This window comes from Acinetobacter baylyi DSM 14961 = CIP 107474, from assembly GCF_000368685.1.
Lineage (GTDB): Bacteria > Pseudomonadota > Gammaproteobacteria > Pseudomonadales > Moraxellaceae > Acinetobacter > Acinetobacter baylyi.
In genome coordinates this window covers 1-115,343 of the sequence record NZ_KB849626.1, presented here as the reverse complement: position 1 = coordinate 115,343, position 115,343 = coordinate 1, and the positions used below count along the sequence as shown (strand labels likewise).

The 115,343-nt window shown below is 42.6% G+C and carries 108 protein-coding genes, 2 rRNA genes and 3 pseudogenes; 65 read left to right on the top strand and 48 right to left on the bottom strand.

Annotated elements, in window-relative coordinates; translation table 11 throughout:
• Nucleotides 1-627: 627 nt before the first annotated feature.
• Nucleotides 628-2,325, top strand: a complete 1,698-nt coding sequence (locus F952_RS04855; RefSeq protein WP_004923329.1) for a DUF4394 domain-containing protein — start codon at nucleotides 628-630, stop codon at nucleotides 2,323-2,325.
• A gap of 269 nt (nucleotides 2,326-2,594) precedes the next feature.
• A complete protein-coding gene (locus tag F952_RS04850) occupies nucleotides 2,595-2,807 on the top strand; it encodes a DUF1737 domain-containing protein (RefSeq protein WP_026056909.1) in 213 nt (70 codons plus the stop codon).
• A 46-nt stretch (nucleotides 2,808-2,853) separates the two neighbouring features.
• Here F952_RS04850 and F952_RS04845 read toward each other — a convergent pair whose 3' ends face one another.
• The 4 genes from F952_RS04845 to pyrE all read right to left on the bottom strand — a co-directional run bounded on the left by F952_RS04845 (nucleotide 2,854) and on the right by pyrE (nucleotide 6,502).
• On the bottom strand, nucleotides 2,854-3,357 hold the full coding sequence (locus tag F952_RS04845; RefSeq protein WP_004923321.1) for a flavin reductase: 504 nt from the start codon (nucleotides 3,355-3,357) through the stop codon (nucleotides 2,854-2,856).
• Between the two features lie 188 nt (nucleotides 3,358-3,545).
• Complete coding sequence (locus F952_RS04840) at nucleotides 3,546-4,574, bottom strand: methionine synthase (protein WP_004923317.1); 1,029 nt, start codon at nucleotides 4,572-4,574, stop codon at nucleotides 3,546-3,548.
• 23 nt (nucleotides 4,575-4,597) lie between these two features.
• Entirely contained in the window at nucleotides 4,598-5,623 is a 1,026-nt protein-coding gene (locus F952_RS04835) for a DUF1852 domain-containing protein (protein WP_004923313.1), read from the bottom strand.
• A gap of 228 nt (nucleotides 5,624-5,851) precedes the next feature.
• Complete coding sequence (pyrE, locus tag F952_RS04830) at nucleotides 5,852-6,502, bottom strand: orotate phosphoribosyltransferase (RefSeq protein WP_004923310.1); 651 nt, start codon at nucleotides 6,500-6,502, stop codon at nucleotides 5,852-5,854.
• Between the two features lie 38 nt (nucleotides 6,503-6,540).
• On the opposite strand from pyrE, the gene F952_RS04825 reads away from it, so the two are divergent.
• Entirely contained in the window at nucleotides 6,541-7,362 is an 822-nt protein-coding gene (locus F952_RS04825) for an exodeoxyribonuclease III (RefSeq protein ID WP_004923307.1), read from the top strand.
• Nucleotides 7,363-7,833: 471 nt separating this feature from the next.
• Complete coding sequence (locus F952_RS04820; protein WP_011182813.1) at nucleotides 7,834-8,184, top strand: arsenate reductase; 351 nt, start codon at nucleotides 7,834-7,836, stop codon at nucleotides 8,182-8,184.
• A gap of 54 nt (nucleotides 8,185-8,238) precedes the next feature.
• Here the strand turns inward: F952_RS04820 and F952_RS04815 are convergent, their stop codons facing one another.
• On the bottom strand, nucleotides 8,239-8,676 hold the full coding sequence (locus tag F952_RS04815) for a DUF2147 domain-containing protein (RefSeq protein WP_004923302.1): 438 nt from the start codon (nucleotides 8,674-8,676) through the stop codon (nucleotides 8,239-8,241).
• Between the two features lie 171 nt (nucleotides 8,677-8,847).
• On the opposite strand from F952_RS04815, the gene F952_RS04810 reads away from it, so the two are divergent.
• Complete coding sequence (locus F952_RS04810) at nucleotides 8,848-9,744, top strand: alpha/beta hydrolase (RefSeq protein WP_004923299.1); 897 nt, start codon at nucleotides 8,848-8,850, stop codon at nucleotides 9,742-9,744.
• Between the two features lie 120 nt (nucleotides 9,745-9,864).
• The gene (locus F952_RS04805) at nucleotides 9,865-11,046 is read left to right on the top strand and encodes a GGDEF domain-containing protein (protein ID WP_004923296.1); all 1,182 of its coding nucleotides are present in this window, start codon (nucleotides 9,865-9,867) and stop codon (nucleotides 11,044-11,046) included.
• Nucleotides 11,047-11,059: 13 nt separating this feature from the next.
• Here F952_RS04805 and dsbD read toward each other — a convergent pair whose 3' ends face one another.
• The 4 genes from dsbD to F952_RS04785 form a co-directional block, all read right to left on the bottom strand.
• Entirely contained in the window at nucleotides 11,060-12,880 is a 1,821-nt protein-coding gene (dsbD, locus tag F952_RS04800) for a protein-disulfide reductase DsbD (RefSeq protein ID WP_004923292.1), read from the bottom strand.
• A gap of 20 nt (nucleotides 12,881-12,900) precedes the next feature.
• A complete protein-coding gene (locus F952_RS04795; protein ID WP_004923290.1) occupies nucleotides 12,901-13,668 on the bottom strand; it encodes a transporter in 768 nt (255 codons plus the stop codon).
• A 15-nt stretch (nucleotides 13,669-13,683) separates the two neighbouring features.
• Complete coding sequence (locus tag F952_RS04790; protein ID WP_004923288.1) at nucleotides 13,684-14,226, bottom strand: ankyrin repeat domain-containing protein; 543 nt, start codon at nucleotides 14,224-14,226, stop codon at nucleotides 13,684-13,686.
• A gap of 194 nt (nucleotides 14,227-14,420) precedes the next feature.
• Nucleotides 14,421-14,774 carry an HPF/RaiA family ribosome-associated protein gene (locus F952_RS04785; protein WP_004923285.1) on the bottom strand — a complete coding sequence of 118 codons (354 nt, stop codon included), beginning with the start codon at nucleotides 14,772-14,774 and terminating at the stop codon, nucleotides 14,421-14,423.
• Nucleotides 14,775-15,032: 258 nt separating this feature from the next.
• Here F952_RS04785 and puuE point away from each other — a divergent pair, with 258 nt between their 5' ends.
• From puuE to F952_RS04765, 4 genes are all read left to right on the top strand, one after another.
• The gene (gene puuE, locus F952_RS04780; RefSeq protein ID WP_004923283.1) at nucleotides 15,033-16,004 is read left to right on the top strand and encodes an allantoinase PuuE; all 972 of its coding nucleotides are present in this window, start codon (nucleotides 15,033-15,035) and stop codon (nucleotides 16,002-16,004) included.
• A gap of 139 nt (nucleotides 16,005-16,143) precedes the next feature.
• Nucleotides 16,144-16,647 carry a 2-oxo-4-hydroxy-4-carboxy-5-ureidoimidazoline decarboxylase gene (gene uraD, locus F952_RS04775; protein ID WP_004923280.1) on the top strand — a complete coding sequence of 168 codons (504 nt, stop codon included), beginning with the start codon at nucleotides 16,144-16,146 and terminating at the stop codon, nucleotides 16,645-16,647.
• Nucleotides 16,644-16,967 carry a hydroxyisourate hydrolase gene (gene uraH, locus F952_RS04770; RefSeq protein ID WP_004923279.1) on the top strand — a complete coding sequence of 108 codons (324 nt, stop codon included), beginning with the start codon at nucleotides 16,644-16,646 and terminating at the stop codon, nucleotides 16,965-16,967. The genes uraD and uraH overlap by 4 nt, the downstream gene beginning before the upstream one ends.
• A gap of 188 nt (nucleotides 16,968-17,155) precedes the next feature.
• A complete protein-coding gene (locus tag F952_RS04765) occupies nucleotides 17,156-17,881 on the top strand; it encodes an outer membrane protein OmpK (protein WP_004923277.1) in 726 nt (241 codons plus the stop codon).
• 49 nt (nucleotides 17,882-17,930) lie between these two features.
• Here F952_RS04765 and hpxO read toward each other — a convergent pair whose 3' ends face one another.
• Entirely contained in the window at nucleotides 17,931-19,088 is a 1,158-nt protein-coding gene (hpxO, locus tag F952_RS04760) for an FAD-dependent urate hydroxylase HpxO (RefSeq protein ID WP_004923273.1), read from the bottom strand.
• Nucleotides 19,089-19,296: 208 nt separating this feature from the next.
• Between hpxO and alc the strand changes: the two genes are divergently transcribed.
• From alc to F952_RS04745, 3 genes are all read left to right on the top strand, one after another.
• Complete coding sequence (alc, locus tag F952_RS04755; RefSeq protein ID WP_004923271.1) at nucleotides 19,297-20,301, top strand: allantoicase; 1,005 nt, start codon at nucleotides 19,297-19,299, stop codon at nucleotides 20,299-20,301.
• A gap of 15 nt (nucleotides 20,302-20,316) precedes the next feature.
• Nucleotides 20,317-20,826 carry an ureidoglycolate lyase gene (locus F952_RS04750; RefSeq protein ID WP_004923268.1) on the top strand — a complete coding sequence of 170 codons (510 nt, stop codon included), beginning with the start codon at nucleotides 20,317-20,319 and terminating at the stop codon, nucleotides 20,824-20,826.
• Nucleotides 20,827-20,931: 105 nt separating this feature from the next.
• Nucleotides 20,932-21,705 (top strand): hypothetical protein, encoded by a 774-nt coding sequence (locus tag F952_RS04745; protein ID WP_004923265.1) that lies wholly within the window; start codon nucleotides 20,932-20,934, stop codon nucleotides 21,703-21,705.
• A 21-nt stretch (nucleotides 21,706-21,726) separates the two neighbouring features.
• On the opposite strand, the gene parE is transcribed toward F952_RS04745, so the two are convergent.
• Both parE and F952_RS04735 read right to left on the bottom strand, forming a co-directional pair.
• On the bottom strand, nucleotides 21,727-23,607 hold the full coding sequence (parE, locus tag F952_RS04740) for a DNA topoisomerase IV subunit B (RefSeq protein ID WP_004923263.1): 1,881 nt from the start codon (nucleotides 23,605-23,607) through the stop codon (nucleotides 21,727-21,729).
• Between the two features lie 15 nt (nucleotides 23,608-23,622).
• Nucleotides 23,623-24,207 (bottom strand): YqiA/YcfP family alpha/beta fold hydrolase, encoded by a 585-nt coding sequence (locus F952_RS04735; protein WP_026056908.1) that lies wholly within the window; start codon nucleotides 24,205-24,207, stop codon nucleotides 23,623-23,625.
• A gap of 219 nt (nucleotides 24,208-24,426) precedes the next feature.
• On the opposite strand from F952_RS04735, the gene F952_RS04730 reads away from it, so the two are divergent.
• The gene (locus tag F952_RS04730) at nucleotides 24,427-25,770 is read left to right on the top strand and encodes a GPI inositol-deacylase (RefSeq protein ID WP_004923257.1); all 1,344 of its coding nucleotides are present in this window, start codon (nucleotides 24,427-24,429) and stop codon (nucleotides 25,768-25,770) included.
• Nucleotides 25,771-25,873: 103 nt separating this feature from the next.
• Here F952_RS04730 and F952_RS04725 read toward each other — a convergent pair whose 3' ends face one another.
• Both F952_RS04725 and gshA read right to left on the bottom strand, forming a co-directional pair.
• Nucleotides 25,874-26,389, bottom strand: a complete 516-nt coding sequence (locus F952_RS04725) for a disulfide bond formation protein B (RefSeq protein WP_004923253.1) — start codon at nucleotides 26,387-26,389, stop codon at nucleotides 25,874-25,876.
• A 16-nt stretch (nucleotides 26,390-26,405) separates the two neighbouring features.
• Nucleotides 26,406-27,983 (bottom strand): glutamate--cysteine ligase, encoded by a 1,578-nt coding sequence (gene gshA, locus F952_RS04720; protein WP_004923251.1) that lies wholly within the window; start codon nucleotides 27,981-27,983, stop codon nucleotides 26,406-26,408.
• A gap of 207 nt (nucleotides 27,984-28,190) precedes the next feature.
• Here gshA and F952_RS04715 point away from each other — a divergent pair, with 207 nt between their 5' ends.
• The 5 genes from F952_RS04715 to F952_RS04695 all read left to right on the top strand — a co-directional run bounded on the left by F952_RS04715 (nucleotide 28,191) and on the right by F952_RS04695 (nucleotide 33,339).
• Entirely contained in the window at nucleotides 28,191-28,730 is a 540-nt protein-coding gene (locus F952_RS04715) for a DUF924 family protein (protein WP_004923248.1), read from the top strand.
• A gap of 42 nt (nucleotides 28,731-28,772) precedes the next feature.
• Nucleotides 28,773-29,354: a CC0125/CC1285 family lipoprotein gene (locus F952_RS04710; RefSeq protein WP_004923245.1), complete on the top strand. Its 582-nt coding sequence runs from the start codon at nucleotides 28,773-28,775 to the stop codon at nucleotides 29,352-29,354.
• 17 nt (nucleotides 29,355-29,371) lie between these two features.
• Nucleotides 29,372-30,679 carry a DUF445 domain-containing protein gene (locus tag F952_RS04705; RefSeq protein WP_004923242.1) on the top strand — a complete coding sequence of 436 codons (1,308 nt, stop codon included), beginning with the start codon at nucleotides 29,372-29,374 and terminating at the stop codon, nucleotides 30,677-30,679.
• A 31-nt stretch (nucleotides 30,680-30,710) separates the two neighbouring features.
• Nucleotides 30,711-31,865 (top strand): pyridoxal phosphate-dependent aminotransferase, encoded by a 1,155-nt coding sequence (locus F952_RS04700; protein ID WP_004923240.1) that lies wholly within the window; start codon nucleotides 30,711-30,713, stop codon nucleotides 31,863-31,865.
• Nucleotides 31,866-31,971: 106 nt separating this feature from the next.
• Nucleotides 31,972-33,339 carry an MATE family efflux transporter gene (locus F952_RS04695; RefSeq protein ID WP_004923237.1) on the top strand — a complete coding sequence of 456 codons (1,368 nt, stop codon included), beginning with the start codon at nucleotides 31,972-31,974 and terminating at the stop codon, nucleotides 33,337-33,339.
• A gap of 56 nt (nucleotides 33,340-33,395) precedes the next feature.
• Here F952_RS04695 and F952_RS04690 read toward each other — a convergent pair whose 3' ends face one another.
• Nucleotides 33,396-34,232, bottom strand: a complete 837-nt coding sequence (locus F952_RS04690; protein WP_004923235.1) for an SDR family NAD(P)-dependent oxidoreductase — start codon at nucleotides 34,230-34,232, stop codon at nucleotides 33,396-33,398.
• A gap of 193 nt (nucleotides 34,233-34,425) precedes the next feature.
• Here F952_RS04690 and F952_RS04685 point away from each other — a divergent pair, with 193 nt between their 5' ends.
• The 4 genes from F952_RS04685 (at nucleotide 34,426) to F952_RS04670 (ending at nucleotide 38,079) form a co-directional block, all read left to right on the top strand.
• A complete protein-coding gene (locus F952_RS04685) occupies nucleotides 34,426-35,115 on the top strand; it encodes a TetR/AcrR family transcriptional regulator (RefSeq protein WP_011182824.1) in 690 nt (229 codons plus the stop codon).
• Between the two features lie 202 nt (nucleotides 35,116-35,317).
• On the top strand, nucleotides 35,318-36,028 hold the full coding sequence (gene phoB, locus F952_RS04680) for a phosphate regulon transcriptional regulator PhoB (protein WP_004923228.1): 711 nt from the start codon (nucleotides 35,318-35,320) through the stop codon (nucleotides 36,026-36,028).
• A 9-nt stretch (nucleotides 36,029-36,037) separates the two neighbouring features.
• Nucleotides 36,038-37,396 carry a phosphate regulon sensor histidine kinase PhoR gene (phoR, locus tag F952_RS04675; protein WP_004923226.1) on the top strand — a complete coding sequence of 453 codons (1,359 nt, stop codon included), beginning with the start codon at nucleotides 36,038-36,040 and terminating at the stop codon, nucleotides 37,394-37,396.
• A 179-nt stretch (nucleotides 37,397-37,575) separates the two neighbouring features.
• On the top strand, nucleotides 37,576-38,079 hold the full coding sequence (locus F952_RS04670; protein ID WP_004923224.1) for a PEGA domain-containing protein: 504 nt from the start codon (nucleotides 37,576-37,578) through the stop codon (nucleotides 38,077-38,079).
• Nucleotides 38,080-38,148: 69 nt separating this feature from the next.
• Here the strand turns inward: F952_RS04670 and asd are convergent, their stop codons facing one another.
• The 3 genes from asd to pncB form a co-directional block, all read right to left on the bottom strand.
• The gene (gene asd / locus F952_RS04665; protein WP_004923221.1) at nucleotides 38,149-39,006 is read right to left on the bottom strand and encodes an archaetidylserine decarboxylase; all 858 of its coding nucleotides are present in this window, start codon (nucleotides 39,004-39,006) and stop codon (nucleotides 38,149-38,151) included.
• Nucleotides 39,003-39,851, bottom strand: coding sequence for a sulfurtransferase (locus F952_RS04660; protein WP_004923218.1), 849 nt, complete (start codon nucleotides 39,849-39,851; stop codon nucleotides 39,003-39,005). Before F952_RS04660 ends, asd begins: the two co-directional genes overlap by 4 nt.
• 103 nt (nucleotides 39,852-39,954) lie before the next feature.
• On the bottom strand, nucleotides 39,955-41,169 hold the full coding sequence (gene pncB / locus F952_RS04655; protein ID WP_004923216.1) for a nicotinate phosphoribosyltransferase: 1,215 nt from the start codon (nucleotides 41,167-41,169) through the stop codon (nucleotides 39,955-39,957).
• Between the two features lie 162 nt (nucleotides 41,170-41,331).
• On the opposite strand from pncB, the gene dtd reads away from it, so the two are divergent.
• A complete protein-coding gene (gene dtd / locus F952_RS04650; protein WP_004923213.1) occupies nucleotides 41,332-41,772 on the top strand; it encodes a D-aminoacyl-tRNA deacylase in 441 nt (146 codons plus the stop codon).
• Between the two features lie 36 nt (nucleotides 41,773-41,808).
• Here dtd and F952_RS04645 read toward each other — a convergent pair whose 3' ends face one another.
• The 3 genes from F952_RS04645 to serB all read right to left on the bottom strand — a co-directional run bounded on the left by F952_RS04645 (nucleotide 41,809) and on the right by serB (nucleotide 44,423).
• A complete protein-coding gene (locus F952_RS04645; RefSeq protein WP_004923210.1) occupies nucleotides 41,809-42,294 on the bottom strand; it encodes a hypothetical protein in 486 nt (161 codons plus the stop codon).
• 154 nt (nucleotides 42,295-42,448) lie between these two features.
• Nucleotides 42,449-42,784, bottom strand: a complete 336-nt coding sequence (gene aciT, locus F952_RS04640; protein ID WP_004923206.1) for a ciprofloxacin tolerance protein AciT — start codon at nucleotides 42,782-42,784, stop codon at nucleotides 42,449-42,451.
• Nucleotides 42,785-43,202: 418 nt separating this feature from the next.
• Nucleotides 43,203-44,423, bottom strand: a complete 1,221-nt coding sequence (gene serB, locus F952_RS04630) for a phosphoserine phosphatase SerB (protein ID WP_004923203.1) — start codon at nucleotides 44,421-44,423, stop codon at nucleotides 43,203-43,205.
• A 77-nt stretch (nucleotides 44,424-44,500) separates the two neighbouring features.
• On the opposite strand from serB, the gene F952_RS04625 reads away from it, so the two are divergent.
• From F952_RS04625 to F952_RS04565, 12 genes and pseudogenes are all read left to right on the top strand, one after another.
• Nucleotides 44,501-45,796 (top strand): hypothetical protein, encoded by a 1,296-nt coding sequence (locus F952_RS04625; RefSeq protein ID WP_004923197.1) that lies wholly within the window; start codon nucleotides 44,501-44,503, stop codon nucleotides 45,794-45,796.
• Nucleotides 45,797-46,091: 295 nt separating this feature from the next.
• Nucleotides 46,092-47,213, top strand: coding sequence for a bifunctional 3,4-dihydroxy-2-butanone-4-phosphate synthase/GTP cyclohydrolase II (ribBA, locus tag F952_RS04620; RefSeq protein WP_004923193.1), 1,122 nt, complete (start codon nucleotides 46,092-46,094; stop codon nucleotides 47,211-47,213).
• A gap of 11 nt (nucleotides 47,214-47,224) precedes the next feature.
• Nucleotides 47,225-47,695 (top strand): 6,7-dimethyl-8-ribityllumazine synthase, encoded by a 471-nt coding sequence (ribH, locus tag F952_RS04615; protein WP_004923191.1) that lies wholly within the window; start codon nucleotides 47,225-47,227, stop codon nucleotides 47,693-47,695.
• Between the two features lie 3 nt (nucleotides 47,696-47,698).
• Entirely contained in the window at nucleotides 47,699-48,148 is a 450-nt protein-coding gene (gene nusB / locus F952_RS04610) for a transcription antitermination factor NusB (RefSeq protein WP_004923188.1), read from the top strand.
• Nucleotides 48,149-48,162: 14 nt separating this feature from the next.
• Nucleotides 48,163-49,080 (top strand): thiamine-phosphate kinase, encoded by a 918-nt coding sequence (gene thiL / locus F952_RS04605; protein ID WP_004923184.1) that lies wholly within the window; start codon nucleotides 48,163-48,165, stop codon nucleotides 49,078-49,080.
• Between the two features lie 22 nt (nucleotides 49,081-49,102).
• Nucleotides 49,103-49,573, top strand: a complete 471-nt coding sequence (locus F952_RS04600; protein WP_161634729.1) for a phosphatidylglycerophosphatase A family protein — start codon at nucleotides 49,103-49,105, stop codon at nucleotides 49,571-49,573.
• Between the two features lie 19 nt (nucleotides 49,574-49,592).
• Nucleotides 49,593-50,957, top strand: a complete 1,365-nt coding sequence (gene glmU / locus F952_RS04595) for a bifunctional UDP-N-acetylglucosamine diphosphorylase/glucosamine-1-phosphate N-acetyltransferase GlmU (protein ID WP_004923178.1) — start codon at nucleotides 49,593-49,595, stop codon at nucleotides 50,955-50,957.
• 12 nt (nucleotides 50,958-50,969) lie between these two features.
• Nucleotides 50,970-52,808 carry a glutamine--fructose-6-phosphate transaminase (isomerizing) gene (gene glmS / locus F952_RS04590; RefSeq protein WP_004923173.1) on the top strand — a complete coding sequence of 613 codons (1,839 nt, stop codon included), beginning with the start codon at nucleotides 50,970-50,972 and terminating at the stop codon, nucleotides 52,806-52,808.
• Between the two features lie 243 nt (nucleotides 52,809-53,051).
• Nucleotides 53,052-53,882, top strand: a pseudogene (locus F952_RS16675) (fumarylacetoacetate hydrolase family protein); the annotation flags it as partial.
• Nucleotides 53,873-54,127: pseudogene (locus F952_RS04575) on the top strand (VOC family protein); the annotation flags it as partial. The pseudogenes F952_RS16675 and F952_RS04575, both read left to right, overlap by 10 nt.
• Before the next feature lie 109 nt (nucleotides 54,128-54,236).
• Nucleotides 54,237-54,524, top strand: a complete 288-nt coding sequence (locus tag F952_RS04570; RefSeq protein WP_004923162.1) for a GNAT family N-acetyltransferase — start codon at nucleotides 54,237-54,239, stop codon at nucleotides 54,522-54,524.
• A 2-nt stretch (nucleotides 54,525-54,526) separates the two neighbouring features.
• Nucleotides 54,527-55,012 (top strand): 2-thiouracil desulfurase family protein, encoded by a 486-nt coding sequence (locus F952_RS04565; protein WP_004923160.1) that lies wholly within the window; start codon nucleotides 54,527-54,529, stop codon nucleotides 55,010-55,012.
• On the opposite strand, the gene F952_RS04560 is transcribed toward F952_RS04565, so the two are convergent.
• Nucleotides 54,985-55,950, bottom strand: coding sequence for a bile acid:sodium symporter family protein (locus F952_RS04560; RefSeq protein WP_004923158.1), 966 nt, complete (start codon nucleotides 55,948-55,950; stop codon nucleotides 54,985-54,987). The genes F952_RS04565 and F952_RS04560 overlap by 28 nt on opposite strands.
• 57 nt (nucleotides 55,951-56,007) lie before the next feature.
• On the bottom strand, nucleotides 56,008-56,637 hold the full coding sequence (pncA, locus tag F952_RS04555) for a bifunctional nicotinamidase/pyrazinamidase (RefSeq protein ID WP_004923156.1): 630 nt from the start codon (nucleotides 56,635-56,637) through the stop codon (nucleotides 56,008-56,010).
• Nucleotides 56,638-57,052: 415 nt separating this feature from the next.
• On the opposite strand from pncA, the gene dapA reads away from it, so the two are divergent.
• From dapA to F952_RS04515, 8 genes are all read left to right on the top strand, one after another.
• Nucleotides 57,053-57,949, top strand: coding sequence for a 4-hydroxy-tetrahydrodipicolinate synthase (dapA, locus tag F952_RS04550; protein WP_004923154.1), 897 nt, complete (start codon nucleotides 57,053-57,055; stop codon nucleotides 57,947-57,949).
• Nucleotides 57,950-57,958: 9 nt separating this feature from the next.
• A complete protein-coding gene (locus tag F952_RS04545; protein WP_004923153.1) occupies nucleotides 57,959-58,564 on the top strand; it encodes a hypothetical protein in 606 nt (201 codons plus the stop codon).
• A 37-nt stretch (nucleotides 58,565-58,601) separates the two neighbouring features.
• A complete protein-coding gene (gene purC, locus F952_RS04540) occupies nucleotides 58,602-59,321 on the top strand; it encodes a phosphoribosylaminoimidazolesuccinocarboxamide synthase (RefSeq protein WP_004923151.1) in 720 nt (239 codons plus the stop codon).
• Nucleotides 59,322-59,842: 521 nt separating this feature from the next.
• Entirely contained in the window at nucleotides 59,843-60,631 is a 789-nt protein-coding gene (locus F952_RS04535) for a transporter substrate-binding domain-containing protein (RefSeq protein WP_017385124.1), read from the top strand.
• A gap of 34 nt (nucleotides 60,632-60,665) precedes the next feature.
• Complete coding sequence (locus F952_RS04530; protein ID WP_004923146.1) at nucleotides 60,666-61,334, top strand: amino acid ABC transporter permease; 669 nt, start codon at nucleotides 60,666-60,668, stop codon at nucleotides 61,332-61,334.
• Entirely contained in the window at nucleotides 61,334-61,999 is a 666-nt protein-coding gene (locus tag F952_RS04525; protein ID WP_004923145.1) for an amino acid ABC transporter permease, read from the top strand. The genes F952_RS04530 and F952_RS04525 overlap by 1 nt, the downstream gene beginning before the upstream one ends.
• Nucleotides 61,977-62,708 carry an amino acid ABC transporter ATP-binding protein gene (locus F952_RS04520; protein WP_004923143.1) on the top strand — a complete coding sequence of 244 codons (732 nt, stop codon included), beginning with the start codon at nucleotides 61,977-61,979 and terminating at the stop codon, nucleotides 62,706-62,708. The genes F952_RS04525 and F952_RS04520 overlap by 23 nt, the downstream gene beginning before the upstream one ends.
• A 229-nt stretch (nucleotides 62,709-62,937) precedes the next feature.
• Nucleotides 62,938-63,792, top strand: a complete 855-nt coding sequence (locus F952_RS04515) for a formate/nitrite transporter family protein (protein WP_004923141.1) — start codon at nucleotides 62,938-62,940, stop codon at nucleotides 63,790-63,792.
• A 3-nt stretch (nucleotides 63,793-63,795) separates the two neighbouring features.
• Here the strand turns inward: F952_RS04515 and F952_RS04510 are convergent, their stop codons facing one another.
• The 5 genes from F952_RS04510 to F952_RS04490 form a co-directional block, all read right to left on the bottom strand.
• The gene (locus F952_RS04510; RefSeq protein ID WP_004923139.1) at nucleotides 63,796-65,826 is read right to left on the bottom strand and encodes a putative bifunctional diguanylate cyclase/phosphodiesterase; all 2,031 of its coding nucleotides are present in this window, start codon (nucleotides 65,824-65,826) and stop codon (nucleotides 63,796-63,798) included.
• 592 nt (nucleotides 65,827-66,418) lie between these two features.
• Nucleotides 66,419-67,690 (bottom strand): replication-associated recombination protein A, encoded by a 1,272-nt coding sequence (locus tag F952_RS04505; RefSeq protein ID WP_004923137.1) that lies wholly within the window; start codon nucleotides 67,688-67,690, stop codon nucleotides 66,419-66,421.
• Nucleotides 67,691-67,769: 79 nt separating this feature from the next.
• Entirely contained in the window at nucleotides 67,770-68,963 is a 1,194-nt protein-coding gene (locus F952_RS04500) for an ADC-like class C beta-lactamase ADC-8 (protein ID WP_004923134.1), read from the bottom strand.
• Nucleotides 68,964-68,980: 17 nt separating this feature from the next.
• The gene (locus F952_RS04495) at nucleotides 68,981-70,153 is read right to left on the bottom strand and encodes a PQQ-dependent sugar dehydrogenase (RefSeq protein WP_004923131.1); all 1,173 of its coding nucleotides are present in this window, start codon (nucleotides 70,151-70,153) and stop codon (nucleotides 68,981-68,983) included.
• A gap of 130 nt (nucleotides 70,154-70,283) precedes the next feature.
• On the bottom strand, nucleotides 70,284-70,691 hold the full coding sequence (locus F952_RS04490; protein WP_004923128.1) for a Cd(II)/Pb(II)-responsive transcriptional regulator: 408 nt from the start codon (nucleotides 70,689-70,691) through the stop codon (nucleotides 70,284-70,286).
• 65 nt (nucleotides 70,692-70,756) lie between these two features.
• Between F952_RS04490 and F952_RS04485 the strand changes: the two genes are divergently transcribed.
• Nucleotides 70,757-71,395, top strand: a complete 639-nt coding sequence (locus F952_RS04485; protein ID WP_004923126.1) for a cation efflux transmembrane domain-containing protein — start codon at nucleotides 70,757-70,759, stop codon at nucleotides 71,393-71,395.
• On the opposite strand, the gene F952_RS04480 is transcribed toward F952_RS04485, so the two are convergent.
• Entirely contained in the window at nucleotides 71,392-71,844 is a 453-nt protein-coding gene (locus tag F952_RS04480) for a YcgN family cysteine cluster protein (protein WP_004923123.1), read from the bottom strand. The genes F952_RS04485 and F952_RS04480 overlap by 4 nt on opposite strands.
• Before the next feature lie 187 nt (nucleotides 71,845-72,031).
• Between F952_RS04480 and F952_RS16670 the strand changes: the two genes are divergently transcribed.
• The 6 genes from F952_RS16670 (at nucleotide 72,032) to F952_RS04450 (ending at nucleotide 75,540) form a co-directional block, all read left to right on the top strand.
• Entirely contained in the window at nucleotides 72,032-72,190 is a 159-nt protein-coding gene (locus tag F952_RS16670) for a DUF1328 domain-containing protein (protein ID WP_004679179.1), read from the top strand.
• 193 nt (nucleotides 72,191-72,383) lie between these two features.
• On the top strand, nucleotides 72,384-73,124 hold the full coding sequence (locus F952_RS04470) for a dienelactone hydrolase family protein (protein ID WP_004923120.1): 741 nt from the start codon (nucleotides 72,384-72,386) through the stop codon (nucleotides 73,122-73,124).
• A gap of 59 nt (nucleotides 73,125-73,183) precedes the next feature.
• Nucleotides 73,184-73,546 (top strand): HIT family protein, encoded by a 363-nt coding sequence (locus tag F952_RS04465; RefSeq protein ID WP_026056905.1) that lies wholly within the window; start codon nucleotides 73,184-73,186, stop codon nucleotides 73,544-73,546.
• Between the two features lie 130 nt (nucleotides 73,547-73,676).
• Nucleotides 73,677-74,711 (top strand): A/G-specific adenine glycosylase, encoded by a 1,035-nt coding sequence (gene mutY / locus F952_RS04460; RefSeq protein ID WP_004923115.1) that lies wholly within the window; start codon nucleotides 73,677-73,679, stop codon nucleotides 74,709-74,711.
• A 74-nt stretch (nucleotides 74,712-74,785) separates the two neighbouring features.
• Nucleotides 74,786-75,283: a M23 family metallopeptidase gene (locus F952_RS04455; RefSeq protein WP_370458609.1), complete on the top strand. Its 498-nt coding sequence runs from the start codon at nucleotides 74,786-74,788 to the stop codon at nucleotides 75,281-75,283.
• Between the two features lie 11 nt (nucleotides 75,284-75,294).
• Nucleotides 75,295-75,540, top strand: a complete 246-nt coding sequence (locus F952_RS04450) for a hypothetical protein (protein WP_004923110.1) — start codon at nucleotides 75,295-75,297, stop codon at nucleotides 75,538-75,540.
• Here F952_RS04450 and F952_RS04445 read toward each other — a convergent pair.
• Nucleotides 75,537-75,875, bottom strand: a complete 339-nt coding sequence (locus F952_RS04445) for a VOC family protein (protein WP_004923108.1) — start codon at nucleotides 75,873-75,875, stop codon at nucleotides 75,537-75,539. The genes F952_RS04450 and F952_RS04445 overlap by 4 nt on opposite strands.
• A 281-nt stretch (nucleotides 75,876-76,156) precedes the next feature.
• Between F952_RS04445 and F952_RS04440 the strand changes: the two genes are divergently transcribed.
• Together F952_RS04440 and ahr are read left to right on the top strand one after the other, a co-directional pair.
• Nucleotides 76,157-76,714: a DNA-3-methyladenine glycosylase I gene (locus tag F952_RS04440; RefSeq protein WP_004923107.1), complete on the top strand. Its 558-nt coding sequence runs from the start codon at nucleotides 76,157-76,159 to the stop codon at nucleotides 76,712-76,714.
• Nucleotides 76,715-76,738: 24 nt separating this feature from the next.
• Nucleotides 76,739-77,761 (top strand): NADPH-dependent aldehyde reductase Ahr, encoded by a 1,023-nt coding sequence (gene ahr, locus F952_RS04435; RefSeq protein WP_004923105.1) that lies wholly within the window; start codon nucleotides 76,739-76,741, stop codon nucleotides 77,759-77,761.
• 42 nt (nucleotides 77,762-77,803) lie between these two features.
• Here ahr and F952_RS04430 read toward each other — a convergent pair whose 3' ends face one another.
• Nucleotides 77,804-79,216, bottom strand: a complete 1,413-nt coding sequence (locus F952_RS04430; RefSeq protein ID WP_004923103.1) for an aminotransferase-like domain-containing protein — start codon at nucleotides 79,214-79,216, stop codon at nucleotides 77,804-77,806.
• Nucleotides 79,217-79,306: 90 nt separating this feature from the next.
• Between F952_RS04430 and F952_RS04425 the strand changes: the two genes are divergently transcribed.
• The gene (locus tag F952_RS04425) at nucleotides 79,307-79,645 is read left to right on the top strand and encodes a hypothetical protein (RefSeq protein WP_004923102.1); all 339 of its coding nucleotides are present in this window, start codon (nucleotides 79,307-79,309) and stop codon (nucleotides 79,643-79,645) included.
• Here F952_RS04425 and F952_RS04420 read toward each other — a convergent pair.
• Nucleotides 79,640-80,548, bottom strand: a complete 909-nt coding sequence (locus F952_RS04420) for a LysR family transcriptional regulator (protein WP_004923100.1) — start codon at nucleotides 80,546-80,548, stop codon at nucleotides 79,640-79,642. The genes F952_RS04425 and F952_RS04420 overlap by 6 nt on opposite strands.
• Before the next feature lie 146 nt (nucleotides 80,549-80,694).
• On the opposite strand from F952_RS04420, the gene dkgB reads away from it, so the two are divergent.
• Together dkgB and F952_RS04410 are read left to right on the top strand one after the other, a co-directional pair.
• Nucleotides 80,695-81,498: a 2,5-didehydrogluconate reductase DkgB gene (dkgB, locus tag F952_RS04415; protein ID WP_004923098.1), complete on the top strand. Its 804-nt coding sequence runs from the start codon at nucleotides 80,695-80,697 to the stop codon at nucleotides 81,496-81,498.
• An 11-nt stretch (nucleotides 81,499-81,509) separates the two neighbouring features.
• Nucleotides 81,510-82,685 carry an MFS transporter gene (locus F952_RS04410; RefSeq protein ID WP_004923096.1) on the top strand — a complete coding sequence of 392 codons (1,176 nt, stop codon included), beginning with the start codon at nucleotides 81,510-81,512 and terminating at the stop codon, nucleotides 82,683-82,685.
• 42 nt (nucleotides 82,686-82,727) lie between these two features.
• Here the strand turns inward: F952_RS04410 and F952_RS04405 are convergent, their stop codons facing one another.
• The 6 genes from F952_RS04405 to F952_RS04380 all read right to left on the bottom strand — a co-directional run bounded on the left by F952_RS04405 (nucleotide 82,728) and on the right by F952_RS04380 (nucleotide 90,481).
• The gene (locus F952_RS04405; RefSeq protein WP_004923091.1) at nucleotides 82,728-83,378 is read right to left on the bottom strand and encodes an START domain-containing protein; all 651 of its coding nucleotides are present in this window, start codon (nucleotides 83,376-83,378) and stop codon (nucleotides 82,728-82,730) included.
• Nucleotides 83,379-83,584: 206 nt separating this feature from the next.
• A complete protein-coding gene (dapB, locus tag F952_RS04400; protein WP_004923088.1) occupies nucleotides 83,585-84,406 on the bottom strand; it encodes a 4-hydroxy-tetrahydrodipicolinate reductase in 822 nt (273 codons plus the stop codon).
• 119 nt (nucleotides 84,407-84,525) lie between these two features.
• Entirely contained in the window at nucleotides 84,526-85,632 is a 1,107-nt protein-coding gene (dnaJ, locus tag F952_RS04395) for a molecular chaperone DnaJ (protein ID WP_004923086.1), read from the bottom strand.
• Nucleotides 85,633-85,736: 104 nt separating this feature from the next.
• Nucleotides 85,737-86,114 carry a hypothetical protein gene (locus tag F952_RS04390; protein ID WP_004923082.1) on the bottom strand — a complete coding sequence of 126 codons (378 nt, stop codon included), beginning with the start codon at nucleotides 86,112-86,114 and terminating at the stop codon, nucleotides 85,737-85,739.
• Between the two features lie 132 nt (nucleotides 86,115-86,246).
• Nucleotides 86,247-89,375 (bottom strand): efflux RND transporter permease subunit, encoded by a 3,129-nt coding sequence (locus F952_RS04385; protein ID WP_004923080.1) that lies wholly within the window; start codon nucleotides 89,373-89,375, stop codon nucleotides 86,247-86,249.
• The gene (locus F952_RS04380) at nucleotides 89,372-90,481 is read right to left on the bottom strand and encodes an efflux RND transporter periplasmic adaptor subunit (protein WP_004923077.1); all 1,110 of its coding nucleotides are present in this window, start codon (nucleotides 90,479-90,481) and stop codon (nucleotides 89,372-89,374) included. Before F952_RS04380 ends, F952_RS04385 begins: the two co-directional genes overlap by 4 nt.
• Before the next feature lie 153 nt (nucleotides 90,482-90,634).
• On the opposite strand from F952_RS04380, the gene F952_RS04375 reads away from it, so the two are divergent.
• The 4 genes from F952_RS04375 (at nucleotide 90,635) to F952_RS04360 (ending at nucleotide 96,701) form a co-directional block, all read left to right on the top strand.
• A complete protein-coding gene (locus tag F952_RS04375; RefSeq protein WP_004923074.1) occupies nucleotides 90,635-91,249 on the top strand; it encodes a TetR/AcrR family transcriptional regulator in 615 nt (204 codons plus the stop codon).
• Nucleotides 91,250-91,420: 171 nt separating this feature from the next.
• Nucleotides 91,421-94,105, top strand: coding sequence for a phosphoenolpyruvate carboxylase (gene ppc, locus F952_RS04370; RefSeq protein ID WP_004923071.1), 2,685 nt, complete (start codon nucleotides 91,421-91,423; stop codon nucleotides 94,103-94,105).
• Nucleotides 94,106-94,383: 278 nt separating this feature from the next.
• Nucleotides 94,384-95,679 carry a solute carrier family 23 protein gene (locus F952_RS04365; protein ID WP_004923068.1) on the top strand — a complete coding sequence of 432 codons (1,296 nt, stop codon included), beginning with the start codon at nucleotides 94,384-94,386 and terminating at the stop codon, nucleotides 95,677-95,679.
• A 116-nt stretch (nucleotides 95,680-95,795) separates the two neighbouring features.
• Nucleotides 95,796-96,701, top strand: coding sequence for a LysR family transcriptional regulator (locus F952_RS04360; RefSeq protein WP_004923066.1), 906 nt, complete (start codon nucleotides 95,796-95,798; stop codon nucleotides 96,699-96,701).
• Here F952_RS04360 and F952_RS04355 read toward each other — a convergent pair.
• From F952_RS04355 to ilvD, 4 genes are all read right to left on the bottom strand, one after another.
• A complete protein-coding gene (locus F952_RS04355; RefSeq protein ID WP_004923062.1) occupies nucleotides 96,698-97,438 on the bottom strand; it encodes a sulfite exporter TauE/SafE family protein in 741 nt (246 codons plus the stop codon). The genes F952_RS04360 and F952_RS04355 overlap by 4 nt on opposite strands.
• A 197-nt stretch (nucleotides 97,439-97,635) precedes the next feature.
• A complete protein-coding gene (locus F952_RS04350; RefSeq protein WP_004923060.1) occupies nucleotides 97,636-98,955 on the bottom strand; it encodes an NAD(P)/FAD-dependent oxidoreductase in 1,320 nt (439 codons plus the stop codon).
• A 233-nt stretch (nucleotides 98,956-99,188) separates the two neighbouring features.
• A complete protein-coding gene (locus F952_RS04345) occupies nucleotides 99,189-100,490 on the bottom strand; it encodes a hypothetical protein (protein ID WP_004923057.1) in 1,302 nt (433 codons plus the stop codon).
• A gap of 71 nt (nucleotides 100,491-100,561) precedes the next feature.
• Complete coding sequence (ilvD, locus tag F952_RS04340) at nucleotides 100,562-102,247, bottom strand: dihydroxy-acid dehydratase (protein ID WP_004923056.1); 1,686 nt, start codon at nucleotides 102,245-102,247, stop codon at nucleotides 100,562-100,564.
• 307 nt (nucleotides 102,248-102,554) lie between these two features.
• On the opposite strand from ilvD, the gene fmt reads away from it, so the two are divergent.
• Nucleotides 102,555-103,514: a methionyl-tRNA formyltransferase gene (fmt, locus tag F952_RS04335; protein ID WP_004923054.1), complete on the top strand. Its 960-nt coding sequence runs from the start codon at nucleotides 102,555-102,557 to the stop codon at nucleotides 103,512-103,514.
• Nucleotides 103,511-104,815 (top strand): 16S rRNA (cytosine(967)-C(5))-methyltransferase RsmB, encoded by a 1,305-nt coding sequence (gene rsmB, locus F952_RS04330; protein WP_004923052.1) that lies wholly within the window; start codon nucleotides 103,511-103,513, stop codon nucleotides 104,813-104,815. The genes fmt and rsmB overlap by 4 nt, the downstream gene beginning before the upstream one ends.
• A gap of 32 nt (nucleotides 104,816-104,847) precedes the next feature.
• Here the strand turns inward: rsmB and zupT are convergent, their stop codons facing one another.
• From zupT to F952_RS04315, 4 genes are all read right to left on the bottom strand, one after another.
• Nucleotides 104,848-105,654 carry a zinc transporter ZupT gene (gene zupT / locus F952_RS04325; RefSeq protein ID WP_004923050.1) on the bottom strand — a complete coding sequence of 269 codons (807 nt, stop codon included), beginning with the start codon at nucleotides 105,652-105,654 and terminating at the stop codon, nucleotides 104,848-104,850.
• Between the two features lie 88 nt (nucleotides 105,655-105,742).
• Complete coding sequence (locus F952_RS16665; protein ID WP_004923048.1) at nucleotides 105,743-105,886, bottom strand: methionine/alanine import family NSS transporter small subunit; 144 nt, start codon at nucleotides 105,884-105,886, stop codon at nucleotides 105,743-105,745.
• 11 nt (nucleotides 105,887-105,897) lie between these two features.
• Complete coding sequence (locus F952_RS04320; RefSeq protein ID WP_004923044.1) at nucleotides 105,898-107,376, bottom strand: sodium-dependent transporter; 1,479 nt, start codon at nucleotides 107,374-107,376, stop codon at nucleotides 105,898-105,900.
• Between the two features lie 422 nt (nucleotides 107,377-107,798).
• Complete coding sequence (locus F952_RS04315; RefSeq protein ID WP_004923042.1) at nucleotides 107,799-109,250, bottom strand: aldehyde dehydrogenase family protein; 1,452 nt, start codon at nucleotides 109,248-109,250, stop codon at nucleotides 107,799-107,801.
• A gap of 147 nt (nucleotides 109,251-109,397) precedes the next feature.
• On the opposite strand from F952_RS04315, the pseudogene F952_RS04310 reads away from it, so the two are divergent.
• The 3 genes and pseudogenes from F952_RS04310 (at nucleotide 109,398) to F952_RS04300 (ending at nucleotide 112,041) form a co-directional block, all read left to right on the top strand.
• A pseudogene (locus F952_RS04310) lies at nucleotides 109,398-110,095 on the top strand (TIGR04219 family outer membrane beta-barrel protein).
• Nucleotides 110,096-110,153: 58 nt separating this feature from the next.
• Nucleotides 110,154-111,257: a zinc-binding metallopeptidase family protein gene (locus F952_RS04305; protein ID WP_011182849.1), complete on the top strand. Its 1,104-nt coding sequence runs from the start codon at nucleotides 110,154-110,156 to the stop codon at nucleotides 111,255-111,257.
• 238 nt (nucleotides 111,258-111,495) lie between these two features.
• Nucleotides 111,496-112,041 carry a type 1 glutamine amidotransferase domain-containing protein gene (locus tag F952_RS04300; protein WP_004923033.1) on the top strand — a complete coding sequence of 182 codons (546 nt, stop codon included), beginning with the start codon at nucleotides 111,496-111,498 and terminating at the stop codon, nucleotides 112,039-112,041.
• A 203-nt stretch (nucleotides 112,042-112,244) separates the two neighbouring features.
• On the opposite strand, the gene rrf is transcribed toward F952_RS04300, so the two are convergent.
• Both rrf and F952_RS04290 read right to left on the bottom strand, forming a co-directional pair.
• A 5S ribosomal RNA gene (gene rrf, locus F952_RS04295) occupies nucleotides 112,245-112,359 on the bottom strand.
• A gap of 194 nt (nucleotides 112,360-112,553) precedes the next feature.
• Nucleotides 112,554-115,343 (bottom strand): 23S ribosomal RNA (locus F952_RS04290); the annotation flags it as partial.

Here is a 115,343-nt window from a genome sequence, read left to right as displayed (position 1 = left end):
TCATCTGTTTAATTTTGCCAAGAGTATAACGAAGTTTTTAAGGCAACGCTGAACAGCAGCATAAAAACAAAAGATAAACGGGTAATAGAAACTATTTTTCTCATACTTGTTTTTTTGGTTTGCATATATGCCTGATCAATTCGATTTAATCCCTGTTCTAGATTCAGGCCCCCTCATATATCAATATTAAATATCATTTCATGCATTTCATTTTAAGAATCTTCAATTTTTCTTTTGAATAAGCATCAATTCAAAAATTAGTTATTTTTTGAGATTCAATTTTAAGCAGATGATGCATCAGCTTTTCTGCGCCCAAAAAAGAAAGACGATGAGTCTGATATTTTATTTATATGCAGCAGCCACTTATCTGTTTACTTTTTACCCACATTAACTGTGAATTCGATGTGAAGAATTACGTTTATACCGTCAATTACCTTATATCAAAAATAATTATTTTGTTTACATAACCTGATCACAATCATAACTTAATAGTGATAAATCATTCACGATTTATTCAAAACACAATTAAAACAGTTTGGAAATAAAACGATTGGAAAGGTCCATTGCAATGATGAATTACTCACGACCTCCAATTTTACATATGCTACAAAATACTGGAATGAAAACATGAAAAAAAGTATGTTGGCTTTGGCACTTGCATCGGCAAGCTGCCTTTTGATTACAGGATGCAACTCGGACTCTGACAGCAATGATGGCATGTCATCAAGTGCTACAGGAGATACGATCATTTTAACTGCAGATGGCTCCATCGCCTCTGTGAACCGCGACACACCCGATCAAATCGTGTCATCAAAAAAAATCTCAATGCTTCAAGCCAATGATCAGCTTGTGGGTATTGATTATCGCCCAAAAGATGAAAAACTTTATGCAGTTGGTTTACAAGGCAATCTGTATACCATTGATCCTAGCACTGGTGTAGCCACTTTCCTTCGAAAACTCAGTGCAGATCCGACAGATAGCAGCGATGGTAATGCATCTTTTAGTAAAATCAATGGTGACCCCGAACTCATCACGGTCAACTTTAACCCTGTGGCTGACCGCCTACGCGTGATCACCAATACTGGGCAAAATCTACGTATCAATGTGGATACTGGAGCGACCTTCACTGATGGTGACATCAACCCGACCACCAGCAGTCCAGTGATTGTTGCCGCTGCCTATACCAATGCGTTTGCAGGCACCGCGACCACACGCTTATTCAGTATTGACCAGACCACCGACAGTATTTATTTGCAAAACGCCAATGCGGGTACGCTGGGAACTTCTGCACGACTTGCAGAAGGACTGGATTTCCAAGGTGGCAGCGGTTTTGATATCGACCCAGTGAGTAATGTTGGCTATGCGGCCTTAAAAGCGGCAGGAAGCTATAAACTGTATCAAATCAATGTCGGCAACGTCGGCACCAGTAATCCTGCCGTATTTAACAGTGCGGCGCTGGCCAATAACTTCAACACTTCAGGCATTCGCGGATTGGCACTTAAACGTGCCAAAGATAGCACCGCCTCAGGTATCGGTTTAAATGCCAATAACAAACTGGTGGTGTTCTCGTTGAGCACGCCAAACAATGTTACAGAGCGTTCGATTACAGGCGTACAGGTTGATGAGAAGTTTATTGGTATTGATTACCGACTACGCACCACCACCGATAAATCTGGTGTGCTATATGGTCTGACCAACAAAGCCAATTTGTATACCATCAATACAGATACTGGCCTTGCAACACTAGTGAGTGCTTTAAAGCCCGCTAATGGCAGTAGTTACAGCAGTCTACAAGGCACTTCATTTGCAGTCGACTTTAACCCTGCGGCCGATCGCTTGCGCGTGATCAGTAACACTGGGCAAAGCTTACGTATTAATGTCGATACGGGCGAAACCATTAAAGACGGTGACATTAACGGCATTGCGGGTGCAATTGTAACGGCAGCGGCGTATACCAACAGCTTTAAAACCGCAATCAGCGGCGTTGCAACCGAACTATTTGATCTGGATCAGAGCAATCAAACACTGGTCAAACAAGACCCGCCAAACAACGGTACGATTAATCGAATTGGTGGGTTAGGTATTACTCTAGGCACCAATAACGGCTTTGATATTGCAGGGGGTGATAACGGTCTGGCACTTGCAACAGTTGCGGGAAGCATGGGACCTTCTGTGCTATATCGGGTTGATCTCAACACGTCGACTACAAGTGACACCCGTGCACGTGCAGCGGTCAGCGTTGATGGCACGCCGAATGTGGCAGCATCCACGATTGGTACATCGAGTACAGCGCCACTGATCGATCTGGCAATTTTACTAAAATAATCGGTAAAGCCTTCAAGTCGCTTTTAGAATATGTCTAAAAGCGACTCTATGATTATAAATCAGCGCGAAAATCTGGCTACGTTTCAGATTATCAAAATAAATATAATGTCTATTTAAATCAGCTTATTAAATAATTACTGCTATGCTACTAAGTACAAGTAACCGCTACTCATTATGTAAATAAAAATTGACTGATTTGAGCTGAATTAAGTTTAATGTTTTCTTTTAAATATTTTATGATTGTTGTAAATACTACAAGCGATTCCAGAATGAAGCTCTATCGATATTTAACAGGTCCAGATGATGCGCAATTTTGCGCACGCGTCAGTAAAGCACTCAATCAGGGGTGGACACTTTACGGTTCACCAACCATGAGCTTTAATGGGACTCAAATCATAGTAGGTCAAGCCATCATTAAAGAGGTCGATTCCACTTATGATCCCGACGCAGATATGCTCGAAACACTCAAACAAAATGCTTAGAAACTTATCTTAAGACCTATAGTCTGTAGATGTAATCAAAATAAAATTAAGCCACTTCAATCTGTTCTAGACTATGTCCGACATGGTGATAGCCCCGATTAAAATACACCAGACTCTGGTGATGTTGATTCTGTTGAATCGCCACAATCGGACAAATAAAAATGGTATGTGTGCCCACTTGCTGGATTTGCTCAATCTCACAATCAAAACTGACCAGGGCATCATTGAGTACAGGCGCACCCGTTTCAAGTTCTGTCCAGATGCCATGTTTAAAACGTTCTTCTGGACTAAGCTTAGATGAAAAAACATTGGAAAGCTGCTGATGCTGCGCACTAAGCACATTCACGGTTAAAATCTTGTTTTCTACAAAATGCATATGTGAGCTAGATGACTGATTCATACATACCAGCAATGTCGGAGGCGTATCTGTGACACTGCATACCGCAGATGCAGTAAAGCCATAACGACCCGCTAAACCTGCTGTAGTGACAACACTGACTGCACTGCTCAATAAGGACATTGCATTTCTAAAGTCTGTTGTTTCAATCATCACCTCGCTCCTTACTTTAATCCTGATTTTTCATTCGGGGCCAATTACGCAATTCTATCAGGTCATTACATCATCTGAGTCAATTCATAGCTCAATTGACTCACGCTTTAGACTCAAACTTAAAAACTGGTAAGTTGGGAATATTCATCCATTCTTACCAGTCTTATCCAGCATAATCTTGCGATCAATTAAGCAGAAAGTTCGCGACGGATAATTTCCGCACCAGCACTCAATGCCTGTAACTTGCCTCTTGCAACATCACGAGAAAGCGGTGTCATACCACAGTTGGTTGATGGGTAGAGTTTATCTGCATCCACAAATTGAAGAGCCTTACGCAAGGTATCTGCCACTTCTTCAGGTGTCTCAATAGTATTGGTTGCAACATCAATCGCACCCACCATGACTTTTTTACCACGAATCAGTTCAATCAGATCCATCGGCACGCGAGAGTTATGGCATTCGAGTGAAATAATGTCGATTTTGGACTGTTGTAACTTCGGAAAGGCCTCTTCATATTGACGCCATTCTGAACCGAGTGTCTTTTTCCAATCGGTGTTGGCTTTAATACCATAGCCATAACAGATGTGGACAGCCGTTTCACATTTGAGTCCTTCAAGCGCACGCTCAAGCGTAGCGACACCCCAATCATTGACTTCATCAAAAAATACGTTAAATGCAGGCTCATCAAACTGAATAATGTCCACGCCCGCTGCTTCTAATTCTAAAGCTTCCTGATTGAGAATTTTGGCAAATTCCCAAGCCAGTTTTTCACGACTTTTGTAATGCGCATCGTAAAGGGTATCAATCATAGTCATTGGGCCCGGTAACGCCCATTTGATTGGTTGTGTGGTTTGTTGACGCAAGAACTTGGCATCTTCCACAAATACTGGCTTCTGACGAGATACCGCACCGACAACCGTTGGTACACTGGCATCATAACGATTACGAATTCGAACGGTTTCACGCTTTGCAAAATCAACACCATCAAGATGTTCAATAAAGGTGGTCACGAAATGTTGACGGGTTTGCTCACCATCACTCACGATATCAATGCCAGCATGCAACTGTTCTTGTAAAGACACTAACAATGCATCGCGTTTGCCTTGTGCAAGATCAGCGCCTTCTAGTTTCCAAGGTGACCATAGTTTTTCAGGTTCTGCAATCCAAGACGGTTTTGGTAGGCTGCCAGCAGTTGATGTCGGTAATACACGTTTCATAATCAATAATCTTCTATCTTAAGTTAAACAGCAGCACAGTTTTTTTCAGAATACTTTTTATCTGAAAAACTCGTATCAACGTAATTGGCAGCCCAGCGCTCAAGAATGCTTTGGTAAGGCTTCATGAAGTGTTCTTCCGTCCATTTACCTTGTTTAATTGCCAACTGACTACGTTCTTCACGGTCATACACGATACGCGTCAACGAGAAATCCTGATGTTTCAAGCTGGGTTGATAAATCTGTCCAGCCACAGAATTTGCATTGTAAATTTCTGGACGATAAATCTTTTGAAAGGTTTCCATGGTACTGATGGTTCCGATCAACTCGAGATCGGTGTAATCACTGAGCAAATCTCCACGGAAATAAAATGCCAAAGGTGCAACGCTATTTTTCGGCATAAAATAACGAACTTTTAAGCCCATTTTCGCAAAATATTCATCAGTTAAAGAATAGGCATCTTGCTGATATTCCACACCCAATACAGGATGTTGATTTGTAGTTCGATGGTATGTCTTGGTCGTTGAAACACTCAGACAAATCACAGGCTGTTTACTAAAGTTATCGTTAAATGTATTTGAATTAACAAAAGATTTAAAAATCTTGCCATGAAGTTCGCCATAGTTTTCTGGCGTACTAAATTTTGCCTGATTTTTATTATGTTCTAATAGTAAAACGCTAAAATCGTAATCACGAACATACGAAGAAAAGTTATTGCCTACAATCCCTTCAATACGTTGATTGTTTTTATAGTCAATAATATTGGTTTTTAAGATTTCGATGGTTGGGAAAGTCTCACCATTGCCTTCAACATCAATATCTACCGAAATAATATCCAGCTCAACAGCGTAACGATCGCCATTCGGGTTATCCCAATCTGCCAAAGCATTAAATCGATTATTAATCATATTCAACGTATTACGCAGATTCTCTTGGCGACTTTCGCCCCGAGCTAAATTGGCAAAGTTGGTGGTAATACGTGTGTTGTCTGAAGGACGATAGTCTTCATCAAAACGAATACTTTTAATCGAAAATTCAAATGTCTGACTCATTGTGATTTGCCCCTTATCTCTATGGGGATATTTATACCGCAATCAAAAGATGAATAAAAATGATTTAGTTTCACACAAAAGTGAGTAAAATTCACTTTATAAAATTCTGGGATTTTGACGATGGCAAATTTTTGACAAACCAGATCAAATGGGATGATTTATTTTTATAATTTTAGATAATCGCACCTTAGTGAAAAAGGAAGCTTGTGCTTCCTTTTTCACTTGAAATCAGATGCCGTATTTCAGACGATAATCTTCCATTTTAGCCAACGCCTGTGTTTCGCCTTTCGCATCAAGATAATTCATTAAGTCTTTCATGGTAATCAATGCATGTACAGGAATCTCAAGTTCTTGTTGAACTTCCTGAATAGCGGATAATTGGCCCTGACCACGTTCCTGACGATCCAGCGCCACCAGCACACCCGCAATGGTTGCGCCCGCATTTTTCAAGATAGTCACTACTTCACGAATGGCTGTGCCCGCAGTGATGACATCATCGATGATCCAGACTTTTTTGCCCTCAACCGATGCACCGACCAACACACCGCCTTCACCATGATCTTTGGCTTCTTTACGGTTAAAGCCCCAAGGCACACTCTTAGCATGCAGTTGTGATAATGCCACTGCCGTTGCAGCCACAAATGGAATACCTTTGTATGCAGGCCCAAAAATGACGTCGACATGCTGACATTGCATCAATTGATCGGCATAACCTTGCGCCAAAAGTGACAATGCCTCACCATCGTTTAACAAACCTGCGTTAAAAAAATACGGACTAACACGCCCTGATTTTAAGGTAAACTCACCAAATTTAAGCACACCGCGTGATAACGCGAGTTCGATAAAGGCTTGCGGGTTAAAAGACGATGGCGTTGTCATAGGTGCTCCAGATTCATCAATTGAGGTCAAACTTGCGCATGATACCAAAGGATAGCTATCCAAGTGATGTAAAAATTTTACGTGTGGTTTCCATCAACGTAAATGGCTTACGTTCATCTGTGACCAAAGGGCTGCTCGAATGGCTCGAAAAATCCGAAGCAGATGTAATTTGCATGCAGGAAAGTCGTATTACTCATGCACAGTGGACAGACAAGTTTAAACCAGAAGGCTGGTACACGCATCTCTTTCCTGCCGAACGTGCAGGCTATGCAGGTACAGCCATTTATAGTCGGATTCCCTTTAAGTCGGTGCAGGATGGACTGGGTTTTGAGCTAGCCGATTCGCAAGGCCGCTTTATTGCAGCAGAGTTTGATTTAGGTCTGAATCAGCCGGCTTACATCTGTTCGTTATATTTGCCTTCGGGTTCATCTGGCGATGAAGCTCAAGCACGTAAAGATGTTTTTTTAGAAAAATATGCACAAATTTTAAAACAATGGCGTGATGAAAATAAATCGATCATTGTCTGTGGTGACTATAATATCGTCCATAAACGTATTGATATTAAAAACTGGTCGGGCAATCAAAAGTCGTCGGGCTGTTTACCGCACGAACGTGCATGGCTCGATCATATTTATGATGAACTCGGTTATGTCGATACTTTTCGTGAGGTTCGCCCTGAGGCAGAGCTGTACTCATGGTGGTCAAACCGCGGACAAGCGCGGGCCAAAAATGTAGGGTGGCGTATCGACTACCATGCCTGCTCACCCGACTGGAAAACGCGTACTGTAAATGCCTGGGTTTATCGAGATGAATGGTATAGCGACCATGCGCCTGTCATTATTGATTATAAAATCAGTTAAATTGTGTACATTTGTACACTGAATAAACGCCAATTTCTTACACAAGATGTGGAAATTAAGTATTTTTATTACAGGTGTTTAAGCGCATTATACACCCACGGCACAGGGACATGTCAGGATGACAAAAGGATAGGACGCCGTAGGATGGAAATAAATAACCGGATGGTTATTTCAAGGATGTGACATTGGACGTTGAAATGAGACCCGCATGATCAGGATGATTAAATGCGGGTTTTCTCTTTTTAAAAACCTGCCATTTAGTTTTAACTGCTCAATCTCTAGATGCATATTTTGCCAATCAGATATGTCAGATTAATGACAACTCAAAAGCACTATTTTTCATGCGTGATGTTTTTAGCTTATTTTCGTCGTCCCATTGTTGATCCGATATACATCAACCTAATTCTGACTAGAGCTTTCGAACGTTTTTGGTTAGGCTAATCTCTACCTTAACCAATTTTCTGCACAATTATGTTAAAAATTTATGGAATCAAAAACTGCAACTCAATGAAAAAAGCCTTTGACGCACTCAATGCAAAAGGCCTTAGTTATGAATTTCATGACTACAAGAAGCAAGGGATTGATGCAAAAACGCTTCAAGACTGGCTGGAAAAAATTGGCGCAGAAACAATATTAAATAAAAAAGGCACGACCTGGCGTAAGCTTTCACCTGAACAGCAAGCATTTGCCTTAACAAGTGAAGCGAATCTGATTGAAACGATTATTGCACAGCCGAGTCTGATTAAACGTCCCGTTCTAAAGACCTCAGAAGGTTATGTTGTGGGTTTTGATGAAGCGGCTTACCAACAGCTCAGCTCATAACTCTTATATAAAAAAGCCGAATATAACATTCGGCTCTCTTTAAACCATTAAGGATTAATTGGCACGAATCCAAGTCTGGTTACGACCCAACGCCGAAATTCCAATATAGCCACGTAGATTGAGTTTCTTACCGCCATCGGCAAGTTCACCTTTCAATTTATAGGTCTTACCCGTTTTAGGATCCATAATGCTTCCGCCGTCATAACTGGTTCCACCTGTGTTTTTCAGGTTATGTACAATCGTAACCCCTTTAAGTGATTTATTCTTATAAGGCCCTTCACATTTGGTACAGGCATTTTCCTCACCTGGGGTTAATACACTTTGAATACTGGCTGAAAGCGTACCATTTTTCTGCTCTGTAAACTTAACCATCGCTTTAGGCTGATTGGTTTGATCATCAATGGTCTTCCATACAGTCCCATTTAGAGGGTCTGCTGCATTTGCCAAAACCGTTACACTCAGCATTCCTAATGCCAATGCTATTTTTTTCATTTTTCTTCACTATCCTTAAGTCCTAACGACTTCTATAGTATTAAAAACTCACAACAATAAAGCAATTTTTGTGTGTGACTATTTAGTGTAGCCTTGTAAAGTCTGAGGATAAATACACACGCATTGCGAATAAACTGTAAGAATCCGCAACAATAATAAAGGTTGTATATTATGTGGAAACAATATTTAACAGAAGCTGTTTTAAAAACCACCATTCGAGCCCCAAGCCGGTTTAGCCTTCCACCCGCAACCCTTCGTGTGGCCCTGAATCAGATGTGCCGAGTTTTTCCGCTCAATAAAGAAGTGAGTATTCGCCCAATTAGGCTGGCAGGGATACGTGCGGAAGAAATTAAACCTCAGTCGTCATCGACTCAACTGATTTTTCATATCCATGGCGGGGCTTTTTTTCTTGGCAGTTTAAATACGCATCGTGCATTGATGACAGAGCTGGCAGCACGGACACAAATGCAAGTTTTACATGTGGATTATCCATTGGCTCCCGAAGCAGGATTTCCAGATGCTTTAGATGCGCTTTACGATATTTACCAAACTTTGCTTGATCAGGGTGTACTTCCCAAAGACATTATCTTGTCAGGTGATTCCTGTGGCGCAAATCTGGCCCTCGCGTTGGCATTACGTCTGAAAGATGATCCAGAACAGCTACCAAGTGGCCTGATTTTAATGTCACCTTTTTTAGATCTGACATTAAGCAGTGAATCATTACGACTCAACAAAAAACACGATGCCTTGCTTTGTATAGAAGCACTTGAAGCTGGCATAGATTACTATCTTGGTGACAGTATGCCAAAAGATGATCCGCGTGTTTCGCCTATTTTTGACAATTTACGTGGGCTCCCTCCGACAATGATTCAAGTTGGATCCAAAGAAATTTTACTGGACGATGCCAAACGCTTTCGAGATAAAGCCAAAGAAGCAGATGTAAAAGTTGAATTTAAGCTATATACAGGGATGTGGCATAATTTTCAGATGTTTAGTGCATGGTTTGATGAGGCCAAACAGGCCATTTCAGATCTCGCAGTATTTGCTCATCAACTTGATCGTGATTAAATGCAAGCTGGCATTTTGCCAGCGACATTTAAAAAAAAATAAGAAGAAGAAATATCAGATAGATCATAATAAATGCTATCTTAAACGCTGAAATCTAATACAAGTCATGGATAATTTCGCATGACGAAAACAAACTCTAGACTCTGGTCTTTTATTTTTAGCCTGTATATGAAGAATCCTATTATTAATTGGACGGTTCTTGAGAAATGCAAACTCATCATCCTGCTGTCATCTGGCATGATTTTGAGCTGGATTGTCTGGAAGCTTTTTGTACTGTTACATCCAGAGCTATGGAAATACGTAAATATTAGATTAATCGAAATCGACATGTGGGTATGCAGCCTCACATTGACTGTTTTAATTTTCTTGATGTATCTGTGTCATTATCATGCACATAGAATCTGGATCCAGAAAGTTATTCCTATTGTCACTATTTATCTGTTTGCCCTGGTCCTATACCATGGGAGTTATATGACGGGTTCTTTAAGCCCAGCAACGGCAGTAGGTTATATCAGTACAGCGGTCATTGGTTTAATTTTATTTGACCGCTGGCTCATTTATATTACCTTGATTCCAGCGACCTTATTACTCCTTATAGCTGGCTATCTAAGCCTAAAGCAATACATTCCCTATGCACCAGTTTTTAATATCGCTGCCCTAAAACCATCGCCTGCACAACACAATTTTTGGGTGGGTAGTATGGTGTTTTTTTCGGTGCCTATCCTGATTGGATTTTTTGGTTTATTTGAGATTTTACTTTCACAATGGCGCGAGCGTGAAGATGAAATTAAGCGTCTCAGTCAACTAGATTTTCTGACCAATCTTTTAAATCGTCGTAGTATTCATCAGGTTTTAGATCATTTTCATCAAACCAGAGCAGAAAAAAATTACGCGGTGATTTTATTGGATCTTGATCACTTTAAGCAGATTAACGATCAGTATGGTCATCATGTAGGAGATCAGGTTCTCATTGCTATCAGTGAATGTCTGACACAACATGTTCATCCTCTCAACAACATTGGACGTTTTGGCGGAGAAGAATTTATTATTCTGATTCCAGAGACCTCATTGTCGGCTGCACGAGAAATCGCAGAGTGTTGTCGACTGGCTATTCAACAGCTCAACATTGCCACTACGCAAGATAATATTCAGCTCAGCGCAAGCTTTGGGGTGGCTATATCCTCACTTCAGTATGAAGCCAGTCAGATTCTGACCCAAGCCGATCAAGCACTTTATTTTGCCAAAGCCTGTGGTCGAAACCAGGTGAGGACTTTTCCAGAATATATCCAGCAGAATTTCTAAGCCATACAATCAATTAACGCTGTATATTTTTAAATGCAGCTAGCTGTTGAAGTAATTCATTTTTACTAAACGCACCTGTGAGGCGTAAGTTGCGAATTTCCTGATGGTGCTGGTCTAGAAACAGATATGTCGGCGGGCCTAAAATTTCCCATTCATTTAACAGGTGTTGATGAGAAACATCATAATGGCTCAGATCTAATTTAATTAAATAATAGGATTTTAACGCCTGCTGAACATCATGATCTTTTAAAACACGATGTTCAATCGGTTGGCATGCGACACACCAGTCGGCATATACATCAATGATCACAGGTTGCTGTGCAGGAACCCGTTCAAGCAATTGCTTAAATTCTACTGCTGTCCTTGCGGTATGCCACTGAACTGTTTTTTGAGTGTCCTGTACAAACCAGCGTTGACTATGCTGGTACTGATCAAATGCTACCAATGGTGTTACCACTAATAATAGCAATAGATACAACCACTTCAACTGATCAGGATACTTTATCAAGCGATATAGCGCATAAACAATAAAGGCGATACCAAGTATCAAACTTACAATCTGTATCCAGCCATCTGATAAAAGCGGGCGAATAAAGTAAATTGCCAGTGCAAGCATAATAAAGGCGAAGATCACCTTAATCTGATGCATCCATTGTCCTGCTTTAGGTAAAATTTTGGTTCCAAGGAAAGTGGCAATTAATAATGGAATTCCCATCCCGAAACCAAGACAAAATAACAATAAGGCGCCACGCCACTGATCCTGAGTCTGTGCGATGAATAACAATGTTCCTGCTAAAGGTGCTGTCATACATGGGCCGACCAGCAAAGCAGAAATCACGCCCATCACGGCAGCACCAATCAAAGTGCCACCCTGCTGTACAGATTGAATTTGATCCAGTTGATTGATCAGTTTTTGAGGCAGTTTAAGCTCAAAAAGCCCGAACAAATTCAAGGCAAACACAATAAACAATAAACTAAAACCAATCAGGGTTGCTGGCTGTTGTAACCAGCGCTGGAAATTTAATCCTGCTGAAGATGCAATCAAACCAAGTACAGCATAAACCGTCGCCATACTCACCACAAACGTTAATGCAACCGCCCAAGCCTTGAGGCCACGGTGTTCACGAACAATCAGGGAAGTTAGAATCGGCAACATGGGCAGCGAACATGGCGTAAATGCCAATAAAATCCCTAATCCCAGAAAAAGTAAAATTCCATAACCGAGAGAATGTTGTTCGAGCTTTGATGACCATACTTGATCTTGAGCAACTGCTGAGGATGACATTGATACAGACCGATGATCAGGCGTATCGGCTTGTTCAGATGTCGCCTGAGCCGACAGACTAGCAAGATCAGTCAGGCGTTTTTTTCCTGTAAATGATGTGTTCTGTTGACTGACCAAACCCTCCTGATCTGTTTGGAATGAGATAGTCTGCGGGGGATAACAGATTCGATCTTTGGCACAGCCCTGCCAGGTCACCTGATAGTGCTGAGCAGGAGCCGTTTTTATAGAAAGCTGTACATGAGAATAATAAACTTTGCTGTGTCCAAAGTTTTCATCATACTGATCGGTTGCAGGTGGCAGGTTTAAGCGAATAGACTGATCACTCTGCCGAACCTCAAATTTATGCTGATACAAATAATAATTGGGTTGGATCTTCCAGGATAAAACCGCCTGATTTGAATCGGTGGACTCTACCGAAAAAGAAAATGCCTGTTCAGGTGACAATAAACTTTCTGCTGCATATGTAGGCAACACCAACAGACTCAGCATGAGCACTATTGTGCCGAAAAACCACGCAACTATTTTTTGCACCTGAACAGATTTCAACATAAATTAAGTACTAAATTGATTTAAAATAGATACGATATGCCAAAACCGCCTGTATAGTTTCGGTCATTTCCATTGAGCTGAACACCAACGCTGGCATCAAACTGGGTTCGGTCATTCAAGGCATAGATCACACCTGTACCAAGTCCATACTCATAGTCTTGACTTTCGGCTTTACGATAAACAAACTCAGAAAATCCTGACCATTTACCACCAAATTTATAGCCCAGAGTGGGTACTGCCGTCACTGCCCAATTGCTGTTTTGAACCTCATAAATCATGGTAATCGAGGTTTCAAGCAAATCACTGTAGTCATAAGCAACCGTAGAACCTAAACTATAAATATCATCGTGTGCAGTAAACTCATCGTTTCCTGTCGCAATCACTGCCTGTGCCAGCACCGCCATGGATAAGCTGTCATCATTAAGATTAATGGCTTTTTTCAAGCCAATACTGACATCACCTAAACCATTTTTTTCGGTTTTAACTCCTGCACGTTTTTTCTGATACCAAGCAGGTCCTTGCCAACCCAGTTGGAGTTCCAAATCTTTGGCTAACCCCGTTCGCAACAACATATCGCCATTAAGTGTGGTGATACGTTCTTTTTCTCCATCTACCGTTGCCTCACTATAGGAGACAGATGGTAAACCTTGTTCCCAAGCCAGTTTGCCTACAGGCGTAATTCCTGTACCAAAGCCTGTTCCAGGACGATCAAATGAAAAATCGGCGGCAAAAGTGCTGGCCGTTGCTGTTGCCGCCAGCATAAAAGTGAATGTTTGCAATGTCTTCATGGTATGACTCAACATTTAGGTTAGTTCTTTTGACATTTTTGCACCACGGCTGCGTAGTAGTTGTAATGTCTGTTTTTCTTCTTCCAAAGATTCTGACCAATCGATTGCATCAAAGTCACAATCAAAAAATAAATCACTAATTGAAGATAAAATGGTTAAGCCTTCTTCATCACGCGTGTTTGGATCAACATTTTCATCAAGTAAACGCTGGACCACAGGTACACAGGCCGAGCTTGCCGCATCCCAAAGTGGACCATAAAGTTCTTCTGCATCCCAAAGGTGCAAATTGGCCTTAGCCTGAATCAACTCTTCCAGAATATCTAGATGAACCTGCAGTAATTGTGCTTTTTCTTGTTTTGATAAAGGCTGACCTGCTTCGTATGCCTCACAAACGGTTTCCCACCACTGAAACAAGCCATCACACATGATTGAAATGGGTGGGCCTTTTTCCAAATCCATAAAGTTTGGATCGAGACCTGATGCTAACAGGGTTCTTACCTGCTCAAGGTCCAATGCCTCAATCGCCTGAACAAAGGCTTTTTGCTGATCTGTTAACATGAGCATCTCACACATTTGAAGTAATAATATTAAAGAGAATTATGCCGAAAAAATTAAATGTATTTTGGACTAATTAAAGCATACTTTATCAAAATGCTGCTGTTATATCGTGTTTCATTCATGATTCAATGATCATCTATTATTGTTATAAGCCATATAAAAAAAGCCCTTTCGGGCTTTTTTTACTGCTTTCATTATTCTTCATCTGCATCAGCAAACTCAACACGACTACCACGTGTTGGTTCTAGTTTTTCAAACGTATGCTCCAGATTACGTTTCAGTTTATCGATCGCACCATGAATCGATAGATCCACATTTTTCGCTTTATGGCTCACTGCAATTGGTTTTAAGCCTGATGGACGTACTTCAATCATACAACGGATATCGTCGTCGCCACCTTTGTCGCCGTTTTCATCACTCAAATGAACCGAGAAGTGAGTAATACGTTCTGAATGACGTTGAAATTCTCTAGAAAGTTCTGCACGAACATAATCAATTAAACGTTCACTACTTTGGATGTGTTTATCTGTGCGGATTTCAATATTCATAATCCCATCCTCTTTATATCTGTATTTCTATATAACAATCTATGCAAAACTTAGTTGGCACGTTTCGAGCATGCTTTAATTTGGTGCTGTTGTACATCTGCATTGTGTAATGGGTTGTTATCTCCTTTTATCCATTTGTGAGATGTTGTTTTTGGGTTTTTGAAGATCTTCTATATCTTCAATATCAGTCTATACTCAAAAATATGCAAGCTGATTTTTTAGTTTTTTCTTCATTTTGATCAAAAAGGATGCATGATTGTGACCAGTTCGTACTTAAGAGGACAAGACCTCATCGAGCAACTTAAAAATTCCCCATATTCTCGGGACTTAATTGGTTATCATGGTCAACCACCACATGCACAATGGCCCAATAAAGCCAAAATTGCAGTGCAATTCGTCCTGAATTATGAAGAAGGCGGTGAAAACCATATAGAACATGGTGATGCTGGCTCTGAGCAGTTCTTATCTGACATTATTGGTGCAGCAAGTTATCCAGGCAGACATATGTCGATGGATTCGATGTACGAATATGGTGCACGTGCAGGTTTCTGGCGGATTCATCAAGAGTTTCAAAAGCGCGGGCTACCCATGACCATTTTTGGTGTGGGGATGGCCTTGGCACGTCACCCGCACATTGTAGAGGCAATCAAGAATAGCCCATACGATGTGGTCTCTCATGGACAACGCTGGATTCATTATCAAGATATGGATCTGGAGACCGAACGCATGTATATGGATCAAGCACTTTCTGTTCTTGAAGCATTATTTGGTGAAACTCCTATAGGCTGGTATACAGGCCGAGATAGTCCAAACACGCGCCAGCTCTTGGCCGAGTTTCCACAAATCAAATACGACTGCGATTATTACGGCGATGATTTGCCATTCTGGACGACATTGAATCAGGAAGATGGTACCACACGCCCACACCTCATCATTCCCTATACACTCGAATCAAATGATATGAAATTTTGTTCTCCTGGTGGCTTTAACAGCGGCGAGCAATTTTTTCAATATCTGAAAGATGCCTTTGATGTGCTGTATGCCGAAGGTGAGACTGCACCAAAAATGTTGTCGATTGGCATGCATTGCCGCATTCTGGGACGTCCTGGTCGTTTCAAGGCTTTACAGCGTTTTCTGGACTACGTGCAGTCACATGATCGTGTCTGGATTTGTCGTCGTAATGATATTGCAGAGCACTGGTATGCCCATCATCCTTATCAGGCACCTTGATTGATTGAATTTCCAGACTTAAACCTACCTCATAAACAAATAGATATCTTCATTATTTGGCTTTGAAGATATCTATTCCCTCTGGCATTGTTATTGCTCCATAATCACTAAATATTCTTTTTGCATATGGAAGAAAATAGTGCGTTTTTCTGATTTTAATGATGCTCCTTCAGATGATGCAAATGCAGTGCTGAGTGCATGTGTACATATTCCTTCATGGATTAACACGCTATGCCAACAACGGCCTTATCCATCACGCGAGGTCCTATTTGACTCGGCCAAGCAACAGACTCAAAACTGGTCTTGGAACGATATTCATGCTGCTCTAGCAACCCATCCACGAATTGGGGAAAAGAAAGCGAAACAACAACTGACTGAACGTGAAGAAAAATTTTCGGATTCTGAACAATCAGGTGTTAAACAGGATCAATATACACAGCAAGCCTTACTTGAAGGCAATATGGCCTATGAGCAAAAATTTGGTTTTATTTTTTTAATCAAAGCCGCAGGTTTAAGCAGTGATGATATGCTAAACGCGCTTCAGCAACGTTTAAATCACGACCTCGAAACAGAAAAAAATATTGTCCATCAACAACTTGCCGCAATTGCATTATTGAGACTTTCTCAGGGGATTGAGCCATGATCAGCACTCATATTTTAGATACACACTTAGGCAAACCTGCGACTCAGGTCGATGTACGCCTTTACAATGCCAAAACACGTGACTTGATTGGTCAAGGGGTAACAGATCAGGATGGGCGTATTAAAAATTTTGGACGTGAAGACTTAGAAGCAGGTGCTTATTTGCTTGAATATGATGTTGCGCCGTACTTTTCACAAAAGCAGCTCAAAACCTTTTTTCCTCAGGTGCTTATTCAATTTGCCATTGAGAATCCTGCCGAACACTATCATGTACCATTATTAATTAGTCCATTTGCGTATTCCACCTATCGTGGAAGTTAATTCTATACAGGGCTCTTGATCCTGATAATGATGAAGCCGAGATCACAATTTGGTCGTGCATTTCGGCTTTTTTATGCCTGTCTTATCATTTATTTCATAAACGCCAGAGTTTTACCTTTCGATCAAATTCTGCTTTTCTTTTGCTTCTAGCAGGTTATGATAAACCCGCTTTTATTGGGGTAAATTTAATGGAATTAAAACAACTGGCTTGTGCCACTTTGATCATGTCGAGTAGTTCATGTTTGTATGCTCAACCGATCTGGCAAGATTTTAGTATCACTGGGTTATATGGAGAAGATTACGCCGTTGTTGATAACCAACAAACGACAATTACACTAGAATATGCAGCCAAAGTCCCTTATGCAGATGTGTTCTTTTTTATGGATCGTATGCGCGGTGGCGATGATCACAAAAGTACCTATTTTGAGTTATCACCACGCTTCAGCTTAGGTGAAATGACAGGGCATTCTTTTGCTTATGGCCCCATTAAAGATGTGTTGATCTCAACGACTTGGGAAAGCAATAACGACGATTTTAGTAATTTTGACAATTTTCTCTATGGTTTTGCTGTAGATTTAAATATTCCATATTTCAAATATGCGGCATTGAATTTTTATCGTGCCAATAACGAAAGAACCAAAGATGATTATCAAATGACTTTTGTCTATGGACTTCCATTTACTGTCAAATCAGAAGAGTTTCTGGTAGATGGCTTTCTTGATTGGTCTACGGCAGAAGGTGACCATGCCAGTGAAATGAACTGGACAACACAATATAAATGGAATGTTGGCAAACATATCTCTCCTAAGACACGTCTCTATCTCGGTATTGAGCATTCAATCTGGAATAATAAATTCGGGCTAGAAGGGCGAGATGAGCGTAATGTCAGCGCACTCATCAAATACCATTTCTAAACTGATCAGAATCAAGGTCTGGATTGACCTTGATTTTTTTAATCAACTATTAATCGAGCGGGTTGCCTACAATATTACTGATAATGCCGTTCATGATATGCAAGCCTTTCTCCTGACGTAATTCGGCATACCATGCTGTAGTCACGGCTTCATCCTTCATATGGGTCACATCACAACGCTTTCTGGCACGCAAAACCAGTTCATTGGCACGTTGATTGCGCTTTTCCTGATAACGTCTGAGTGCATCCTCCACACTGAGTGTATTGATCTGTAAAGAACGTGCCAGATAGATGGCATCTTCCATGGCCTGACAGCCACCCTGACCAATATCTGGTGTTGTGCTATGTGCTGCATCGCCCACCAACACCACGCGACCTTTATAGAACTGGGCAAAAGGCTCAATATCGCAAATTTCGACTCGATTGGTTTTTTGAGGATCAAGACGCTCAATCAAGGTCTGTACTTGCGGGCACCAACCCTTAAAATAAGATTGCAGTGTTTCTTTATATTTACATTTATCATTTTCCAGACCTGCTTCCAAAGGCACATCCAGAAAGAAATAAAAACGATTATCTGCTACAGGCATAAGCGAAGCACGTTTGCCTTCACCTACATAAGTGGTCCATTGATCGGCAGGCGCCAAATCTGAAGAAATATCAACCAGACCATTCCAGTTGACGTAACCCGCATAGCGACGCTCAACTTTCTCACCCAGCACATAAGTACGGGTAATCGAATGTGTACCATCTGCTCCAACCAGTACATCAGCCAGAATTGAACTGCCATCTGCAAATTCAATTTCAACCTGATCATCCTTTTGTTGCAGTGCCACCATACGTTTACCCAAATGAATATCTTCACGACCAAACTCATCCATTAACATATTTTGCAATTCGGCACGTGACACAGGATAAGGACGCTGCCCGACTTCCTCAATTAAGGGCTGAAGACTAAATTCAGTCATTACATCGCCAGTCAAACCATCAACATAAGCGAGGTTGTCCATCTGACCGCCGAGTTTGGCAATTTGTTCATTCAATCCAAGATAGTTCAAGCATTTAACACCATTGGACCACAATGAAATTGCAGCACCAACAGGAAGAATTTGTTCAGCTTGTTCAAAAATTGTAACTTGATGACCAAATTTTTTTAAGGCAATTCCTGTGGTTAAGCCGCCCATACCTGCACCAATAATGACCACATTCATGTCTTACTCCTTATTTTTACTACAATTTTATAATTAATTAAGCTAAATCCATGCCACGTGTAGGGAAATTGACAGGATTATTGGAATTGGCATATACCCTGCATAACAAAGCACGATGATGATGCATTCTTACTGCATTTTGAGTTAAAAAGACACATCAACTCACATCAAGTTGTAATTTATTAATTATCTTTAACGGAAATATACAATGGCAACGCTTCTCGCACCAGCATTTGAACTCCCAACAAGCTTACATTCGCTAACCAATCTGGCAGATTCCAGAATTGGTGCTCAAATTGTTGAATGTTCAGATGATTTTTTTGCAGAAGCAAAACGGATGCTGCAATTTGAGGCACCTATTTTTGTCGAAGACAAATTTGATGACCATGGGAAATGGATGGATGGATGGGAAACCCGTCGTAAACGCCATGCAGGTTACGATTGGTGCATTGTGAAGTTAGGTGTTGCAGGCAAGATTAAAGCTGTAGATATCGATACCACTTTTTTCACAGGTAACTATCCCGCTTCTGCATCATTAGAGGGCTGCTATGCACCAAATGGGAACACTCAAGAAGCTTTATGGCAACCATTATTGGGCAACTCAATTCTGGGACCAAGTCAACATCATGTTTTTGATGTTCAAAATGATGCCATTTTTACTCATATTCGCCTTAACATTTTTCCTGATGGTGGTGTGGCACGTTTACGTATCTATGGTGATGTACAAATTCAGATCACAGATACAGATCAAACCCTTGATCTATTGGCACTACAAAATGGTGGACGTGTAATCGCTTATAGTGATGCACACTTTGGCCATCCTCGTAACCTGATTAACCCTGGACGTGGTGTGAATATGGGAGACGGCTGGGAAACCAAACGTCGCCGTGCGCCAGGCTTCGACTGGTGTTTATTGGCACTTGGACAAGCAGGCAAGATTGAAAAGATCGAGATTGATACTGCACACTTCAAGGGTAATTACCCAGCGCAAGTGTCGATTCAGGCAATTTATATTGAAGATGCCACGGATCCACAGTTGATTCCACAAAGTATGTTCTGGCCATTTTTGTTAGAGGCGCAAGATATGCAGATGGATCATATTCACAGCTATCTAAATGAAGTTCTGGCTCATGAAAAAGTTTCACATATCCGCGTCAATATGATTCCCGATGGTGGTATTAGCCGTGTTCGTTTATGGGGCAAAGTGGTTTAACACCGAGATTATATTATGCCAGATCGAATCATTCATATTCAGCCACTTACCGTTGAAAACTTTCAGCCTTTTGGGGAAGTGATTAGCTGTACTGGCCATTCTTTCTTTCATATTAATGATGCCCATACCGAACGCTATCATGCTCTTGTTGAGACTGAAATTCACGGTGAAGCCAAAGCTGGCATTAGTATTTTCCGTAATATTAAAGTCACAACGCTACCACTCAAAATCAGTATGTTAGAACGACATCCTGCTGGTTCTCAGGCGTTCATTCCAATGCAAGGTCAGAAATTTCTGATTGTAGTGGCATTAAATTCGAATGAGCACGCCGATCAGCCTGATCTTGAGCAAATTCATGCCTTTATTTCAGATGGATCACAAGGGGTGAATTATCGTGCAGGTACATGGCATCATCCACTACTGACCCTTGAGGCACCGAGTGATTTTGCCGTCATTGATCGCATCGGCACTGGTCATAATTGTGATGTATTTCAGTTTGGTGATGATATGCTAATTCAGCCTTAATTTAAGAAGTAATTAGATTGGCTCCTACAAGGGGCCTTTCTTTTTCTTTTCAAATAGGTCATGTAGAATGATATTTAATCACTATATTTTCAATTCAAAACGATAATGAACTCATCTCTTATTAAATTTGCTTTTTTCAGTTTAGGTCTGTGCTTAAGCACAAGCAGTTTTGCCGATCAAAGCTTTACACAAGAATTAAAACAGGGTTGTGCCAAGATTAAAAAATACTCGCAACTTGGAAAAAAATATTACGACCAACAAGATTACGCCAAAGCGATCGATCAGTTTGAATTACAGGCGTCATGGACACATTTTTGTATATTAAATCAAGATGAAAGCGGTTCTAAATTGACTGCACGCGATATGGATCTCGCCAATAATAACGTCGGACTGAGCTATGCCAAAAATGGGCAGCCGCTTTGGGCACGGGCATGGTTTTTACGTGATGGCACGACAGATACCAGTCGTTTTAATCTTAAACAGTTGCCTCCACCTGCTGTCTCTAGCAACCTTGAAGGCACCTACGTAAGACCGAATGGTTTTGGACAATGGAATTATCTCTTTGTCACTAAAAAAGCCAAAACGTATCAAATCGATTTTGAAGGCTATTATTTTGGTTTGCGTGGTCTGATTTATGGCCCCAATATGGGTAACTTCACGATTCAAATGCCATTAAGCAAAAAACAGGCAATCTATCGTTATCAAGACTGTAAGATTGACCTTCAATTTAATGCAGATACGAAAATTGGTCAGTCAATCACAGTCAAACAAAGTGATAGCGATTCTGGTTGTGGCTTTGGTCATAATGTGTTTGCCGATGGAATTTACCAAAAGGTAGAGACAAATCCAAGCAATACGGATACTCAAAAGGTACACTAACCTCATATCACGATAATGCATTTAAACGCTGATATCGGCCAAATTGCCTTTTTGTTCTAGCCAATGCTTACGGTCGGCAGAGCGTTTCTTGGCCAGTAGCTTGTCAAGTAACCCTGCGGTCATATGTGCATCATCCAGATCGAGCTGAACCAGTCTGCGAGTATCTGGGTCCATAGTGGTTTCACGCAGCTGGCTGGCGTTCATTTCACCCAGACCTTTAAATCGGGTAATTTGCGGATTTTTAGTTTTTAGCTTGCTCAGGATTGCATCGAGTTCTTCATCATCCAAGGCATAAAACACATCCTTGCCAGCATCGATTCGAAACAAAGGCGGCATGGCCACATACAAATGCCCTTCTTCGACCAAAGCAGGAAAATGCTTCACAAACAAAGCGCACAGCAAAGTGGCAATATGCAAACCGTCCGAGTCCGCATCGGCCAAAATACAGATCTTGCCATAGCGTAATTCAGATAAATCATCACTACCTGGGTCGACCCCAATTGCAATCGCAATATCATGGACTTCCTGTGATGCCAGCACTTCATCTGAAGACACTTCCCAAGTATTTAGAATTTTGCCGCGAATCGGCATGATCGCCTGAAAGTTTTTATCGCGTGCCTGTTTGGCGCTACCACCTGCCGAATCTCCTTCGACAATAAACAGCTCCGATTCTTCACGGGTTTGCCCGACACAATCGGCAAGCTTTCCAGGTAAGGCTGGCCCAGACACAATCTTTTTACGTTCAACTTTTTTTGCTGCTTTAAGGCGGCGCCCTGCTTTAGAAATGGCCATTTCAGCCAATTGCATTGCTATTTCTGAGTTTTGGTTGAGCCACAATGCAAAAGCATCTTTGGCAATATTCAACACAACGCCAGAGGCTTCACGACTCGACAAGCGCTCTTTGGTCTGCCCTGAAAACTGGGGTTCCTGAAATTTAAGCGACAAAATAAAATTGACACCATCCCAAACATCTTCTGCAGAAAGTTTAAGATTACGGGGTAATAAATTGCGTAATTCACAAAACTCACGCAACGCCTCTGTGACCCCAGAGCGTAAACCATTGACATGCGTACCGCCTTGCGCAGTGGGGATCAGATTGACGTAACTTTCTTGAATCTGCTCGCCACCTTCGACATTCCAGCAAATAGCAAATTCACAACTGGCACGTTCGACCTGCCCACTGCTTAAAAATGCAGGATTTGGCAGAATGTCACGATCTTCCAACTCATCCATTAAATAATCGACAAGACCATTTTCAAACTGCCATTCAATGGTTTCGTTATTAATTTCATCGACATAGATAATTTGTAAGCCTGCAGCCAATACTGCTTTGGCTTTTAAGTTATGTTTGAGTGCTTTGAGTGCAAATTTAGGACTATCAAAATATTTGGCTTCTGGCCAGAAATGTACTGTCGTGCCACTGGCGCGCTTGGGTGCTTTACCCGCTAAGACTTCAAGTGGTGCAACAGGTTCACCGTGTTCAAACGCCATCTTGTAAAGATTGCCCTGACGTTGTACCTCGACTTCAACACGAGAAGACAATGCGTTTACAACTGAAATTCCGACCCCATGCAGACCACCAGAAAACTGGTAATTGTCGGTACTAAATTTACCGCCTGCATGTAATTTAGTCAGGATAATCTCGATACCACTTTGACCATATTCTGGATGAATATCCACAGGCATCCCACGGCCATTGTCTTCTACCGCAAGCGAACCATCCTGATAAACCGTGACCCGAATTTTATTGGCATGTCCCGCCAGTGCTTCATCGACAGCATTATCAATCACTTCCTGCGCCAAGTGGTTCGGACGAGTGGTATCGGTATACATTCCAGGACGACGGCGAACTGGATCTAAACCTGACAGGACTTCAAGCGATTGAGCCGTATATTGTGACACGTTGTGGGACTTCCTTTATTTTAGCGAATAAGTTAAAAATGCCAGTATGAGCGGCAGCTTGTTTTCGAAATCTTCCATGGCATGGTTACCATGTGCATCTGTAAAAATCAAGGATGGATGCGCTGGCTGACTATAATAGCGTTCTGCTTCCCGATAATCCAAAACTTCGTCACCTTGTTGTAACAACACGAGTATTTTGTCAGCAGCTTGCACCACAGGTACCGCGATTTTTTCCATTTCGGTGAGTTGCTGTTCATCCAGTGTCCATGTTTCACAAACGGTATACGGTAATGTCTGATCTGAAAAAAGCTGACGAAATAGCTGCCATGGTCGCATAGCAGGATTAATTAAAACAGCAGGAATCTGGTATTTTGCGACAAGTTGGGTCGCATAAAAGCCGCCTAAGCTACTTCCGATCAATGCAACCTGATCCATGCTTTGAATCATATTTTCAATTTTTTTTATTACCTCATGAGGAGGTAAATTGAGATCAGGTAAATGAACCTGAATGTAAGGAAAAGCCTGACAATAATGCTTTAATTGCTGCCCCTTAATCGATAAGGAACTGCTTCTAAATCCATGTAAATAAATCAGGTTCATCATTGGCAGCCACGTCTACGAATCCTGAAGAGGATATTCATTTATAGGAATTTTGTTGCGTTCATGAATTGTTAGACAAAAAACCACAATCAACGCGCCATTCGTCAGTATTTTAAAACAATAATTGAATGAAGCGCATAAGATAAATGCATAAACTGTTTTATAGCCTGAAGCATATGAAAAATAAAGTATCAGGCACTGTTGCACGGGAAAACAACCATGACTAGTTTAACCCCACTCCATGAAACCTATTGTAAATGGGACAGAACTCCACCGAGTCAGGCAGATGTACTTGAGGGCCTCGCTCAACTTGTAAGTACGAGCCTTTGGGGCGTGCATGATATCGTTCAAATCATTCAACATGAAATTTTAAAAAACACACTCGGGATGAGCGAACAGCAGTCTAATCGTTTGCTTCGGATTCCTCAGATACAAAGCTTTTATAATTTTTCTTATGGCATGCTACAACGCTATGGCCGCATGTTTATTGCACCAAGCTTGCGTCGTATTATTGAAAAATTTCCCAATTTACACGACAAACCACTGACGCCTACACTGCACTTTTTAGTGGGTGCACTCAATGGCGTATTAGGCGATTATTTACTCAAATATCAAAATCCCTTGGCCCTACCCATGGTGCTGTATGACCATTATGGCGCTTTACAGCAAGGTGACTTAGCAGGTCGCGTTGTGATTTTTGTGCATGGCTTGTGCATGAATCATACCGATTGGTCTCGACAAAATTTTGGCGGAATTGGCGAGCGCCTACTGGCACAGCGTGATAACAATTTTATGTTATACCTCAGCTACAATACAGGACGTCGTATTTCAGCCAATGGCCGTAGCTTGTCCAATATGCTTGAAGATCTAATCAATCGTAATCCTGGCATCACCAGTATCGATCTGATTGGTCACAGTATGGGGGGACTGGTCTCTCGTAGTGCGCTGTTTTACGGCAAACAGAATATGTATCACTGGATACAAATGGTCGATAATCTGGTGTGTATCGGCTCTCCGCACCACGGGGCCGTACTAGAGCGATTCGGTTTTTCGTTACAAGAACGTTTGGGTCGCTTTCCGTTTGTCAAACTGATTGGTCATCTGGTGAATATTCGCAGTAACGGTATTCTGGATTTACGACATGGCAGTGTCCGTGACGATGATTGGGAACACTTAGAAGCTCGGATTGGCTTAATGGATGACAACCGTAAACCCGCCCCCCTCCCGACACATATCAATACCTTTTTGATTGCAGGAACAGTAGAGTTTAAAAATGTAAAGAATAAGGCGCTTTCGATTATTGGGGATTATTTGGTGAGTGTAAAAAGTGCTTTGGGAGAGCATCCAAATCCACGTTTCCAGCTCAAGTTACCCGATTCACATAAAGCCGTATTTCATGGACTCAATCATTTTGAAATTCAATATCATTCCAGTGTTTCTGAACAAATCACACGCTGGTTTTATCCTGAACATGATGATTATGCAAATTCTGGTGTACAGACACATATGATCAATATGCCAGATCAAGCTGAGCCTCAACTACATGGAATTGTAGAGACTTAAAACGAAAAATAATTTTCATTGAATAATGAAAATCGAATTTTCTCAAACTAAAAAAATCCCGAATGATTGAGCATCATTCGGGATTTTTTTATTGATCAATCCATTATTTTTTCTTGGTCACGATCACTGGATAACGTCTTAACAACTGCCACACACATACCAACAGAATCAGACTAAAATAAGCCAACGACCATACAGGTAATGACTGCCCCAAAAATGTCCAATGGATTGCAGCACACTCTCCTGAACCCTGCAAAACTTGCTGTAATACCGTTTTAAGCGGTAGTGCATCCAGCAAATAATTTAAACCAGGCCCACAGCTCGGTACTTGATCTGGTGGTAAGGTTTGCAACCAGACATGACGTATTGCTACGCCAACAGACCATAAAATACCCAGCGTCGCCAAAAACGCATAGACGCGTTTAAACGCATTCGATACAGGGTTATGTAAAAATGCGATCAGTGCCACAATGCCCATTGCCATCAGTCCGACACGCTGGAAGATACATAATGGACAAGGCTCCAGACCTTTAAAATGTTCTAGATATAACGCAAAGGTCATACCCACAATACTGGCCAGAACCAATAAACCACTTACGAAGCGATAACTCCATTGCATGGTGATTCCTCATTCTTTATCGAAATTGAGCAAGATAATCTTCAAAACTCACCGAAGACTCTTGTTCGAGTTGATACTGTTGTTGTAAAGACTGCTGTGCAAGCTGCTTAAAATAAGCCAGTTTTTCAGCACTTAAAGGATACTGCGTATAAGTCTGCGCATGCTGCTCTGCCAGTACACTACCAAAACTCCATGTACCGCCGTGTTTGAGTGTGTCCTGTACTACTTGTGCAGACAACGCGGATTTACTCTGATCAATTCGTTGCTGCATCTCATCCAGTGCATCTTGATAGAGCGTGGTCTGGTAATATTGATCCAGTAAGTTTGCACACTCCTGCATGGCCAACACATGTTGTTTTGCCCATTCCTGAACGGAGATAAAACCCTGAGCTGTTTCAATCTGGGCGTCGACAGCACGTCCGCGATTGACGACTTCAGTCTGATTACGCTCAATCCGATCCTGCTCATCTGTTTCTAAAGCTGGGCTTTCTGTGAGTAAGCAATACAAGGCCAAGGCCTCTAAAAAACCAGCCGTAGTTTCATCAATTCCAATCGGACTATAGGGGTTAACATCGACAGCACGTAACTCAACGTAACCTACACCCCGATTTTTAAGCGCGTCTGAGGGTGTTTCTCCAGGCTGAGGCACTTGTTTTGGACGGACTAGACTATAATATTCATTTTCAATTTGTAAAATATGATCATTGATCTGAATCGGTTGGCCTTGTTCATCGTTTAAACCCAAGTCGCTAAATGGCGCGTAAGACGTTTTAACCGCATTTTGTAAACCTTCAAGGTAACCATGCAAATCATTGTAATGAATGCCAAGTTTTTTCTGGGCAGAGTTCTGATATCCCAAACGCCCCATACGTAAAGCAGTTGCATCAGGCAGGTACATGGTTCCCTTGATCAGAGGCTGCAAATTATGTTCACGTCCTGTTAGGAAGCATCGACATACCGATGGACTCGCCCCGACCAAAAAAATCACCAAAGGCGTTAGACGAATAAAATTACGAATCAGACCAAAATAACGATGACTGCGATAATCTTGCAGGCTTAGTTGTTTAAGCGTGTCATCAGACTCGTGTTGTTGTAATAATTCAAATAAGGCATCAGGAAAAGAAAGATTATAATGTACACCTGAAATCGTCTGCATTCTGCGTCCATAACGGACACCCAAACCACGGCGATAGAGCGTTTTAAAACGTCCGATATTAGATGTGCCATAGTATGCCAAAGGAATTTGCTCTTCCTCATCATCCAGCATACACGGCATTGACAATGGCCAAAGTTTCTCATCTTGATCGAGATGGCGCTGGACCACAGCATGAATCTCTGTGAGTTCCGCCAGAACTTCAGTAATCGTTTCTTTAGGCGGTGTGATGAACTCCATCAAGGCTTCTGAATAGTCTGTGGTAATACGCGAGTGGGTTAACGCTGAACCCAATCCCGCAGGATGAGGCTTCTGTGAAAGAAAACCATTGCCTTGCATACGCAAGCTTTCACGCTCGATGCCACGCAGCATACCTTGTAAATGTGACGAATCCACCCAAGTTTGCACTACAGATTGAGAGGTCGGGTTGGGTTGACTCATGGAAGATGCTCGCAAATGATAGAACTACTACATAAAATCATGATGTTATTAGTATAACTTGAATTGTGATTAACATAGCAGCACCAAAACTGATTTTGATGAAATTGAATATTTTCATTTTGGCACTTTTTTATCACAAAGTTGATGTATAAGACACGCAAGTTTTGTGATTTTATTGAATAATAAATACTAAAGAGTTGTAATTTCATGAATTATCAAGACGTACTTGATTTCTGGTTTGCGCCTGATCATACCAATTTTTGGTTTGCCAAAGACTCGCTTTTTGATGATGAGATTCGTACTCAGTTTTCAACTGTTCATCAGCAGGCAACACAAGCTGAACTATGGTCATGGCGCCAAACGGTTGAAGGACGTTTAGCGGAAATTATTGTTTTGGATCAATTCTCCCGTAATTTGTATCGTGATCAGGCACAGGCCTTTGCTCAAGACAGTATGGCCCTGGCGTTGGCGCAAGAAGCAATCACGCAACAACTCGATGCACAGTTAAGTCCTGAACAGCGCTCTTTTCTTTATATGCCTTTTATGCACAGCGAATCAAAGCTAATTCACGAGTTTGCATTAAAATTGTTTCAAAAACTGGGAAATGAAATTAATTTAAGCTTTGAGAAAAAACATAAAGTTATTATTGATCAGTTTGGACGTTATCCACACCGTAATGCAATTTTAGGTCGTCAATCGACGCCTGAAGAACTTGAATTTTTAACACAGCCGAATAGTCATTTCTAATCGAAATCAACTATTCGACCCCTGCTCCTTCAGGAGTTTGCTATGAAATCTCTTTCAGCTACTATTCTCATTGCTGCAACACTGGCATTTACAGGCTGTGCCAGCCTACCGCAAAAACCCCGAACCTTTGACCAGCTTGGTCAGTTTGCCAGTTATCCCCTAAATGCCCAAAGTTTCAGGATCAGTTTCAAAGCAGCCCCTAATATGAGTTATGGCGTTGCTGAAGAAATAACCTTACTTAAAGCGGCACAAACCACGGTTCAAAATGGTTTTCGTTATTTCAAAGTGCTTAATGACCCAAGTAATTTAAGTCAGAAACCACCACGTCAGGCGGTGGTCTATTCATCACCAAACTTTTATTATCCATATGGTTATCATCGTCGTAATCCAGCCTTTTGGCCCGATCCATTCTATGATACCCCCCAAGTGGTCAATATCGATCCTGTAGAAGTGTCGTATACTATTTCTTGTTTTAAAAACCAGCAAACTGCACCATCTGATGCATTTGATGCCACCTTGATTTTACGCTCACTGGGGCATAAATATGGTCTTGGGCCCAATGGCGAGGTGTTAATACCCCAGCCGCCTGCCCATAAAGCAGCAAATAGCAAAAATACCAGTTAACACGGACAGGATTTTATATGCAGAAAGAACAGGCTGTTCACTCTCCTAATTTACATCGTAGTAAACGTCTGGCCACCATTGCATTGATCAGTGCAGTAGTGGCCTGGATCATTCTGATGGTCACAGCCAAGTTCTTTCCAGATTATGCCTGGCTGATTCATATTCTTATGCTGGCAGCAGAAGCAGGTGTAGTTGGTGGTCTGGCCGACTGGTATGCGATTACTGTCCTATTTCGCAATCCCTTTGGGAAAATTCCGATTCCAAAATTTTTACTGGATCATACCGAAATCATTCCACGTAACAAAGCACGTATTGCCGAGTCTATGGGACGTTTCGTACAGGAAAATTTTTTATCGCCCCAAGTGGTCGAGCGTAGTCTGAATAAAACCGATCTGAGTCTGGCGATAGGACAATGGCTGGAAAACCCTAAAAATAACACGCAAGTCGTCGAACTAATTCAGCAAACTGTTCCAAAAATTTTCGAGTTTGTGGGACAAGAGCAAATTGCACAATTTATTCAAAACAATAGTGTGCAATGGGTAAAAAGTACCAAGATTAATACGCTGGCCAGCGAAATGCTAAGAGCAGTGCTTGAAAATGACTTTCATCAGGATGTATTGCAACGCGGCCTAGATTTGGCACATGAATGGATTGTAACCCATCCCGAACAGGCGCGTGAGCTAACTGCGACGTTGTTTAAAGAACTCGGCGTATGGAAACTGGCTAAAGGTGCAAGCTGGATTGGGATTGATGTACAACAACGGACTATTGACTCCCTCATCGAGAAAGTCGAATCTATGCTGGCAGATCCTGAACATCCATGGCGTCAAGGTATTGAGCAATATACCCAAGAACTGATGCTCAAACTTTCAGACTCAGAAAGTGAAGCCAGTTTACGTCTAAATACAGGCAAAGATGCCCTACTCGATAGTCCACAAGTTTTAAATTTTATCAGCGGTGCAGTGGTCATTTTATGTGATGCTATTAAACGTGATTTGCTCAAATCAAACTCAGGCATTGCAGAAAATTTACGTGTTGCCATACAGCAGGTGGGTCATAATCTGGTACAGAATATGGCTGTGCGCCATGTACTCAATGAGCGCATGACTGGTTTGGCTATCACCTTTAGTCACCAATACAGCGATAAAATTATTCGCTACATCAGTTCACGAATTCATGAGTGGGATTCGAGTGAAATGATTGGAAAAATTGAAAATGAAGTTGGTGGCGACTTACACATGATTCGCGTCAATGGTGTGGTGGTAGGGGCATTTATTGGATTAATCCTAGGGATTATCCGTGCACTTTTCGATTATATGCTATAACCCTAACATGATTTTTATTTGAACTGATTCTATGCAGCCGCTTTCATCTAAACTTCCCAATCAGGGCGTTACCATTTTTAGTACCATGACAGCATTGGCACAGCGTCTAAATGCAATTAATCTATCTCAGGGTTTTCCAGATTTTGCGACACCTGATGCCTTGATCGAAGCCCTTTGTGATGCGACTCGTGCAGGTTTTAATCAGTACGTATCTGGAGATGGCTGGTTACCATTACGTGAGCAGGTTGTGCAACAATTTGAACAACGTGACCAAGTGCGGCTTGATCCAGTTCATGAAATTACCATTACCCCAGGCGCGACCATTGCGATCTTTGCTGCCATTCAGGCTGTTATTCATACGGGTGATGAAGTTGTTATTTTCGATCCAAGTTATGACAGCTATGCGCCGGCTGTACGTGTGGCGGGTGGAATACCTGTGCATCTTGCACTTACGGCTCCTGATTTTCGGGTAGACTGGCAACAGGTTCAAGACAATATCAACGCCCGTACTCGCATGATTATTGTGAATACACCACATAATCCTACTGGTACTTTATGGACACTGGATGATTGGCATCACCTCATTGAACTGGCAGAAAAGCATGACCTGATTGTTTTGTCCGATGAGGTCTATGAACATCTGGTTTTTGATGGACATCATCATTATAGTGCGCTGCATTTTTCTACGTTGCGCGAACGCAGCTTTGTTGTCGGTTCATTTGGTAAGACGTTTCATGTCACTGGATGGAAAACGGGTTACTGTGTTGCAAGCCCGATGCTCATGAAACTCTTCCGACAGATTTATCAATACGCCAATTTCTGTGGTAATACGCCTGCCCAAGTTGCGCTTAGCCAGTATATGCAGCAGCATCCAGAGCATATTCAGGAGCTTGGAAGTTTCTATCAGGCCAAACGCGATCTGTTTAATCAAGGGCTAACTCAATCGAGATTTAAGTTTCAACCGACCCACGGCACTTACTTCCAAACGGTAGACTACACTGCGATACGCCCAGATCTGAACGATCTTGAAATGTGCTATTTTTTAGCCGAACAGTATGGGGTGGTTGCGATTCCGTTGTCGGTGTTTTATCAACAGCCCGATCCTGAGTTACGTTTGATTCGATTCTGTTTTGCTAAAACAGAGCAGACCCTAAAAGATGCCACCCAGCGTCTGAGTCAATGTTAATCCCGACACACCCATCTATAGCAAAAATCACACTTAATCTAGAGTCTGACTATGCTATGTTCTGAAACATCGCCTTTCAGATTACTTCGTGCGCCAAGGAGAGCCAATGACGCCAAAACGCTCGTTGATCACACAACAAAAGTTATGGAAAACCTTTTTAATTTTTTTACTCCCTTTAATCGCGACCAATATTCTGCAAAACCTCTCTGGTACCATTAACACCGTATTTGTAGGACAAATGATGGGGGTGGATGCGATTGCAGCCGTTGCTGTTTTTTTCCCGATTCTCTTTTGTATGATGGCTTTTATTATTGGCTTATCGGCAGGCTCTACTGTGCTGATTGGTCAGGCATGGGGGGCACAAAATATTGAGAAAGTCCGCTGTGTGGTCGGCTCTACGCTTTTCATGACCATCATTGGTGGTTGTATTATTGCCGCATTGGGTGTTTTTTTTAGTCGGGAAATTCTCACGCTATTAGGTACAGATGCAAGTGTGATGCACTTGTCATTGCCTTACGTGCAATGGATGCTGGCGGGTAGTCCCTTATTGTTTGTGTATATTATTTACACCTCCATCCTGCGTGGCGTGGGAGACAGTATTACCCCGCTCATCGCGCTGGGCATGACCAGTTTAATTGGTTTAGTCATTACCCCTGTACTTATTGCAGGCTACTTCGGCTTTCCGAAGCTCGGGATTGTAGCACCCGCCATTGCCACCATTATTGGCTATCTTTCTGTCCTCGCCTTTTTGGCAGTGTATCTGAATAAAAAAAATCACCCACTAAAGCCTGATCTGGCACTACTTCGACATATTCGTCACCACAGTGAAATCAGTCGTTTGATTTTAAGATTGGGAATTCCAACAGGTGTTCAGATGATCACCACCTCTGTTGCAGGTCTGGTCATTGTAGGTCTGGTCAACCGTTTTGGTGCCCATGCGACTGCGGCTTATGGCGCTGTCAATCAAGTCCTGAATTATATTCAGTTTCCAGCTTTATCGATTGCAATTGCAGCCTCAATTTTTGGTGCACAAGCAATTGGTATGGGCAAATCAGATTTATTGGCACGTGTGACTCGTACAGCATTATGGATGAATATTATCATCACAGGCACATTGGTTATTCTGGCCTATTTATTTTCCAAGTATCTGATGGCGCTATTTATTACCGATGAAAGTGTGGTACAGCTTGGTCAGGAATTATTGTTTATTGTGCTTTGGTCAATTTTATTTTTTGGTGCAGCCGCAATTTTTGCCTCAATTATGCGTTCTAGTGGAACGGTTACCGTCCCGATGCTAATTAATATTGCCGCCATTTTATTCATTGAAGTACCTTGTGCCTATTGGTTTAGCACGCTATGGGGGTTAAAAGGTATCTGGATCGGATATGCACTTGCTTTTGTATGTTTGTGCATCATGCAAGCGGCCTATTATCAATTTGTCTGGAAGAAAAAGACCATTAAAGCACTGATCTAAATGATAAAAAAGACCTATCATTGATGGGTCTAGATCGTTTTAGGTAAATAATTAATTTAAAGCTTCTTGCTCAGTGAGGTCGCAAAGGCCGTCACTTTTTGATAGCCCGTTGGGAAAATACGCTGCATCAAATCTAGTGTTTTGGCATCATTACCAATCAGTAAACGGCGCTTGTCTTTACGTACTGCCTCTAAAATCTGACGTGCTGCTTCTTCTGGTGGGCAACGTAATAATTTATTAAATGACTGAATCGATTTGTCTGGATGCATGCCCAACGTCTTGAGACTGTCACTCATTTTTGCAGCATTGGCAATGTTGGTTCGAATTCCACCTGGGTGTACACAAAGCGCGCTCACACCACTTTTTTCCATATCAAGCTCTTGGCGTAATGATTCTGTAAATCCACGTACCGCAAACTTAGATGCATTATAAGCAGATTGTGTCGGTTGCGCAGTCAAACCAAAAAGACTGGAAATATTAATGATATGGCCTTCTTTACTTTGTTTGATTAGTGGTAAAAACTCTTTGGTGCCATACACCACACCCCAAAAATTAATGCCCATCACCCATTCAAGATCTTCGTAGCTTTCACCTTCTACAGTCGAGCCTAACGCAACACCAGCATTATTAAAAATCATATTCACCGAACCATGATTTTGTACTGTTTCGGCTGCCCAAACCTTGATCGCCTGACGATCAGATACATCGACTTTTTTAGTGGTCACACGAATTTGATAGGGTTTGAGTAATTCAACCGTCGCGACTAATCCCTGCTCATTGACATCACTTAATGACAGGTGGCAACCCTCCTTTGCCAGTAATACAGCAAGTTGTTGACCAATACCTGAACCAGCGCCTGTAATCGCTGCAACTTTATTTTTAAAATTCTTCATGTTCGATTCCTTTGAGTTTGAGGTATTGACCAGAAAATTTATCTGTTCTCTCATCAATAATATAAATTTGACAATATTCATTGTCAATATAGTGTATATCCGTGCATATACCAATTGAAACCGATGACTGATTCGGTCATTTACTCAAAAACTTGTTACACTACTCCAAGCACCTCGGAGATCGATGACATCAATGACCGTACCAGAACCTGCTCAATCCACCAGATCTACATCGAAAAAGAAAAGCAATGAACGCCAGTTTAAAGGACTCTCACTGAGCGAACGCAAGTATGCACGTCGTGAAAAACTGATTGAGGCGGGCATTGAAACCTATGGCACACAGGGTTTTTTTTCGGTCACCGTCAAAGATGTGTGTAATGAGGCCAAGCTGACTGAGCGCTATTTTTATGAGTCATTTAAGAAAAGCGAAGATCTGTTTCAGACCATTTTTTTAAAACAGATCGAGATTCTGCAAAATAATGTCATGCAGGCCGTGATGCAGCACACGCCCTCTCCAGAAAAAATGATCAAAGCAGGCTTAACTGCGTTATTGCACACCTTGAAAGATGATCCACGCCTGGCACGTATTATTTATATTGATGCCATGCTGGTTCAGGAGTTGCACAATCAAGCGACTATTCATGAAACCATGATGCGATTTGATCGTATGATTCAAGCCTTTGTTATGCTGGCTTCGCCGCACATTCGTTACAGTGAACAGGAGCTTTCGCTCGTTGCTTCAGGTCTGAATGGTTACGTGACACAGATAGCCATCCGCTGGGTCATGGGTGGTTTTAAAGAATCTATCGAAGATGTGTTATCGGCCTGTGAAATTGTGTTTTTATCTCTAGTCGAAAAATTTTCCAATCGTGAAGCAAATTAAATTTTAGGTGGTGTGCTTAAAAAGCAACCTGAAGGCAAATGTCACAAAATGGTCATTGATTTCGCAATTATTTGTCACAATTGATTGCGAAAATTGTCTTATATCCTTTTTTTGCAATGATACTGTCATAATTTATCTTTGTAATAAGCCTGTCATAAATAAAAGCGGTTCACCGTTTAAAACATCTATAGGATATTGCGTTGTGAAAGATGACTATATTTTAATCGTCGATGATGAATTACCCATCCGCGAAATGATCCATACCTCACTGGATATGGCAGGCTTTCAATGTTTACAGGCTGAAGATGCCAAACAGGCGCATCAAATGATCGTTGATCAACGACCTGCCCTGATTTTACTCGATTGGATGTTGCCTGGTGGCGTCAGTGGTGTCGATTTATGTCGCCGTTTAAAACGTGATGAAAATCTTTCTGAAATTCCAGTGATTATGTTAACCGCTCGTGGAGAAGAAGATCATAAGGTTCAAGGTCTGGATGCAGGCGCCGATGACTATATGACCAAGCCGTTTTCTACACGCGAACTTGTATCGCGTATCAAGGCTGTATTACGTCGTGCTAACGCACTAAACGGCGATAAAGTGATTGATGCCAATGGCTTGATTCTTGACCCTGTGAGTCAGCGTGTGAGTTTTGGCAGCAATATCTTGGATATGGGGCCAACAGAATATCGCTTACTGGCATTTTTTATGACGCATCCTGAACGTGCCTATACCCGTGCACAATTACTGGATCAGGTATGGGGTGGCAATGTCTATATCGAAGATCGTACCATTGATGTACATATCCGTCGTTTACGTAAAGTTTTAGAACCTTTTGGCGCCGACCGTTTTGTACAAACCGTTCGTGGCACAGGTTACCGTTTTTCTACCCGAGCAGATTTAGCAGCAGGCTAACCCTTGACTATGTATGAACCCTATCCTGTACCCGAACTGGCACGTGAGCATAAACGCTTTCGTTATAGCAGTTTGTGGACTTTTGCCAAACAGGACTTACGTTTACTGGCATTTCTTCTGTTGGTTGCGACTTGTATTGGATTAGGCGTGGGTTACTTCTGGGCAAGTATTTTTATTGCCTTTCTTATTTTCTTTGGTTTCCAGCTCAGATCACTCTATATGGTGAATGAATGGATTTCGAATCGCCCTTATGACACACCTCCCAATCTCAACGGAATCTGGGGGGCTTTATTGTTTAATGTCTATCGTGCTCAACGTCAGGAACGTATTGTTCAGGCTGAAATGGTTGGATTAATTGATCGGGCACAATCATCATTGGTGGCACTTAATGAAGCCGTGGTACTGATTGATGATTTGCATCAAATTGAATGGTGCAACCCTGCTGCTGAAAATCTGTTAGGTATCAGGGTCTTTGACCGCGGGCATAACATTTTGAGTATTTTAAGACAGCCCAAATTTATCGAATATTTTAATCATATCGATCAGGCACCAGACGGCATTAAAATTAAATCATCTATTTTTGATGACCATTATGTCCAGATCAAACTGACCCGTTTTGGCGAACAGAGCCGTTTGCTGGTGGCGTATGATGTAACACGAGTGCATAATCTTGAACAAATGCGTAAAGATTTTGTCGACAATATTTCACATGAACTGCGTACCCCACTCACGGTACTGAGTGGTTATATCGAGACTTTTACTGATCAGGAAGATCTCAATCCGCGCTGGAAACGTGCCTTTGACCAAATGCAATCTCAAACCAAACGCATGAATGCTTTGGTAAATGATTTACTGCTTTTGTCCAATCTTGAAAACAACAAAACCATCGCCAAAAATCAGATCATTGAAATGCCAAGTCTGATGAATCAGCTCTTTGACGATGCGCAAGCCTATAATGCAGATTATGGTCATACCTTAAATCTGGATATTGATAGTCACTGTGACCTGATCGGCTCAGACACTGAAATTGCCAGTGCGTTTAGCAACCTCATTACCAATGCCATCAAATATACACCCAAGGGCGGTATCATAACGATTGGCTGGCATGATGATGGTGTGCATGGCTATTTTACCGTACAAGATAATGGTATTGGTATTGACCCTAAACATTTACCTCGTTTGACTGAACGCTTCTACCGCGTGGACAGCGCACGTAGTCGTGCTACAGGTGGAACAGGACTTGGGCTGGCCATTGTTAAACACGTCCTCATGCAGCATGGTGCCTATCTGGATGTTATTTCTAAAGAAAATGAAGGTTCAATTTTTAAGGCAGTTTTTCCAAAAGAACGTTTGTACCAGATGATGTAAATATCTCAGGTTGTACAAATCCACGTGTAAAGGTAGATCGATTGATTTAAATTTCACTTTAGTATTTTGATCTATAAAAAACGATATGTATGTCGTGTGATCAATTGGACCACTTGTTAAATTTACAGAAAAATTACAATTTGATACACTATAAATACAATTTATAATATATTGAAGAAATGAATAAATTATTAGCTACTTCCGTACTTTCTATTAGTATAGTAATGACAGGCTGTGCCAGTATTATTTCAGGATCAACACAGACACTAGCGTTTACTAGCGTACCTGAGAATGCAAATATTTCAATTACCAACCGTGCGGGCGTGAAAGTCCATACAGGACAAACCCCTGCGACTGTCACCTTGAAAAAAGGTGCAGGTTATTTTAAACCTGAAAGCTATCAAGTGACATTCTCAAAAGAAGGTTATCAAACCAAAACTATGACTGTTAAAGGCACAATCAGTGGCTGGTATTTTGGAAACATCCTTTTTGGCGGTGTCATTGGGTTACTTGCAGTCGATCCAGCAACAGGTGCAATGTACTCATTCAGCTCAAAAGATGTAAATGCAATTTTAGATGCACAACAGCTTAAACCTGCAGATGACCAAAAAACACTAGCCGTAATCACGACCAGTGATATCCCAGCGTCAATCATGGATAGAGCAGTTAAAATCGCGCCCTAATCAGAACTCATCTATTTGAAGCCAATATAAAAAATGCCCGAACACTTATCGGGCATTTTTTATTTAGATTTACGGGTTCGTAGATTGACCCAGTTTTTCACCCATCACCACAATCGAATTGGCTTTGAACTGCTGATCCCAAACCATTTTGTCTTTTTCAAACAAGATAATCGCGGTTGAACCTAAGTAGAAACGGCCCAACTCATCGCCCTTTTGCAAGGTCACGTCGTGATGATTGAGTTCGAGACGGCCTGTGGGTTTCACTTTTCCAGTCACTACCGTTTCGATACCTGCCACAATCATAGCACCCACCAAAACAACAGCCATGCGGCCTAGTTCGGTATCAAACAAACACACCATGCGTTCGTTACGGGCAAATAGGCCTGGAATATTTTCAGCCGTGACCTGATTTACCGAAAATAATTCGCCTGGAATATAGAGCGTTTCGGTTAATGTTCCCGTAAATGGCATATGAACCCGATGATAATCACGCGGTGACAAGTAAACCGTCGCAAATTGCCCCTGCTTAAATGGCTGGGCCAATTGCGGATCACCAATCAATTTTTCAACGGAAAAACTCTGCCCTTTTGCCTGAAATACCTCACCATCATGGATAGTACCAAGTTGCGAAATCGCACCATCTGCAGGAGAGACAATACTTCCAGTCGCAGAATCGACTACTCGTACACCTTCTTTCAGTGCACGTGTAAAAAATTCATTAAACGATTTATATTTTAAGGCATCTGCCTGCTCGGCAATAGAAAGGTCAATACCATATTTTGTTTTAAATGCCTGAATAACAGCAGCTTTAATCAGAATATTTTCGCTTTCGGCAACCTTACCGACCACCCGGCTGAGCTGATGCTGTGGAACGAGCGATTGTGCTTTAATAAATAGGTCTTTTTTTAATCGTGATGTAAAGCTCAAAATGGCTGTTCTCCGGTAATCACAGGACTATCGAGGCGATTGCCCCATTCACTCCAAGCGCCATCATATGCACGAACTGACCATCCCAATAGTCTTGCCACAATATATGCCAGTCCAGAGCGATGATGGGATTGGCAATAAATCACGACAGGCTGATTAAATTGGAAGCCAAGTTGTGTCAAACGCTGCTGGATGCGCTCAAAAGAATGTAATTTTAGATGATTTTCACGATTAAGGGCAGTACTCCACTCAAAATGAAGTGCGCCTGGCATGTGACCGCCGCGTCGCGCTGCTAGACGCAGGCCTGTATATTCGTCCAGTGTACGACAATCCCACAATTGAATTGCTTGCTGCTGAACCAGCGATAAAAGCGCTGGATAACCGATCTGATAATCAGCCACATGGCTTAAATCGACCTTGAGCAAATCAGATACAGGCTCATGAACCACTGCTTCTGAAGTCGTCGGTAAGCCTGCGGCCAACCAAGCATGAATCCCGCCATTGATCAAACTCGTGCGAGTAAATCCCAGACAATGTAGATTCCAGATTAAACGTCCCGCCCAGGCTCCGCCCTCATCGTCATAAACCACCACATGATGCTGAGGTGAGATATTCAAATATTCAATCAGTGCTTGTAATTGTTTTTCATCAGGCAGTAACCCCATCGCCAGCTCATCTTGGCGAACTAATTGTGCAGGCCGAACCGCAATCGCCTGTGGCAGATGCAATTGTTCATATACAGAATTTCGGCTTAAATCTACGACCCGTAGTAATTCATGATCCAGATACGGAACCAGCTCTTCTGCTTCGATGAGTAGTCCAAGATTAATTTCAGATCCCGCCATGATGTCCAATCACATTCAATTTTTAGCACCTACGATTTTATCATAAGCCTTTTCACTCTCTTTCTGATTTTTCATGCATCCTTAGCAGAAAAATAGAAATTGATTAGGCGACAGGCTCTTCTTCAGCAATTTGAAATACCTGTCTTAAATAAGCCAGAAAGGTATCGTTATCAGTCATGGTTTTGCCTGGACTATCTGAAATTTTAGCCACAGATTGCCCATTACATTCTACCAGTTTCAACACAATATTGAGCGGCGTTTGCCCCATATCGTTGGTGAGATTAGTCCCAATTCCAAAACTCACCTTAAAACGGCCCTTAAAATATTGATGCAATTCCCATGCCTTTTCCAGATTTAAGCCATCACTAAACGTGAGCATCTTGGTCTTGGTGTCTATCTTTAATTTACGATAATGTGCATAGGCTTTATCTCCCCATTCATAAGGGTCACCACTGTCATGACGCAAACCATCAAACAACTTGGCAAAATACAAATCGAAGTCGCGTAGAAATGCATCCATTCCGACGACATCCGTTAATGCAATCCCTAAATCTCCACGATACTCTTGTACCCACGTTTCAAGTGCAGCTTTCTGAAAATCACGCAAACGTACATCAAGTGCCTGAAAGGCTTGCAAAAACTCATGTGCCATCGTACCAATTGGTGTAATGTTGAGTTCTTTTGCCAACAGCACATTACTGGTTCCCCTAAAGATATTTGGGAAATGATGATGAAATGCTGCAATGACATGTTTTTGCCATTCAAAACTATAACGGCGACGTGTACCAAAATCAGAAACTAAAAATGGTGGCTCATCTGACTGATGCTGGGTCTGATACTGCTCAAGTAAAGCCAGCTTAGCCTGTAAGCGACGCTCACCCTCTTCAAGTACAGCATCACTTCGTATACGACGAAAATAAAGCTCATTCACAATCGCCAGTACAAATATTTCAAACATCATGGCCTGAACCATCGGTCCTTCAACCCAGATATCCAGGCGGCCTTCTTCATCAATACCCGCAGTGATAAAACGACGTTTAAGCTGGAACAGTTCCAAGTAATCGACAAAATCACTTTTAATAAACCGAAAAGAACGCAGATATTGTAGTTCGTCGTCCTTAAATTTCAGCGTACATAAATGATCGAGTTGTTCATTCAAATCATCCAGAATATCGGTTAAAGGATATTGAGTTTCATCCAGATTACGACAGCGAAAATGATAGACACTATGCGTTTGTGGAAACTGGTGTAACACCACTTGCAACATGGTGAATTTATAAAGATCGGTATCAAGTAATGAATGAATGATTGGAGACATAGACAACAAACATGCGAGTAAGCTTTATGCATTAAACCATATTTTTTTAGCAAGAATCACAGTGATTTGTATAAGACCTTTGTCGCTGATCGTAGGTTTACTGCTCTCAACGACCTACCAGATATCTGCTAAAATCTGGATTATTTGATGTGTTGATTTATTATGCGAGCCTTAATCCAACGAGTAAAAGAAGCCAAGGTTATAGTGGATGATGTCATTACCGGTGAAATTCGGCAGGGTCTGCTGGTATTTTTAGGCTTAGGACGTGATGACCAACTCGAAAATGGCAAAAAGCTGATCGATAAAATTCTCAAATATCGTGTTTTCGATGATGAGAACGGTAAAATGGGCTGGAACCTCAGTCAGGCGCAAGGTGGCTTATTGCTGGTATCACAATTTACCCTCATGGCTCAAACCCAAAAAGGATTACGCCCAGATTTTGGCCCAGCCATGCCGCCACAACAAGCCAAAGTACTCTATGATCAACTGGTAGAATATGCACAATCACAATTTGATCATGTTGAAACAGGTATTTTTGCTGCCGACATGCAAGTACATCTAATTAATGACGGGCCTGTAACTTTTCAGCTCGAAATATTATAAAAAACGCCCTTAAAGGGCGTTTTTTAACATCGATTCTTAGAACGATTTACCTGTTTTTTCTTTTAAAAACTGACGTGCCTGCTTGATTTTCTGTTTAACTGGTTTTGGCAATTTTGGCGGAATCAATTTAGCCGCCTGATTAAACCAAACCAGCAGGCTAAAATCACCTTCCATTTTGATACTGCCATTTTGCATACCGGTCATGAAGGCAGTTGGATCACCTTTGATTAAGGTTTTGACACCTTGTTCACTGTCTGCAAACTGCAAAATAAAATCGGCTTTTTCTGCACTCCCTGCGACTGTCTCGATCTGACCATGATTGACAATAATCTGGCGCGCAAATCCCAAATCGGTTCCAATCTGAATGCGGAACGCACGGTCATGGGTGAGCTCAATAAATTTTGGACAAGTCCGTGCCAATTGTTTCATACGCAAGGCCAAGCCCATCACTAATAGATCAAGCGGATCTGTGCTGAGATCAACCAATGGTAACTTTACAACAGGTAGAGAAGAAAGTTTCATGACATTAAAGCCTATTTGTATTCTTATCAAAATGAACTCAGTCATCCTAGCATAAATGTATAGGCTTCCATAAAGTGTTTGTATAACAAAACATAATAAAAAAAATAAAAAGGCATAGCAGCGCTACACCTTTTTCATTGATCTTTTTTACGGTTTAACGACTTGAAAATTGTTGCTGGTCATCTTCATACACTGGCGTATGTTCGATGTACTGGCGATTTTCCAAAGCTTTCTGGGCACGCTTGTCTTCTCTAAGTAAAACCAAAGTCACCATCACCATCGAAAAACTCAGTGCCGCCAGATAACTATATGTCACTGGAATCTCAAAGGCAGTCTGTACACCAAAACGTACAATCTCAATCAATCCCCAAAAAAACATACCTGCAAACATAAAGCCGAGCCAATGACGGTACGGCGAGAAGAAAACAACAGCAAGTGCAAGCACAATCATTGCAACGCCAAGTAATGTGGCGAAGTTCGCTGTTACCATACTAAACCTCCGTCTAAGATTAATTCTCTGCATCCTAAGCAGAACATCACGTTAAGTCCTTTAAACCGTCTCATATCTTGGGTGAAGCAAAAATCTATTTTTGTCAGTAAGAGCATTATGGAGCGTTTTTTTGAGAAAAAAAGAGTGCAAAAAGCTTATAGCGACACATATTGTCGCAACATTATTTTGTCATTACATTTTTTTATAAATCAAAAAAACCGCAGTGATAGAGATGATCATTGTTGGCGTGTCATTACAAAAAACTATGCATCAAAATTGGCTGATTTTAATTTTTTTTTGCCCGATACGTTTCAAAATTTATCATTTTTTTTAGCGAACAAAAGCCATTGATTCTTTTAAAATTAAACATAAAAAAACGCCATAAGATCATGGCGTTTTTACATCATGAGAGATTATATCAAGCACGAGACAAGTCTTTATCATGTACCCCGAGCAGATACAGTACGCCATCTAAACCAACACTGGAAATTGCCTGATTGGCATTCTGACGCACCAGCGGTTTAGCACGAAATGCCACGCCTAAACCAGCAATCGACAGCATTGGTAGATCATTGGCACCGTCACCTACCGCGATGGTCTGTTCGAGTGAAATTCCCATACACTGTGCCAGATCACGTAGTAATTCTGCCTTACGCGCACCATCGACAATCGCACCTTTCACTTCACCAGTGACGAAGCCATTTTCGACATCCAGAATATTGGCATGGACTTCATCAATCCCGAGTTTACCTTGTAAATATTCTGCAAAATATTGAAAACCGCCCGATAAGATTGCTGTACGATAACCCAATGCTTTTAGAGTAGAAATCAAACGCTCTGCACCTTCCGTTACGGTGAGACGCTCGGCAATTTTAGGTAACACAGCGGCATCAAGACCTTTAAGCAATGCCACACGTGCGCGAAAACTTTGCTGAAAATCCAGCTCGCCCTGCATGGCACGTTCGGTGATTTCGGCAACTTGCTCACCAACACCTGCTTCAAGTGCTAGCTCATCAATCACCTCTTGCTCGATCAGGGTCGAGTCCATATCAAAACAGACCAAACGACGATTACGACGGTAAGCGTTGTCTTCTTGCACAGCCACATCAATGTTCAGTTCACCAGAGAGGCTTAAGCATGCGGCACGCATCGCCTGTGCATCGAGCATTTGTCCACTTAAACCAAACTGCACACAGGCACGCTGAGGTGCATCTTGCTCCAACTCAAGTGCTGGTCGACCCGATAAACGGGTTACCGTTTCAATATTGAAGCCTTGATTAGAGACAATTTTGGTAACAGCTTGTAAATGTGAAGCGGTCAATTCTGGCGCTAATGCTGTCACAATATAGCGTGTACGTCCGCCCTCACTGACCCACTGATCGTATTCTGCACTTGAGATCGGTTTAAAGCGCACAGTGAGGCCGATATCATGTGCTAGAATCAAAATTTCCTTCATCGCTAGTGCTGTAGCGGTTTCGTCGTCGGATGCAACCACGATGCCCAAGGTAAGCTGATTGTGAATGACTGCCTGACCGACATCTAGAATTTGTAAGGAATGAACGGACAAAACCTGCATTAATCGGGTGAACTGATTAGGTTGGTCGGGTCCCAAAAAAGAGATAAGAATGATTTCTCGCATGAATTGACTCGGGTTTGAGCTACAACTATTGTAAGAATCATAATCGAATTTGAATCTATTTGCCTTGGAAGTTTACGTTGAATGCACCTCGACAAGGGCTATTTGCTAGCCTATTAATCGTAAGTTTTGCTTTGCATACCTTTTTAATGGTGATTGCAACTACCCATCAACTCAATGAAAACCGTGCCAGTCAGGGTCAGCTCATGACCAGTCAACTGGTCACCGATAGTCTGACCGAGCTTGATCCAGCCAATACGGTTTCACTGGCGTTGATTGCCAACCGCTACGCCACCAATCCAAGTGTTGCTTCTATTCGTATTCTGGATGCCAACAAACAGGTTCTGGCCACCAGTGGCATGGAAAAAACACGTCAGGGTGAGGTATTTGTCCGAGATGCAATGCAAAATGAAAAGAAGGTCGGTACGATTGAAGTGACGCTGATCCAGCCAAGTATTGGTGAAATCTTACGCACACAATGGCTTACCATTTTGGCATCCTTTCTCATACATGCCCTGCTATGGCTGGCTTATCGTGCGATTGCACGTCCGAGTCGCAGCGAATATCTGGCACGTATCAATAACGAAGCTCGACTTAAACATGAAATCCAGCAACTGATTCAGGCACTCGAAACTGAAAAACAAAATACCGTCACGCTGGTCGCACAAGCCAAACAGCAGGCAAAACAAAAAACTGCACACATCCCCGATGTAGTTTTACCTGAATCTGGTCAGAATGACCAGGCTGTGGCACTCAATGTACAGTTTTACGATCCAAAACAATTGCTCAATAGTGTGAACCAATCTGTTTCGATCCCCTATTTCAAACTCTGTCAGATCTTTTTGCAAAAAAGTATCGAACTGAGCTGCAAACACTATCACGTGAATCCAAATGAGATTCAGGTAGCCAACGAGTTCAATCAGCAAGGTGCCAACCTGATCATGAGCAAACCGACCACACAGGGCACCTTGTGTTTACTCATGACGGGTAGCGTATTCCAGTTACTCTCCGATGTGCTTTATAAAAGATATCGTGAAGATAAGCGTTTTGCCTTGCAAACCCGTTTTACGGTATCGACTGCGATTGAAGCGATGCAGCTTAATCCGATTGAAGCTGCGCAGCGTCTGACTGGGTACTTGCATGCCAAGGAATCTGCATTGCATCTCAATAACCATCAACTAAAGGTCGTGGGTGAAGCATTTCAACTGGTCGCTATGCCGAATCCAAGCAATGTGATGACACGCCATGCCTTCATGATGAATGGAATGAATAACGAATGTGCCGAGCTGGCACAGCGTTTACGTACCGAAATTCTCATGGGTAAAAAAGCGCGTGCGTCAATTGATGCCAGTCTGGAAAGCTCATCTAAAATCTGAGTTTACACACTCAAACAAACACCCGATCTGTCGGGTGTTTGTTTTTTTAAATGGACTGCTATATTAAAAATATAGCAAAGTTCATGCATTTTTTGACTATCAGCTTGATTAAAGCATAGGCAGAATGATTTAATTTTCACCCGATCAGACTTTTCAAGTGACTGATGTTCTGTGTATAAAGGTAAGCCAGAAAGTAAATAACAGAAGCATAGGCAAATATCGATAAAACACGGTAGACTATGCGATCAATTGTGAAAGGTAACAGTCTTCGGACACAGTGAGAAGGTAAAGGCTTATGCCGCTTAGTCATGTTGAAGCGCTTGTCGAAGATATCCGCGCAGGCAAAATGGTCATTCTGATGGATGACGAAGATCGTGAAAACGAAGGTGATCTGGTGATGGCTGCAACGCATGTCCGCCCAGAAGACATCAATTTCATGATTACTCATGCACGCGGACTGGTCTGCCTAACGCTGAGCCGCGAGCGTTGCCAGCAACTGAATTTACCACTGATGGTCGATCATAACGGCGCACAGCACGCAACCAACTTTACCCTTTCCATTGAAGCAGCAGAAGGGATTACCACAGGAATTTCGGCGGCAGAACGTGCGCATACCATTCGTACAGCCGTTGCTGCACATGCCAAGCCAAGCGATATTGTTCAACCAGGTCATATTTTTCCATTAATGGCTCAACCAGGCGGTGTATTACATCGTGCCGGTCATACCGAAGCAGGCTGTGATTTAACTCGTCTGGCAGGACTTGAACCTGCTTCTGTGATTTGTGAAATCATCAATGAAGACGGCACCATGGCACGTCGTGAAGATTTAGAGGTGTTTGCTGAAAAACATGGTTTAAAAATTGGAACCATTGCAGACCTGATTCACTATCGAATGACCAATGAACAAACGGTTGAACGTTTAGGGCAACAAACCATTGAAACCGATTACGGTTCGTTTGAACTCTATCGCTACCGTGAAATTGGTAATCCAGATATCCATTTGGCGCTGGTGAAAGGTGAGCCCAAAGACGGTGTAACCACAGTGCGTGTACATGGCTTTAATCCAACACGTGACTTACTCAAGCTGAAAAAACAGGATGGCGAGCCAGCCTGGAATCTGGATCGCGCCCTTCAAAGCATTGCCAGTGCTGAACGTGGGGTACTGGTGTGGATTGGACAAAATCATCTACAGGATCTGGGACCAGCATTAGAAAGTCTGACCCAGCCTAAGCCACTCAAATCAAATGCAGCACTTTCTCACCAGTACCAAACCATTGGAGTGGGTGCACAAATTTTACGTGACTTGGGCGTTGAAAAGATGAAGCTACTCAGTTCGCCTTTACGTTTCAATGCATTATCTGGATTTAACTTGGAAGTGGTGGAATATATCACCGCAGATCAAACTATAGAGAACTAATCGAGGTTGTTATGGCAATTCGCCGAATTGAAGGTTTATTACATCTCGCGAGCGAAGGCCGTTACGCGATTTTGGTCGGTCGTTTTAACAGTTTTGTCGTTGAGCATTTGCTCGAAGGTGCAATTGACACCTTGAAACGTCATGGTGTTAGCGAGGATAATATCACTGTTGCTTACGCACCAGGTGCATGGGAACTCCCAATCGTTGCTAAAAAACTGGCAGCGTCGGATAAGTTTGATGCCATTATCGCTTTGGGCGCAGTTATTCGTGGTAGCACCCCGCATTTCGACTTTGTTGCAGGTGAATGTGCCAAAGGTCTGGGTGTTGTTGCACTTGAAAGTAGTCTTCCAGTGATCAATGGTGTATTGACCACTGACAGTATCGAACAAGCCATTGAGCGTTCAGGTACAAAAGCAGGAAATAAAGGTTCTGAAGCAGCCTTAACTGCAATTGAAATGGTTAATCTGTTAAAGGCAATCTAAAGCATGTCGCAAACACTCCAAGCCGCTTATGCAGCGAAACGCAAAGCACGTCGTTTTGCTGTACAAGGCATTTATGAATGGCAAATGAGCCGTAACCCAGTGCATGAAATTGAAGCGCGTACTCGTGTTGAAAATGCAATGCACAAGGTCGATCTTGGCTATTACCATGAATTGCTCACGCAAGTGGTTGCACAACATGAAACATTGGATACGTTACTGGTTCCGGTACTTGACCGTGAATTGAATGCTCTGGATGGCGTCGAGTTAGCAACCTTACGTTTAGGTGCATATGAGCTTCGAGACCATCTCGAAATTCCTTATCGTGTTGTTCTAGACGAAGCCATCGAACTCGCTAAACACTTTGGTGGGGCTGATAGCCACAAATACATCAATGGTGTACTTGATCGTTTAGCTTCAAGATTACGCGAAGCTGAAAAACAACAAGCCAACTAAGACTTGTTGCACATATGGCTGAGTTTTCTGTTATTGACCAGTATTTTTCCCGTTCTTTATTGCAAGACGAGGAACTTGGTGTCGGCGACGACTCAGCCTTGCTTAATCCGCCAAGCGGACAGCAACTGGTCATTTGTACCGATACGCTGGTTGCAGGTCGGCATTTCCCTCTCGATACTTCTGCACACGCCATTGGCTGGAAAAGTGTAGCAGTCAATCTGTCTGATATTGCCGCTATGGGTGCAAAACCACATAGTATTTTACTGGCGCTCAGTCTGCCTCAAGTCGATCACGACTGGCTCGCAGCGTTTAGTGCGGGCCTCTATGATTGTTGTGATCAGTTTGGTGTTCATCTGATTGGGGGTGATACCACACAGAGTCCGCATCTGACCATCACCGTGACCGCCTTGGGATATATCGAAAAGCATCAAGCCATTTGCCGATCTGGTGCACAGGTGGGTGACTATGTAGTTGTCAGTGGTCAAATCGGTGATGCCGCTTATGGTCTGGCTCATTTAGGCAGCCGCTTACAACAACGACTGGATTATCCAACACCACGTTGTGAACTCGGGCAAACCCTTAAAGGACTCGCCTCCAGTATGATTGATATATCGGATGGTCTGGCACAGGATTTGGGTCACATTCTTAAAGCATCGCATGTAGGTGCTCGTCTCCGTTTAGACCAACTCCCCATCGATCCGCTGCTCGCCTCACTTGAGTCTGAACAAAAATGGCAATATGCGCTAGCAGGTGGTGATGATTATGAGTTATGTTTTACGATTAGCCCACAGCATTATGAAAAACTTTTGAGACAGCCACTCAATATTAGCATCACAAAAATTGGCGAAATCACAGCACAACAAGATTTATCATTTGAATATCAGGGTCAGGATTACCCATTGCAGCTTAAGGGATACCAACACTTTGCCTAAACCACCGATCAATTTTCAACAGATGTCTTGGTCAGATCGCTGCATTGTTTTTTGTGGTGTAGGATTTGGTTCAGGTTTATTACCCAAAGCACCTGGAACCTTTGGTTCTGCTTTTGCGTTGTTATTTATTCCATTCTGGGTCTGGGCTGGATTTTATCCAAGTGTCCTGATGATTTTGATGATGAGTCTTGTAGGCATTTACATCTGTGGTAAAGCAGCCAAGCTTATGGGCGTGCATGATGATGGACGGATCGTGTGGGATGAATTTGCAGGACAATCGATTACCGTTCTGCCTTTAATCTATTTTAATCTTATGGATGTAAAATGGGCCCTCATCAGTTTTGCCTTGTTCAGACTTTTTGATGTCTGGAAGCCTTGGCCTATTCGGGTGATTGATCGTCAGGTGCATGGTGGCTTTGGCATCATGCTCGACGATATTATCGCTGGATTGTGGGCCGCACTGTGTATTTTGATATATTTATCTCTGGTCTAAACCGTTAAGTAGGTTATTCATGACAACGACCGTTATTATTCTTGCTGCTGGTAAAGGAACGCGCATGCGTTCCCATCTTCCTAAAGTTTTGCAACCACTGGCAGGGCGTCCACTGCTTGGGCACGTTATCCAGACGGCAAAACAGCTCAATGCAAATAATATTATTACTATTTTTGGACATGGTGGCGCACAGGTTCAGCAACAATTTCAGCAAGAAAATATTCAGTGGGTCGAACAAACCGAACAACTTGGTACAGGTCATGCAGTACAAATGACCTTACCCGTATTACCACACGATGGTTTGTCTTTAATTCTTTATGGCGATGTTCCTTTAGTACGTCAGCAAACCCTTGAAAAATTACTTGCGGTATCGAGCACCACAGGTATTGGCATGATTACGCTTCGTGTTGAAGATCCGACGGGCTATGGCCGAATTATCCGTGAAAGTGACAAAATTCAAGCGATTGTTGAACACAAAGATGCTTCTGAGCAACAGCGCCAGATTCAGGAAATTAATACGGGCATCTATTGTGTAAGCAACCAAAAACTGCATGAATGGCTTCCAAAGCTTTCCAATAATAATGCACAAGGTGAATATTACCTCACCGACATCGTGGCAATGGCGGTGGCTGATGGACTTGAAATTGCGTCTATTCAACCCGATTTAGCTTTTGAAGTTGAAGGCGTCAATGACCGACTGCAACTGGCAGCGCTTGAACGAGAATTTCAGTTACAGCAAGCCAAAAGCCTGATGCAGCAAGGCGTTACCCTGACTGACCCATCACGTTTTGATTTGCGTGGTACACTTAAAATTGGGCAAGATGTCCGCATAGATATTAACGTCATTATCGAAGGCAACTGTGAGCTCGGTGATTTTGTTGAAATTGGTGCAGGTTGTGTGCTCAAAAATACTAAAATTGCTGCTGGCACCAAAGTACAGCCTTACAGCATTTTTGAAGATGCTGTGGTCGGTGAAAATACCCAGATTGGTCCATTTGCCCGCTTGCGCCCAGGTGCTCATCTGGCGGCCGAGGTACATATTGGCAATTTTGTTGAAGTCAAAAACACAAGTATTGGTGTGGGTTCAAAAGCCAATCACTTTACTTATTTAGGTGATGCCGAAGTCGGTGCAGGTTCAAACATTGGTGCAGGTACCATTACCTGTAATTATGATGGCGCCAACAAGCATAAGACAGTTATTGGTGATGCAGTCTTTATCGGTTCAAATAGCTCACTGGTTGCACCTGTAAGCATTGGTGATGGTGCAACAGTAGGTGCAGGTTCTGTCATTACACGTAATGTGCCAGAAAATACGTTGGCATTTGAGCGTGCGCAACAGATTGAAAAAGCGAATTATCAACGTCCACAAAAGTTGAAAAAATAAGAGGAACTCAGTATGTGTGGTATCGTCGGAGGCGTTGCAGAACGTAATATTGCCGAGATTTTGATCGAGGGATTAAAACGCCTTGAATACCGTGGATACGACTCTGCGGGCGTTGCTTTAATCAATCAGCAGCAGATCTTGCGTGAGCGCCGTGTAGGTAAAGTTGCTAATTTGGCAGAAGCGGTTGCACAAAGTAAAATTTCAGGTTCACTGGGTATTGCACATACTCGCTGGGCGACACACGGTAAACCTACAGAGAATAATGCACATCCGCATACTTCGGGATCGGTTGCTGTAGTACATAACGGCATTATTGAAAACTATCAAGAACTTAAAGATGATCTTGAAGCACTGGGTTATGTGTTTACTTCTCAAACCGATACCGAAGTGGTTGCTCATCTTATTAACCATGCCATGACTGAGCAGCATAACCTGCTGGATGCCGTACGGGAAGTTGTGCCTGAACTCAAAGGGGCTTATGCACTCGGCATTATCCATACCGACTATCCAGACGAACTTATTACTGTACGTGAAGGTTCGCCTTTGGTGATTGGCGTCGGGATTGGCGAAAACTTTATCAGCTCCGACCAACTTGCACTATTGCCTGTCACCAACCGCTTTGTGTACCTCGAAGAAGGTGATATTGCACGTCTAACCCGTGACAGCATTGAAATTTATGCGCATGGTGTCAAAATCGAACGTCCAGTTAAAGAGCTGGATGCATCGGTAAGTAATGCTTCAAAAGGCGAATATAAGCACTACATGCTCAAAGAGATTTATGAGCAGCCAGAAGCCATTCAGCAAACGATTTCTCAGGCTTTAAATGGCAATGCTTTACGCGAAGATTTCCTGCAATTTGCTGAAGCAGACTTTAATCAAATTCAAAATGTACAGATTATTGCCTGTGGTACCAGTTACCATGCGGGGATGATTGCCAAGTACTGGTTTGAACAATTGATTGGTGTTCCCTGCCAAGTCGAAATTGCCAGTGAGTTCCGTTATCGCTCACCTGTTATTGTGGCGAATACTCTGTACATCTGCATTTCACAATCGGGTGAAACGGCTGATACCTTGGCTGCCCTGCGTGATACTCAAAAACGTGCCAAAGCTAAAGATATTCAGATCTCAACATTAACCATCTGTAATGTCGCAACATCTTCAATGGTTCGTGAAACAGACCATCATTTGCTCACCTTGGCTGGTCCAGAAATTGGCGTGGCTTCAACCAAGGCCTTTACCACACAGCTTGCAGCATTAATGTTATTAATTCTGAAGATTGGTCAGGTGAAAGAGCAAATTGCTGCTGAGCAAATTGCTGAGATTGCATCACAACTTTGGCACTGTCCAAAAGTGATGCTAGATACATTACAGCACAATGCAGAAATTTTACGCTTATCTGAGCTGTTTGTGGAAAAGCAACATTGCTTGTTCTTAGGCCGTGGCACGCATTATCCAATCGCACTTGAAGGTGCATTGAAGCTGAAAGAAATTTCGTACATTCATGCAGAAGGTTATGCAGCGGGTGAGCTCAAACATGGTCCATTGGCATTGGTCGATAATGAAATGCCTGTGGTGATTTTGGCACCTCATGACGACATGCTGGACAAGCTAAAATCGAATATGGAAGAAGTGCAAGCACGTGGTGGTGAGCTGTTTGTCTTTGCTGATGAAAACAGTGGCGTTCGTGAGAAAGACCGTCAACATGTGGTCTTGATTCCGGAGGTCAATGCTTGGCTGGCACCGATTGTTTACAGTATTCCAGTTCAATTACTGTCTTACCATGTTGCGGTACTACGTGGTACAGATGTCGATCAACCACGTAACCTTGCCAAGTCGGTCACGGTGGAATAACTTAAGATATTGATATATATCATTTTTTAAAATATTATCTATCAACTATAAAAAACCCTGTTTCAATGAAACAGGGTTTTTTATCTATAAATTAAATTTAGACGCTGGTTCATCCAATTAAATGAATTTATATTTCAATTATAAAAATTACATTATTCGCAATAAATTTTCATAATTCGTAATTATAAAAAATCCGTATGATGAAGATAAAGAAAAAATTCATTTGCTAAGGAATGCAGAAAAATGACTACATCTTTATCTTCGTTTATTGATGTTTCACCTCAGTCAGATTTTCCGATTCAAAACCTGCCGTATGGTATTTTTAGTACAACAGTACACGGTAAACGTCGGGTGGGTGTAGCCCTCGGCGATTGGGTGATGGTCAGCGGAACTGATATTATCCGTCCATCTGGCCAAATCAAATTGCCCGATCAGGAACGTCCAGTCTTTTCTGCCTGTCACAAGCTAGATTTTGAACTGGAAACTGGGTTTATCATTGGAAAAAGTAGCCAGGTTGGTCAGCCAATTCCGATTGAATCTGCGTGGGATCATATTTTTGGTATAGTACTGTTTAATGACTGGTCGGCGCGTGACTTGCCAATGGGAGTATGTCCCGTTAGGACCATTTAATGCCAAAAGCTTTGCTTCATCCATCTTGCCATGGATTGTTACCCTTGAGGCACTTGAATCCTTTAAAACCAGCTCACCAGCGCAAAATCCCCTTCCACTGACGTATTTACAAGAAGATCTATCTGCCAATAGCTATGACATTTATTTATCGGTTGAACTCAAAGCAAAATATCAAGAACAGGCAGACATAATCTGCAAAACTAATTTTAAATATATGTACTGGTCGATAGCACAGCAACTGACTCATCACATGGTGGCAGGTTGTAATGTACAAGTGAGTGACTTGATGGGTTCAGGCACAATTTCTGGTCCAACACCTGATTCTTACGGTTCTCTTTTAGAAATTACCTGGAATAACAGCAAACCGTTGTAACTTTCAAATGGTGAGTAGCGCGGCTTTTGCAAGATGGCGATACGCTGGTAATGAAAGGCCATTGCTTGAAGCCAAAGTGCACTTGGAAAATAACGGTATCGATGTGCTTGGTATAACGAACCACGGTATTTTTCACTCGATTTATTTCTTTGATCCTAACGGTCACCGCATTGAACTGACCTATGATGACCCATGCTCACCAGAGAAAATTGCTCCGATTACCGAGCAAATTAAATATGAGATGCTGGATAAATGGACGCGCACCAAGCGGGCACCGCACCATACCCATTTTCTACATGCAGAAGAACTAAGTTAAACTCAAAACTTAGTCGATATCAATGTTACACAGATTTTGCTGGATTTTCATGTTATGGTCATGACTCGAAGTCTCATAAATCATCATAAATTAAACTTAGGAGATCAGCTTGGATATAAAACAAAAAGACGATGGCAAACACGGCGTATTTGAAGGATACGATGATGAAAAGCTTGCGGGTGAAATGGTGTACACATGGGCAGGCGATCAACTGTTCATCATTGACCATACCGATGTTGCAGATAGCTATCGTGGACAAGGTATTGGACGTCAACTACTTGATGCTGTAATTGATTTCGCGCGTAAAAAACAACTTAAAATTATTCCGCTTTGCCCATATGCCAAATCTGTTTTTGATAAACATCCAGAATTACGTGATGTATTAAGAGATGCCTAACGATGTTATTGGTCAGTGCCTGTCTTGCTGGTGAGCCGGTACGCTATGATGGCAAAAGTTGCACGGTTTCTCTGATCAAGAGTCTAATTGCACAAGGTAAAGCCAAGCCCATTTGCCCAGAATGTCTGGGTGGGTTGCCTACGCCTCGCCCTGCTGCCGAAATTCAGGGCGGCACTGGAGATGATGTATTGGCGGGGCGTGCCAAAGTGATTGATAGCAATGGTCAAGATGTAAGTGCTGCATTTATTGCAGGCGCCTATCAAACACTCAAGATCGTCCAATTCTATCAAGCCATAGCAATTGTCTTAAAAGAAAATAGCCCATCTTGTGGTTCACAGTTCATTTATAACGGGCAGTTTAATGGCCAGAAACGGACAGGTCTTGGCGTTACAGCGGCACTGCTCAAGCAGCATGGTTTTGAAATTTTGTCTGAGCATGAGCTTGAGCAATGGTATGCAAATCAAAAATTATCTCTAGGCTCTTGCTGAGTTTTTTGCTTGCTTTGACGAGCCCAATACGTTGCCAGCATTGCGCCTGAAATGTTGTGCCACAAACTAAAAATAGCACTCGGCACTGCAGTAATAGGTGATGCAGCAAAATGTACGGCGGCCAAAGCTACGCCCAGTCCAGAATTTTGCATCCCCACTTCAATTGCAATGGCTTTGCTATCGTAATCGGACAGCCTTAACCAGCGACTTGCCCAATAGCCAATCAGGAAACCCAAACCATTGTGCAACATAACTACTGCAAGTATTAACGCGCCTGATTGTAATATCGCAGCTTTGCTCGCTCCAATAATTGCTGCAACAATGGCTACAATTGCAAATACCGAAATCAGTGGCATCACCTCGATATATCGATTTACCTGTCGAGCAAAGAAACGTCGTAGCAGTAGCCCAATCAGGATAGGAAACAAAATCACCTGTAAAATCGATACAAACATCGACATTGCATCGATCTGAATCCATTGACTGGCCAGCAGATAAAAAATGGCTGGCGTCAAAAGCGGTGCAAGCAGGGTCGAGACGCTGGTGCATGCCACTGAGAGTGCAATATTCCCTCGCGCCATATAGGTAATGACATTCGATGCCGTTCCGCCTGGACAGCATCCCACCAAAATCACACCAATCGCGATCTCTGAAGGCAACTGAAATAACTGACACAGTAAAAAGGCCAACCCTGGCATCACCACAAACTGCGCCACCACCCCAATCAGCACAGCTTTGGGATAGCGCAATATTCCCTGAAAATCTTGTAAGGACATGGTCATGCCCATCCCAAGCATAATGATCCCCAGCATCCAAGGAATATAGGCTTTCAGCCACACAAATACATCTGGCATCCAGAACGCCAGCGCAGCAAAGACCACCACCCACAGTGCAAAGGTTTTTTGCACAAAAGCGGTAAATCGCAACAATGCCATCATTCGTCCGCGCTCCATCTTAATTTTTACAATTTGCATTAATCCGTAAGGGTGCGTACCTTAAACCAAAATATTGCGTGATGAAATACGTTGAACGCCCGATGCCAGCATTTCCTGCCAAGCATGTTGTAGCGAGCCATTCATATCGATGGCTTTACAGGCATCTATAATGACATAACTGTTTAGTCCTGCCTTAGAGGCATCAATTGCTGTCCATGCCACACAAAAATCAGTTGCAATCCCCACAATATAAACTGTATCAATGCCCCGCTCTTTTAAGTAGCCTGCCAGACCCGTCGAGGTATGCCGATCCGCCTCCATAAAAGCTGAGTAACTGTCGATATTGCGATGAAAACCTTTGCGAATAATCAATTGTGCCGTGGGTAAATCAAGTGCAGGATGTAACTCGGCATCCTGAGTACCCTGAACACAATGGCTTGGCCATAATACTTGCGGGCCATAAGGCAATTGAATGGTATCAAATGGCTGTTTTCCCAGATGATTACTAGCAAAAGAGATATGATTGTGTGGATGCCAGTCCTGTGTAATCACAATAGTATCAAAACAGGTACCCAACTGATTAATGCATGGAATAATCTGATCCGCACCAGCAACCGCCAAATTACCGCCTGGCGTAAATCCATTTTGCACATCCACCACGATCAACGCGCAATTGTTTGCCTGTTTCATTCTAAGCTCCAGCATCATTCTGCCTTAAATATTATCGACCTAGACAGAAGGATCTTATTGTTGTGATTGATTACGTTTTCTCACCACATCGCAGCATAGCAACTCGACATCATGATACAAGCTTTTTGCCTCAGTCAGATTGCAGCAAACAGATTTTATCATCTGGGAGAAACACGTTTACTTGTATAAAACCAACTCAACCATAACATTTTCGTTGAGAAACTCTTTATTCTGTCAAAGTTTTTTCATGCTTTGGCTAAAGCATATTGTTCTTATCTCTCTGATCAGTCATAATTTGCATAATAGTCATCCAGACTACTTGTCTAGAATATGACTTACACTCAGAATACTGCAGACCGTCCACTTTTCGTTTTTACTATTTCATTCGGATGGAAAAATAGGATATTTTTTTAAAATGACTCAGCAAGCACCGACCATTCAAGGCTCAATTGTCGCAATCGTCACCCCTATGCATCAAGATGGCAGTGTAGATTGGAAGGGTCTTGAGAAGCTCGTTGAGTGGCACATACAACAAGGTACAAACAGTATTGTCGCCGTCGGAACCACTGGCGAAGCGTCAACATTGAGCATGGAAGAACACACAAAAGTTATTCAAGAAATCATTCGTGTGGCCAACAAACGTATTCCAATTATTGCTGGTACTGGTGCAAACTCAACTCACGAAGCAATCGAGCTGACTCAGGCTGCTAAAGATCTTGGCGCTGATGCAGCACTTCTCGTGACACCTTATTATAATAAACCCACACAAGAAGGCCTCTACCAACACTATAAAGCGATTGCTGAAGCAGTTGATATTCCGCAGATTCTTTATAACGTACCAGGTCGTACTGGTGTCGATTTATCCAATGAAACTGCAATTCGTCTGGCTGATCTTACCAATATTATTGGTATTAAAGATGCAACTGGCGATATTCCACGTGGTCAGGCACTCATTGAAGGCCTAAATGGTAAAATGGCGGTATATTCTGGTGATGATGAAACTGCATGGGAACTGATTACACTGGGTGCAAAAGGTAATATTTCGGTAACTGCAAATATTATTCCTAAAGCAATGAGTGAGTTATGTGCAACTGCATTGCAAGGTCAAAAAGAGCAGGCAAAGGTGCTCAATGATCAAGTTGCAAATGTACACAATATTCTATTTTGCGAATCGAACCCAATTCCTGTGAAATGGGCGCTACATGAGATGGGATTAGTTGATACAGGTATTCGTCTACCATTAACACCTCTCGCTGAACAATATCGTGAACCTCTCCGTCATCAGCTAAAAGCTGCGGGAATTATTCAATAAGAGCAAATTATGATGCAGTTACGTCTTGGGTTTACCTTCGCAATCGCCAGTATCGCTTTGGCTGGTTGTAGCAGCTTGAGTTTAAATAATCATTCTTTGGACTATAAAAAGGCTTCTACTTTAGCGCCACTTGAATTGCCTGCTGACACAACCATGCGACCATTTACGCCGCTGTATCCTGCGCCAATTGTTGATGAGCTGGCAATCCAGCATGCACCAACGCTCGAAAACAAGCGTGGTAACCGCTATGCCTTGCCACGTCCTGAAGTAACCCCTGTACAAACAGCAAATACCTCAGGTGCGACTACAGAAACAAGTCGTCCGCGCTTGGTGATTGACGGTAACAAGAATCCGCTACTGCAAATTGATGGTTCATCCGATGCAATTTGGCAGTACACCATGGCTACACTCAGCAGCCTGAATTATTCTGTGATTGCTCAAGACAAAAATGCATATCAAGCTACGATCAAAGTCGGTGAGCAGGTTTTTGTTCTTAAGCTCACTGCTGTTGGTACCAGCAACAATCTGGCACTCTTTACACCAAGTAATAGTTTTGCAGATGCCGCCACTGCCAACCAAGTGTTAAACCAGATTTACCAAAATTGGCCAGCCTAGTCTCTCTAGGCAATTTTTTTTTGCAAAAGGTTCCCTCATGTTAAAACAAACCTTGCTCTATACTGGTAAAGCAAAATCTGTCTATGAAACAGACAGCGCAGACCATTTGATTTTAGTCTTTCGTGATGATGCCTCAGCGTTCAATGGCGAAAAAATCGAACAGCTAGATCGTAAGGGCAAGGTCAACAACCGTTTCAATGCCTTTATCATGGAAAAACTGGCCGAAGCTGGTATCGAAACTCACTTTGAAAAGCTTTTGACTCCAAATGAAGTATTGGTGAAAAAGCTCAATATGATTCCTGTTGAATGTGTTATTCGTAACTATGCTGCGGGTTCTTTATGCCGCCGTTTAGGTGTTGAAGAAGGTAAGCAACTGACTCCACCAACATTCGAATTGTTTTTTAAAGATGATGCGCTTGGCGATCCAATGGTGAACGAATCTCAAGCGATTGCTTTAGGTTGGGCAACTGCAGATCAGCTAGAAAAAATGAAAGAATTGACCTATCAAGTGAATGATGTTCTCAAGGCATTATTTGATGCAGGCAACATGATTCTGGTCGATTTCAAACTTGAATTTGGTGTATTCCATGACCGTATCGTACTTGGTGATGAATTCTCTCCAGACGGTTGCCGTTTGTGGGATAAAGACACCAAGAAAAAACTCGACAAAGATCGCTTCCGTCAAGGTTTGGGCGGCGTAGTTGAAGCCTACGAAGAAGTTGCTGCACGTTTAGGCATTAACCTCGATGATATCTAATTAATCACTTGTTAAAGTGAGTAATCAAGGTAGTCTTAATGACTACCTTTTTTTATAGCTCAAGCCAATCCCAAAGCTATTCATTTTCTGTGTATCAGATCAAATCCAGAATCATTCCATTATGGTGCAAAAACTAATCAATCTGTTAAATTCAACTAAAAATGCACGATAAAGTACCTTTCTTTACTTATTTTTAGCTGTAACTCATTTCAATAAATCAACTAAGATACTGAAATTTATATTATTTTTTAAATTTTCAGATCACTTTTAACATTGTATTTGGCTGCTATTTTGGTGATCTGGTAAGACCAGGTCTGACCAGATCACCTTATTTACGTTTTTTTATAACCTTTATTTAACAATTTTGATAATGACAACCTTTAACCACTGATTTGGATTTAAAAATTTCAACAATATATTCAAATACTTACATCAATAAATTAATTTATTTTAATCATGGCATGGTTGTTGCTAAATCTAGTGTAAATCCTGTTCTCTCTCCTCATACTGCTGGAGTTCTCATGTTGAAACGTTCTACTCTTCTTTTAGCTGTTACTACAACACTATCTGCCCTTATGCTTCCAACTTTTGCTAATGCAGATGCGCTAGCTGACATTAAAAAAGCGGGAGTAATTAAAATTGCAATTCCACAAGATTTCCCTCCGTTTGGGACAGTGGGTACAGACTTAAAAGCCCAAGGCTATGATATTGATGTTGCCAAACTTATTGCACAGGATTTAGGTGTTAAACTGCAACTGGTTCCAGTGACTAGTGCCAACCGTATTCCTTATCTAACCACCAAAAAAGTGGATCTGGTAATTTCAAGTTTGGGTAAAAACCCAGAGCGTGAAAAGGTGATTGATTTTGTTGGTCCTTATGCACCTTTTTATAATGGGGTGTTTGGACAAAAAAATGTCAGCGTCAAATCTGCGGCTGATCTTGCGGGTAAAACCATCGCTGTGACCCGTGGTTCCATCGAAGACTTAGAGCTGAGTAAAGTCGCTCCAAGTTCGACCACCATCAAGCGTTTTGAAGACAACAATTCAACGGTTTCTGCATTTTATTCAGGCCAAGTCAACCTGATTGCAACGGGTAACGTAGTTGCAGGCACACTCAGCAAACATTTCAGTAAAAAGCCATTAGAAACTAAATTCATTATCAAGAATTCACCTTGCTACATCGGCTTAAATAAAGGTGAAACTGCGTTGCAAAACAAACTCACCGCAATTATTAAAACCGCTAAGGGCAATGGTCAACTCAATCGGATCTCTGTGCAATGGTTAGGTACACCTTTACCAAAACAACTCTAAATCCCACTTCAGTCTGATTAAATGAGAGATTGATATGGCCTATCAATTTGATTTTTCCAGTGTTCTACCCTATACAGGCATGATTGCAGAGGGGCTTGGTCGCACGATTCTCCTGACGCTGATTGGTACGGTATTTGGTCTGGCACTGGGCATTATTGGGGGAGCCTGCCGTGCGTGGCAGGTCCAACCCTTAAGTACGATTTTTCGTATTTATGTGGAAATGATCCGCAATACACCTTTTCTGGTTCAATTGTTTTTTATCTTTTTTGGTTTACCTGCAATTGGCGTGACCATGAATGCATGGACGGCCTCAATTCTTGCCATGATTATTAATCTGGGAGCCTATAGTACCGAGATTGTACGTGCAGGTATTCAAGCCACGCCTAAAGGACAAATTGAAGCGGCGGCTTCGCTCGCCATGACCCGCTTTCAGATTTTGCGTCACGTGGTACTTCCTCCCTCTCTTGGGCGTATCTGGCCTGCATTATGTAGCCAAATCATTATTGTGATGCTGGGCTCATCGGTATGTTCTCAAATTTCAATGGAAGAACTGACCTTTGTTGCCAATTTTATTCAGTCTCGCAACTTCCGTGGGTTTGAAATTTATATTGTGATCGCAGTGTTGTATCTGATATTGGCGATTGTGATTCGCGCCCTGCTGATGCGTATTGGACGTGCCTGCTTTAAAGGGAGTATTCGCTAATGATGATGCAAGAATTTACACTCTGGGACATCATCCAGAATTTACTGCATGGCTTAGGCTGGTCATTACTTCTGTCACTGATGGTGTTCTTATTAGGTGGGATTTGCGGCCTACTTATTTTAATGCTGCGCATTAATCCTGACCCGATTTTACAAAAAGTTGCGATTGTCTATATCGAATTTTTTCAGGGTACACCGCTATTGATTCAGTTATTTATGACTTTTTTTGGTCTATCTTTACTGGGTATCGATATCTCACCTTGGACTGCTGCGGCATTTTCATTGACCGCTTACGCAGCCGCCTACTTTGCAGAAATCTGGCGTGGCTGTGTGCAATCTATTCCTGTAGGGCAATGGGAGGCAGCCGCTAGTCTTGCTATGACACGCTTACAGCAGTTTCGCTATGTCATTCTGCCTCAAGCCATACGTATCGCGATTGCACCAACAGTAGGTTTCTCGGTGCAAATTGTGAAGGCGACTGCTGTCACCTCCATCATCGGTTTTACCGAGCTGACCAAAACGGGCTCTGTACTCGCCAATGCCACCTTTGAACCATTCTTGGTATTTGGACTGGTTGCAATCGGTTATTTCATCTTGTGTTACCCACTGTCTGCTTTAGCAGCTTATCTTGAGAAAAAACTTCATGGCTCTGCTTCACATTCATAATTTACATAAACGCTTCGGTGAACATCACGTTTTAAAAGGAATTGGACTAGATGTCGAAGCGGGTTCAGTGGTCTCTATTATTGGTCGTAGCGGCTCTGGAAAAAGTACCTTGCTTCGTTCAATCAATGGACTTGAAACCATCGACGAAGGCTATATCGAAGTAGATGGTACTCTGCTAGAAGTCGGGCAGACTGACCTAAGAGCATTACGCTTAAAAGTGGGCATGATTTTTCAGCAATTTAATTTATTTCCGCATCTGACCGTGATTGAAAACGTGATGCTAGCGGTACAAATTGTCAAAAAAATGGATAAAGCCGCCACGCGCGATCTGGCATTGATCATGCTGGATAAAGTCGGACTTAAACACAAAGCCGACGCCATGCCAAGTCAGCTTTCTGGTGGACAGCAACAGCGCGTAGCTATTGCACGTGCACTGGCCATGTCTCCTAAAATTTTGCTCTGTGATGAAATCACCTCAGCACTTGATCCAGAATTGGTCAATGAAGTTTTGGCCGTGGTGCGGGATTTGGCACAGGAAGGCATGACCCTGATCATGGTGACCCACGAAATGCGATTTGCTCGTGATGTTGGTGATTACTTGCTGTTTATGCACGAAGGACGTGTACATGAGTATGGTAGTGCCAAAGAACTGTTTGCTCACCCTCAAACCGAGGAGCTGCGTTCCTTTATTCATCTGACCCATGCCTAGGTCTTTACAGCGGACAAAACCTTTTTATGTAACCATCACGCTATGTGCTGGTTTTGTCCGTTGATTGATTCTTCCCCATGTTATCGTTACACAAACTGCCTAGTAATGTACTGGATTGTTTTTGATAAATTCCATAAAAATCATAAATAAAAGAGATGTAAACAAATGATCTTCAATCGCTGTTCATCTCTGTAATCTTTTTTATTGAGAAGAATTAAGGAATACTCGCATGACTGAAACAGAACAAGAAAAAGCAGACGTCGAAAGAGAAAAAAATAACAATAATCTCAGTTGGCAGGAACGACTTGCGGTGGAAGAACATGAGAAGCTTTCGCCACGTCTGGTTTATGAGATTATTCGTAGAGATGGGATTGAAGAGCTGAGTCGCCCCACCAAAGCCTTAATTTTCTCTGGTATCACTGCTGGCATTATTATTAGTTTTTCATTTATCTTTAAAGCAGCACTGATCGCTTATCTTCCTGCCGAAGCAATATGGATCGATCTGGTCGCCAATATGGGATATACCGTTGGATTTGTGCTAGTGATTTTAGGACACATGCAGTTATTTACGGAAAATACCATTACCACTGTAGTACCACTGTTTAATCCATTTACTTTTGAAAAACTTAAAGGTGTTTTCCGTCTGTGGAGCATTGTTTTTATTTCCAATTTGGTGGGCACTGCCCTCGCAGCATTATTTTTACTCAATACTCAATTGTTCACAGCTGAAATTGATCATGCACTCAATGAACTAGCACATCATGTGGCATCGTTTAGCATGACCGAAAATTTGATCAAGGGCATTCCCGCAGGAATTCTGATTGCTTCACTGGTGTGGATGTTGCCTTCTGCCAGCAATAAATTTTTGCTGATTTTTTTTATTACCTATCTGATGGGATTAGGTGGTTTTACCCATGTGATTGTCGGCTCTGCCGAGATGGCTTATTGGGTTTACCAAGGACATGCATCTTTGGGTACTTATCTGTTTCAGTTTCTTATTCCCACCACACTGGGCAATATTATCGGTGGAACAGGTGTATTTACCCTGTTGATCTATGGGCAAGTCAATGAAGAACTGGATTAAGCACTATATACTGTCAATGGGTAAAGGGCGACCAAACAGGTAGCCCTGAAAGGTAAAACACTGGTTTTGGGTTAGACAAATAAATTGTTCTTCGGTTTCGACCCCTTCGGCAACCACATTTAAATCCAAAATATGTGCCAAATTGATAATAGTATTCACAATCGCAATATCTCTTGAATTATCCACCATATTTTTTACAAAAGAACGATCAATTTTGAGCTGATCTAGAGGCAATAGCTTGAGGTAATTCAAAGACGAATAGCCTGTGCCAAAATCATCCATTGAAAAACGAACACCAATTTCAATCAGTTTTTTCATTTTTTCAATCGAACTTTGCATGTCTGTATAAAACATGCTTTCAGTCAGTTCAAGACGTAAACGATATGGGTTGGCTTTGGAATCCTGAATAATCTGAATGATATTTTCTTCAAAATCTGATTTTCTAAATTGCTGTACACTGATATTGACTGATAGTGTCCAATGCGCCGAGTCAGTATTTTGACTCCATTGATATAACTGCTGACAAGCCATCATCAATACACGATTACCAATCAGATGAATCAGATCAGATTTTTCTGCTTGCTCGATAAACTCGCCTGGCAATATCAGACCACGAACAGGATGAATCCAGCGTAATAATGCTTCATAACCAATGATCTTTTTATGCTGATCGACTATCGGCTGATAGTACAATTCAAACTCATCTCGTATCAATGCCTGACGTAAATCTGAAAGCAAAGAAGCTCTTGAAATGACGTTTTGCTCCATCAGAGGATCAAATGTACAAATACAGTTTTTACCATTGGCTTTTGCCTGATAAAGCGCCATATCTGCGTATTTTAAAAGCTCATTTTGAGGTATTGAGGCATCATTAAAAACAAAAATCCCAATACTGACACTGGTTTGAATAACCTGATTTTCTAGATTAAAAGGTTGATAAATTGAATTTGATATCCGTTCAGCAATTGCTTGTGCCTGAGCTTGCGCGATCTCTTCATTTTCACTTAAATTGGACAAAATAATTAAGAGCTCATCTCCACCCAGACGAGCGATAGTTTCTGTTTCACGGACACATTTTTTGACACGATTCGCCACCATTTTGAGTAGATTATCGCCATAATCATGACCAAGTGTATCGTTCACTGTTTTAAAATTATCCAGATCCATCATTAGAATTGCACTATGATGCTGACTTTCCTTGGATAATTCGATCACCTTTTTTAAACGATCTTTGACATAACGGCGATTCGGCAAACCCGTTAATTCATCATAAAGTGCCATATATTTGGCGTGATCTTCAGATGATTTCAACTGGGTAATATCTGTCCGAATTGAAATATAGTTCTTAAGTAATCCGTCATTATCCTTTAACGGTACAATCGTCGTATCGACCCAATATAATTTACCCTGCTTAGTCCTATTACAAATCTCACCTTTCCAGATATTACCTTGTGCAATCGTTTTCCACATTTGTTTAAAAAAACTACGTGGATGAAATCCAGAATTAATAATTTTATGTGTTGTCCCTACTAATTCATAATATTCATATTGTGAAATATCACAAAATTTTTCATTTACATGGGTAATTACCCCACGATTATCTGTGATTGCAACAATAGAATGTGCATCAATTGCCAACTTATAATTTTCAAAATCCTTAAGTATTTTTTCAAGTTGTTGATGGATACTTAATTGTTCTGTCAGCTCAAATACACTGATTAAAATCCCATCGATTCTCTGATCGATAGAATATTGGGGTGCTACAAATACCGTCTTATATGAAATAAACGTGTCCAAAAAAGGGCTTTGCCAACTTATCTGGGCTGCATGTCCTTCTAAGGCAGGTGCTAATAATGGTTGGATATGTTTGCACCAGTCATGTGGAATTATCTCTAATATTGGAATATTTTGAATTTCTGAGACTTTTTTACCAATTGATTCAAAGAATGATAAATTTCCCCAACGAAATGTCAGGTCTTGATTTAAATATGTGACACTATTAACCGTATTTTCTAAATTAAAAATATTTTTCACTTTATGACAACAGTATTTTTAAAAAATCTATTTAATCATTATATTACCACATATATATTTTTATAACGCACTTATTCAATATGAATTTTTTTATATCTAAATATAATGGTTTTATTATTTAAAATACATTTTCCAGATTTGAAGTTAGATATATAGTTAAAACACCTATATATCTACGTCAGCGATATAAATAGATTATTTTATTATCAAAATCTATTTTTAAAGAATAACTTAGATGAATTATCAAACTGATTTAATCGTAAATGATACACGACGGTTGTCTTCATTATTCATCTTGGAGCTGTGACATATTAGACCAACATGATCAATTCTTGGACTTTGGTCACTTCTGGTTTTGATGTAAGCTTAAGCCTACATCATTAGAGGCATACACCTCTATACGACCTATATTTCATCAATTATGATGGCCTTATCAGGAACAGGATGTTCCAGAACACAAAACAACAATGATTTGTTCATGCATCAGGATGTGAGGTACGACAGGAGTTATACCTAGCAACGGAATACGAAAATAGCCCAACAGGATGTTGGGCTTTTTTTCTATTTTCATATCCGCATTCAGCAGTTTAATTTATTGCTGCTGATCTTGTTGCCAGCGTCTTTGTTGTAATCGCTCCCCTTCAACTTCACGTTTATTACGTGAAAATTCATACAGCTTGGTGCCTTTAAGCTCTGGTGGCAGATACTCTTGAAGTACAAAATGCTCAGGATAATGATGGGGATATAGATAATCTGCGCCATAACCTTGCTGTTTCATCAACTTGGTGGGTGCATTGCGTAAATGCAACGGCACTGGCAAATTGGCTGTTTTCTCAGCCAACGCCAATGCGCGATCAATCGCTAAATAAGTACTGTTACTTTTGGGGCTGGTGGCCAGATAAACCGCACACTGCCCCAGAATAATTCTCGCTTCAGGCATACCCACCGCCTGAACCGAGCGAAAACATTCACCAGCCAACAACAGCGCATTCGGATTCGAATTACCAATATCTTCAGATGCTGCAATCAGCATACGCCTTGCAATAAATACAGGATCTTCTCCACCTTTGATCATACGTGCCATCCAGTACAAGGCGGCATCAGGATCACTACCACGTATCGATTTAATGAATGCCGAAATAATATCGTAATGCTGCTCGCCAGATTTGTCATAGCGGGCAATATTTTGTTGTGCCACCTTGACTGTTACCGCATTGGTGACGATGTTTTCTTGATCTGGCTCAAAGGTACTGGCAATCAGGTCAATCAGATTCAGGGCCTTACGCGCATCCCCCGCTGCAAACTGGATCAGTGCCTCATATTCCTCGATATGAATATGACGCTGTTTTAAAAATGAATCTGAGTCGATAGCTCTATCAATTAAATTTTGAATCGCAGCCGAATCCAATACATTTAAGGTGTAGACCTGACAACGTGACAATAAGGCACTATTCACTTCAAAAGATGGATTTTCAGTCGTCGCACCAATCAGGGTGATTTTTCCCTTCTCAACCGCATTCAAAAGTGCATCTTGCTGAGATTTGTTAAAACGATGAATCTCGTCAATGAATACCACAGGCGTCAGTAAATCACCACTTTCTGCAATGATTTCCCGTAGTTCTTTTACCCCGGTATTTAGTGCAGATAAGCTGACAAAAGGACGATCTACCGCTTGTGCCAATAAAAGCGCAATGGTCGTTTTTCCAACCCCAGGTGGCCCCCAAAAAATAATTGAGGGTAAATGCCCCTGATCGATCATTTGACGTAATGGCGCATGCTCTCCAAGCAAATGATCTTGTCCAATAATTTCCGATAAATCTCGTGGACGTAAACGTTCGGGAAGTGGAATATGAGTATCTGACATTACGAATGACTTAATGGTGTTTTCCTGTAGTCTATTGTGTCTGATGCAAATCTACAATTTGAATCTACAATCAAATAAATCATTTCTGAATATCTGCATTGAGGATTTGCTGTAGTGTGGCATAAGCTGCTTTCACCCGTGCATCATTGGGAAAATTACGATTGGCAAGCATCACCAGTCCAATCTTTTGGCTCGGAATAACCACCACATAAGCCGAAAAACCATTGGTTGCACCAGTTTTATTCAAAAGGGCCTGCTGCGGAGCAGTGATAGGTTTTGAAATGCCTGTAACAGGTTGAGGCTGTAGAGCCATTTTAGCGGAATTTCCCGCCAGCAAGGTTGTTAAGGATACTGGATAAGTATATTGCTCCCAACCCAAGCCCTGTCGCATCTGTCCCACCCGAAAATAACCCATCTGAGTGGTTTGTATGGCCTTTCGGAGCGTGGGTTTTAGATTTTGGGGATTTATTTGAGCATCTAGAAATTTAAGCATATCGGCAGTGTTACTTTTGATGCCATACGCCTCTGCATCAAACATACCTGGTGAGACACGTATCGCCTGATCTGCCTGATATCCCCATGCATAATTTGACATCTGCGCTGCTGGAACGTTGATATAGCTATGATGCATCCCCAACGCAGGGAATAACGTATTTTCAATTAGATTTGAATAGCTATTTTTCATCGCAAGTGCGGTGACATAGCCCATCAAGCCAATGCTTGGATTTGAATATTCTCGAATACGTCTTGGAGCCGCTTTAGGCTGCCAGTGCTGAAAATACTGAGTCATGTCTTGTGTTGTCTTGATCTGCTCAGGAAACTGTAGCGGAAAACCACCTGCGGTATAGGTCCCCAGATTCAGGAGAGTCGCCTGATTCACTGCTGTATTTTTTAATTCTGGAAAATATTGGGCAGGATGATCACTCAACTTAAGTTGACCTTGTGCTTGAGCATATCCCGTCAGCGTTGCATTAAAGAGCTTACTCACCGAACCCAACTCAAATAGAGTATGTTCAGAGACATTTTGCTCGGTCTGTTTAGATGCTACGCCATAATTCTGATAGTAATGTTGCCCATTTATGCTGACCGCAATCGCCATTCCTGAAATTTGATACTGAGCCATAAGGGGCTTAAAATGTCGATCTACACTTTGTTGAATTGATTGTTGGACTGTCGATTGAGCGACCGTACCACAGGACAATAGTCCTGCAATACAGCCTGTCATGATCTTAAATGGCACGTTATCTAAGTTACCTAATATGTCTTTCATCATTTAAAATGATTAATCCGTTACTGTGGGGTTAATTGAATCAGGCTGCCATTGCGACCATCTTGAATGACCCAAATATTGCCATCATTGGCCGTAATTAACCCTCGAATCCGATGCTGCATGTTTACCCGCTGTACTTCTTGCACGGGTTTGGATTTTAGGTCAACCACAATAATTGCCTCAGAGGATAATCCACCAATAATCGCTTTATCTTTCCATGCAGGAAACTGGTTACCCTGATAAATCATCATGCTTGAAGGAGAGATAACAGGCGTCCAGCTCACTTCAGGCGCTTGAAATTCTGGACGGGTATCATGATCTGGAATCGACTTTCCTGAATAATGATCGCCATTCGAGACAATTGGATAACCATAATTGGCACCTTTCACAATCCGATTGAGCTCATCACCGCCTTTGGGGCCCATCTCAACCACCCAGAGTTGTCCTTGCGTATCAAAGGCCATACCAAGCGGGTTACGATGGCCCAATGACCAGATTTGCGCGGCAACACCGCCCTGACTGGCAAAGGGATTACCCGTAGCTGGTGTTCCATCGTCATTGAGACGTACAATTTTGCCCAGGTTGGAGTTCATATCCTGTGCTGGATCAAATTTTTGTCGTTCGCCTGAGCTGATCCAGAGTTTACCCTCTGCATCAAAAGCCAAACGGTGCGCATAATGACCTTGACCCGACATTTTAGGCACTTGCGTCCAGATCTTTTGAATGTCAGTCAAATGCGGTTGTTGTACGTTGGTCAGATCCAGTTTGGCACGAATTACCACCGCACCGTATCCACCAGTACCTGCTTCGGCATAACTCAGATAAATCCATGAGTTGCGGGCATAATCTGGATGCAGAATCACGTCACCCAATCCACCCTGTCCACCATAACTTACTTTCGGTATCCCCGTGACCTCCAGACTTTTTTTGGCGACAGGATCAAATAGTTTGAGTTTTCCTTTGCGCTCAGTGATCAGTAAGCGGCCATCAGGCAAGGCGCTCAGTGCCCATGGTTCATCAAATGTAGCAAGCGTTTTCTGATTAAATTTTTGATCCACTCGGGCTGCCTGTTGCACTTTAGCCGTGCTTTGCGATGTGGATTGAGGTGCATTTGAATGGGTATCGTTTGAACCACAGGCACCCAGCAATATAAAACTACTACATAATATCGACGTGGCAAATTGCTTCGTCATCTCATTATACTCCTAAGTCTTTGATCTTTTAGCATAAGAAAATCAGACTTAAGATATTGCTGTGAAAATGTAGTTTTGTTTTACCGCATATTTCCAAAAAGTTTTGATCCAATGATTTAAATATGAAGCTTCAATGGTCGTGTTCTTTCAGCGTTTGAACAATTTTACAGTGATCAATGGTGCTATTGGACTGGCAACGCTCACGCAACTGTTCGAGCTGAATTTTAAAGGTTTCAAACTGTCTAATTTTTTGATTAATATGTTCGAGATGCTCCTCAATGGCCTGATCAATAACGTTGCATTGTTGTTCAGGATGTTGGAGCAACTGATGTAATGCCTGAATTTCATTCAATGACATGCCGAGCTCGCGGCAGTGCCGTATAAAAATTAACTGATCCAGTGCCTGATCATCATAATAACGATAATTGTTTGGTGCACGTTGTGGTGCTTGTAATAGTCCACGCTTTTCATAAAAACGAATGCTATCGACAGAGATATGCGATTTTTTTGAAAGTTCGCCAATTAAATATTTCATCATCAGACTTGACCTTGGAGTGACTCCAGCCTTTTTAATCAGCTTATCTAAAGTTAAGGAAATTGCAAATGGCTGGCTGCTGTCATCATCACGAACCCCCAAAGCATCAAACATCGAAATTTAAAATTGCTCTATGGATTGCACTGTTGCTTAATCTGGGCATGTTTTTTATTGAAGTATTCGGTGGCGCGCATATCGGTTCAACCTCTTTATGGGCCGATGCTCTGGATTTTCTGGGCGACTCTATCAATTATATCATTTCAATATTTGCGCTTGGAATGAGCTTGTACTGGCGTGCTACCGTGGCCTTATTTAAAGGCTTGACCATGGGATTATTTGCATTGATTGTACTGGGCAAGGTACTTTGGTCGTATTTTTACGGTATACCCCCAGACGCCATTACCATGGGCATTATTGGCCTGATGGGTCTGATTGCTAATGTCATCAGTGCCTTGGTATTGTTTGCCTTTCGTGATGGCGATGCCAATATGAAATCAGTTTGGCTGTGCAGCCGTAATGATGCGATTGGTAATCTGGCAATTATGCTGGCAGCCTTAGGTGTATTTGGTACACACAGTATCTGGCCCGACCTAGTGGTTGCATTTATTATGGCATTTTTGGGCTTAAGTGCTGCATGGACCATTACACAGCAGTCACTTCGTGAGCGCCACAGTGAACATACATTACAGAAAATACAGGGCGATTAACGAATCCAACGTACAATGTAATCTTCGATGTCGTCCTCTTGTACATCAGTTTCCGAAATACAGCGCCCCGCAGCAGACTTACGCGCCTTGATGACACTTTGGCGTGAGCCTGTATTCAGATAATGCCATGAAGGTAAATTCTTGCCTTCATTTAAACGTCTATATGCGCAGCTAGAGGGTAGCCAGCGAATATGTTGTAATTTCTCTGGAGTCAGTTGAATACAGTCTGGAACCGATTGATGTCGATCAGCGTAATCTGAACAACGTGCTGTTTTACAATCTAGAAGTTTACACGCCACTTTGGTATAAGCAATTTCATTCGTCTCTTCATCTTCAAGTTTGATTAAACAGCACAAACCACAGCCGTCACAAAGCGCCTCCCATTCCGCCTGATTGAGTGCATCAAGCGCATAATGTTTCCAGAAAAACGGACGTAACTCAGGGTTCATAGTGCAATCAATTTGGAGGTGATACCTCATTATAACACTGTTTCTGTTTTGCATCGTTTACAAGGGTTTTGTAACAATATACTGAGATGATTCAATAGAATATACACATTCCAAACATAAACAACACATAGCATTCTGATCAACGGCCCTATAGTTAAGGAACGATAAATATAAGGAGAATACAACTATGTTTCGTTGGGCAATAATATTTGCAGTGATTGCATTGATCGCAAGTCTATTAGGGTTCGGTGGTGTTGCTGGCTTATCTAAAGATTTTGCAGTGATCTTATTGGTGGTTGCAGTTATTTTGGCAATTGTCGGTTTTATCTCACGCGGTCGAGTATAGCGACTCATTTATACCACAAGGTATACGGTACATAAAAAAAGAAGGATCAATTGATCCTTCTTTTTTTATGTAAAAGAAATCAGAGCGCACACCACTTTTTTAATGAAATTCATTACACTCAAGTCTCTGCGCATCTCATATTTTATGCTTTAATCGTTTCAAACCGAACTTGATGCATACAAGGATTCCACAAATGACGGCAAATATTACGACACGTGAAATTGAATATACTGCAAATGATGGTACGTCTTTCATTGGTTATTTTGCAGCACCAGCCAATGGACAGCCAGTTGCAGGCATTTTGGTGGCCCCTGAATGGTGGGGAAGAACGGATTACACCTTACAGCGTGCGCGTGAACTGGCCGAACACGGTTATGCAGCGCTTGCGATTGATATGTATGGTGATAAAAAGGTCACGTCAACAGTTGCCGAGGCAAGTCAATGGATGAATCAGACGTTTGAAGATCCCGATACCATTGTAAACCGCGCGAGCGCAGGGCTTAAAACACTCGCCGCACAGCCAGAAGTTGATCCTGAGCGACTTGCCGCGATTGGTTTCTGCTATGGCGGGAAAGTAGTACTTGATCTGGCACGTTCTGGCGCAGACCTTAAAGCAGTTGCATCATTCCATGGTACGCTAGCGCCTAAAGCACCTGCCAAGAAAGGTCAGATTCAGGGAGAAATTCTGGTTTTGCATGGCGAAAAAGATAGCATGGTGACGCTTGAAGATGTTGCTAAATTTAAAGAAGAAATGAACAATGCAGATGTAAACTACAATGTGATAGTGTTTGAAGATGCTAAACATGGTTTTAGTAATCCCCTTGCGGATGAACGTGCCAAAGCCAATGGTGTCGATTTAGGCTATAGTGCAACAGCAGAACAACAAAGTCTGGCTGCCATGTATTCATTGCTTGAGCGAACTTTATCGATATAGCAAATTTGCATTGTAGTGAAACAAGGGTTGAGAGAAAAATATAAACTGAGGATATGATGATGACTGATAAAAAATGCCCTTATTGTGAATTTGATGATTATGATGTCATTGATAAAAATGATTTTGGGGTGATTTTGCCTGAAGCAAAACCGCTTTCCAAAGGACATTCCATCATCATTCCGATTCGTCATGTCGGTTCTTTTTTTGAAGTAACCGATAAAGAACGCAAAAGCTTGATGTCACTGCTTGAATTGGCACGTAATGAGTTAAAAATCCGTCATCAACCTGATGGATTCCATGTCGCGTTTAATGATGGCGATGTGTTTGGAGAAGAATCTGAGCACTTACACATTCACATTATTCCACGTTATAAAGGTCAAGAGCTAAAGCTCGATAAACGCTGGGGAATTTTGCAGGATTAATTTTGCAACCCAGATTTAGCAAAGGGGATGACCATATGGTGATCCCCTTTTGCATCGCTATTTTTCTTTGACATAGTCTGCCAATCGCAATTTGGGTATACTGCCTGCTCTATGACCGCACGTTGTTTCCATGTCTGAATTTTCTTTCTCCGATGCCCTTCTCGACTGGTTTGATCAGCATGGCCGACACGATCTTCCATGGCAAGTTGCGGATGATCCTTATAAAGTCTGGGTATCTGAGATTATGCTCCAGCAAACTCAGGTCAAAACAGTACTACAATACTTTGATCGTTTTATGGCACGCTTTCCCACAGTTGCTGATTTAGGCACAGCAACCTGGGAAGATGTCGCACCCTATTGGGCAGGCCTCGGCTATTATGCGCGTGCACGTAATCTGCATAAAGCGGCTGCAATTGTAAAACAAAATGGTCAATTTCCAGAAACACTCGAACAATGGATCGCATTACCAGGCATTGGCAGATCAACTGCAGGTGCCCTGATGTCACTCGGTTTACGCCAATATGGCGTGATTATGGATGGTAATGTCAAACGCGTTCTCTCACGTTTTTTTGCGATCGAAGATGATCTGTCGAAACCCATACATGAACGCGAGCTATGGGCTCTAGCAGAAAACTTATGCCCCGTTGAGCGTAATCATGATTATACTCAGGCTATTATGGATCTGGGTGCTACTATCTGTACACCTAAAAAACCGCTATGCCTGTATTGCCCAATGCAACAGCACTGTAAAGCACACCAGCAAGGCATCGAAAACGAACTTCCATTTAAAAAAGCCAAGAAACCTGTTCCTGTTCGGACAGCCGATGTCATTCTTATTCGTTCAAATGCTCAATGGCTTTGGCAGCAGCGCGATTCACAAGGGTTATGGGGCGGTTTGTGGTGTTTACCTATTCTGGATAATTCTGCTGCCATTCAGGCAATGATTCAGCAATTTGACTTAAAACAAATAGCCGAGACCTTACAAATCAGCCATAGTTTCACCCATTTTACATGGTTACTCAATGTACAGACGTTCCACGTGGAACAAGACCAGATGGAATATATAATGACTGAGCTTCGAGGTCAGTGGCTCACGCCTCTAGAGGCAACTGAACGTGGTATTCCGACCGCGATGAAAAAATTGATCGCTGCCGTTGATTCATGAGATAGTCAGGCATGGATGATTCTCAAGGAATGTTTGTGCGACACTCTATTTCATATTACCTGATAGCTTTGGTTATGGTGATGTTATCAGCCTGTACCACTACACCTAAAAAGAACCAGCCATTGCCCAGCGCTCAGGTTGAGCGCTTAAGATCAATCCCCCTAGATTCACATCTCCCTATTCCAGTTAAAGGCATTAAACGTAGTGAATTGACCGATACCTGGGGAGCGGCACGCAGCCATGGTCGACGTCACGAAGGAATCGACATCATCGCTCCACGTGGAACAAAAGTATACAGTGCGACACAAGGGATCATTGCAGATTTACGAGACAACCGCCTGGGTGGTAAAGTGATCTGGATTTTGGGGCCAGCAGGTTCATGGCATTATTATGCGCATCTGGATGGACACAAGCGTGGTTTATCTGTGGGTGATTATGTCAAACAAGGTACACTGATTGGCTATGTCGGAAATACAGGCAATGCACGCGATACAGCCACCCATTTACATTATGGTATTTATCTTGAGGGTAAAGGCCGTGGTGCTGTGAATCCTTATCTATATTTACGTTAGGAAAATAAGTTATGTCCGAAGCCTTGATCAATCGTCTGGTAGAGTTTGCCGAATCTGGTAATCAACAAAAAATTTGTATTCATCAAGAGACCCATCAAGGCTGGATTATGGAAATTTCAGAAGATGCCTTACTCATAAGTACCGGTTATGCTGATAAATCAGGTAAGGATGTCTGGATCAAATTTGAGGATCTAGCTCAAGCACAATTGTATTTTTGGGATAACCAACTTGATCAATGGCAGCTGTTTACGCTTTAGCATCTTATAGGTATCCAAACGGTTGCTTCACTTTTTTCATCATAATAATATCCATGGGGAATGGTTTGTAACTCAATCAACATTCCCCATGGTGAAAGTGCATAAATACTTGCACCTTGTGGTAAGCCTAACTGTAACTCTACAATTCTTCCCTGTCTGGGTTGATCATTGAGGGTCAAGCCGTCGTAGCACCATTTTGTGCCCAATGCCTGCTCAAAAAAAAGCGTAGCCTGATCTAAATCTGGAACGGTAATTCCAATATGATTGATTCCGCGAGGAAGCTCTCCTATTTGATCAGATGCATCACTCACAGTTGAATAAGCGCTTGTTTTCATCTGAGTTCCCCAAAATATTATTGATCTTTCAAGATAAATCAGTGCCTCTTTTATTTTGCATCTGGCAACGCTTTTAAAACAAAACTGTTAAAAACTGATGCAGACTGATTCAAAACATATCCATTTATTCAGATAAATAAGTTTAGAATAAATGCTCTTTCAATGATCTAATGGTTTTGTCCAATGACGCAATTCTGGCAACACATCAGGCTTGCTCATTCGCATCACATCCCAATAAGACTTGATTACGCATTTCATTAAAACGAGAAATAAAATAGCTCATGACAACCATAAAACGCTGTGGCTGGTGTTCGGATGATCCGCTGTACATCGCTTATCATGATGAAGAATGGGGTAAACCTGAATACGACGAAGCGAAACTCTTTGAAATGTTGTGTCTTGAGGGGCAACAGGCTGGGCTTTCATGGATTACCGTTTTAAAAAAGCGAGAAGCCTACCAGCAACATTTCTTCCAGTATTGTATCGATGACATTGCCAAGCTTACAGATGATCAACTGGAACTCAAATTAGAGGATAAAGGCTTGATCCGACACATTGGTAAGCTTAAAGCGATTCGCGATAACGCCATTGCCTGGCAATCACTTAAACAGCAGGTAGAGGATGTTTCAACATGGTTATGGGAAAGGGTGCAACATCAACCAGTAATTAATGATGTTCCAGATTATCGGCAAGCCCCTACTCAAACAGAGCCTAGTGTTGAATTGTCGAAACAACTCAAAAAACTTGGATTCAAATTTGTAGGCCCAACCACCTGTTATGCCTTTATGCAAGCGGTTGGCATGGTCAATGATCATGAAAATGATTGTTCATTTAGATGATTTTAATGGTGAGGATGTTCTGTCATGACAACTAATGTGATTCATGCTTATGCTGCAATGCAGGCAGGTGAAGCACTCGTGCCTTATTCGTTTGATGCAGGCGAACTGCAACCACATCAGGTTGAAGTTAAAGTCGAATATTGTGGGCTGTGCCATTCCGATGTCTCGGTACTCAACAACGAATGGCATTCTTCGGTTTATCCAGTCGTGGCAGGTCATGAAGTGATTGGTACGATTACCCAACTGGGAAGTGAAGCCAAAGGACTAAAAATTGGTCAACGTGTTGGTATTGGCTGGACGGCAGAAAGCTGTCAGGCCTGTGACCAATGCATCAGTGGTCAGCAGGTATTGTGCACGGGCGAAAATACCGCAACTATTATTGGTCATGCTGGTGGCTTTGCAGATAAGGTTCGTGCAGGCTGGCAATGGGTCATTCCCCTGCCCGACGAACTCGATCCGACCAGTGCTGGTCCTTTGCTGTGTGGCGGAATCACAGTATTTGATCCAATTTTAAAACATCAGATTCAGGCTATTCATCATGTTGCTGTGATTGGTATCGGTGGTTTGGGACATATGGCCATCAAGCTACTTAAAGCATGGGGCTGTGAAATTACTGCGTTTAGTTCAAATCCAAACAAAACCGATGAGCTCAAAGCCATGGGGGCCGATCACGTGGTCAATAGCCGTGATGATGCCGAAATTAAATCGCAACAGGGTAAATTTGATTTACTGCTGAGTACAGTTAATGTGCCTTTAAACTGGAATGCGTATCTAAACACACTGGCACCCAATGGCACTTTCCATTTTTTGGGCGTGGTGATGGAACCAATCCCTGTACCTGTCGGTGCGCTGCTAGGAGGTGCCAAATCGCTAACAGCATCACCAACTGGCTCGCCTGCTGCCTTACGTAAGCTGCTCGAATTTGCGGCACGTAAGAATATCGCACCTCAAATCGAGATGTATCCTATGTCGGAGCTGAATGAGGCCATCGAACGCTTACATTCGGGTCAAGCACGTTATCGGATTGTACTTAAAGCCGATTTTTAATTTTATGTAGTCAATCTGGCAATCAGTTTTGATTGCCAGATTTTAACAATGCTGTTTGACCCAATCTGCTAGAAAAATAATCGCTGCATGATGCTCGTTTTGCAAAGCATGTCCGACACTCAGCCGGATAAAATGTCCATAACGCTGATCTTCACCAAATACCGTACCTGGCACAATACTAATGCCCTGTTGCTGGGCAACCTCATATAAAGTCACACTATTGATATTGTCTGGTAGTTCAAGCCATAAGGCATAGCCGCCTTGTGGCTGACTTAAACCAATGGTTAAAGGCGCAAACGCATTTAAAATGACATCGCGATATGCTTCGACCTGTTGCATCAAGCGTGGATGTAATTGGTTAAGATGCCTACGATAGCCACGACTAAAAATAAAATCGGCCAGCGCCAATTGTAGTGGGGTATTAACGGTCATATTGTGTGACAGGAATCGTGGACGCATAGGTTCGAGTTGTGACCCGATACAAAACCAGCCGACCCGATAAGCACTGGATAAAGATTTTGATACCGAACTGACCCAAATCACATAGCCGGCCTCATCCCAATACTTAATTGGTCGTGGCCGTTGACCATGATGACTACATTCTGCGTAAATATCATCTTCCAAAATAATACATTGATAGCGTGCCGCTAACTGCGCAATTTTTTGCTTATCTTCATCGGCCAGACAATAACCCAGCGGATTTTGATAATTGGCGGTGAGTAAACATAATTTCGGCTGGTGCATCTGCATGGCCTGTTCAAGGCGGAGTAGATCAATGCCCGTATGGTCTGCTGGAATCTCAATAATGTGCCGATTGAGGCCCGCCAATAATTGAAGCTGTCCGTTAAAAGTTGGCGTTGGAATCAGGATGCTATCCCCTTCCCGACTTAACTGTTGAATCAATAATGACAATGCAGGCATGCAACCATTGGTAATAAAGATATCGTTTGGCGCCACATAAATGCCATCTTCGCGCCAATGTTCACTCAGTGCCTGACGTAAACGCAAATGGCCCTGCTTTTCACAATATAAAAAATCTTCGGGTTTGCAATATTTCAAGGCTCTTTGTATCGAGCGACGTAAGCCATCAATTGGAACCAATTCTGGACTGAGTTGAATCGCACCAAAGGGAATCAGATGATTCTGGATGGAAGCCTCCTGAATCTGATTCTGTAGCATCAGATTTGAAACCTGACGTGGCATCGACTCAAATTCTGGACTCACAGGCAAACGGCTGACATTACTTTTCGGTTTAACGAAATAGCCAGACTTGGGTTTGACGTAGATCAAACCCTGCGCCTCTAACCATTCATAACAACTTTTTGCAGTGCTGATACTCACTTGATGCTGAGTCGCAAAATCACGCAATGAACTTAACTTTTGCTGAGGTAATAATTGTTGCTGATAAATTTTGTGCGCAATCTGTTGAGCCAGTCGCTGATAGTAAAACGTCATATCTGTACTTCTTTTTTATAAAAATCTGTATCTGTAATGGTTTATACAAACCGATTAATCTTTAAAAAGCAACGGATACGAGATAACATCATGAAAAAATTATGTTTTATTTTTATATTTTTCCTAACCGCGTGTCATCCTTTAGATGCCAAACAGCAACAACAGGATTATATTTGCCAAAGCATGATTCAAGGCTATTTAAAAATACAGCAACTGTATAATTATCAATTTTGGCGCAGTGAGGCACTTACGCCCAATCAAATGAACTACTGGTATCGCCCTGTCAGTGAACACGGTTTAATGATTGGCGAATTAAAAACACAACAGTTGGTATTCGAATGCAGTCAGGATCAGAATGTTTTTCGTTTGCAACGGCCTTATGAAAAAGCACCGTTACTCAAGGTTCAGCTTCCGAATACAGCACTATAACGCCTGTGTGGTTGAAAATTGCTGACTAAGTTCATCGGCTAAAAAATCAATAAATAAACGTACACGTTTAGGTAAATGCTTTTGTTGATAATACACCGCATGAATATGTTGCAACTGAATTTCAATCTGGTCTTCAAATAAGGCAATTAAACTGCCAGCCTGTAAATCCTGCCAGATTTCATACTCAGATAAACGTGCAATGCCATGACCACGCAGGGTCAGTTGCCTTACTGTTTCGCCACTCGATGCCTTAATTTGAGGATGAACGGTGATGTATTCATCTTCAATCTTTAAAGGCCATGTATTTAAATACACAGGCTTGCTAAACCCGACCAATTGATGCTGAAACAGTTCTTGTGGATGGCTCGGTGTTCCAGCTTTTTTTAGATAGTCTGGACTTGCCACAATATATAATCGACTTTTGCAGATCAGTCTGGCATGCAGGCTTGAATCGTGCAGCGCACCAAAGCGAATCGCAACATCAGTTTTGTGCTGCAATAAATCAATGACCTGATCATTACTATTGAGTTCAATCTCGATATGTGGATAAAGCTGCATAAACTTTTGCATCAGGGGGGCCAATACATGCAGTACAAACGGTGTGGCAGAATCGATGCGAATCAAACCTGAGGTATCGCTATCCGATTTTAACAGTGCTTCTTCGGCATCTGATAGATCGGCCAAAATCGTCCGTGCCCGCATCAAAAATAAACTGCCCTCTTGGGTGAGTTTAATTTTACGCGTGGTTCGTTCCAGTAAGGTGACATTAAGCTTCTTTTCCAGTCGGTTCAGAGAACGACTCACGCCAGATGGTGTTTGCTGCAACTGCTCTGCCGCGCCGACAATCGAACCTGTATCTACAATGGTAATAAACGCAATTAACTCTTCTACAGTCGATTTCACAAGTCATACCATTCGTGACAATTAAGCAAAGATATTTTGCTCATTCATGTGTTTTTCCGCAACAATAATCGGATCAAAATGTTCAGCATCTGATGAATAAATCGGTTCTTTGTAGAGAGAATCTAATTAAGGTTTGAGGTGACATGATGATCGTTCCAAAATTTGGCTTAGGTACATTTCGTTTAAACGACCAAATTGTGATTGATTCGGTGAAAACAGCACTGGATGTTGGCTATCGCGCGATTGATACGGCGCAGATTTATGACAATGAAGCACAAGTCGGTCAAGCGATTCAGGAAAGTGGGATTGCACGCGATCAGCTTTTTCTCACCACCAAAATCTGGGTCGATCATTTGAACTCTGAACAACTGATTCCAAGCTTGAAGCAAAGTCTGCAAAAATTGCGCACCGATGCCGTCAATTTAACCTTAATCCATTGGCCTGCACCTCAAAAAGGGATCGATATTGCAGCAGTCATGCAGCTATTGTTACAGGCCAAACAGCAAGGCTTAACCGAGCACATCGGAATCTCAAACTTTAATATTGCACAGACCAAAACAGCGATTGAGAGTATCGGACAATCGCATATTGCCACCAATCAAATCGAACTCAGTCCCTATTTGCAAAATAGAACACTGGTGGATTTTTTAAAAGCGCAGCAGATTGATGTGACCTCTTACATGACACTGGCCTACGGTAAGGTTTTACACGATCCTGTACTTCAAGATATTGCTTCAGAGCATCAGGCATCGACGGCACAGATTGCACTGGCATGGGCTTTACAAAGCGGTTATGCCGTCATTCCATCTTCAACCAAACGCGAACATCTCATCAGCAACTTAAAAGCTCAAGAAATTCAACTCAGTCAGCAAGACATGCAACTCATCGCAGCACTCGAACGTAACGGACGTGAGGTTGATCCTGCCGAACTTGCACCTGAATGGGATTAGAAAGGCGACCTATGAAAACTAACTTTCCGCTACTGGCCTTGGCAATTGGTGCTTTTGCCATTGGCACCACAGAGTTTTCACCCATGGGATTGCTGCCCAATATTGCGCATGATCTCAATATCAGTATTCCTACCGCGGGCATGCTAATCACAGGTTATGCCTTAGGCGTGATGCTGGGTGCGCCGATTATGACCTTATGGTTTGGTCATTTTTCACGGCGCAAAGCCCTGATACTGCTCATGACACTGTTTACTGTTGGCAATCTGCTGGCTGCGGTCGCACCCAATTACTGGAGCCTAATGGCAGCACGTCTGATCACCAGCCTAAATCACGGTGCATTTTTTGGGATCGGATCTGTGGTAGCTGCCAGCGTGGTGCCCGTACATAAGCAGGCCAGTGCGGTTGCCAGTATGTTTATGGGTCTCACCATTGCCAATATTGGTGGGGTACCATTGGCAACATGGCTCGGTCAGGTTATTGGCTGGCGTATGACTTTCTTTGCCATTTCGGGCTTAGGCTTACTTACCATGTGGTCACTGTATCAAGCTTTGCCACAAGGTTCGGCAGGACAACGCACAGATGTCAAAGCTGAGCTTAAAGTCTTGTCGCGCATACCTGTGCTCATGGCACTCATGACTACGGTACTGGGTGCCAGTGCCATGTTTACCCTGTATACCTACATTGCACCCAGTTTGACTGCATTTACTCATGCCTCCCCGATGTTTATTACATTTATGCTGGTACTTATTGGCATCGGGTTTTCAATTGGAAATCATTTGGGTGGGAAATTTGCAGATCTCTCACTCAACAAAACCTTGATCGGATTTTTATCGCTTCTCATTCTGATCATGCTCGCCTTCCCTTGGCTGGCTCAAAGCCATCTTGGTGCTGCCATTGCACTGGTAATTTGGGGGATCGCCACCTTTGGACTGGTGCCACCCGTGCAAATGCGGGTCATGAAAATTGCACATGAAGCGCCAGGACTGGCCTCATCTATTAATGTCGGCGCTTTTAATTTGGGTAATGCAGTCGGTGCCGCAGTTGGTGGTTTAGTACTCAGCCTTAATCTGGGCTATGCAGCAGTATCTTTTGCAGGTGCTGGTTTAGCAGGATTCGGCTTATTGCTGGTGTTATTACAGATGCGCTTAAGCCATTTAGTGTCTGGCAAACAGCAATGTTATCATTAAGCAAAAGCGCCTTCGGGCGCTTTTTTGCAGATATCACCAGGTTTATTTGAGCATCTCGGGGAGTTTGATATTCGCATTGGAAGTATCAGCCAGCTCCGATTTCATTTTCATGAGCATCTGGTACGGCTGCTGCTCTACAAACATATTCACGAAACTTAAAGGAATGCTTCCTGCTGGATCGGCATATCCCGAAGTCGTAACCTTGACTTTATCTGTGGCTACTTTTTGAAAAGTCCATTCGCCAACATACTGCTGTATGCGGATACGCCCGACTTGCTCAGGGTAAACACCAGAGAGGGACGTATTTTTAATATGAATAACGCCATTACTGGCTTTACTCAACTTACTTTTGACTACAACATCTCGATCTTTCAACGGAAATGGAAAATCCAGTACCATATAAAGCGTGTATTCGCCTTTTTTATCATCTCTCGATAAAATTCTGGCTTCGCCCATATAGGGCACCCATTTTGGTGCTCGATCTACATCCAGAATTAAAGATACTGCTCTTTCGATTGGTACATCAAAAGTGGTTTCAGCCTTGTACTGAATCGCGGGATTCTGTTCAGTTTTATACGTCCAAACCTTGATGTTATTACGGTATAGACTAAGTTTCTCATCAGGTGAGGTCGCATGTGAAGCAAATGATAGTAAAGCAATCAATATACTTAAAGATCCGAGTGTTTTATTCATGATCATCCTTATTCTATTGGTCTATCAAAAACAGTCATGAGCATGTGAGTCAATTTAATAATTTTTAACGACGGTCAGGTCGTTACTCATCCCAATGCACTGTTTATTTTTAGACGCTTTATTTTTCTATGGACACCAAACAGGCAAGAGAGCCCAACCTGTTTGGCATATCAGCCATGCTGATTTATTTTGATACAGAGATCAGCTTAAACCTGAATATCGTTAAAGCCTAAAACATCTTTCATGTCATATTTACGCGCTTCACGCCCAACCACCCATGCCGCTGCACGTACTGCGCCCGCAGCAAAATTCATACGGTTGGTGGCTTTATGAGTAATTTCGACACGCTCTCCTTCACCAATAAACATCGCCGTGTGTTCACCCACAATATCTCCACCACGAATGGTCTGGAAACCGATACTCTGACGCTCTCGTGGGCCTGTATGACCTTCACGGCAGTAAACGGCATCTTGTTTAAGATCACGCCCAAGTGTTTCAGCAATTGCCTCACCCATCATGAGTGCTGTCCCAGATGGCGCATCCACTTTATGACGATGGTGTGCTTCAATAATTTCAATGTCGACACTATCCCCAAACACTTTTGACGCAAGTTCAAGCAACTTGATCGTGACATTGACACCCACAGAATAGTTTGCGGCATAGACGACTGGGGTTTGGTGTGCCGTCTCGTTTAAAAGCTGCTTTTGTTGTTCTGAGAAACCTGTCGTGCCAATCACCATCGCCACACCCGCATCACCACAAAGCTTAAGGTGCTGTTCAGTTGCAACAGGTGCAGTGAAATCAATCACTACATCACAATCTTTTAAAACCTCTACCAGACTGCCTGAAATCTTGACACCGATGTGACCGATCCCTGCCAGCTCGCCAGCATCGCTTCCTACCAAGCTACTTTCTGGACGCTCTACCGCAGCGGCCAATTGATAGCCTGCCTGTTGGACAGCCTGAATAAGAATGCGACCCATACGGCCACCCGCACCCAAAACACCAATGCGTGGAGATGCTGACATAATCTAAATCCTAAATAAAAATGACCAAACTCGTGTTCTACTATATCAAAACTCAGGCTCGACGCTAAAATAATCACCATAAAAAAACCTGCCGCAGCAGGTTTTTTATCAATTTAGACTTAATCGAACAAACGATCAAAGAATGATTTTTTCTTTGGAGATGAGCTATGTTCGTCCCCATCGAGCGTGGCTTGCAACTCTTTAAACAATTCACGCTGACGACTGGTCAGGTTGACTGGCGTTTCAACCACAACACGGCACAGCAAATCTCCCACCATACTACTGCGTACTGGACGAACCCCTTTACCACGTAAGCGGAAAAGCTTGCCTGTTTGAGTTCCCTCTGGAATCTTCAAACTGACACGGCCTTCAAGTGTCGGAATTTCAATTTCTTTACCCAATGCAGCATCAGCAATGCTCACAGGAACGTCCATATACAAGTCGGCACCATCACGCTGGAAGATTTCGTGCTCACGCACCACCACTTCAACGTACAAGTCACCTGCCTGTCCATCACGAACGGCTTCCCCTTTACCACTTAGGCGAACGCGGTCACCATTATCGACCCCCGCAGGGATGGTCACTTCAAGCGTTTGTTGACGATCTGCCACACCTGAACCATGACAAGACTGACATGGGTTCTTAATGATTTTACCTTGTCCGCGACAGGTACCACAGGTTTGCTGAACAGAGAAGAAACCCTGTTGCATGCGGACTTGACCCGTACCATGACAAGTACGACAGGTTTCGACATCATTCGGATTTTTAGACCCTTTACCGTCACATACCTCACAAGGTGCAGGCGCAGTAAAAGTAATGGTTTTCTTGACGCCACGAACCGCTTCTTCAAGCGAAAGTTCCATGACATAACGTAAATCTGAACCGCGACGTTGACGCTGCTGCTGACGGCCACCGCCACCGAACGCACCACCAAAAATGTCACCAAACTGACTGAAGATATCCTCGGCACTAAATCCGCCAAAGCCTCCACCGCCGCCGCCTTCAAACGCATTATGACCCATGCGGTCATACATACTGCGCTTTTCACTGTCAGACAGTACTTCATAGGCTTCTGAAGCTTCTTTAAACTTATCTTCAGCTTCGGCGTTATCAGGGTTACGGTCTGGATGATATTTCATCGCCAACTTGCGGTAGGCTTTTTTGATCTCATCATCACTTGCGGTTTTCGAAACCCCTAAAACCTCATAATAATCTCGTTTAGCCATGACTGGCGATGCTCCTCACGCGGAATTTATTTAATACCTGATTGCGTGTAGGTTGGGGTTTTAAATTGAGTTTACAAGGGTAATATTTAAAAAAAATATGCGTTTTAAAAAACTGCCTTCTTTTTTAAATACTTAGACATACCTTTAATCCAGGTATTTAGAAGATAAAGCCATGCAATTGCTGCAAATACCACACCTGCAATCGTGAGCGCTGTCACCCACAGTGCACTGTTCCAAACAAAGAAAATAAGAGGAATAAACCAGAGTGCCGCAAAAGCAGACATGAGTAAGAATAGAACAGCACTGTGCATGATCCAGAGCGCATGCGAATTGATCCAGACTTCAGCACTTTCAGCCATAGCAACTTTTCGCGCAAGAAAATAAGCGACTGCAGCAAAAATAATGCTCACCAATGCAAGAAACATACAGACATAAGAAATCGTAATATAACGACGATGCTGTTTTAATTGGTCTTGCCCCATGCCTATCTAACCTCAAATTCATCACATTTGGATATTTTGTTGCAATGAACTTTTGCTGTGTTTTTTTGTGTTAACAATAAGGTGCTACTATATTGGACTTTTCAACATTTCGCACCTTTTATTCACAAAAAATTATGACAAAGTTGGCGTTTTTTTCACCTTAAACCACGCTGCATAAAGTGCTGGCAGAAAAAACAGGGTTAAAAAAGTCGCCACGATCAATCCACCCATAATCGCAACTGCCATTGGTCCAAAGAAAATACTGCGCGATAATGGAATCATCGCCAAAACTGCGGCCAGTGCGGTCAGTAAAATGGGTCTGAATCGACGCACAGTTGCATCAATAATGGCCGTCCATACCTCGTGACCTGCTGCAACATCCTGTTCAATCTGGTCAATCAGAATCAAGGCGTTACGCATAATCATGCCCGAGAGGGCAATGGTACCCAGCATCGCAACAAATCCAAAAGGTTTATCAAACAGCAATAAAAATAAAGTCACGCCAATCAGACCTAACGGTGCAGTCAAAAATACAATAAAGGCACGTGACAGGCTTCTGAGCTTAACCATTAACAGCGTCATCACCACTGCCAGAAATAATGGCATTCCAGCATTGACCGATTCCTGACCTTTGGCAGACTCCTCTACGGTACCGCCAACATCAATCAAATAACCATTAGGTAACTGACGACGCAATTCCTGCATTTGCAGTTTCATCTGATCCACGACAGTAGCAGGCTGTAACTGACTTCGCATATCTGCCCGAACCGTAATGGTTGGCAAACGGTCACGATGCCAGATAATGCCATCTTCAAAGCGATATTCGATACGTGCAATCTGTGCCAGCGGAACCGTACCCCCATGACTCGTCGGAATAGCAAGACTCGCCAGTGAAGCAACATCCACTCGCTCGGCCTGATCTCCACGCAAACGAATTTCAATCAACTCTCTTTTTTCACGATACTGATCAATTACCGTTCCAGTAATCGAACTGTTTAAGAAGTTCGCCAGATCGGTATTACTTACACCCAATTGTCTAGCCCGGTCCTGATCAATATTCAGCATAATCAACTTGCTTGGTTCACCCCAATCCAGATGAACATTGGTGGCATTTGGATTTTCAGCAATGACTTTGGCGACCTTTTGTGCCCATTCCCGCACCAGATTCTGGTCTTCACCCGACACGCGATATTGTAGTGGATAGCCGACTGGTGGCCCATTTTCAAGCAACGATACGCGGGTCCGCGCTTGTGGAAGCAATAACTTAATCTGTTGATCAAGTGAATGACGAATTTCGTTACGATCTTCCAAAGAAGATGCCAATACCACAAACTGGGCAAAACTGGCTTGAGGCAATTGCTGGTCTAAAGGTAAATAAAAGCGTGGCGAGCCCGTGCCGACATAGGCCACATAATTATCAATGCCTTTTTGCTGAGACAGAAAGTGTTCAACTTTTTTGACGGCCTGCTCGGTGGCTGTCAAAGAAGCACCTTCTTCAAGCTTGATATCCACCAGAATCTCTGCACGATTGGAAGGCGGGAAAAACTGTTGTGGTACAAATTTGAACAGTAGCAGCGATCCCGCAAAGAGTAATACCGTAGTCACAATGACGGTTTTACGATAGCGCACACATGCTTCGACCATGTTGCGAAAGGTCTGATAAAAGCGTGTCTGATAAGGGTCATGATGCTCTTGATAAGACGCCAGTTGGGGTACTGGCTGTTTACGTAGCTTGGCCCATATGCGTTGATACCAAGGCACACGTTGTTGCATCTGGTTAAAGTCTGGCAGTAATTTTTCACCTAAATAAGGGACAAATAAAACTGCCGCAACCCATGACACAATGAGAGCAATGGTCACGACCTGAAAGATAGAACGCGTATATTCACCTGTACTTGAGTTGGCAGTCGCAATCGGCAGGAACCCCGCTGCGGTAATCAGCGTTCCAGTGAGCATCGGAAAGGCTGTACTTTTCCAAGCAAATCCAGCAGCCTTGAGACGGCTATAACCTTGCTCCATTTTAATCGCCATCATTTCTACCGCAATAATGGCATCATCCACCAGTAACCCCAGTGCAAAAATCAGCGCACCCAAGGAAATTTTATGTAACCCCACATCAAAGATATGCATGCCTGCAAAGGTCATCGCCAGCACCAGTGGAATTGAAAAAGCCACGACCAGTCCTGTACGAAAACCCAGTGAGAAAAAGCTGACCAGCAAGACAATAATAACCGCCTCGGCCAATACCTTAATAAACTCATGAATACTACGCTGCACGGCAACAGGCTGGTCCGATACCTTTTCTAGCTTCATTCCCAAAGGCAAAGTATGCTGTAAATCGGAAAAAGTGGTTTCGAGATGTTTACCAAGCGCAATGATATCGCCACCTTTACGCATTGAGACTGCAATGCCAATACCGTTTTGTCCCATGAAGCGCATTCTTGGCTGGGCGGGATCACTAAACCCACGGTAAATTTCGGCCACCTCTCCTAACTGGATGGTTTTGTCTCCTACCAGTAAAGGTAGATGTTTCAAGTCTTCTACACGATTTAAATGGCCTGTTAAACGAACTTGTATTCGATCAGAAGGGGTTTCAAAAAAGCCCGCACTGACCATATTATTTTGCTGTTGTAAGGCCTGTTGAATGGCTGTGACAGGTACACCCAGTTGTGCCATTTTGGTGTTGGAGAGTTCAATCCAGATTTTCTGATCCTGCAATCCAACCAGCTCAACCTTGGCAACATCTGGAACGCGTTGTAATTCAAGTTGTAATCGGTCGGCATATTCTTTCAGAACCGCATAGTCAAAGCCTTCTCCTGTTAATACATAAATATTGCCAAAGGTATCGCCAAATTCATCATTAAAAAAAGGCCCCTGCACACCTACAGGCAGTTCCTGTTTAATATCATTGACTTTTTTACGAACGTTATACCAGACATCTGGAATTTGTTCAGATTTTAAAGAATCCTTGGCAAAAAAAGTCACCATTGATTCACCAGGCCGAGAATACGCCATAATATGGTCATATTGGCCCGTCGTCATCAGCTCTTTTTCAATGCGGTCAGTCACCAATGTAGAAACTTCTTTTGCCGTTGCGCCTGGCCAGTAGGTTTTGATGACCATCACCTTAAAAGTAAAAGGTGGATCTTCACTCTGAGACAGTTTGGAATAAGAAAAAATGCCCACAATCGCCAGTAGTAACATCAGATATAAGATTAAGCCTTTATTTTTTAGAGCCCATTCAGACAGATTAAAATTCATTGAACGGCTCCTGTCTGAATATTGACTGCACGGTTTTCACGGTCGATGGGTCTAATTTTTTGCTGATCACGCAATAAATGCACCCCGCCAACGACCACCCAGTCTGAACTTTTTAATCCTGAAAGGATGGTCACTTCATCTCGTCCATATGCACCCAACTGGACATTGACTTTTTGAATGGTGTTATTGGGCTTAACAATCCAGACATACGGCTGTTGCTTGGTCGCAGAGATACTGCTCATGGGAATACTTAACTGGCTTTGCTGTGGTGTAGCATTCAGAAAGACCCGTGCACTTTGTCCCATCTGAATCGATGGCTGTGCCTGCTTGAGTGCAACCTTGACACTAAAGGTACGCGACTGATCGGCTGCAGGCGCAATTTCACGTACGTAGGCTGCAAACTTTTGCTCAGGTTGCGACCATAGACTCATCCAAGCAGGCTGACCGACTTTGACAGACGAAATTGATTGTTCTGGCAGCCCAATGACGACTTCACGATCACCATCAATTGCGAGTTGGTACGCTGTTTGTCCCGCTGCGACGACTTGTCCAACCTCAATCAAACGTTCAGTGATCACTCCATTTTTATTGGCAAGTAAGCGGTTGTAGTTGGTTTGATTACTGGCAACATCATAATTGGAACGTGCCTGTTTTAAACTGGATTGCGCTGCATCATACTGATTTTTGATGGCATCATATTGCGAACGACTGACTGCATTAATCGGCAACAATTGCTGATAACGCTGTAACTCATCCGCTGCAATCTTGGCAGCCGACTGAGCATTATCCAACTGTGCCTTGGCTGCATTCAGTTGTAACTGGGCATCCTGTACATCAAGTTTGGCCAATACTTGGCCCACATGTACACGATCGCCTACCTCAACTAGACGCTCTATAATTTGTCCACCAACCCGAAACGACAATGCCGTCTGCTGACGAGCCTGCACTTTTCCAGCATAACTTTGCGCTTGAGACTGTGAAGACTGCGGCTGTGCCACCATAACTAAAGGTGCTTGTTCTAGATCTGCTGTTTGTTTATGGCACCCCGAAAGTCCCAGCATACATAACATGACCCAACCAGACAGGATCAAGAATATTCGATTCATGATGTCATCACTCTTATTCAAATTTATTTTTTAAGGCACAATATAGGGTTATCTTAGAGTGTTTGTTTTTTAATTAATATACCCATTGGTACATTAATTATTGTTTAGAGCTTATCTAGATGTTTTTTATTAAAATTTTATTGAGGATTTCGTGTGCAAGCATCAGGTAGACCTAAAGATCTGGAAAAACGTAAACGGATTCTGGAAGCAGCTAAAATCGCTTTCTTGAAGCACGGTTATCACAATGCCAGCATGAATCAAATTGCGAAGGATGCTGGGGTCACCAAACTGACGGTCTATAATCACTTTCAAGATAAGGCAAACTTATTTATTTGCGCGATTGAAGAAAGCTGCCAAGAATGCATTGCGACCCGAAATTTTCAGCTCAGCGCCGAAAATGATTTTCTTCAAAGCCTACATCATGTATGTGAATGTGCCATTTATACGATTTATTTGCCAGAAGCCTTAAAACTTGAACATGTTCTGTTTGAATTGGCTGCTGAACAAAGTCCCCTGACCGAAAAATTCTTTAATGCCTCTCATCAGCGATTATGTGGTTCCATGACGGATTTCTTTCAGCAAGCCAGCAATTTAGGCTTTATTCGCGCTGATATTCCGATCAAGCAAACCGAGCTGATTATGTCTTTGTTGCTGGGCTTAAGACATCATCATGTGTTACTCGGGATGGAGGCTGCTCCAAATACAGATGAGTTACAACAATCCATTACCGATGCCATCGAAATCTTTATGCTCAAATACGGTATTTAGACCAAAGCCGTATTGTATTTTTTGATGCTTTTTGCAGCACAGTTAGTTGCAGAACCATTATTTTTTAACTGATATTTTTTTAAGCAAAAAAAGAAAAGTTTTTTACTTGAGAGACTTGGATTGTCTACGAATAGCGGTATAGTCAAACAGAATAAGAATGGGAGAAATATAATGATTCAACAAATTGATGCTCCGCTGCGTGAGGATGTACGCTTACTCGGAAATTTATTAGGGGAAACGCTTAAGCAGCATGCAGGACAAGATTTGTTTAATCAGATTGAACAAATTCGTGCTCTCGCCAAAGGCGCACGAGATGGTCAAGCCGAGACTGAAAAAAAACTTGAACAGCTTTTTTTAGATTTAAAAGATGAAGAAATTCTGCCTCTCACCCGTGCTTTTTCTTATTTTCTTAATTTTGCCAATATTGCAGAACAATACCATGTGGTTCGCAGTAGAAGACGCAGCGAATTTGATGAGCAAGGTCCACCACCCAATCCTTTAATTCATCTCTTTGAAAAATTCAAACAGAATCAGATCAGTTCGAAACAACTTTTTCAACAGGTGTCTAATCTCAGTATTGAATTGGTTCTTACGGCGCATCCAACTGAAGTCAGCCGTCGTACCCTCATTCAAAAATATGATGATATCAATGAAGGACTTTCAAAACTTGATCAGCAGAAGCTCACGCCACGTGAACGTCAGCAAGTATTGGATGACTTAAAACAACTTATTTGCTCTGCATGGCAGACCGATGAGATCCGCCAGAATAAACCGACGCCTCTGGACGAAGCCAAATGGGGCTTTACCACCATTGAGCAAACGCTCTGGAATGCCGTTCCCAAATTTGTTCGTGAATTAGATACACTGGTACATCAGCATTGTGATGCTCATCTTCCACTCGATATTTCTCCAATCCGCTTTGCGTCATGGATGGGTGGTGACCGTGATGGTAACCCGAACGTAACGCATAATGTGACACAAGAAGTTCTCTGGTTATCTCGCTGGCAAGCTGCCGACCTATACCTAAGAGATATCGAGGACTTACGCTGGGAACTTTCCATTCAAGCTTGTTCTGAAGAATTAAGCCAGACACTGGGACGTCGTCATCCCGAACCTTATCGTGAATATCTCAGATCAACCCGCGAACGTTTAAAAGCCACACGCCAATGGTTATCGCTTCGATTACAGGGACTCGATGGTGATGACAGCCAAATTATTAGACATAAACAAGAGCTGTTAGATCCGCTATTGCTATGTCATCGCTCGCTCATGGAATGTAATCTACCAGAGATTGCCAATGGTAAATTGCTTGATTTTATCTATCGTGTGAATTGTTTTGGCATTGAACTCCTTAAGCTGGATATCCGTCAGGAATCAGGACGTCATCGTCAGGCAATCTCTGCCATTACCGAATATTTGGGCTTGGGCAATTTTGAATCGTGGACTGAACAGGCCCGACAAAACTTTTTGATTCAGGAACTACAAAGCAAACGCCCGCTTTTACCTAAATATTTGAATGAACCAGAAGGTAGTCTGATCGAACACCCTGATGTCAAGGAAGTGTTTGCCACCATGCGCACACTGGCTGAACAGCCCCCAGAAAGTTTGGGTGCCTACATCATCTCGATGGCTGAATACGCGAGTGACGTACTGGCTGTACTACTTCTGCAAAAAGAGGCTGGCATTTTACAACCGTTACGTGTTGTGCCTTTGTTCGAGACATTAAAGGATCTGGACGGCGCAGCCAAAACCATGGAAACCTTGTTTAATATGCACTGGTATAAGCAGCATATTCAGGGCAAACACGAAGTCATGATTGGCTATTCAGATTCAGCCAAAGATGCTGGATTTATGTCAGCCAACTGGGCTCAGTATCGCGCCCAGGAAGAACTGACTGCGGTTGCAAAATCACATGGTGTTCAATTGACCCTGTTTCATGGTCGTGGTGGCTCCATCAGCCGAGGTGGTGCCCCAACCCAGCAGGCGTTTTTTTCACAGCCGCCAGGTTCAATTTCTGGCGCAATCCGTGTGACAGAACAAGGCGAAATGATTCGCTTCAAATTTGGTCTGGAAGGGGTCGCATTACAAAACCTTGAAATTTATACTGCTGCGACACTTGAAGCGACATTGTTACCACCGCCTGTACCTAAACAGGAATGGCGTGACCTCATGCATCAGATGACCGATATTTCGGTGCGGGTGTATCGTGAGACAGTCCGTGAAAATCCGCATTTTGTGCAATATCTGAGGACTGTTACTCCAGAACTAGAACTCCAAATGCTCCCTTTAGGCTCTCGTCCAGCCAAACGTAAGGTAAGCGGCGGCATTGAATCGCTGCGAGCAATTCCATGGGTGTTTGCATGGACACAGATCCGTTTGATGTTACCCGCATGGTTAGGCACAGGGGCAGCCATTAATCAGGTGATTGATGAAAACAAAAAAGCGGTCCTAGATGAAATGCTGGCAGAATGGCCGTATTTTCAAACGCTTATTGATATGCTTGAAATGGTCTTGTCGAAATCGGATGCCAATATCGCGCTCTATTATGAATCTCACCTAACGGATAATGAAGATCTCAAGATTCTGGGTGAAATGTTACGCCAACGTCTGAACGATGCAGTACAGACACTTTTATCGATGAAAGGAGAATCCAAGTTACTCAGTAAAAATGATGTGCTGGATCAGGCCATGCAGGTTCGTAAGCCTTACCTGCTTCCATTGCATTTATTGCAGGCAGAATTGATGAAGCGCCGTCGGTTATATACGGCTCAAAGCAATGCCGAGCGTACACCTGTAGATCATGCCTTGATGGTAAGCATCGCAGGCATTGCCGCAGGACTACGCAATACAGGTTAATGTCTTTTATGATAAACCCGATGATCTTCAAGTGCTGAAGATTATCGGGCAACTTCTCATAACCATGAATTTAAAAATATTTTTTATAAAATTAAAATTTTATTTTTATTCATTGGTCAAAATCAATTATCTGATTTCACATTAAATAATATTTACCATTTGGTAAAATATCAGCATAAACTCATGATTTTGAACGGCTAAGATCAAGCTGACCAGATTAAGTATCGTATTTAGACAGAGTATCATATGCGCTAATCGGGTTTATTGAGTTTGTTTTTATGTCCAGCTGGTTTCCCAAATGGCGTCCCTATTCAGGTCAGATTGATCATCGTCCTGTTGCCACCAATGAATATTTACCTGCTGCACAAAGTGCGGTTTTAGGTATCCAGCATGCTTTTGCCATGTTTGGAGCGACTGTCCTGGCCCCCCTGCTGATGGGTTTTAATCCCAATCTGGCAATCTTGATGTCTGGTATATGTACCATCTTATTTTTTCTTTTTACAGGTGGTCGTGTACCTAGTTATCTGGGTTCAAGTTTTGCATTTATTGGTGTCGTCGCCGCCGCAACAGGACATGTAACAGGCTCAGGTGCCAATCCGAATCTTTCAATTGCCTTAGGCGGAATTGTCGCCTGTGGTGTTGTTTATGCAGCCATTGGTTTTTTGGTCATGCTGACAGGTACGCGCTGGATTGAGAAAATCATGCCGCCTGTGGTTACTGGCGCAGTCGTCATGATTATTGGTCTCAATCTGGCACCTGTCACGGTCAAAGGGGTTGCTGGCAATCCTTTTGATATGTGGATGGCTCTCTTGACTGTGCTATGTATGGGAACCATTGCGGTCTTCACCAAAGGCTTGTTGCAACGACTCCTGTTACTGGTTGGATTACTTATTTCTTATCTGATTTATGCAATCGTCAGCAATGGTTTAGGCTTTGGAAAAGCAATTGACTTTGGTCAGATTGCAACTGCACCTTGGTTTGGATTACCTGCATTCAGTGCGCCAACCTTTGAAACCAATGCCATGCTCATTATTGCCCCTGTCGCCTTGATTCTGGTGGCAGAAAATCTGGGACATATCAAGGCAGTGGGTGCCATGACGGGTGAAAACCTTACCCCACAATTGGGCAAGGCTTTTGTGGCTGACGGCATCGCCACCACGCTGTCTGGAAGCGTGGGGGCACCAGGGATGACCACTTATGGTGAAAATATTGGTGTTATGGCGGTCACTCGTGTCTATTCGACCATTGTATTTGTGATTGCAGGTCTATTTGCGATCTTCTTAGGTTTGTCACCAAAATTTGGTGCGGTGATCAGCACCATTCCTAGTGCAGTATTAACAGGTGCATCGATTGTTGTCTTTGGTTTAATTACCATTGCAGGCGCAAAAATCTGGATTGAAAATAAAGTCGATTTTTCAAATAATAAAAATCTGATTGTCGCAGCCGTCACCATCATTTTGGGCGCGGGTAATTTTGAACTCACTTTTGGTGAATTCAATTTAGGTGGAATTGGTACCGCAACCTTTGCCGCAATTTTGCTTCATCTGTTCTTTAGTCTAAAAGATAAAAGCTAAATCTGGATTGATCAAAACAGCAGCTTTTATCGCTGCTGTTTTTACGCTTAAAATCCTGCATATTTTGACATATTTTAGTATGCTCAAGATCTGTCTCAAAGGAATGTAACGGCTTTATGCGATTTGATTTTGTAGATTTGCGTTTGTTCTTACATGTGGTTGAGACAGGTAGTTTTACCCAAGGCGCGCAGCACTCTGCTTTATCCTTACAGGCTGCAAGTGAACGTATCCGCAAGCTGGAAAATGGCTTTGGCACTCAACTATTTACACGACACCGTACAGGTGTAGAACTGACCTGTGCAGGCCAGCGTTTTCTCGAACATGCGCGTCTGCTACTTCAACAAAGTCAGTCGCTTGAACAGGACATGAATCATTTTCGTCAGACCCCTCAGCATACGATTCATCTATGGTGTAACTCATCAGCGCAAAGTGAATACCTACCGACGCTGTTACCCCAATATCTGGCACAATGTCCATCATTCAATATTGAGCTACATGAGGCAGAAAGCTCTGAAATTATTCAGGCGCTTGAACAAGGACGTGCTGAACTGGGTCTGATTTCAAGTTTTTCACAAACCGAATATCTACAGACACAGGAATTTGTGCATGATCCACTGGTTCTGATTTGTCCAGTAAATCATGGTTTCACTTCATCTATCCCACTCAGTTTAAGTGATATTTTTAGCGATAGCATGATTGGCCTGAGTAGCCATCATTCTTTGCAACGCTCCATCGATATTCAGGCACGTGCTTTGGGTGTACAGATTCAATATCGTATTCGGTTACCCAACTTTAATGCCATTGCCGAAGTCGTGGCAGCAGGCTCAGGTGTCGCGATTATGCCAGCACGTGCCGCAGCAAGACTAAAAGCAAGCTATGATCTTGCGATCATTCCGTTAAAAGGTGCCTGGGCCAATCGAAAACTGTTGGTCGTTGCTCGGGACTTCTCTCAATTGAGCACACCCTATCAGTCATTTACTGAGTTTTTAATTCAGCATCGCCCTGTAACAAACGGATCTTAATGAATAGAGGTCACCAGCATATAGGTTCCAAGCAAGATTAATCCGATAAAAAATAAACGACGGAATTTTTGTTCTGGAATCTGATAACGTATCTTTTGTCCCCACCACATACCTAAAAGTGCAGGCAGTACAGCGATCCATGCCAGACGATAATCGATCTCTGTCGCTGCCCCCGTATAGACATACAAATAAATTGCCAGAAAAATCGTTGATAGGGTAAAGACCAAACCCAGTGCCTGAACCAGATCATCGCGTTTTAAACGCAGCGACTGCAAATATGGTACCGCAGGAATAATAATCACACCTGTTGCCACAATCAGTGCGCCGCCCAAATACCCAATCACGGGAGAAAGCCAGCGTTCATAAGGTGAAAGATCTGGAAGTTGTTTCACAAACAAGCCATAGATGCCATAAGCCACCAGCATGGCACCTAATAACCCTTCACTGGTCTGTCCTGAAGATGCACTCAAAGTCGGTAAAAAACTCCAGTATGTACCTACCATAATGCCCAGCAGCAGCGTCCAGAAGCGCCGAACCAAGGGCCAGATTCGTCCTTCCGCAAACAATTGCCAGATATTGGTTATCATGGACGGTACGATCAGCAACGCTGCTGCCTGAAAAGGTGAAATCACCATACTCATCAGTCCCATTGCCACTGTAGGTAACCCTAGACCTAATGTACCTTTAACCAGCCCTGCAAAAATAAAAACCCCCATGACCAGTAGCAGCATGTCCATTTGTTTTCTCTCCAGATTCAGTCTTTATGCTAACCAAATTAAGATCAGGACACGATTCATGCTTTTGGTAGAGTGCCTCAAGCAAATATTGAGGCTCTTGATTGAGGTCGTTTTAAAACGGCAATGAACAAAAAAACCAGTACAGCGTTTGCCATACTGGTTGATCAATCAAATACAAATGCGGTTTTTGGGCTAAATCAATGTAACTTTAACTGCGGAGATGAGCCTTTAGAAAGTAAATCTTTAATGATCATTAGGCTGGTTTTAAATACACCGTGCAACGCGACCTGATGAAACCGATATAAAGAGACATACATCATGCGTGCAAACAGACCTTCAACATTGATATTACCTAGAATATTTCCTACGGTACTCTGATTACTTAAAGACACTAACGAGCCTTTGTCTTTAAATTCAAACGTTCCAAGCGGTTTATTTTGCAAGCGATGCGCCAATGCTTTAGCTAAAAAAATCGCTTCCTGATTGGCCACTTGTGCACGTGGTGGGACAGGACGTTCAGCACCTGTCGGGATATAACATGCACAATCCCCCATCGCAAAAATGTCGTCATCCAACGTGGTTTGTAAACTTGGTTTTACCACCAGTTGATTAATACGATTGGTTTCAAGTCCACCTATATTTTTTAAAAAATCAGGAGCTTTGATCCCTGCCGACCAGACTTTTAGCGTGGCAGGAATCTGAATATCACCTTCGCAATAGACCTTGTGCGCATCAATATGGGTGACACGACAATTTTTAAGTACATTCACCCCTATTTTTTGCAGCTCTTTTTCTGCCCCCTCAGACACACGCTCAGACAGTGCAGGCAATATACGGGGCGCCGCCTCAATCAGGCTAATTTTAACGTCTTTTGGATCAATACTATTTAAACCATACTTGGAAAACTGATTGGCGGCATGATGTAGCTCGGCAGCCAACTCTACACCCGTTGCACCAGCCCCAATAATTGCAATATTTAACGTATTTTCATGCGGTTCAATCAGGTTTCTGGCTTGAGCCTCAAGATATAAACTCAAAAATTCACGTTGGAAGCGGTCGGCCTGCGGACGTGAGTCCAGAAAAATACAATGTTCTTTAGCCCCTGGTGTTCCAAAATCATTGGATGTAGACCCGATTGCCAGCACCAGTGTGTCATAGGCAATACAACGCTCTGGCGCAACTTCTTTACCATCCTCATCTTTCAGCGCGCCTAAAACAATTTTTTTGCTAGCGCGGTCAAGATCAGTCAGTCGTCCTAGAAAGAACTCAAAATGATGCTGACTGGCATGCGCAAAATAATTCAGTTCATCTTCATAAGAGTTGAGTGTGCCAGCGGCAACTTCATGCAGTAACGGCTTCCAGATGTGCGTCAAGGCGGCATCCACCAAAATTATTTCTGCGTGTTGATGCTTGCCTAGTTGATTACCCAGACGGGTCGCGAGTTCCAACCCTCCTGCACCGCCGCCCACGATCACGATACGGTGTAAATTTGAGGTCTGTGTTTTTTCGGTAGACATAAGTTTCTCCAATTTTCTTATGAATACCGACTTTTTTAATCAGTATTCATAAGAAAAATGCAAGTTATTATAAACACGAATGTTATGTGTAAAAAACATACTTTTTACCAACGTTTGTTTTTTTAGGTAAGTCATGGTTTTCTGATTTATTTCGCAACTCAGATAAATACTCACATAAAAAAAGATGGCATTTTTGCCATCTTTTTTGATTGTTTTGCTTTAGAACAGCATCATCATGCTGTATCAGATTCTAAATTGTCGTTTTTATATTTTTCTTCTAGGACATTACTGAAAATACTTTCAATCATCCAGACACGATACAAACTGTTAAAGACATACTGCTGATTATCAATACGCAACACCAGCACAGGAAAATCTGGCTGATGATAGTCCGAGCAGCGTTGATCGTTTTGTTTAGGTAACTGTTGTGCATCGTCCAGCGACACCAGTTGCGCAATTCCAAGCTGCTGTTGCATCGCCTGAAAATGTGACTTAAAGGATAAATCTCTGCCTTTGGTCCAGACTGCTTCTAAAATACTGTGAATCGTCTCGACTTGCTGGTCTTCTGGCACACTATAATAAAGCTGAGCCATATTCAGGGTAGCGCTTTGGGTGGGACGACAAAACGGCGTAAATGCAATCTCGGTACGTTTAGACAATCGTGTTGCCAAACTCCAGTCAAACCAGTCACGTCCATGATAAGGCAATGGATAAACAGTGAGTTTAATATCATAATAATTGGCCAGCTCTTCACGGATATAGGCCAACAACAACCAGCTGATTGGATCTTCAAGTGCAATGAATAAATCCAGTTCAGGTCTTAGCGTCTGAATTTCAGAAAGTTCTTCGGCGTCGTTAATCAGATGTTCACGCCATTCGATATGATTAATTAAAAAGATCGGGGCACCAGTCAAAAGCTTCTGCTGTCTTAAGCGACGTGCCAATCGGAGTAAATCATCCACCGCATGATATTTGCGCCCGCCAAACTCAAAAAAACTGGCTGCAACAGGCACATCTTTAAACATACGCTCAGGAAAGTTTTGCGGTATATGTTGCTGACTGGCCATGGTATACAAAGTACGGAGTTTTCCATATTGCTGTTGCCACAACATATGAAAAACATCTTCAAGCAAGTACAAAAAATCTTTGCCTGTCAGTGGGGTATTGCGCAAAATGACTTCTGCTTGCTGTAAAGCTTCAGCAGTGGGTAGTTCAGGCGTTTCATCAAAGCTAAAGCGGTGCTGCTTGGCCAGAATTTTGGCATCATTTAAACAATAATGTTGCCATTCTAGTGCAGTCATATTATTCGGAGGCGGCGCAGCTTCACGTGAAATAATCACTTGCAGCGGTTTAAGTTCATCACTCAGAATTTCATCAAGATGAGTTAACTGCTGTACAGCCAGATAACTATAAACATCATCCAGACGCAAATAGAGTTTGAGTCCGTGTTCTGTCGGTAAAACCGCCTGACGCGAAGGTTTTTGATAAAACCAACTCGATCGAATTGGATCAAACCAACGTCTTAACAGTGACATGAAGAGCGCCTCGAATAATAAACCCTTGTAATCTTACAAGGGTTTATAACAATTCAGGACAAAATGATCAATTACACATCAAGATTTAAATCAGTAACTGCGCCTTTGTCCGCACCTGCTGCAAGTTTTGCAAATTTTGCCAAAGCACCAGATTTATATTTTGGTTCTGGTTTCTGCCATTTTGCACGACGTAAGCTCATTTCTTCGTTAGAAATATGTAAGGTGATTTCACGCGTTTCAGCATTGATTGAAATTTTATCACCATTTTCAACCAAACCAATAGGCCCACCTTCGTAAGCTTCTGGGGTCACATGGCCAATGACAAAGCCATGACTGCCGCCCGAAAACCGCCCATCGGTAATCAGCGCCACCGATTGTCCCAGTCCTTTACCAATAATTGCAGACGTTGGTTTCAGCATTTCGCGCATGCCTGGTCCACCTTTGGGTCCTTCACCACGAATGACGACAACTTCGCCCTCTTGTACTTCTCCGTCTAGAATGCCACGCATGGCGCCTTCTTCGCCTTCAAAAACGCGGGCTGGCCCTTCAAAATATAAACCTTCTTTGCCCGTAATTTTGGCAACGGCACCTGTCGGGGACAAATTACCCTTAAGAATCACTAGATGGGAGTCTTTCTTAACAGGTTGCTCAAATGGCAAGATAATTTGTTGATCGGCAGGATAATCCTCAACCTCGGCCAAATTCTCTGCAAGGGTCTTACCAGTTACAGTCAGACAACTACCATCCAGCATGCCGCGTTCCAGCATTCGCTTCATCAACGGCTGAATCCCACCAATCTTGATCAGTTCGGACATGAGATACTTACCCGATGGTCGTAAATCTGCCACCACAGGTGTTTCCTGACCAATTCGTACAAAATCATCCAGATCAAGCTTTACCTCAGCCGTATGTGCCATTGCAATCAAATGCAATACGGCATTGGTTGAACCGCCCAAAGCAATGACGACCTTAATGGCATTCTCAAATGCCGCTTTGGTCATAATATCGCGTGGACGAATATCCAGCCGAAGCAGGTTCATCACCGCCTCGCCCGCACGATGACAGTCCTGACGCTTTTCTTCAGAAATGGCATCCTGTGCAGAAGAACCTGGTAAACTCATTCCCAGTGCTTCAATAGCAGAAGCCATGGTATTGGCGGTATACATTCCCCCGCAAGAACCTGGTCCTGGTAAAGCGACTTCTTCAATCTGCTTGACCTGAATGGCATTGATTTCTCCTTTGGCGTACTGTCCCACCGCTTCAAACACCGAAATCATGTCGGTATGTCCTTCACCTGGTTGAATGGTGCCGCCATAAATAAACAAGCCTGGACGGTTCAAACGTGCCAGCCCCATAATACAGCCAGGCATGTTTTTGTCGCAGCCACCAATGGCAATTACACCATCGTAACCCTGACAACCAATGACCGCCTCAATAGAGTCTGCAATAATTTCACGAGAAACCAAAGAATACTTCATGCCTTCGGTACCGTTTGAAATACCGTCAGAAATGGTAATAGTGTTAAAAATAATTCCCTTACCGCTGGCCTGATTCACCCCATGTTCAGCTTCTCGTGCCAGTCCATCAATGTGCATGTTGCACGGCGTGACATTGGCCCATGTTGAAGCAATGCCAATAAATGGACGATTAAAATCTTTATCTTGAAAGCCCACAGCACGCATCATCGAACGTGCAGGGGCATTTTCAATACCGTCATAAACTGGTGCCGAATACTGGCGTATATTGTCTTTACTCATGCGTCATTCTCCGTGGCTGAGGCAAGATCCCATCGCTACGCGGGTGATCATGGGACTCTTTATTATTTCCATCTGTCGTAAATCAATACTAACAGCGAAATCAGCTATTAAAACGTGCGAATTAGCAAAACTGAAATGAATAATTTTTTCGCTATTCATAATCTATTTTTATGTTTTTTATTAGGTTGTATAAAACTTGGTTAAATCATTATCAAAATACACTTTGACGCAGACCAAAACACAAGCTTTTAGGTCTTCGGGCGGTTTTGGCTTATACTTATACACATGTTGACTTTGGAACATCTGTGTGAAGATTATTTTTGCTGGCACGCCTGATTTTGCTGCAACCGCTTTAGATGCATTGATTAAAACACCTCACGACATTGTTGCTGTCTATACCCAGCCTGATCGTAAGGCAGGTCGTGGGCAAAAATTAACGCCCTCTCCAGTTAAACAATTGGCACTTGAACACAATTTACCTGTTTTGCAACCGTTGCATTTTAAATCTTCAACTGAAGAAGGTTTGGCAGCGCAAGCCGAGCTGGCTGCATTCAATGCCGATGTGATGGTGGTGGCTGCTTATGGCTTAATTTTGCCACAGATTGTTCTGGATACACCCAAATATGGCTGTCTTAATATCCATGGTTCACTCCTGCCACGCTGGCGCGGTGCAGCACCCATTCAACGCGCGATTGCCGCAGGCGATGCCGAGACAGGTGTGACCATTATGAAAATGGCGGCAGGCCTTGATACAGGCGATATGATGTTTAAAACATATTGTCCGATTGAGGCATCTGACACCTCTGCAAGCTTGTATGAGAAACTGGCTGCACAAGGTGCAGAGGCCATTTGCACGGTACTTGAATGTGAGCAGCAATTACAAAAATTTCTGGCCGAACGCGAAGTGCAAGACGAAAATCAAACCGTTTATGCGCATAAACTGGTCAAGGCCGAAGCACAGATTGACTGGACACAAGATGCCATTCAGATTGACCGAAATATTCGTGCATTTAACCCATGGCCTGTGGCTTTTATTCCTCTGGATGATAAAAATAATCTACGCGTCTGGGAATCAACAGTTTCAAAGCTCATCGCCCCAGATGCCGAAGCAGGTAAAATTATTGCGATGGATAAACATGGCATTCATGTCGCTTGTGGTACAGGTGTCGTCTGTCTGACGGCATTGCAATGGCCAGGAGGCAAAGCGCTTAATCCCGTACAAATTATACAAACTCAAAAACTGAATATTGGGCAGGTATTGGCATGAAACAGTTTCCGCGTCCAAGTACAGAACTCAACTTACGTGCTCAGGTCGTAGCGACCTTACTTAAAGTTCAACAGGGCCAGTCACTCTCGGGTATTCTTCATCAGCAGTTGAATGATATTCCTGAACGTGACCGTGCCTTGTTTCACGAATTGGTTTTGGGTACTTTACGTCAGTGGTATGCCCTAAAATCCATTACTTTGCCTTTACTCACCAAGCCATTAAACAACGAAACGGTAGAAACCTGCCTATATTTGGGCTTATATCAAGTCCTGTGTACTCGCATTCCTGCGCATGCTGCAATTTCTGAAACAGTGACCGCGACCAAGCAACTGGGTTTTCATGCACTGAGTGGGATTGTCAATGCGATTTTACGCCGAGCTACCCGAGAAACAGAGAGCTTTAAAAATAGTCTACAACAGGCGCATGGTCTGCCAAGCTGGATGTATAAACGTCTGAAAAAGGACTGGCCAGCGCAGCTCAATGAGCTGTGCCAGCAACTTAAATATTCTGCACCCTTAACGCTCCGAATCAATCAGCGTCATATTGGTCGAGATGCTTATTTGATTAAACTTGAAGCTCAGGATATTCAGGCCAGAGCCTGTCACATATCTGAGGCTGGAATCGTGATCGAGCAATCGGTCCAAATTACACAGTTGCCTGGTTTTGAACAGGGCTGGTTTTCGGTACAGGATGAACATGCCCAATTATGTGCCACACTTTTACCAGATCTCACAGATCGGGTAATACTGGATGCCTGTGCTGCACCAGGCGGAAAAACAGCACATTTGCTGGAAAAATTCACACCTGCGCATCTGATTGCACTTGATCAGGATGCATCACGTCTGGTTCGGGTCAGTGAAAACCTGAAACGTTTGAAGCTTGACCAGCATCATCTTGAAATTCTGGCAGCAGATGCCACGACTTGGCAATCATCACAAGCTTTGGATTGTATTGTACTCGATGCACCTTGCTCTGCCACTGGTGTTATGCGTCGTCATCCAGATATTCGTCTGCTACGCCAATCTACAGATATTGTGCAGACCGTGGACTTACAAAAGCAGATTTTACAACATTTATGGACTCAGCTTAAAGTCGGTGGAACCTTGCTCTACATTACCTGCTCGATTCTTAAAATCGAAAATGAGCAGCAGATGATTGAATTCTTTGCCGAACATCCAGATGCCAAAGAAATTAAAATCGAGGCAGATTGGGGCATTGAACAAATCCATGGACGTCAGTTACTACCAGTCTCAGGTCAAGGCGATGGTTTTTATTATTGTCGTATCGAAAAAGTCGCATAATGCGGCTTTTTTTATGGTTAGATTTTTCTGTGCTATACCCATTGAAACAGGACTAAACTAGTCGCCAATGCAGCCATACCTGTAACCAGCCCATATACGGTTTCATGTCCCTGACTGTATTTTTTAGCGGCGGGTAATAATTCATCCATGGCCAAATAAACCATCACTCCTGCAATTAATCCAAAAATAATGCCATACATGGTCGCTCCCATGTACGGGGCTAAAATAAAATAGCCAAGCGCCGCACCCAACGGTTCAGCTAGGCCTGACAGCAGACTGGCCCAGATCGCATACGATTTTTGACCTGTTGCCATATATACTGGAACAGCAATTGCAATGCCTTCTGGAATATTATGAATTGCAATTGCGACAGCCAGAGGTGCACCCAAAATTGGGCTATCCAATGTTGCAAAAAATGTAGCCAGACCTTCAGGAAAGTTATGTGCAGTAATTGCCAACATCGTCAGTAAACCTGTACGTCGGAGCTGGGTTTGATCGAGCTGTTGTGCTGTGGTTTTTTCCAGCATTGTATGCGGATTGGGCACGCAACGATCAAGTAATAATATGGCAATGACGCCAGTCAAAAATGCAAAGGTAGCGAAAGCAAAGCCCACTTTTGCACTAAAAACTTCTGAAAAAGAATGAATCGATTTATTTAAGATTTCAGTGAGAGAAATATAGACCATCGCACCCGCAGAAAAAGCTAGGCCAAAAGACAATAACCGCAAACTGGGTTGCTTAAAGAATAGAACAATCGCTCCACCCAGTAATGTCGCCAATCCTGCTAGAAAGGTTACGCTAAACGCAATCAGCACATCAGAGGTCAGGAACGAAGACATGCAGGAAATTCTCAAAAAATAAAGCCACCATCATAAATGATAATGACTTTCATTTTCAATAATATCTTAAAATCAATTTGCCTGGCTTTTATAGGGTATGTTGATCCTTTACCTCATCCAGAACATCATCTAGTTCTTCAGGATGCTTCATTAGATGTAAAATCGAAAGTACCAGTCCCCCCCATACAAATAGCATGGAGATAATCATCATAATGATTGCCGAAGTATTCATGAGTGTGTCTCCTAGCGATCTTTCATTTTACTGAGTACTACAGCAATCACGGCACAGAACAACACACTGCCCCAACCAAAGATGCCCAGCAAACTTGCGCTATAAGTATCATAGCCATTTTTGATTAAATTAAATACCGTCATGCTGAGCGTCGTTAACAAAATCAGCGACGTAATCACGGTTAAGGTGAAATCCCAGCCTTTACCTAATTGAATGGTCGAGATGCGATTAACGTGATCACGAAGCTCTTTCAGTGCAGTGCGCTTGAACCATGCAACGGTAATAATCGACAATAATGCACCGCCGATAATACCAATATTGTTGATGAAATGATCGATAATATCGACCAGCTTGATGGCATTAACACTTGAAAATAGAAAGATCGATACGACCGCACTACCACCGCCAATAATGGTGACGGCTTTTTTACGTCCCCACTTCAGCTTGTCTTGCATGGCAGCAATTGGAACTTCCAAAATACTAACCATCGACGAAATACCAGCGACAAACAAAGACGAGAAGAACAGTAAGCCAAAAACATCAGCACCTGCCCCCAAGCTCGAAATAATTTTAGGAAAGGCAATAAATGCCAGACCAATACCACCGCTCACCACATCTTTAACTTCTGTTCCAGCTGCATGCGCCATAAAGCCCAGTGCCGCAAAAATACCAATACCAGCTAGAATTTCAGTCGATGCATTGGCAAAGCCCACGATCAGCCCAGAACCGGTAAGATTGGTTTTTGGCTTTAAATACGATGCATAAGTCACCATGATGCCAAAGCCCACCGAAAGTGAGAAAAAGGTATGACCATATGCTGCCAGCCAAACCTTATAATCCATCATGGCCGACCAGTTTGGTGTAAAGAATGCATTTAAACCCTGTACAGCGCCTGGCAAGCGTAAGGACTGAATCACCAAAATGGTAAACAGAACAAAGAGCAACGGCATGAAAATCTTATTGGATAGTTCTACGCCCTTTTTCACGCCACCATACAAAATAATCAAGGTCAGCGCCCAGATCCCTAAAATCGGCCAGAACAAGTGACTGACAAAGGTCAGATCAAGCCCCGATGCTTTGCTGGTTTGCAAATAAGTATTAAAGAAAAATGCCTCAGGATTACTGCCCCACATTTGGCCGACGGAGAAGTAAATATAACTACCTGCCCACGTTAACACACTGGCGTAGTACAGCCCAATCACGATACAGACACAGACCTGCCACCAACCTAAAGTTTCTCCGCCTTTAAACAATTTACGATAGGCTTTAGGAGGTGAGGCATTTCCTTTATGACCTACTGCATAATCCAGAAATAAAAGTGGCAAGCCTGCGGTAATTAAAGCGAGTAAATAAGGAATAAGAAAGGCACCACCACCATTTTCATAGGCCACATAAGGAAAGCGCCAAATATTTCCCAAGCCTACTGCTGAGCCCACAGCAGCAATAATAAAACCTGATCGCGATGACCAGTTTTCACGAGTTTCTGTCATAAATCATCATCCTAGGTGTCTCACTTGCTTAGATTATTTATTGAACGTTGCAAGAAAGATACCATCTTAAAAATCGTATGTGTGCTGGACTCAAATCTGCCGGATAAGCAGCCTAATGATCCAAACAGACAAAAAATTGTTCCTTCTTCCTTAAAGATGGTCCATGATTCTTTGTCTTTCTAATGCTTGAACAATACCTGTTTTTTTTATGATTTTCTCTTTTTTTAGAGTGCAATCTCCGTACGAAGTCATCATTTTCAATATATTTGTTTATTTTTAAAACAAACTTATTTTTATGGTCTGATTACTTATACTTAACAATTAGAAAAATAACAAAATGTACTGTTCCACGTGGAACAGTACATCTCGATATTATCATGTCTCTATTTAATCGCCATGACCCACATCTGGCATCAGGAATACTAATCTTGCTGCTTGATGACCAATAATCTTTCTTCCTGCATGTCACGAATTGCATACTGGATTCCTTCACGACCAAGTCCTGAATCCTTTACACCCCCGTAAGGCATATTATCTACCCTGAACGTAGGAATATCATTGATGATGACTCCCCCCACATGCAAATGCTGCCATGCATACATCATTTTATTTAGATTTTGTGTATATATGCCCGCCTGTAATCCAAAACGGCTTGTATTGATTTTGGCAATACCCTGCTCAAAAGTTTTATATTTTTCTAGAATAACTATCGGGCCAAAAGCTTCATCTTTATAAATCTCAAGTGATTCATTGACATTTTCAAGCAAGGTTGCTTCAAAAAGCACACCTTCCAGCATCCCCCCAGCCAATATTTTGGCACCTTTCTTTTCGGCTTTATCTAGCCATTTTTTTAAGCGAACAGCTTCTTTTTCTTTAATCATGGGACCAATGATGGTCGTGCTTTGATCTGGATCTCCTGCTTTAAGCTTCTTCACTTTACTGATTAACTTCTTCTTCAATTCACTATAAATATCCGCATGAACCAATATACGTTGGACGCTAATACAGACCTGCCCTGACTGTCCATAGCCGCCAGTTATCAGACGATCAATAAGTGTCTCATTCAATTCGGTGTCTGGTTCAATCATGACTGCCGCATTACCGCCAAGCTCAAGCGTTACTTTTTTTCGTCCAGCACGTGCTTTCATATCCCAACCGACCTGATCGGAACCTGTAAAGCTGAGCAACTTGAAGCGATCATCGGTCACCAGAATATCAGCAGCAGCTCGTTCACACGGTAAAATAGACCAGGCCCCTTTAGGCAAATCTGTTTCAGCCAGAATTTCAGCAATTTTAATAGCGCTGATTGGCGTTAAGCTTGCAGGTTTCAAAACAAAAGGACATCCAGCAGCAATGGCGGGTGCAATTTTATGTGCAGTCAAGTTGAGCGGAAAATTAAAGGGACTAATTAATGAAATTGCACCTAAAGGTACACGTCGTACCATACCCTGATAAGCAGCTGCAACAGGTGTTACTGCTAATGGTAAGATACGCCCGCAGTCCATCTGCGTGGTTGCATCTGCAGCCAATTGAAAGGTATTAATCAAGCGTTCGACTTCAGCTGCTGCGGCATTTCGAGGCTTACCACCTTCGGCAATCAGAATATCTGTCAGTAGGTTTTTTTCTTCGATAAAGCGCCGCACACAATGCAAAAGTATCTGTTGCTTTTGATAAGGTTTTAAACTCGCCATTTCAGCTTCAGCTTTCACCGCAGCAACAGTCGCCTTTTCAATGATTTTGGCATCAGCCAATGCAACTCTGGCATAGAGTTCATGATGATATTTATGTTGTACCTCAAGCCATTGTCCTGTTTTAACTGGTTTACCTGCAACATAAAGGGGATAGTCCTGAACTGTTTGTGTATTGGTCGCCATATTTATTCCTTATTTGAATTTATTCGCTGTATTTAGAAAATTATTCTTATATCATGCATACATTTAATGGATGAATCGGCTGTATTTGAGTAACAAAACATGGCCTAAACCAACTGATATTATGATTTAAAGGATCAATAACAAACAATGAAAATGCTTAAATACTTATCATGTTGCATCACTTTTGGTTTGAGTAATATGGCTCAAGCCGATTTTATTGGTATTAAAGGAAGTGTAGATTACTGGTTATATCATGGCCACGTTCTGGTTCACTAATTATAAACCCTGATTTGGATTCAAATCATACCCATGATTTAAAACGTGATGCTGCACTTCAGTTTTCGCTCGCCATTGAGCATCCCATTCCACTCTTTCCAAATGCCAAAATACGCTACGTAAATCTGGATAGCCAAATCAAAAATGCAGGAGATGACAATGTATCACTTCAAGATACAGATTTTATTTTGTATTACCAAATACTCGACAATATCGTCAATCTTGATCTTGGTATAGGAGCAACTCATTTGAGTGGTGATGTCAGTCGTTCTGATACAGATCAAATTAATCTTGATAAGACTTATCCGATCATCTACTTAAACACCGAAGCAAAACTTCCATTTACAGGACTAACGGCTTTAGCTGAAGTTAACTACAGTCACATGAATAATGCGAAAATCCGAGACATTCGTGGTGAAGCAAAATACGAATTAATCAACAATATAATAGTTGATGTCGGTGCCAAGGTCGGTTACCGTATGCTCAAGATTGATCTCGATGACCATCAAAATAATGACCTCAACTTTGAATTTAAGGGTCCTTATATCGGTCTAGAGGCACACTTCTAAATTTGCTTAGAACTACGTGATTGATCCCTGCGTAGTTCTCCACAAAGAACCCTCACCTATGAAAGTCTTCTACTGTCACAATTGCCATCATCAGGTTTTTTTTAATAATACGTTTTGTGAAAACTGTAATACGCTTTTAGGCTATCAGGTCAATCATAAAACAATGGGCACTTTCGAACAGGTGGATGCAGAGCACTGGAAGAGCCTCAATCCTCAAGATCAAGGGCAGCTATTCAAGCCTTGTTATAACTATCGGCATCATCAAATCTGCAACTGGATGATAGAAGCCGATGATCCTAATATTTACTGTGAATCCTGTCGTCTAACACATATCATTCCAGATCTTTCACTCGATAAAAGTGTCATGTACTGGCATCGCTTGGAAAAGGCAAAGCGCCGATTCTTATATTTGACTCAACAGCTTAATATTTCCCCTCGCCCTAAAAAAGATGACGATGACCGTTATGGACTCCGTTTTAATTTTTTAATGTCTTCTCCAAATCAACCTGTAATGACAGGCCATCAATTGGGAACCATTACCCTCAATGCCAGTGAAGCAGATGTAGTACATCGTGAGAAAACCCGATTAAATATGGGTGAAAATTATCGTACTGTACTTGGTCATTTTCGTCATGAAAGTGGACACTACTATTTTGATGTGATGACTCACCTTTACCCAGAATGGCTCGAAGAGTTTCGCTATTATTTTGGTGATGAACGCTTAGATTATGGTAAGGCACTTGAGGATTACTACGAGAATGGTCCAATAGAGCATTGGCAGGAATTTTATATTAGTCGCTATGCCTGTGCCCATCCTTGGGAGGACTGGGCAGAAACATGGGCACATTACCTTCATATGATGGACACACTGGATACGGCTTATCATGCAGGTATCTGCATTGAAGCGAATCATAAAATTGATCCCGATATGCATTTTAAAGAATCGCCTATCGGTTCTTTAGACTTTGAACATACCTTAACCAACTGGTTTGCCCTCAGTTATTCACTCAATGCACTGAATCGGAGTATGGGACTTGAGGATGCTTATCCATTCACCCTATCTAATGGTGTACTAGATAAACTGCGGTTTATACATCGTACCCTTATGAAAGTTGCACTCAAACCAGAAACTCGACGTTCGAACAATCAGGAAATTTTTTAAGTTGTAATAATATATTAGTAAGTATAAATATCTACTTAACTAGAAATTCTATAAATATAACCGTATTAAAGTCCTAACAAAACGTTGGGACTTCCCATTCAGCCAAAATCTAATCAATGTAAGTCTATTTTACACTGGTTAAGCAGTGACACAGTTTCCTTATAAAACAGCAACAGGCCTTAAAACAATTCTTCGTTAGGCTGATAAAACAATAAGCAAATTCAACGGAATTTATATCATGACTCAAAAAGCTCTTTTTATTACCTCCAATGCTGGAATTGAACACGACGAACTGATTAAGCCTTTAGAATTTTTAAAATCAAAAGGAATTGAAAGTATTCATGCAGCCATAGAACAAAAAGAAGTTCAGACAGTAAAAGGCGATCAGGAGTTTGGACCAAAATATACACCACAAACTTCGCTAGCACATGTTGATCCGAACGACTACGATCTTCTGGTGATCGCAGGGGGTACTGTTAATGCAGATCTACTACGCCTTGATCCACATGCCGTTAAGATTATTCAACACTTTACTGATCACGCAAAACCAATTGCAGCGATTTGTCATGCGCCATGGGTATTGATAAACGCAGAGCGAATTAAGGATAAGAATCTAACATCTTATAAAAGTATTCGTTTAGATCTTGAAAATGCAGGTGCGAACTGGGTAGATGAAGTAGTTCATCGCTGTAATACAGGCGGCTGGGTGCTGATTACATCACGTAATCCAGACGATATTCCAGATTTCAATGCAGCTATTTTAAAAGAACTAGACACGATCTAAATATAGCGAAGTTAACCATGGCATTTATTGATCAGTGGAAGGGTCAATAATCTTTATTTAACCGTAGTAAAAAAGGGCATAAGCCCTTTTTTACTGTTTAGTTCTATGTGTGATTGATTTCTTTTTCTATTCCTTTCTATTTAATTTATTTTCTGCATAAAAAAAGCCCCCTGGCGTTTGGCCTGGGGGCTTTAGTATTTAAAAGCTGGCGATGACTTACTCTCACATGGCTAACGCCACACTACCATCAGCGCGAAGAGGTTTCACTTCTGAGTTCGGGAAGGGATCAGGTGGTTCACTCTTGCTATTGTCGCCAGCAAACTGTTTATGGACATTTTCGGGTCTTATTTTGACTGTGGATTGTATTTCACAGTGTGTGCCGTACTTTGTACCAAATGAGTTTAACGGATTGGACTATTGAGTCGGTATTGTAACTAGTTCATTAACTAAATCAAGTTTGAATTGATCATTTGTATGAATTTATCTTGATACAACAACTGTTTGGGTGTTGTATAGTCAAGCCTCACGAGCAATTAGTATTGGTCAGCTTCACATATCACTATGCTTCCACATCCAACCTATCAACGTCCTAGTCTTGAACGGCTCTTTAGAGGAATAAATTCCTAGGGAAATCTTATCTTGAGGTAGGCTTCCCGCTTAGATGCTTTCAGCGGTTATCCCTTCCGAACATAGCTACCCGGCGATGCGACTGGCGTCACAACCGGTACACCAGAGGTTCGTCCACTCTGGTCCTCTCGTACTAGGAGCAGATCCTCTCAAATTTCCAGCGCCCACGGTAGATAGGGACCGAACTGTCTCACGACGTTCTAAACCCAGCTCGCGTACCTCTTTAAATGGCGAACAGCCATACCCTTGGGACCTGCTTCAGCCCCAGGATGAGATGAGCCGACATCGAGGTGCCAAACACCGCCGTCGATATGAACTCTTGGGCGGTATCAGCCTGTTATCCCCAGAGTACCTTTTATCCGTTGAGCGATGGCCCTTCCATACAGAACCACCGGATCACTAAGACCTACTTTCGTACCTGCTCGACTTGTGGGTCTCGCAGTTAAGCGCGCTTTTGCCTTTATACTCTACGCGTGATTTCCGACCACGCTGAGCGCACCTTCGTACTCCTCCGTTACTCTTTAGGAGGAGACCGCCCCAGTCAAACTACCCACCAGACATGGTCCTCGCCCCGGATTACGGGGCAGAGTTAGAACCTCAACATTACCAGGGTGGTATTTCAAGGATGGCTCCAATGGAACTGGCGTCCCATCTTCAAAGCCTCCCACCTATCCTACACAAGTAAGGTCAAAGTTCAATGTCAAGCTGCAGTAAAGGTTCACGGGGTCTTTCCGTCTAGCCGCGGGTACACCGCATCTTCACGGCGAATTCGATTTCACTGAGCCTCTGCTGGAGACAGCGCCGCCATCATTATGCCATTCGTGCAGGTCGGAACTTACCCGACAAGGAATTTCGCTACCTTAGGACCGTTATAGTTACGGCCGCCGTTTACTGGGGCTTCGATCAAGAGCTTCGCTTACGCTAACCCCATCAATTAACCTTCCAGCACCGGGCAGGCATCACACCCTATACGTCCACTTTCGTGTTTGCAGAGTGCTATGTTTTTAATAAACAGTTGCAGCGGCCTGGTTTCTGCGGCTGTCAATCGCTCAGGGAGCAAGTCCCATCACCATCAACAGCGTACCTTCTCCCGAAGTTACGGTACCATTTTGCCTAGTTCCTTCAGCAGAGTTCTCTCAAGCGCCTTGGTCTACTCGACCTGACCACCTGTGTCGGTTTCGGGTACGATTCCTGTGTAACTGTAGCTTAGAGACTTTTCTTGGAAGTATGGTATCAGCCACTTCGCTAGTAAACTAGCTTGCTATCGACTCTCAGCATAGAGCACCCCGGATTTGCCTAAGATGCATGCCTACTGTCTTCCACCTGGACAACCAACGCCAGGCTGACCTAACCTTCTCCGTCCTCTCATCGCATTACACAGAAGTATTGGAATATTAACCAATTTCCCATCGACTACGCCTTTCGGCCTCGCCTTAGGGGTCGACTCACCCAGCCCCGATTAACGTTGGACTGGAACCCTTGGTCTTTCGGCGAACGGGTTTTTCACCCGTTTTGTCGTTACTCACGTCAGCATTCGCACTTCTGATACCTCCAGCAGACTTCTCAATCCACCTTCATCGGCTTACAGAACGCTCCCCTACCACGTAACTTAAAGTTACATCCGCAGCTTCGGCACATAGTTTTAGCCCCGTTACATCTTCCGCGCAGGCCGACTCGACTAGTGAGCTATTACGCTTTCTTTAAAGGGTGGCTGCTTCTAAGCCAACCTCCTAGCTGTCTATGCCTTCCCACATCGTTTCCCACTTAACTATGATTTTGGGGCCTTAGCTGGCGGTCTGGATTGTTTTCCTCTTGACTACGGACGTTAGCACCCGCAGTCTGTCTCCCGGATAGTACTCATAGGTATTCGGAGTTTGCATCGGTTTGGTAAGTCGGGATGACCCCCTAGCCGAAACAGTGCTCTACCCCCTATGGTATTCGTCCGAGGCGCTACCTAAATAGCTTTCGGGGAGAACCAGCTATCACCAGGCTTGATTAGCCTTTCACCCCTATCCACAAGTCATCCCCTGGCTTTTCAACGACAGTGGGTTCGGTCCTCCAGTTAGTGTTACCCAACCTTCAACCTGCTCATGGATAGATCGCCTGGTTTCGGGTCTATACCCAGCAACTATACGCCCTATTAAGACTCGGTTTCCCTACGGCTCCCCTATGCGGTTAACCTTGCTACTGAATATAAGTCGCTGACCCATTATACAAAAGGTACGCAGTCACCGAACAAGTCGGCTCCCACTGCTTGTATGCATGCGGTTTCAGGATCTATTTCACTCCCCTCACAGGGGTTCTTTTCGCCTTTCCCTCACGGTACTGGTTCACTATCGGTCAGTCAGGAGTATTTAGCCTTGGAGGATGGTCCCCCCATATTCAGACAAGGTTTCACGTGCCTCGCCCTACTCGTCATCATTGTGTGTGCCCTTTCGTGTACGGGAATATCACCCTCTACGTTCGCACTTCCCAGAGCGTTCCACTAGAACACACACAACTTAATGGGCTGTTCCCCTTTCGCTCGCCGCTACTAAGGGAATCTCAATTGATTTCTTTTCCTAAGGGTACTGAGATGTTTCACTTCCCCTCGTTCGCCTTGCATGACTATGTATTCATCATGCAATACCTATCTTATGATAAGTGGGTTTCCCCATTCAGACATCTCCGGATCA

Coding starts and splice junctions, on each gene's coding strand:
- F952_RS04505 (WP_004923137.1), bottom strand. CDS start 67,690: ATGTCAGATACTCATATTCCACTTCCCGAACGTTTACGTCCACGAGAT.
- F952_RS04490 (WP_004923128.1), bottom strand. CDS start 70,691: ATGATGAAATATTTAATTGGCGAACTTTCAAAAAAATCGCATATCTCT.
- F952_RS04305 (WP_011182849.1), top strand. CDS start 110,154: ATGAAAGTCTTCTACTGTCACAATTGCCATCATCAGGTTTTTTTTAAT.
- pncB (WP_004923216.1), bottom strand. CDS start 41,169: ATGTCTCCAATCATTCATTCATTACTTGATACCGATCTTTATAAATTC.
- glmS (WP_004923173.1), top strand. CDS start 50,970: ATGTGTGGTATCGTCGGAGGCGTTGCAGAACGTAATATTGCCGAGATT.
- F952_RS04530 (WP_004923146.1), top strand. CDS start 60,666: ATGGCCTATCAATTTGATTTTTCCAGTGTTCTACCCTATACAGGCATG.
- gshA (WP_004923251.1), bottom strand. CDS start 27,983: ATGAGTCAACCCAACCCGACCTCTCAATCTGTAGTGCAAACTTGGGTG.
- ppc (WP_004923071.1), top strand. CDS start 91,421: ATGATTCAACAAATTGATGCTCCGCTGCGTGAGGATGTACGCTTACTC.
- F952_RS04315 (WP_004923042.1), bottom strand. CDS start 109,250: ATGGCGACCAATACACAAACAGTTCAGGACTATCCCCTTTATGTTGCA.
- glmU (WP_004923178.1), top strand. CDS start 49,593: ATGACAACGACCGTTATTATTCTTGCTGCTGGTAAAGGAACGCGCATG.
- F952_RS04410 (WP_004923096.1), top strand. CDS start 81,510: ATGAAAACTAACTTTCCGCTACTGGCCTTGGCAATTGGTGCTTTTGCC.
- F952_RS04520 (WP_004923143.1), top strand. CDS start 61,977: ATGGCTCTGCTTCACATTCATAATTTACATAAACGCTTCGGTGAACAT.
- F952_RS04835 (WP_004923313.1), bottom strand. CDS start 5,623: ATGAGTCAGACATTTGAATTTTCGATTAAAAGTATTCGTTTTGATGAA.
- F952_RS04735 (WP_026056908.1), bottom strand. CDS start 24,207: ATGAACCTGATTTATTTACATGGATTTAGAAGCAGTTCCTTATCGATT.
- F952_RS04705 (WP_004923242.1), top strand. CDS start 29,372: ATGCAGAAAGAACAGGCTGTTCACTCTCCTAATTTACATCGTAGTAAA.
- F952_RS04515 (WP_004923141.1), top strand. CDS start 62,938: ATGACTGAAACAGAACAAGAAAAAGCAGACGTCGAAAGAGAAAAAAAT.
- F952_RS04750 (WP_004923268.1), top strand. CDS start 20,317: ATGCCAGATCGAATCATTCATATTCAGCCACTTACCGTTGAAAACTTT.
- F952_RS04660 (WP_004923218.1), bottom strand. CDS start 39,851: ATGGCGGGATCTGAAATTAATCTTGGACTACTCATCGAAGCAGAAGAG.
- ribBA (WP_004923193.1), top strand. CDS start 46,092: ATGCCGCTTAGTCATGTTGAAGCGCTTGTCGAAGATATCCGCGCAGGC.
- alc (WP_004923271.1), top strand. CDS start 19,297: ATGGCAACGCTTCTCGCACCAGCATTTGAACTCCCAACAAGCTTACAT.
- dtd (WP_004923213.1), top strand. CDS start 41,332: ATGCGAGCCTTAATCCAACGAGTAAAAGAAGCCAAGGTTATAGTGGAT.
- dapB (WP_004923088.1), bottom strand. CDS start 84,406: ATGTCAGCATCTCCACGCATTGGTGTTTTGGGTGCGGGTGGCCGTATG.
- dnaJ (WP_004923086.1), bottom strand. CDS start 85,632: ATGGCTAAACGAGATTATTATGAGGTTTTAGGGGTTTCGAAAACCGCA.
- F952_RS04545 (WP_004923153.1), top strand. CDS start 57,959: ATGATGCAGTTACGTCTTGGGTTTACCTTCGCAATCGCCAGTATCGCT.
- F952_RS04450 (WP_004923110.1), top strand. CDS start 75,295: ATGTCCGAAGCCTTGATCAATCGTCTGGTAGAGTTTGCCGAATCTGGT.
- zupT (WP_004923050.1), bottom strand. CDS start 105,654: ATGTCTTCGTTCCTGACCTCTGATGTGCTGATTGCGTTTAGCGTAACC.
- F952_RS04440 (WP_004923107.1), top strand. CDS start 76,157: ATGACAACCATAAAACGCTGTGGCTGGTGTTCGGATGATCCGCTGTAC.
- ilvD (WP_004923056.1), bottom strand. CDS start 102,247: ATGAGTAAAGACAATATACGCCAGTATTCGGCACCAGTTTATGACGGT.
- mutY (WP_004923115.1), top strand. CDS start 73,677: ATGTCTGAATTTTCTTTCTCCGATGCCCTTCTCGACTGGTTTGATCAG.
- nusB (WP_004923188.1), top strand. CDS start 47,699: ATGTCGCAAACACTCCAAGCCGCTTATGCAGCGAAACGCAAAGCACGT.
- uraH (WP_004923279.1), top strand. CDS start 16,644: ATGATCAGCACTCATATTTTAGATACACACTTAGGCAAACCTGCGACT.
- F952_RS04465 (WP_026056905.1), top strand. CDS start 73,184: ATGACTGATAAAAAATGCCCTTATTGTGAATTTGATGATTATGATGTC.
- F952_RS04385 (WP_004923080.1), bottom strand. CDS start 89,375: ATGAATTTTAATCTGTCTGAATGGGCTCTAAAAAATAAAGGCTTAATC.
- F952_RS04390 (WP_004923082.1), bottom strand. CDS start 86,114: ATGGGGCAAGACCAATTAAAACAGCATCGTCGTTATATTACGATTTCT.
- F952_RS04745 (WP_004923265.1), top strand. CDS start 20,932: ATGAACTCATCTCTTATTAAATTTGCTTTTTTCAGTTTAGGTCTGTGC.
- F952_RS04815 (WP_004923302.1), bottom strand. CDS start 8,676: ATGAAAAAAATAGCATTGGCATTAGGAATGCTGAGTGTAACGGTTTTG.
- F952_RS04850 (WP_026056909.1), top strand. CDS start 2,595: ATGAAGCTCTATCGATATTTAACAGGTCCAGATGATGCGCAATTTTGC.
- F952_RS04695 (WP_004923237.1), top strand. CDS start 31,972: ATGACGCCAAAACGCTCGTTGATCACACAACAAAAGTTATGGAAAACC.
- F952_RS04670 (WP_004923224.1), top strand. CDS start 37,576: ATGAATAAATTATTAGCTACTTCCGTACTTTCTATTAGTATAGTAATG.
- phoR (WP_004923226.1), top strand. CDS start 36,038: ATGTATGAACCCTATCCTGTACCCGAACTGGCACGTGAGCATAAACGC.
- F952_RS04360 (WP_004923066.1), top strand. CDS start 95,796: ATGCGATTTGATTTTGTAGATTTGCGTTTGTTCTTACATGTGGTTGAG.
- F952_RS04430 (WP_004923103.1), bottom strand. CDS start 79,216: ATGACGTTTTACTATCAGCGACTGGCTCAACAGATTGCGCACAAAATT.
- F952_RS04470 (WP_004923120.1), top strand. CDS start 72,384: ATGACGGCAAATATTACGACACGTGAAATTGAATATACTGCAAATGAT.
- F952_RS04350 (WP_004923060.1), bottom strand. CDS start 98,955: ATGTCTACCGAAAAAACACAGACCTCAAATTTACACCGTATCGTGATC.
- F952_RS04405 (WP_004923091.1), bottom strand. CDS start 83,378: ATGAATAAAACACTCGGATCTTTAAGTATATTGATTGCTTTACTATCA.
- F952_RS04535 (WP_017385124.1), top strand. CDS start 59,843: ATGTTGAAACGTTCTACTCTTCTTTTAGCTGTTACTACAACACTATCT.
- dapA (WP_004923154.1), top strand. CDS start 57,053: ATGACTCAGCAAGCACCGACCATTCAAGGCTCAATTGTCGCAATCGTC.
- F952_RS04645 (WP_004923210.1), bottom strand. CDS start 42,294: ATGAAACTTTCTTCTCTACCTGTTGTAAAGTTACCATTGGTTGATCTC.
- F952_RS04485 (WP_004923126.1), top strand. CDS start 70,757: ATGGCTGGCTGCTGTCATCATCACGAACCCCCAAAGCATCAAACATCG.
- pncA (WP_004923156.1), bottom strand. CDS start 56,637: ATGAAACAGGCAAACAATTGCGCGTTGATCGTGGTGGATGTGCAAAAT.
- purC (WP_004923151.1), top strand. CDS start 58,602: ATGTTAAAACAAACCTTGCTCTATACTGGTAAAGCAAAATCTGTCTAT.
- F952_RS04825 (WP_004923307.1), top strand. CDS start 6,541: ATGATACCAAAGGATAGCTATCCAAGTGATGTAAAAATTTTACGTGTG.
- F952_RS04840 (WP_004923317.1), bottom strand. CDS start 4,574: ATGAAACGTGTATTACCGACATCAACTGCTGGCAGCCTACCAAAACCG.
- F952_RS04380 (WP_004923077.1), bottom strand. CDS start 90,481: ATGAATCGAATATTCTTGATCCTGTCTGGTTGGGTCATGTTATGTATG.
- F952_RS16665 (WP_004923048.1), bottom strand. CDS start 105,886: ATGAATACTTCGGCAATCATTATGATGATTATCTCCATGCTATTTGTA.
- dsbD (WP_004923292.1), bottom strand. CDS start 12,880: ATGTTGAAATCTGTTCAGGTGCAAAAAATAGTTGCGTGGTTTTTCGGC.
- F952_RS04765 (WP_004923277.1), top strand. CDS start 17,156: ATGGAATTAAAACAACTGGCTTGTGCCACTTTGATCATGTCGAGTAGT.
- F952_RS04725 (WP_004923253.1), bottom strand. CDS start 26,389: ATGCAATGGAGTTATCGCTTCGTAAGTGGTTTATTGGTTCTGGCCAGT.
- F952_RS04805 (WP_004923296.1), top strand. CDS start 9,865: ATGACGAAAACAAACTCTAGACTCTGGTCTTTTATTTTTAGCCTGTAT.
- F952_RS04730 (WP_004923257.1), top strand. CDS start 24,427: ATGACTAGTTTAACCCCACTCCATGAAACCTATTGTAAATGGGACAGA.
- F952_RS04320 (WP_004923044.1), bottom strand. CDS start 107,376: ATGACAGAAACTCGTGAAAACTGGTCATCGCGATCAGGTTTTATTATT.
- thiL (WP_004923184.1), top strand. CDS start 48,163: ATGGCTGAGTTTTCTGTTATTGACCAGTATTTTTCCCGTTCTTTATTG.
- F952_RS04845 (WP_004923321.1), bottom strand. CDS start 3,357: ATGATTGAAACAACAGACTTTAGAAATGCAATGTCCTTATTGAGCAGT.
- hpxO (WP_004923273.1), bottom strand. CDS start 19,088: ATGAATGTGGTCATTATTGGTGCAGGTATGGGCGGCTTAACCACAGGA.
- F952_RS04785 (WP_004923285.1), bottom strand. CDS start 14,774: ATGAATATTGAAATCCGCACAGATAAACACATCCAAAGTAGTGAACGT.
- F952_RS04480 (WP_004923123.1), bottom strand. CDS start 71,844: ATGAACCCTGAGTTACGTCCGTTTTTCTGGAAACATTATGCGCTTGAT.
- F952_RS04500 (WP_004923134.1), bottom strand. CDS start 68,963: ATGATGAAAGACATATTAGGTAACTTAGATAACGTGCCATTTAAGATC.
- F952_RS04455 (WP_370458609.1), top strand. CDS start 74,786: ATGGTGATGTTATCAGCCTGTACCACTACACCTAAAAAGAACCAGCCA.
- F952_RS04790 (WP_004923288.1), bottom strand. CDS start 14,226: ATGTTAACAGATCAGCAAAAAGCCTTTGTTCAGGCGATTGAGGCATTG.
- F952_RS04300 (WP_004923033.1), top strand. CDS start 111,496: ATGACTCAAAAAGCTCTTTTTATTACCTCCAATGCTGGAATTGAACAC.
- F952_RS04715 (WP_004923248.1), top strand. CDS start 28,191: ATGAATTATCAAGACGTACTTGATTTCTGGTTTGCGCCTGATCATACC.
- F952_RS04565 (WP_004923160.1), top strand. CDS start 54,527: ATGTTATTGGTCAGTGCCTGTCTTGCTGGTGAGCCGGTACGCTATGAT.
- F952_RS04710 (WP_004923245.1), top strand. CDS start 28,773: ATGAAATCTCTTTCAGCTACTATTCTCATTGCTGCAACACTGGCATTT.
- serB (WP_004923203.1), bottom strand. CDS start 44,423: ATGCGAGAAATCATTCTTATCTCTTTTTTGGGACCCGACCAACCTAAT.
- dkgB (WP_004923098.1), top strand. CDS start 80,695: ATGATCGTTCCAAAATTTGGCTTAGGTACATTTCGTTTAAACGACCAA.
- F952_RS04855 (WP_004923329.1), top strand. CDS start 628: ATGAAAAAAAGTATGTTGGCTTTGGCACTTGCATCGGCAAGCTGCCTT.
- F952_RS04600 (WP_161634729.1), top strand. CDS start 49,103: ATGTCTTGGTCAGATCGCTGCATTGTTTTTTGTGGTGTAGGATTTGGT.
- F952_RS04355 (WP_004923062.1), bottom strand. CDS start 97,438: ATGGACATGCTGCTACTGGTCATGGGGGTTTTTATTTTTGCAGGGCTG.
- F952_RS04810 (WP_004923299.1), top strand. CDS start 8,848: ATGTGGAAACAATATTTAACAGAAGCTGTTTTAAAAACCACCATTCGA.
- F952_RS04345 (WP_004923057.1), bottom strand. CDS start 100,490: ATGTCACTGTTAAGACGTTGGTTTGATCCAATTCGATCGAGTTGGTTT.
- F952_RS04700 (WP_004923240.1), top strand. CDS start 30,711: ATGCAGCCGCTTTCATCTAAACTTCCCAATCAGGGCGTTACCATTTTT.
- F952_RS16670 (WP_004679179.1), top strand. CDS start 72,032: ATGTTTCGTTGGGCAATAATATTTGCAGTGATTGCATTGATCGCAAGT.
- F952_RS04685 (WP_011182824.1), top strand. CDS start 34,426: ATGACCGTACCAGAACCTGCTCAATCCACCAGATCTACATCGAAAAAG.
- rsmB (WP_004923052.1), top strand. CDS start 103,511: ATGAAACAGTTTCCGCGTCCAAGTACAGAACTCAACTTACGTGCTCAG.
- F952_RS04525 (WP_004923145.1), top strand. CDS start 61,334: ATGATGATGCAAGAATTTACACTCTGGGACATCATCCAGAATTTACTG.
- aciT (WP_004923206.1), bottom strand. CDS start 42,784: ATGGTAACAGCGAACTTCGCCACATTACTTGGCGTTGCAATGATTGTG.
- F952_RS04495 (WP_004923131.1), bottom strand. CDS start 70,153: ATGACGAAGCAATTTGCCACGTCGATATTATGTAGTAGTTTTATATTG.
- F952_RS04425 (WP_004923102.1), top strand. CDS start 79,307: ATGAAAAAATTATGTTTTATTTTTATATTTTTCCTAACCGCGTGTCAT.
- F952_RS04445 (WP_004923108.1), bottom strand. CDS start 75,875: ATGAAAACAAGCGCTTATTCAACTGTGAGTGATGCATCTGATCAAATA.
- pyrE (WP_004923310.1), bottom strand. CDS start 6,502: ATGACAACGCCATCGTCTTTTAACCCGCAAGCCTTTATCGAACTCGCG.
- F952_RS04795 (WP_004923290.1), bottom strand. CDS start 13,668: ATGAAGACATTGCAAACATTCACTTTTATGCTGGCGGCAACAGCAACG.
- F952_RS04690 (WP_004923235.1), bottom strand. CDS start 34,232: ATGAAGAATTTTAAAAATAAAGTTGCAGCGATTACAGGCGCTGGTTCA.
- ribH (WP_004923191.1), top strand. CDS start 47,225: ATGGCAATTCGCCGAATTGAAGGTTTATTACATCTCGCGAGCGAAGGC.
- F952_RS04560 (WP_004923158.1), bottom strand. CDS start 55,950: ATGATGGCATTGTTGCGATTTACCGCTTTTGTGCAAAAAACCTTTGCA.
- F952_RS04820 (WP_011182813.1), top strand. CDS start 7,834: ATGTTAAAAATTTATGGAATCAAAAACTGCAACTCAATGAAAAAAGCC.
- ahr (WP_004923105.1), top strand. CDS start 76,739: ATGACAACTAATGTGATTCATGCTTATGCTGCAATGCAGGCAGGTGAA.
- F952_RS04365 (WP_004923068.1), top strand. CDS start 94,384: ATGTCCAGCTGGTTTCCCAAATGGCGTCCCTATTCAGGTCAGATTGAT.